This is a genomic window from Variovorax sp. UC74_104, assembly GCF_044055375.1.
Lineage (GTDB): Bacteria > Pseudomonadota > Gammaproteobacteria > Burkholderiales > Burkholderiaceae_C > Variovorax.
Window position 1 is genome coordinate 117417 of the sequence record NZ_CP171978.1, and the last position, 107729, is coordinate 225145.

Consider the following 107729-nt stretch of genomic DNA (forward strand, 5'->3'; position numbering starts at 1 on the left):
TCATCAGCGAGGACCTCGACGAGGTGCTGCAGCTCGCCGACCGCGTCGGCGTGATGACGCGCGGGCGCATCGCCGGCGAGTTCGCGCAGCCCGCGGACCGGCAGGCCATCGGACAGGCGATGGTGGACCATGGCTGACGCATCCCTCATGGCCGACATGGCAGTTCCCTCTTCCACATCCTCCACGCCTTCCAAGGCTGCTGCTGCCGTCGCGCACGAGGCGCCGCGCAACGCGCAGTCCGTGCAACCGCTGGCCCGCCGACGCTACGCACTCGAGATCCGCCAGCACATGCCGTGGCGCTGGCAGGCGCTGATCCTCGCGGCCGCGCTGCTCGCAGGCTTCGCGATCTCGGCGGCGATCCTCATCGCGGCGGGCGTGCCCGCCGACGAGCTCGCCAACGAGTTCGTGACGCAGACCTTCTTCGACGGCCAGAACTTCCGCGCCGTGCTCTTCCAGGCCGCGCCGATGATCCTCGTCGGTCTCGCGGGCTGCGTCGCCTTCCGTGCGCGCTTCTGGAACCTCGGGCTCGAAGGCCAGATGATCTGGGGCGCCATCGGCGCGACCGCCGTCTCGATGTGGCAGATCGGCCCCGAGAACCTGCGCCTGCCGCTCATGTTCGTCGCGGCCATCGGCTGCGGGCTGCTGTGGGTGCTGGGGCCCGCGTGGCTCAAGCTCAAGCTCGGCGTGAACGAGATCATCTCGACGCTGATGCTCAACTACATGGCAGCCAACTTCCTGCTGCACCTGGTCTACGGCAGCTGGAAGGACCCGAAGGACAACTTCCCCTACTCGCCGCAGTTCCGCGCGTTCGAGCGCCTGCCCGAGCTCGGTGCGGGCATCGGCAGCTCGATCCTGCTGGCGGGCGTCGTCGCGCTGCTGGCGTGGTGGCTCGCGAGCGTGAGCCGCATGGGCCTGTACCTGCGCTTCGTCGACGCCAACCCGCGCATGGCGCATGCCAGCGGGGTGCCGGTGCGGCGCACCATCTACGGTGCGGTGCTGCTGTCGGGCGCGATGGCCGGGCTCGCGGGCTTCGCCGTGGCGGCGGGGCAGGAAGGCCGGCTCACGCAGGCCTTCTACCAGGGCTACGGCTTCTCGGGCATCCTCATCGCCTTCCTCGCGCGCAACAACCCGCTGGCGGCCACGGTGGTGGCGCTGCTGGTGGCGGCGCTGTTCGTCACCGGGCGCAGCCTGCAGGTGTTCTACCAGGTGCCGTTCTCGATGGTGCAGCTGATCCAGGCGGTGATCGTGGTGTGCGTGGCGTCGAGCGACTTCTTCATTCGCCACCGGCTGCGCCGCGTCGGCGGGGAGGCTGCAGCATGAACGGCGGCATCGTCCTCAACTGGCTCGCGAGCACGCCGGACTTCGCGGTGCCCTATGCGCTCGCGGCGCTCGGGCTCATCGTCTGCGAGCGCGCGGGCGTGCTCGCGCTCGGCGCCGAGGGGCTGATGCTGGTCGGCGCGCTGGCCGGCATCGGCGCGCAGATCGTCATCGGCCAGCCGGCCGTGTCGCTGGTGCTCGCGATGCTGGCGGCCAGCGTGGTGTCGGTGCTGTTCGCGGTGATGGTGATCTGGCTGCGCGTGAACCAGGTGATCGCCGGGCTCGCGCTGGTGTTCTTTTGCCAGGGGCTCACGGCGCTGGTGGGCTCGATGGCCGAGTGGACCAACCATGCGACCGAAGGCATCGGCGCGATGGGCCTGTGGCCGCTGTCGCTGCTGCCGGGAGTGGGACGGATCTTCGAGCAGAACGCGATGGTGTGGCTCACGCTGCCGATCTTCGGCGCGGTCGCGTGGTTCTTCGCGCGCAGCTCGGCCGGCCTGCGGCTGCGTGCGGTGGGCGAGAACCCGCAGGCGGCCGACGCGGCGGGCATCCGCGTGACAGCATGGCGCTTCGCGGCGGTGCTCGCGGGCTCGGCGCTGGTGGGGCTGGCGGGTGCCTACATCTCGGTGGTCAGCACCAAGCTGTGGATCGCGGGCATGACCGGCGGCCGCGGCTGGATCGCCGTGGGCCTCGTGATCTTCGCGCGCTGGTCGCCGTGGAAGGCGCTCGTCGGTGCGCTGCTCTTCGGCTGCATCGAGGCGCTGATTCCCCAGCTGGCCGCTGCCGGCGTGCAGTTGCCGCAGTACTTCGTGATGATGACGCCGTATGCGGTGACGCTCGGCGTGATGGTGTGGGTCGCGCTCTCGCGGCGCGGCGCCGATGAAGAGCCCGGCGCGCTGGGCCAACCCTACGTGAGAGAAGAGCGCCGATGAAGGCCTGGGTCTACAACGAGGAGCGCGAGCTCGACGCGGCGAAGTTCGCCGACTATCTCAACCCCGCCACCACCGCGGTCGTCTCCATCGACATGCACCGCGGCCACCTGGACGACAGCCCCGACTGCCCCTGCCCCGCGCCGCGTGCGCGCGACGTGGTGGCGCCCATCGACGGCTTCCACGACGCGGTGCGCGGGCTGGGCGTGCGCATCGTGCACGTCAGATCGGTGCTGCGGCCCGGCGGGGTCGACGACATCAACGGCATTCCGTCGGCGTGGCGGCGCACCTTCCCGCTGCATGTGGGCGAGATTCCCAACGCCGACGCGCACGCCATCGAGGGCTCGAAGTGGACCGAATGGGTCACGCGCGTGGAGCCCGGCGACATGCGCGTCGACGGCAAGCGCCGGCTCTCGGCCTTCTACCCGACCGACCTCGACTTCCTGCTGCGCAACCAGCGCATCGAGACCGTGGTGCTCGATGGCGGCTTCACCGACTGCTGCGTGCTCAACACCGCCTTCGACGCCAGCAACCGCAACTACCGCGTGATCGTGCTGCGCGACCTGGTGCGCGGCACCGATGCGCACCTTGAAGGCGCGGCGCTGGCGATGGTGTCGCTGCACCTGGGGCTGGTGATGGATTCGGAAGAGCTGCTGCGGGTGTGGCGCGGCTGAGCTTCAGCCCGGCACGCGCAACCATCGCGCGGCTACGATCTGCATGTCGCCCTGCGCCGACTCCCACACCAACTCCGGCGCCGCCACATGCACGCCCGGCGGCGCGATGCGCAGCGCCACGTCGACCAGCTCGGCCACCTTCGACGCGCGCACCGGCTGCTCGCTGCTGGGCACCATGAAGCGCACGACCGACAGCATCCACGCGGCCACGCGCTCGAAGGGGTTGGCGAGCTTCGCGTTGGCCGGCTTGCGCGCCGAGCGTACGAGGATCACGCGCTCGAAGCCGCAGGCCACCACGGCCTGCTCGTCGAGGCTGGCGAGCCCGCGCTTCAGCGCCTCGGGCAGCCGGCCCTGGTCGTGCGGCTGCACGATGGCCAGCGTCTGCACGCCGCATGAACGCAGCCAGCGGGCCAGCTCGGGCAGGTCGGAAGGCTCGGGCACCCACAGTGCGCGCTCGCGGTCGTGGTACAGGCGCGGCGGGTCGAAGGCGATGATGGCCGTGTGGGCCGAGGTCGGCGGCCACTGCGCGATGGGCAAGGCGGGGCTCAGGTAGGTCTCGACGCCGCGCAGCCCGTCGCGGATCGGCTCCTTCGCCAGTACACGGGTGTGCGCATGGCGGTGGCTGCCCGCCAGCCGCCGCAGCAGCTCGGCGCCCAGCGCGCCGGTCGCTCCCGCGATCAGCAGCGTGCCGAAGGCGGAGGAGGCGACGGGCAAGACCGCACGGTTGGCGGCTTGCAGGGCTTGCAGCGGATCGAGGGCCATGGAGCCGCCTATGCTACCTTCCGCATCTTCTGCGGAGGTAATGCAAATGATGATGAAGCGCTGGTTCCTGATCCTTGCGGCGGTCGTTTCCCTGAGCGGATGCGGCTACAACCAGTTCCAGTCCCTCGACGAGGCCAGCAAGTCGGCCTGGAGCGAGGTCCTCAACCAGTACCAGCGGCGCGCCGACCTCGTGCCGAACATCGTGGCCACCGTCAAGGGCGAGGCCAGCTTCGAGCAGGACACGCTCACCAAGGTGATCGAGGCGCGCGCAAAGGCCACCTCGATCCAGGTGACGCCCGAGACGCTCAACAACCCCGAAGCGTTCAACAAGTTCCAGCAGGCGCAGGGCGAGCTTTCTTCAGCTCTGTCGCGGCTGATGGTGGTGTCGGAGCGCTATCCCGAGCTCAAGGCCAACCAGGCCTTCCGCGACCTGCGCGTGACGCTGGAAGGCACCGAGAACCGCATCACGGTGGCGCGCAACCGCTATATCGAGAGCGTGCAGGAGTACAACGTGCTCGCGCGCAGCTTCCCGACCAACCTCACGGCCAAGATCTTCGGCTACGCGCCCAAGCCGAACTTCTCGGTGCAGAACGAGGCGCAGATCTCGACGCCCCCGACGGTCGATTTCAGCACTCCGAAAAAGTAACTCCCCCAGGCTTCGTGCACTTCGTGTCACTTCGCCAACCCCCTCGCCGGGGGCAACACCTGCGGACCGGCGAAGCCGGATCCGCGGTGTTCCTGGAACTGTTCGCGCGTGTTTTTTCGGCCGTCGTCGCTGTCTGGATGCTGCTGGCAACGGGCAGCGCGCTCGCGCAAAGCCTGCTGCCGATTCCCACGCTCACCGCGCGCGTGATCGACCAGACCGGCACGCTCGACGGTGCGCAGCGCAACGGCCTGGAGACCAAGCTCGCGGCTTTCGAGCAGCGCAAGGGTTCGCAGATCGTGGTGCTGATGGTGCCGACCACCGCGCCCGAGGACATCGCCAGCTACACGCAGCGCGTGGGCGATGCCTGGAAGATCGGCCGCAAGGACGTCGGCGACGGCCTGCTGGTGGTGGTGGCCAAGGACGACCGCAAGATGCGCATCGCGACGGCCAAGACGCTCGAAGGCGCGGTGCCCGATCTCGCAGCTGCGCGCATCATCGACGAGGAGATGAAGCCGCGTTTTCGCAACGGCGACTTCGCGGGCGGGCTGAACGCTGCGGTGGACCGGCTCATCGGGCTGGTCGACGGCGAGCCGCTGCCGGAGCCCTCGCGCAACACCGGTGGCGGTGGTGGCGGCAACGGGGGCTTCGACTGGGAGAACCTCGCGATCTTCCTGTTCGTCGGCGTCTTCGTCGGCGCGCCGATCGCGCGGGCCATCTTCGGCAAGAAGCTGGGCACGATGTTCATCGGCGGCGGCGTGGGCGTGGTGGTGTTCTTCATCACCACCAGCATCGCCATCGCGGTGATCGCGGCACTGGTGGCGCTTATCGTCTCGCTGGTCGCCGGCACGGGGCGGCCGGGTGGCGGAGGGGGTGGCGGCTGGAGTTCCGGCGGAGGCGGCTGGAGCGGCGGTGGTGGCGGCTTCAGTGGCGGCGGCGGAGGCGGCGGTTTCAGCTCCGGCGGCGGCGGCAATTTCGGCGGCGGCGGCGCGTCGGGGGACTGGTGAACACGATGCGGACCACGAACACGAAACCGGACGACGCGGGCCTCTTCGCGAAGCTGGGCCGCATCTGGCGGCACCGCTGGATTGACGAATCCGAGGTCCGGCGCGCGATTCCCCCGGCCGCGCTGGAGCGCCTCGCGCACCGCGTGACGGCGAGCGAGCGGCGCCACAGCGGCGAGATCCGCATCTGCGTCGAGGCCGGCCTTCCGATGTCGTACCTCTGGCGCCACGCGCCGCCGCGCGAGCGTGCCGTGACGCTGTTCGGCAAGCTGCGCGTGTGGGACACGGCACACAACAACGGTGTGCTCATCTACCTGCTGCTGGCCGAACACGCCATCGAAATCGTGGCCGACCGGGGCATCGACGCGCATGTCGACGATGCCGAATGGGCCGCCATGGCGCAGCGCATGAGCGCAGCCTTCCGCGAAGGCCGCTTCGAGGACGGGCTCACGCAGGCGCTGGAAGAGATTTCCGCGCTGCTGGTCGAGCACTTTCCGCTGGCAGAAGGCGAGCTCGACGTGAACGAGCTGCCCGACGAGCCCGTGGTGCTCTGACTCCTTTCTTCCTCCCTCCCCCGCTGGGGGAAGGAGCCAAAGTCACTCCTGAACTGGCAGCGCCCAGACGGCATCGCCGCCCACCGCATGGAAGCGCCGGCCCGGCGCAGATTCCATCAGCCACCCACCCGTGAACTCGCCGAAGGCCGGCAGCACCGCCTGCTGCCCGTCGCTCGCAAAGCAGGGCAGCCGCACGCTGTCGCGGCCCCGGCCGTGGAGCCTGCAGACGGGATGCAGATGCCCCGCGAGCACGAAGTGCGTGGCATGCGTCTGCGGATGGTGGCAGCAGGCGAAGGGGCCGAGCAGGAAAGGCTCGTCGACCACCTCGATGCCGAGTGCCGACGGCGGGTCGCCCGCGCGGCTGTCGTGGTTGCCGCGCACCAGGGTCATCGCGATGGCTGCATGGCGTACGCGCCAGGGCTCGACGGCGGCGAGCACCGTGCGCGCCTGCGCCGCGTGGAGGAAGTCGCCGAGGAACACGATGCGCCCGGGCTCGTGCCTTTCGATCAGCGCATCGAGCCGCGCGAGGTTCTGCTGCGTGGTGCCGACGGGCACCGGCTGGCCGAGTGCACGGTAGGTCGCGGCCTTGCCCAGGTGCAGGTCGGCCACGAAGAGCACGCGCTGGCCGGGCCACCAGAGGGCCCGCTCGGGCAGCAGGTGCAGCAGTTCGCCCGCCCAGTGGACGGCGAGCGGCGCGGTGGACGTATCGGGAGATCTCACCCGGCCAGTGTCGCAAAACCTGCGATCGCCTTGCAAAGGCCCTCCAGAGCCCCAAAATGCCTGCAATGACCGAATCGCCCCCGCTGCACATCGTCTGCCCGCACTGCCACACGACCAACCGCGTGCGCGCGGCGCAGCTGGGCAGCGCGCCCGACTGCGGCAGTTGCCACCGCCCGCTGTTCACCGGCCATTCGACGGCCCTGGCGGACGCCGCCACCTTCGACCGCCACATCTCCCGCAACGAGATCCCGGTGCTGGTCGATTTCTGGGCGCCCTGGTGCGGCCCCTGCCGGCAGATGGCGCCGGCCTACGAGCAGGCGGCTGCCCAGCTGGAGCCCCACGTGCGGCTCGCCAAGGTCGACACCGAGGCGGTGCCCGCGCTGGGCGCGCGCTTCAACATCCGCAGCATCCCGACGCTGGCGCTGTTCCGCGGCGGCCGCGAGGTGGCGCGGCAGGCCGGCGCAATGGGCGCGGCGGACATCGTGCGGTGGGTCAAAGCGCACGGCGCAGGCTAAAGCGGCGGCAGCGGCCTTGAAGGACGCGATGGCCGCCTGCGGTCGCGCCGCTGGCCCACCGGCTTCGGCGGCTTGCCAGGCCCTTCCTGCCCGAAGGCGAGCGTCCCCTTCACCCGCTCCACGCCGCCGGCGGTGAGCGCACCGCCCGCGGCCTTCTCGAGCTGCTCGACCATGCGCGCGATACGGTCGGCCACGTTCTCGTTCGACAGCTTCTCGCGGAACAGCTCGACCATCAGCGGGAACGAGAACGGCGTGGGCCGCACGAGCGGCTTCAGCACCAGCCGCTGCGTGGCGATGCGTTCGAGGCTCGCACGCAGGCGGCCGATCTCCAGTTCCTGCGCCAGCAGCTCCTGCTCGGCCTGCTGCAGCAGCCTGTTGCCGGGGTCGTACTTGCGGAACACTTCCCAGAAGAGCGACGACGAGGCCTGCAGCTGCTTGCTGCTGCGCTTCTCGCCCGGATAGCCCTGGTAGATGAGGCCGGAGACGCGCGCGATCTCGCGAAAGCGCCGCTGCGCCAGCTCGCCCGCGTTAAGCGATGCCAGCACCTCGTGCAGCAGCGCCGCGCGCTGGTCTTCGCCCTCGCCCTGCGGCAGCGTCAGCACCTGCGGCAGCAGCGCCGGCCAGTCGACCTCGGTTGCGCTCAGCAACTCGAAGCCGTAGTCGTTGACCGCGATCGAGAAGGTGCGCGCCTCGTGCTGCGCGACGCGCCACGCCAGGAGGCTCGCGAGCCCGAGATGCACGTGCCGGCCCGCGAAGGGGTACAGGAACAGGTGCGAGCCCTCGCGCGTGGTCAGCGTTTCGGCCAGCAGCGTCTGCGGCGTGGGCAGCGCCGACCACTGCTGCTGTATCTCCAGCAGCGGGCGCACGCACTGCAGCTCGGGCGAGTCGTAGCGCCCCTCGCCGGCCTGCGCGAGCTGCTGCACCACCGCGTCGGCCAGCGTGTTCGACAGCGGCATGCGCCCGCCGCCCCAGCGCGGCACCGCGGCCCGCTTGCCGCTCGCGCGCCGCACCCAGGCCGTCATGTCGTGGATGCGCACGAGTTCGAGCATGCGGCCGCCGCACAGGAAGCAGTCGCCGGGCTTCATGCGGGCGACGAAGCTCTCTTCCACGCTGCCGATCTTGGAGCCGCCGAGGTACTGCACCGAGATGCTCGCGTCGCTCACGATGGTGCCGATGTTCATGCGGTGCCGGCGCGCGAGCCGCGCATCGGGCACGCGCCAGACGCCCTCGGCGTCGGGCACCACGCGCTTGTAGTCGGGGTAGGCCGCGAGCGACGGTCCGCCCTGCGCCACGAACTCCAGGCACCACTGCCAGTTCTCGCGCGAGAGGCTTTCATAGGCGGCCGTGCCGCGCACCTCCTCGTACAGGTCGCCGGGCACGAAGCCGCCGCCCAGTGCCACCGTCACCAGGTGCTGCACCAGCACGTCGAGCGGCTGCTCGGGCGTGTGGCGCGCCTCGATGTGCCCGGCGGCGATGGCGGTGCGCGCGGCCGAACCTTCCACCATCTCCACGCTGTGCGTGGGCACGAGCGTGATGCGCGAAGGCCGGCCCGGCGCATGGCCCGATCGGCCCGCGCGCTGCAGCAGCCGCGCCACGCCCTTGGGCGAGCCGATCTGCAGCACGCGCTCCACCGGCAGGAAGTCCACGCCCAGGTCGAGGCTGGAGGTACAGACCACCGCCTTCAATTCGCCGCTCTTCAGGCCCAGCTCGACCCACTCGCGCACCTCGCGGTCGAGCGAGCCGTGATGCAGCGCGATGAGGCCCGCCCACTCCGGCTTGGCTTCGAGCATGGCCTGGTACCAGATCTCCGCCTGCGAGCGCGTGTTGGTGAAGACCAGCGTGGTGCTGCTCGCTGCGATCTCCTCGATCACCTGCGGCAGCATCGTGAGACCCAAGTGCCCGCCCCACGGAAAGCGCTCGGCCACGCCGGGCAGCAGAGAATCGATGACGAGCTTCTTCGGCACCTGGCCCTGCACGAGCACGCCGTCCTCGTGGCCCAGCAGCGCATGCATCGCCTCGCGCAGGTTGCCCAGCGTGGCAGACATGCCCCAGACCGCGATGCCCGGGTTCCAGCGCCGCAGCCGCGCGAGCGCCAGCTGCACCTGCACGCCGCGCTTGTTGCCCAGCAGCTCGTGCCACTCGTCGACCACCGCCATGCGCACATGCCCGAGCACCTCGCGCGCATCGGCACGCGCGAGCAGCAGCGAAAGGCTCTCGGGCGTGGTGACGAGCACCGTGGGCAGGCGCTGGTTCTGCGCGCTGCGCTCGGCCGAGGTGGTGTCGCCGCTGCGTGCGCCGGCACTCCATGGATGCACTTCCGCGCCGAGGGCTTCGAGGGGCTGCTGCAGCGCGCGCAAGGTGTCGGCCGCCAGCGCGCGCATCGGCGTGAGCCACAGCACGGTGAGCGGCTCGGCAACTGGCCGTGCGGTTGCGGGCGCGTTGGCCTTGCGCGCCCGCACGAAGGCCTGCAGCGCACCGAGCCACACCGCATAGGTCTTGCCCGCGCCGGTGGTGGCATGCAGCAGGCCCGACCTGCCATCGGCGATCGCCTTCCAGACCTCGCGCTGGAACTTGAACGGCTTCCATCCGCGCCCGGCGAACCATGCGTCGAGCGCAGCCTTGACCGCCTTGCTCCTTCCCCCTCTGGGGGAAGGCTGGGATGGGGGCAGACGGCCTTCAACAGGCAGCGCCTTCTCGATACGCCGCGTGCCCCCACCGCTGCCCTCCCCCAGCGGGGAGGGAGTGAAGACGGAGCTTGCGGCTTGCTACTCATGCGGGCAACAACGCAGCGAGCGTCTGCAAGGTATCGGCCTCGTCCACCGGCTTGTCCTCACGCCAGCGCAGCATGCGCGGAAAGCGCACCGCGATGCCGCTCTTGTGCCGCGTGCTGCGCGCGATGCCCTCGAAGCCGAGTTCGAACACCAGCGTGGGCTTCACGCTCTTCACCGGCCGAAGCTCTCCACGGTGGTCTTGCGGATGATGGCGTCCACGCGCGCCATCTCGGCATCGGTGAGGCCCGAGTAGGCCTTGGCGAAGGGCACGAGCTTGCGGTCTTCCTGCCCGGGCGGGCCGTCCCACACGGCGAATGTGTAGTCGCTGAAGAGGCTGGCGCGCCGGCCATGGCCGCGCTGCGCGTAGATCAGCACCGCATCGACGCTCAGCGGATCGATCTTCCACTTCCACCACACGCCCACGTCCTTGGTGCGGCCCACGCCGTACTGCGCGTCGCGGCGCTTGAGCATCATGCCTTCGACACCCATGGTGCGCGCCGCTTCGCGCTGGCGAGCGAGGTCGGGCCAGTCTGCCCCGGTGAGCATCGGGCTCGGCAGCAGCGAGGGATGGTCCATGCGCCCGACCAGCTCGTCGAGCAGCACGCGGCGCTGCGACTGCGGCAGCGCGCGCAGGTCGCGCCCTTCCCATTCGAGGATGTCGTAGGCCAGCAGCACCACCGGTATGTCGCGCAGCAGCTTCGCGCCGAGCGTCTTTCGGCCGATGCGCTTCTGCAGCTCGGCGAAGGGCTGCACGCGGCCTTCGCGCCATACGACGATCTCGCCGTCGAGCACCGTGCCGTCGGGCAGCGCCTCGCCGAGCGCGGCGAGTTCGGGGAAGCGCTCGGTCACCAGTTCCTCGCCGCGCGACCACACCCACGCCGCGCCCGCGCGCTTGACCAGCTGCGCGCGGATGCCGTCCCACTTCCATTCGACGATCCAGTCCGAGGGCGGCCCCAGCACCGCGTCGAACTGCTCCAGCGGCAGGTTGAAGGGATGGGCAAGGAAGAAGGGGTACGGCTGGCCGCTGGTCTTCTGCTCCTGCTCGGAGCCCGACTCGGGTGCGATGAGCGCCTGGTAGTCGGCGGCCCGCGGCCTTCCTCCGATGTGCGTGTAGCCCATGAGCCGCTGCGCCACGCGCTTGGCGTCGATGCCGCCCACGGCCGCGAGCGCCTGCGTGACCTGCAGCTTCGAAACGCCGACGCGGAACGCGCCGGTGATGAGCTTGAAGTACACCAGCCGCTCCTCGGGCGCGAGCTGCCGCCATTGCGCGCGCAGGCGGTCGGGCAGCTCGTCGGGCGTTTTCTTCGCGGCATCGCGCAGCGGCAGCAGATGTTGCTCGACCCATTCGGCAAGGCCCATGTCGTGCGCGTCGGTGGGCGGCGGCAGCAGCAGCGCGATGGTCTCGGCCAGGTCGCCGACCGCGTCGTAGCTCTCGTCGAACAGCCACTCGGGCAGGCCCGCCGCCTCCTGCGCGAGCAGCCGCAGCAGCTTGACGGGCACCAGCTGGCGCGGCTTGCCGCCCGCGAGGAAGTAGACGGCCCAGGCCGCATCCGCCGGGTCGGCCTCGCGCAGGTAGCGCTGCAATGCGGCCTGCTTGGCGAGGTTCGACGTGCTGGCGTCGAGCTCGTGGTACAGCGCGGCGAAGGCCTTCACGGCATCTCTCCTTCCCCCTCTGAGGGAAGGTTGGGATGGGGGCTGCCGGCGCTTGCATCGAGCGCTGCTTCCCCCTTCCCAGGCTCTCCCTCGGAGACAGAAGGAGCCCCCTGGTCGTCCTCGTCGCCGTACTCGGTTTTGAACGACTGCGCATCGAGCCCGTTCTCGGTGAGCCACCGCACCATCACCTGCACGCTGCCATGCGTGACGAACACGCGCTCGGCACCGGTGCCTGCGATGGCCTGCTGCAGGCCGGGCCAGTCGGCGTGGTCGGACATCACGAAGCCCCGGTCCACGCCGCGCCGCCTGCGCGCGCCGCGCAGCTGCATCCAGCCGCTGGCGAAGGCGTCGGCGTAGTTGCCGAAGCGCTTCATCCATGGCGAGCCCTGCGCGGAAGGCGGCGCGAGCACCAGCGAACGCTTCAGCAGCGCGGCATCGACGCCTTCGTCTCCCACGCGCAAGGTCGGCGGCAACGCCACGCCGGCCGCCCGGTAGACGGCATTGAGCGGCTCCACCGCGCCATGCACGACGATGGGCCCGATGCTCGCGTCCACGCCGTGCAGGATGCGCTGCGCCTTGCCGAAGGCATAGCAGAACAGCACCGAGGCGCGGCCGGCTTCGGCGTTGGCGCGCCACCAAGCGTCGATCTGCGCGAACAGCACCGGCTGCGTTGGCCAGCGGTAGACCGGCAGGCCGAAGGTCGATTCGGTGATGAAGGTGTCGCAGGGCACCGGTTCGAACGGCGGGCAGGTGCCGTCGGCCTCGGTCTTGTAGTCGCCCGAGGCGACCCACACGCGCCCGCCGTGCTCCAGCCGCACCTGCGCCGAGCCCAGCACATGGCCCGCAGGGTGCAGCGAGACGCGCACGCCGTGGTGCTCGATGGCCCCGCCGTAGGGCAGCGTCTGCAGCGCGATGTCGCTGCCCAGGCGCGCGCGCAGCGTGCCGGCGCTGTCGGTGTGGGCGAGGTAGTGCCCATGCCCGGCGCGCGCGTGGTCCGAATGCGCATGCGTGACGACGGCGCGCGCCACCGGCCGCCACGGGTCGATGTAGAAATCGCCGGGCGGGCAATACAGGCCCTCGGGCCTGGCGACGACGAGGAGGTCTTCTTCCTGCTTTGCGGGAGGCATGGCACGCCATCGTAGGCGCTGCCGGGGTTTGGCGCCGCCGCGCGGCGGGCGCAAAGCGTTGTGGGCGGGCGCCTACCCTAGGGGCGCTTCGGTCGGTTCTTAGCCATGTCGAGCACGTTCATCTTCATGCCGTTGGGCATGACCATGTCGCCGGGCTTCTGGTCGGCCTTGCAGGGGCCGATCCACTTGGCCTCCATCACGCTGTGGCCCTCGGCGCGGCCCATCAGCGGCGGGTTGTAGCTCGACTTGCTCTCCATGCGGTAGGCGGTGCTGAAGTCGCCGCTCATCACCGCGTGCGAGGTGGCGACGGTGTTGCCGATCTTGCAGACCGAGTCCATGACCAGCCTGCCGCCGTCCGCGCTCAGCTCCTGCTTCGAGCACATGTCCTTGCCCATGCCCTGGCCCATGTCGCGCAGCGCCTTGTCGCTGGCCGCGTCGATGCACTGCTGCATGGTGTGGTCGGCCGCGGCGTCCTTGCCGGTGCCGTCTCCTGTGCGGATCTCCCAGAGGCCGGGCTTGCGTGCGGGAAAGTCGAGCGCGAGCACGGGGCCCGCGAGGGCACCGGCCGCCACGCAGGCCACCACGGCGAAAAGACGGATGTTCATGGCAGGCTCCCCCGGCACTGGACGACGATGCCCGGTTTGTACCGCGCGCGCTGGCGCGGCGGTATATCGCAATCGGCCTACGCCGGTGCGGCCGCCGCAGCACGCTCACGCGTGGCGATGCCGAAGGCCACGCCCAGCGCGAAGCCGCCCAGCACGTCGATCAGCACATGCTGGCGCACCGCCATCGTCGAATAGACGATGCCCGCGGCCCACGCCACGTTGGCAACGCGCAGCCAGGCTGGCGCGCCCACCGCGCGCAGCTGCCGCGCCAGCGCGACGCAGGTGAACACCGAGAACGACACGTGCAGCGACGGAAAGGCATTGCCCGCCGAATCCACCATCTTGAGGAACTGCAGCGAGGTGCCCGGCGTGGTCTCGACCACGAAGTTGGGAATTGCCGTGGGCTTGAACCAGAACACGAGCAGCGCCAGCAGCGTCATCGCCGCGCAGCCCAGCGAGAAGCCCTGCAGCTCGCGCATGTCCCTGGCCAGCAGCACCGGCAGCGCGATGTAGCCCCAGAGCGACAGATACACCGGCAGCAGCCATGGCCAGAAGGCGATAAGCCCGTCGATGGGCGTGAGCGGCAGCACCCAGGCCTGGCCCGCGTTCTTCATGATCCAGAAGTACAGCGGAAAGAAGCCGAGCGTGGCGATGGTGTTGCCGACCAGCTTCAGGGGGAACAGCGTGATGCAGCGCTTCCACAGGGCCGCGAGCCACGGCGGCACCGCCGTTGGTGACGGTGCGGAAGAAGACGACGAAGAGGAGGAGGACGTGGCGTCGGACGCTGGAGGTGTCATGGCATCCCGGGCAGCGCGCCGCGCGCTACCAGGGCGTCCACTTTAATTCGCTTTTCGCCGAAGCCACCGTGCGTTCGATGAAGCGCACGCCGCGCGCACCGTCCTCCACGCGCGGATAGTCGGCCGCCAGCGGATCGGCCGGCCGGCCCGCGAGCCTGGCGCGGATGTCCGCCGCCACGCCCGCGTACACGTTCGCGAAGGCCTCGATGAAGCCTTCCGGGTGTCCCGCCGGCAGCCGGCTCGCACGCTGCGCGGACTCGCACAGCCACGGCGCGCCGCGCGTGAGCACCTGTAAGGGGCCATCGTGCGGCAGGTGCACCAGCCGGCTCGGCTGCTCCTGATGCCATTCGAGCGTGCCCAGCGTGCCGGACACGCGCAGGCGCAGGTCGTTCTCCAGGCCGGTGTTGATCTGCGAAGCCACGAGCACGCCGCGCGCGCCGCCCTCGAAGCGCAGCAGCAGGCTGCCGTCGTCGTCGAGCATGCGGCCCGGCACCAGCGCGCCGAGGTCGGCGCACAGGCTCTCGATGCGCAGGCCGGTGACGGTGGCCACGAGGTTCTCGGCATGCGAGCCGATGTCGCCGATGGCGCCGGCCGCACCGCTGCGCGCGGGGTCGGTGCGCCAGTCGGCCTGCTTGTTGCCGCCGCCGCCTTCGACATGGCTCGCGAGCCAGCCCTGGTTGTATTCGACGACGACCTTGCGCACCTCGCCGATCAGGCCCGAGCGCACCATCTCGCGCGCCTGCCGGACCATCGGGTAGCCGGTGTAGTTGTAGGTGACGCCGAACACCGTGCCCTTCTTCGCGACCGTGGCGACCAGCGCGTCGGCCTGCTCGCGCGTGTGCACCAGCGGCTTGTCGCACACTACGTGGAAGCCCGCTTCGGCGAAGGCCTGCGCCACCGGGAAGTGCACGTGGTTGGGCGTGACGATCGACACGAAGTCGATGCGCTCGCCCTCCGGGCGCTTCAGCTCGTCGGCCAGCAGCGCCTGCCAGTCGCCGTGGTTGCGCCCGTCGGCCAGGCCGAGGTCGCGGCCCGAGGCGCGCGCCTTCTCGGGGCTGGACGAGAGCGCGCCCGCGACGAGCTCGATCTGCCCGTCGAGCGCCATGGCCTTGCGGTGCACGGCGCCGATGAAGGCGTCGCGGCCGCCGCCGACCATGGCGTAGCGCAGTTTGCGAGGAGGTGTGTCGGTCATGTCGTGTCTTTCAGGGAACACCGCGGAACCGGCTTCGCCGGGCCGCAGGTGTTGCCCCCGGGAAGGGGGTTGGCGTAGCGACACGAAGTGCGCGAAGCCTGGGGGAGAACTCAGAACGGCGAGTTGGGGTGGTAGAAGTCTTTCGCGTTTTCCTTGGTGATCAGCACCGAAGGAATGATCGTCGTCGCCGGCAGCTTCTCGCCCTTCAGGCGCGCCTCGGCCGTGAGCTTGATCGCGTCGTAGATGAACTTGGGCGAGTAGCTCACGTCGGCCGTGATGCGCTTGTCCTTGCCGTCCATGATGGTCTTGACCATGCCCTTGGCGCCCGCGCCGCCGAAGATGATCTTGATGTCGTCGCGCTTGGCCTGCTCGATGGCCTTGAGCACGCCCACGGCCATGTCGTCGTCGGCGGCCCAGATGGCGTCGATGTTCTTGAAGCGCGTGAGGTAGTCCTGCGTGACCTTGAAGGCGTCGTCGCGGTTCCAGTTGGCGTACTTGGCGTCGAGCAGCTTGATGTCGGGGCTGTTCTTGAGCACCGCGTTGAAGGCGTCCATGCGCTCGTTGTCCAGCGTGGTCGCGATGCCGCGCAGCGCCACCACGTTGCCCTTGCCGCCCAGCTGCTTCACGATGTATTCGGCCGGGATCCTGCCGAAGGCGGTGTTGTCGCCGGCCACGTACGCATCCTGCGCGCTGGTGTCGGTGAGGCCGCGATCCACCACCGTCACGTAGGCGCCCTTGGCCTTGACCTGCGCGACCGGCTTGGTCAGCGCTGCGGATTCGAAGGGGAACACGACCAGCGCGTTGATCTTGGTGACCGTCGAAAGATCCTGCAGCTGGTTGGCCTGTTCAGGCGCGTTGGCGGCCGTCTTGATGGTGATCTTCAGGTCCTTGTGTTCCTTCTCCAGGTCCTTCTTCGCCTGGTTGGCCCAGTAGTTGATGCCCCCCATGAAGCTGTGCGTGGCCGCGGGAATCGAAACGCCGAGATTGACCTTCTCCGCGGCAAGCGCGGGCAGGCTGGCGAACGCGGCGGCGGCAACCGCCGTGAGAGCGAGGCGTCGGGTGAAAGTCGTCATGCTGGATGTCTCCTTGTGGTTGATGGAACGGGAACCGAAAAAAGAATGAACGGCTTGTTCGTGGAACACCGCGGAACCGGCTTTGCCGGGCCGCAGGTGTTGCCCCCGGCAGGGGGTTGGCGAAGCGACACGAAGTGCGCGAAGACTGGGGGCGAGCTCATCGTCTTCCGCGCTGCAGGAACGCGACGATGATGATCACAAAGCCCTGCACCGCCGCGTTGAGGTACACGCTGATGATGCTGGTGAGGTTCAGGATGTTGCTGATGACCGAGAGCAGCACGGCACCCACCACCGTGCCGGTGATGCTGCCCGCGCCGCCCTTGAGCGCCGTGCCGCCGACGATCACCGCGGCGATGGCTTCCAGCTCCCACAGCAGGCCGGTGGTCGGCGAGGCCGAGCCCAGTCGCGGCACGTACAGCAGCGTCGCGATGCCCACGCACACGCCGAGGAGCACGTAGGTGAGGATCTTCACGCGATCGACGTCCACCGCCGCGTAGCGCGCGACCTGCTCGTTGGAACCGATCGCCTGCACGTAGCGCCCATAGGCCGTGCGGTTGAGGATGAGGCCGCCCACGATGGCGACGATCACGAACACCCACACCGGCACCGGGATGCCCGCGAGGCTCGCGTAGTACACCGGTGCGTAGAGGTCCGACAGCTCGTTGTCGAGCGTGAGCGCACCGCCGTCGGCGAAGTACGTGAGGTACGCGCGGAAGATGCCCAGCGTACCCAGCGTCACGATGAAAGGCTCGATGCGCCCCTTGGTGATGAGCAGCCCGTGCGCAAGCCCGAACACCGCGCCGAGCACCACTGCGAGCACCGCGCCCATCACCACCGCCAGCAGCGGCGAGCCCGAGGCCGGTCCGGCCCAGTTGATGAACATGATCACGCTGCCCGCGATCAGCGCGGCCATCGAGCCCACCGACAGGTCGATGCCGCCCGAGATGATCACGAAGCACATGCCCACCGCGATGATGCCGATGAAGGCCGTGCGCGTGAGCACGTTCATCGCGTTGTCCAGCGTGGCGAAGTCGCCGTTCAGCAGCGTGCCGGCGATGCACAGCAGCACCAGGCCGATGACCGGGCCGAGGCCGTGCAGGCGCTCGGTCCAGCGCGGCGCGGCCTCGCTGCGGTGCTGCTGCTGCGCGGCTTCAAGCGTGCGCGGCGGTGGAGGTGTCTGCTGTTCCGGTGGCATGAGCGATGAGCTCCTCTTCTGTCAGATGGTCGGCGTCGAGCGTGGCGACGATGCGGCCCGCGCGCATCACCGCGACGCGGTGGCACAGGCCGATCAGCTCCATCAGCTCCGACGAGACGACGATCACCGCGAGCCCTTCGCGGGCGAGTCGCTGGATCAGGAAATAGATGTCGCGCTTGGCGCCCACGTCGACGCCGCGCGTGGGCTCGTCGAGCACAACCACCTTCGGCCTCGGCTGCAGCACCTTGGCGAGCGCGAGCTTCTGCTGGTTGCCGCCCGACAGCGACGAAGCCTTGACGTCGAGCGAGCCGGTGCGAATGCCGTAGTCCTTCACCGCCTCGGCCAGCGCGCCGCGCTCGGCCTCGGGCTTGAGCCAGGGTTGGGCATAGCGCTCCAGCGCCATCAGCGTGAGGTTCTGGCGCAGGCCGAAATCGACGTGCAGGCCCTTGCCCTTGCGGTCTTCGCTGAGGTACGTGAGGCCGTGCTTCGCCGCATCGCGCGGGTTGCGCCAGCCCTTGCCGTGCGGCACGGGCTGGCCCTGCATCTCGACGGTGCCGCCGCTCGCGGGCCGCAGGCCCAGCAGGCCTTCGAAGAGCTCGGTGCGACCGGCGCCCACGAGGCCCGCGAAGCCGAGGATCTCGCCGAGGCGCACCTCGAAGCTCGCGTCCTGCGCCCAGCCGGGCACGCTGAAGCCCTGCACGCGCATGGCGGGCGCGCTCGCGGTGACGGGGTCGCGCGGCGGATAGAGGTCGGCCAGCTCGCGGCCCACCATCAGGTTGGCCATCTGCTGGCGCGTGACCTCGGCCGTCGGCGCGCGAGCGACGAAGCGGCCGTCGCGCATGACGATGACATCGTCGGTCACGCGCTCCACCTCGTCGAGCTTGTGGGAGATGTAGACGATGGTCACGCCGTCGGCGCGCAGCTGGGCGATGAGCTTGAAGAGGCGTTCGGTCTCGCCGGGCGTGAGCGTGGCGGTGGGCTCGTCCATCACGAGCAGGCGGGCGCGGCGCGCGATGGCCTTCGCGATCTCCACGAGCTGCTTCTCGGCGACGATCAGCCTGCGCACCTTGGTGCGCGGGTCGATGTTCAGGCCGACCGCCGCAAGCGCGGAAGCGGCGTCGCGCTCCATGGCGGCGTCGTCGAGCAGCCAGCCCTTCTTCTTCTCGTGGCCCAGGAAGATGTTCTGGGCCACGTTCAGGTCCTCGGCGAGGTTGAACTCCTGGTGGATCAGCACGATGCCCAGCGCCTCGGCGTCGCGCGAGCTCGCGAACCGCTGCGGCTGCCCGTTGATCTTCAGCGTGCCGCCGGTGGCCGACTCGTAGCCCGAGAGGATCTTCATCAGCGTCGACTTGCCCGCGCCGTTCTCGCCGAGCAGGCCGTACACCCGCCCGGGCGCGAGCGCGAAGCTCACGCCGTGCAGCACCTGCACCGGGCCGAAGGCCTTCACGATGCCCTCGAACTCCACGGCGACGCTGCCCTTCGTCTGGATGGCGGTAGCGTTCGTCATGGCGCCACCCCGCGGGCCTTCAGCGTCTCCTGCATCGCGAGCACGCCGGCGCCGATCACGCCGCCCTGCATGCCCAGCGGCGTGTACTGGATCTCCAGGTGCCGCGTGGAAAGCGCCAGCGAGCGCTGATAGACGCTCTGCCGCACGGCAGCAAGAAACAGCGGCCCGATGCGCGTGATGCCACCGCCGATGAACACATGCGACGGATTGAAGAAGTTGACGACCGACGCGAGCATCTGCCCGATCAGGCTGCCCGCGCGCTGGATGATCGCGTTGGCGGCCGTGTCGCCGCCGCGGCTGGCCTGGCCCACGTCGACGGCGTCGATGCGGCCGTGCTGGCGCAGCACTTCGGCAAGCGCGGCGCTCTCGCCCGCTTCCGCGGCCTGCACCGCCATGCGCGTGATCGCCGGGCCGGCGGCCATAGCCTCGACGCAGCCGAGGTTGCCGCAATGGCAGCGCGGGCCTTCCTGGTCGACGCAGATGTGGCCGACGTCGCCGGCCGATCCGGCGGCGCCGCGGTACACCTCGCCGTGGCACACGATGCCGCAGCCGATGCCGGTGCCGATCTTGATGACGAGGAAGTTGCTCAGCGAGCGCTTCAGGCGCCACAGCTCGCCGAGCGCCATCAGGTTCACGTCGTTGTCGACGAAGACCGGCGCCGCGTAGTCCTCGCGCAGGTAGTCGCGGATCGAGAAGCTGTCCCAGGCCGGCATCAGCGGCGGATTGACGAGCTGGCCGATCTCGAAGTTGACCGGGCCGGGCACGCCGATGCCGATGCCGAGCACGTCCTTGGGGCCGTGGCCGCAGCGCGCCAGCAGCTCGCGCATCAGCACGCGAACGCGGGCCAGCACGACCGCCGGCCCTTCGCGCACGTCGGCGGGTTCGTCGTGCTGGGCGAGCACGCTGAGGTCGGGGCGCAGCACGGCCACGTCGAGGCTGGTGGCGCCTATGTCAACGCCGACGAGCACGCCGAGCCCGGCATGCAGCTGGAGGTTTTCGGGGCGGCGCCCGCCCGAGGAGCGCTGCAGGCCGGCCTCGGCGAGCAGGCCCTGGTCGACGAGACCGGCGATCAGCCCGTTGGCCTTGCTCTTGGAAAAGCCCAGCTGCTCCGCCATGGCATGGCGCGAACCGCCGGCCGACCAGAAGGTCGTTTCCAGCAAACGCATCTCGTCCGCAGTGATGCCACTCCAGGGTGCCACGCGCCTTGTCTCCAGTGTTCTTGTCTTGCGCCAACGGCCAGGCCGCCGGGCGAAGGCGAATACTAGGTGGCAGGCTTCAGCCGGACAAGGCCAAACTTCGACCTTATTAAGGTCAAAGACGGTTGCTTCCGAAGGATCGCAGGACGAAAAAAAGCCGCCTCGAGGGCGGCTTTCTTGTGCTCCAGCGAAGGGAGCTTACTTCTTCTGACGGTACTTGCGCAGCGCCGCGATCTGGGCGGCCATCACGGCCAGCTCGGACTGGGCCATCGCGATGTCGATGTCGCTCTTCGCGTTCTTCAGCGCTTCTTCGGCTGCGGCCTTGGCCTGGTTGGCCTTCTCGTCGTCGAGATCCTTGCCGCGGATCGCGGTGTCGGACAGCACGGTGACGGCGTTCGGCTGCACTTCGAGGATGCCGCCGGCCACGAAGACGAACTCTTCCTTGCCGTCGGCGGTTTCGATGCGCACGGCGCCGGGGCGGATGCGCGTGATCAGCGGGGTGTGGCGCGGGAAGATGCCGAGCTCACCGGCTTCACCGGGCAGCGCGACGAACTTGGCTTCGCCCGAGAAGATCGACTCTTCCGCGCTGACCACGTCCACATGAATGGTGCCTGCCATGGTGATTCCTTCTTAAGCGACCTTCTTGGCCTTCTCGAACGCTTCGTCGATCGTGCCGACCATGTAGAACGCCTGCTCGGGCAGGTGGTCGGCTTCGCCGTTCACGATCATCTTGAAGCCACGGATGGTTTCGGCCAGCGGCACGTACTTGCCGGGCGAGCCCGTGAACACTTCGGCCACGTGGAACGGCTGCGACAGGAAACGCTGGATCTTGCGGGCGCGGGCCACGGCCAGCTTGTCTTCCGGAGCCAGTTCGTCCATGCCCAAAATCGCGATGATGTCGCGCAGTTCCTTGTAGCGCTGCAGCGTGCCTTGCACGGCGCGGGCCACGTTGTAGTGCTCTTCGCCGACCACGTTAGGGTCGAGCTGGCGCGAGGTCGAGTCCAGCGGGTCCACGGCGGGGTAGATACCCAGCGAAGCGATGTCACGCGACAGCACCACGGTGGAGTCCAGGTGGGCGAAGGTGGTGGCGGGCGACGGGTCGGTCAAGTCGTCGGCAGGGACGTACACGGCCTGGATCGAGGTGATCGAGCCGACCTTGGTCGACGTGATCCGCTCCTGCAGGCGGCCCATTTCCTCGGCCAGCGTCGGCTGGTAGCCCACGGCGGAAGGCATGCGGCCCAGCAGAGCCGACACTTCGGTACCGGCCAGCGTGTAGCGGTAGATGTTGTCCACGAAGAACAGAACGTCACGGCCTTCGTCGCGGAACGACTCGGCGATGGTCAGGCCGGTCAGCGCCACGCGCAGACGGTTGCCCGGGGGCTCGTTCATCTGGCCGTAGACCATGGACACCTTCGAGTCCTCGAGCTTCTCGAGGTTCACGACGCCCGAATCGGCCATCTCGTGATAGAAGTCGTTGCCTTCGCGGGTACGTTCGCCCACGCCTGCGAACACCGACAGACCCGAGTGAGCCTTGGCGATGTTGTTGATGAGTTCCATCATGTTCACGGTCTTGCCCACGCCGGCGCCGCCGAACAGGCCCACCTTGCCGCCCTTGGCGAACGGGCAGACCAGGTCGATCACCTTGATGCCGGTTTCCAGCAGATCCTGCGAGGGCGACAGTTCGTCGTACGCGGGAGCCTTGCGGTGGATCGAAGCGGTGAGCTCCTGGCCCACGGGGCCGCGCTCGTCGATGGGCGCGCCGAGCACGTCCATGATGCGGCCGAGGGTGGCCTTGCCGACCGGCACGGTGATGGGAGCGCCGGTGTTGGTCACGATCAGGCCGCGACGCAGGCCGTCGGACGAGCCCAGTGCAATGGTGCGCACCACGCCGTCGCCGAGCTGCTGCTGAACTTCGAGAGTCAGCGCGCTGCCTTCGAATTTCAAGGCGTCGTACACCTTGGGCATCTGGTCACGCGGGAACTCCACGTCGACCACGGCGCCGATACATTGGACAATTTTTCCTTCAGCCATGGCGTTTCCTTCTGGATGGATCTCAATAAATTTGCGACAGGTTCTTGCAGAAGCGTCCTGGTGCCAAAACGGGCCGCTTTTGCAAGAATGCCGGCGGGGGCCGGCACCCTTGAATGTTCTGCTGTCAGTTTCCCATCAGCACTTCATGGCCGTCGCCTGTGCGGCGAAGGCGTCGGAAGCAGCCTTGCAGGCCTGACCCAGCGCAGCCTTGTCGGCGCCCATCGAAGCCCAGGTGGCCTTCGTCTGGTCGAGGCTTGCCTTCATGGCGTCGGCTGCAGCACCGCTTTGCGAAGCGACGCAGGTCTGCACCTTGGCCAGGTAGTCGTTGCATTCCTGCGGCAGGTCGGCGGAAGCCGTCGGCGCTGCGGCGGGAGCTGCCGCCGGCGCTGCTGCAGGAGCAGGCGCGGGAGCCGGAGCGGGTGCAGCAGGTGCAGCGGCGGGAGCCGGTGCAGGCGCAGGCGCCTCTTCCTTCTTCGAGCAGGCGGTCAGAGCGGCAGCAACAGCCACCAGAGCAAGCATCTTTTTCATTTTGCGCAGAGTCCCCTAAAAAAGGCCTTGGGTTACCGGGCGCGCGGAACGCACCCGATCAGCAACGCGGCCTGTTGCATTGCCTCAATCAAACGCCTGCGGCCGCAGCCGCGCCGGACACGATTTCCGACAGTTCCTTCGTGATGCCGGCCTGGCGGGTCTTGTTGTAGACCAGCTTCAGCTCGTTGATCACGTTGCCCGCGTTGTCGGTCGCGGCCTTCATGGCCACCATGCGCGCCGAGTGCTCGGAGGCCATGTTCTCGGCCACGGCCTGGTAGACCAGGGACTCCACGTAGCGCACCAGCAGCTCGTCGATCACGCTCTGCGCATCGGGCTCGTAGATGTAGTCCCACGAGTGATGTGCCGGATCGGCCTGCAGCGTCTCGGCCTTCAGCGGCAGCAGCTGCTCCACCATCGGCTCCTGCCTGATGGTGTTGATGAACTTCGTGTAGCACAGGTACACCGCCGACAGCTTGCCTTCGGCATAGGCGTCCAGCAGCGTCTTGACCGGCCCGATGAGCTTGTCCAGATGCGGCGTGTCGCCCAGCTGCGTCACATGGGCCACCACGCGGGCGCCGATGCGGTTCAGGAAACCCAGGCCCTTGTTGCCGATGGCGACCGACTCCACCACGCTGCCGGCCGACTGCGCTTCGCGCAGCTTGCCGGTGACGGCACGCAGCAGGTTGGTGTTCAAGCCGCCGCACAGCCCCTTGTCGCTGGTCACGATGATGAAGCCGACGCCCTTGGCGTCGTTCGTCTTCATGAACGCGTGGGTGTACTCCGGGTTCGCCTTGCCGAGGTTGGCTGCGATGTTGCGGATCTTTTCGCTGTAGGGGCGAGCGGCACGCATGCGATCCTGCGCCTTGCGCATCTTGGAAACCGAGACCATTTCCATGGCCTTGGTGATCTTCTTGGTGTTCTCCACCGATTTGATCTTGCCGCGGATTTCCTTACCAGCTGCCATGTGAGCTCCTTCTTGCGTCGGTCAAGGCGTCGATCAGGCGAACGACTTCTTGAACGCGGTGACGGCGGCCAGCAGTTCGGCTTCCGATTCCTTGTCCAGTGCCTTGGCCTTCTCGATCTTGTCGAGCAGCGCGGCGTGGCTGGACTTCAGGAACTGGTGCAGGCCATGTTCGAACGGCAGCACCTGCTTGATCTCGAGATCGTCCATGAAGCCCTTGTTCACTGCGAACAGCGACGCGCCCATCAGCGAGATCGACAGCGGGCTGTATTGCGGCTGCTTCAGCAGTTCGGTCACGCGGGCACCGCGGTCGAGTTGCTTGCGGGTGGCTTCGTCGAGGTCGGAAGCGAACTGCGCGAACGCGGCCAGTTCACGGTACTGGGCCAGGTCGGTACGGATACCGCCGGACAGGCCCTTGATGATCTTCGTCTGCGCCGACGAACCCACGCGCGACACCGAGATACCGGCGTTGATGGCGGGGCGGATACCTGCGTTGAACAGGTTGGTTTCCAGGAAGATCTGGCCGTCGGTGATCGAGATCACGTTGGTCGGAACGAAGGCGGACACGTCGCCGGCTTGCGTTTCGATGATCGGCAGCGCGGTCAGCGAACCGGTCTTGCCCTTGACCTCACCCTTGGTGAAGGCTTCGACGTAGTCGGCGTTTACGCGGGCTGCGCGCTCGAGCAGACGGCTGTGCAGGTAGAACACGTCGCCGGGGTAGGCTTCGCGGCCCGGGGGACGACGCAGCAGCAGCGACACCTGGCGGTAGGCAACGGCCTGCTTGGACAGGTCGTCATAGACGATCAGCGCGTCTTCACCGCGGTCGCGGAAGTATTCGCCCATCGTGCAGCCCGAGTAGGCCGCGACGTATTGCATGGCTGCCGATTCCGAAGCGGAGGCCGCGACCACGATCGTGTAGTCCATGGCGCCGGCTTGTTCCAGGGCGCGCACCACGTTCTTGATCGACGAAGCCTTCTGGCCGATCGCGACGTAGACGCAGGTCATGTTCTGACCCTTCTGGTTGATGATCGCGTCGATCGCCACGGCCGTCTTGCCGGTCTGGCGGTCGCCGATGATCAGCTCGCGCTGGCCGCGGCCGACGGGCACCATCGAGTCAATGGACTTCAGGCCGGTCTGCATCGGCTGGTCGACCGATTTACGGGCGATCACGCCAGGGGCGACCTTCTCGATCACGTCGGTCATCTTGGCGTTGATCGGGCCCTTGCCGTCGATCGGCTGGCCCAGGGCGTTCACCACGCGGCCGACGAGCTCGGGGCCCACCGGCACCTCCAGGATGCGGCCCGTGCACTTGACGGTGTCGCCTTCGGAGATGTGCTCGTACTCGCCCAGAATCACGGCGCCGACCGAGTCGCGCTCGAGGTTCAGCGCCAGGCCGAACGACGGCGTGCCGTCTGCCGTGGGCGGGAACTCGAGCATTTCGCCCTGCATCGCGTCGGACAGGCCATGCACGCGCACGATGCCGTCCGTCACCGACACCACGGTGCCTTCGTTACGGATGTTGGCGCTGACCCCGAGGCCCTCGATGCGGCTCTTGATCAGTTCGGAAATTTCTGCGGGATTGAGTTGCATGACTCTTTCCTTCTTTCTTTGAGGCTACAAGTAGAGGGCTGGAAACCGTCAGGCCGCCAGCGCAACTTTCATTTGTTCAAGGCGCGCTTTGACGGAGGTGTCGAGCACCTCGTCGCCGACCACCACACGGATGCCGCCGATCAGTTCAGGCTCTTGCCGAACCGTGACCTGGAGCTTGCGACCGAAGCGCTTCTCGAGCGCGGCAGACACGTTGGCCAGTGCCGCGGCTTCGATCGGGAAGGCGCTATAGACCACTGCGTCGGACGAGCCGCTCTTCGCGTTGGCCAGTGCCCGGAACTGCTTCGCAATTTCCGGCAGCACCGAAAAGCGCCCGTTCTCGAGGAGTGCGGACAGGAAGTTCTGGGCAGGAGCGGCCAGCGGTGCACCGAATGCACCGGCGACCACGCCGATCACCTGTTCGGCCGTGGCCTTGGGGTTGTCGGCGAACTGCTGGAGCTCCGGATTGGCCGCGATGGCGGCAATCTTTTCGAGCCAGGCGCTGGTTCCGGCCAGATCGGAGGACGCGGACGACGACGCCTTGAAGAGCGCCTCGGCGTAGGGGCGTGCAATGGTGGCGAGTTCTGCCATGGCTTCTATCAGAGTTCGGTCTGCAGACGGGCGAGCAGGTCGGCGTGAACGCCCGCATTCACTTCCTTGCGCAGGATCTGCTCCGCGCCCTTGACGGCCAGTGCGGCGACCTGCTCGCGCAGGGCTTCGCGGGCCTTCAGTGCCTGCTGTTCGGCTTCGGCGCGTGCGGCTGCAACGATCTTGTTGCCTTCCTCGGTCGCGCGGGCCTTGGCCTCTTCAACGATGGCCTGGGCGCGACGTTCGGCGTCGGCAAGACGTTGCGCGGACTCGTTGCGCGCCTGGCCCAGTTCGGCTTCCACGCGCTTGTTGGCGGCGGACAGCTCGGACTTGGCCTTGTCGGCGGCAGCGAGGCCTTCGGCGATCTTCGCGGCGCGGTCGTCCAACGCCTTCGCGATCGGCGGCCACACGTACTTCATCGTGAACCCGACCAGGATCAGGAACACGATCATCTGAACGATCAGGGTACCGGTAATGCTCACTTTTCACCCTCTCTATGGGATTGAATCGAAGCCATTCGCTAGCAGGGCCAGGGAACGACGACGCAGGTCCGACGAGAAAGACTTACTTCGGCAGGTTGGCGATTTGCGACAGGAACGGGTTGGCCGTTGCGAACCACAGGGCGATACCGGTGCCGATAATGAACGCGGCGTCGATCAGGCCGGCCAGCAGGAACATCTTGGTTTGGAGTTCACCCATGAGTTCGGGCTGACGTGCGGCCGACTCGAGGTACTTGCTGCCCATGATGCCGATGCCGATACATGCGCCCACAGCGCCCAGACCGATGATCAGGCCGGCGGCCAGTGCAACAAAGCTAATAACTTCCATGATGACTCCTAGAGGACTTTGGTTGAAGAGAAAAACAAAAACAAGAACGAAAACTGACGATCAGTGGTGATCGTGGGCCTGGCCGATGTAGACCAGCGTCAGCATCATGAACACGAAGGCTTGCAGCGTGATGATCAGGATGTGGAAGATGGCCCAGGCCGTGCCCGCGATGATGTGGCCGATGGCCAGGCCGATGCCGGTGGCCGACATGGACCAGGCACCGCCCATCAGGGCGATCAGCAGGAAGATCAGTTCGCCAGCGTACATGTTGCCGAACAACCGCATGCCGTGCGAGACCGTCTTGGCGACGAACTCGATCATCTGCATGGCGAAGTTGAAGGGGTACAGAGCCCAGTGATTGCCGAAGGGCGCGGTGAACAGCTCGTGGACCCAGCCGCCGGCACCCTTGATCTTGATGTTGTAGTAGATGCAGATCAGCAGCACCGCCACCGACATGCCCATGGTCACCGACAGGTCGGCGGTGGGCACGACGCGCAGGTAGGCGTGGTGCGGGTCTTCGCCGGCGATGTGGAAGATCTTGGCCCAGATCGCCGGGAACAAATCGACCGGGAACAGGTCCATTGCGTTCAGCAGGAAGATCCAGACGAAGATGGTCAGGGCCAGCGGCGCGACGAACTTGCGGCTCGTGGCGTTGTGAACGATGCCCTTGGCCTGCTGGTCGACCATTTCGACGAGCAGTTCGACAGCCGCTTGAAAACGGCCGGGAACACCCGAAGTGGCCTTGCGGGCAGCCAGCCAGAGCAGCCAGCAACCCAGGATGCCGAGCGTGATCGAGAAGAAGAGAGAGTCGAAGTTGAAAACCGAGAAGTCGGCCACACCTCCGGGCTTGGAGCTTTGCAGGTGCGTCAAGTGGTGAACGATGTATTCACCCGCGGTCTGACCATGTTCCGCAGCGTTTTCAGCAGCCATTCCGTTACTCGTCTCTCAGTTTCCGGCGCCGGGGCGAGAACATCACCGCCAACCAGGCCGCCTTCATTGTCACCACCAGGCCGATCAGCATTGCTGGCCAGCTCAGCGCCGTAATAAGCCTTGGCGCAGCGATCAGCATCGCCATCGACAAGGCCATCTTGACCATTTCCCACAGGAAGAATCCGAACACCGCAGTGCCCGGATTCAGGGAGGAAAACCGGCCGGTCAACCCGCGCGCGAAGACCGCCGATGGAACAACCACCGCGATCGCGCCATATGCGGCGGACCAGCCCAGATTTTGCCTCCCCGTCAGCCCCCAGGCGGCCAGAGCCACCACCAGACCGACAACCAACTGCCCCGCGATCACCCGCCAAGGGGAGATCGATGGGTTCTTTGCTCGCAGCTCACGCGCCTCATCGGCGGTCAGCGGCTTGAATTCCGTGTCGAGGCCTTCACCGTTTTCACTGGCCTCCGAGTCATGACGGGCGATTGTTTTCATTTCGAATGAAGCCCGGATGACGACCCAGAATTTCTACAAAGCCATTGATTATAAGTAAAAACCCAGCCTGTCCCGCCACCCGTGCTGTCGCGCACGCAAAACGCTGCCGCATTCCCTGACCGGAGCCCGACGTGGCGTGCGCAACCATAATTCCGGCATGCACCCTATCACCGACGCCCTGCCCGCCACGCTTTGTTACCTCGATGGCGAGTACACCGCGCTGCGCGACGCGAAGATCAGCGTCCTCGACCGCGGCTTCATCTTCGGCGACGGCATCTACGAATACGTCCCCGTCTACTTCGGCCAGCCCTTCTGCTTCGAGGAGCACATGGCCCGCCTCGACCGCTCGCTCGCCGAGCTGCAGATCGAGAACCCGCTCTCGCTCGCGCAGTGGCGCGAGATCGTGATGCGCCTCGTCGCACCCGCAGGCGAGGCGCCGCAGTCAGTGTACTTTCAGGTCACTCGCGGCGTGGCCCCGCGCGACCATGCGATGGTGCGCGGCATCCGCCCCACCGTGTTCGTGATGGTGAACCCGCTGCCGCCCATCTCCGAGGCCGTCCGCGCCAAGGGCGTGGCCTGTGTCACCGCGGCCGACTTCCGCTGGCAGAAGGCGCACATCAAGAGCACCAGCCTGCTGGGTGCCGTGCTCGCGCGGCAAATCAGCGTGGAGGCCGGCGCGGCCGAGACCATCATGTTCCGCGACGACTGGCTCAGCGAGGCCTCGTCGAGCAACGTGTGGATCGTGAAGGACGGCAAGCTGATGGGCCCGCCCAAGAACAACCTCGTGCTCACGGGCATCCGCTACGGCCTCTTCGAGCGCATGAGCAGGACGCTCGGCATTCCGTTCGAACTGCGTCCCATCTCACGCGAGGAAGTGTTCGCCGCCGACGAAGTGCTGATCTCCTCGGCCAGCAAGGAGCTGCTGCCGGTCGTCACGCTGGACGGCAAGCCTATTGGCAATGGCCGCCCCGGCCCCATCTACGAGAGCTTGTACGAGGCCTACCAGGAGGCCAAGGTACACAACGCGCGCAAGCAGCAAGAGCAGAAACACGGAGCCCCGGCATGACCGACAGCAACACCCCCGCCACCGAAACCACCTCGATCCCCGATCCGCGCAAGGAATCGCTGATCGAGTACCCCTCGCAGTTCCCGATCAAGGTGATGGGCGCCAAGGTCGACGGCTTCGTGCACGCCGTCACGCAGATCGCCGAGCGCTTCGACCCCGCCTTCGACGCCACCACCGTCGAGCTGCGCGACAGCAAGGCCGGCAACTACCTCGGCGTGACCATCACCGTCACGGCCACCAGCCGCGAGCAGCTCGACGACCTGTATCGCGCGCTGTCCTCGCATCCGATGGTCAAGGTCGTCCTCTGATGCCCGGGCCCGCGGCGCGGCAGGCCATGCGATGACCGACACCATCGCCGCCCCCGCTATCGAGCTGCGCCCGCTGGGCCGTGTCGACTACGCCGACACCTTCGCGGCGATGAAGCAGTTCACGCTCGAGCGCACCCCCGAGACGCCCGATGCGCTATGGATTTGCGAGCACACGCCGGTGTTCACGCAAGGCATCGCGGGCCGGCAGGACCACATCCTCAACCCTGGCGCGATACCCGTCGTGCAGACCGACCGCGGCGGGCAGGTCACCTTCCACGGCCCCGGCCAGGTGGTGGCCTATCCGCTGATCGACCTGCGCCGCGCGGGCTACTTCGTCAAGGAATACGTCTACCGCATCGAGGAATCGGTGCTGCGCACGCTGGCGCACTTCGGCGTCACGGGCCACCGCGTGGCAGGCGCCCCAGGCATCTACGTGCGGCTGGACGACCCGTTCTCGCACGCGGCGCTGACCGGCCCGATGCCCGCGGCCGACCCGTTCCGCGGGCTCGGCAAGATCGCGGCGCTGGGCATCAAGGTGAGCCGCCACGCCACCTATCACGGCGTGGCGCTCAACGTGCGTATGGACCTCGAACCCTTCTCGCGCATCAACCCTTGCGGCTACGCGGGGCTGCAGACGGTCGATCTTTCTACAATCGGCATCCAAACCACATGGGAAGAAGCCGCCGCGGTGCTGGGCCAGAAGCTCTGCACCTTCCTGGCGCCTTGACACACCAATGAGCACCACAGAAGTCGTCCGCGACGCACAAAGCGCCGAAACCTACAACCCCCTGGCCAAGCAGAAGGCGGCAGCCAAGCTGTCACGCATTCCCGTCAAGGTGGTGCAAAGCGGCGAAGTGCTCAAGAAGCCCGACTGGATCCGTGTCAAGGCCGGCAGCCCCACCACCCGCTTCTACGAGATCAAGCAGATCCTGCGCGAAAGCAACCTGCACACCGTCTGCGAAGAAGCCTCCTGCCCCAACATCGGCGAATGCTTCGGCAAGGGCACGGCCACCTTCATGATCATGGGCGACAAGTGCACGCGCCGCTGCCCGTTCTGCGACGTGGGCCACGGCCGCCCCGATCCGCTCGACAAGGACGAGCCGCTCAACCTCGCAAAGACCATCGCCAGGCTGCGCCTGAAGTACGTGGTGATCACCAGCGTCGACCGCGACGACCTGCGCGACGGCGGCAGCCAGCACTTCGTCGACTGCATCAGGAACATCCGCGAGCTCTCGCCCACCACGCAGATCGAGATCCTCGTGCCCGACTTCCGCGGCCGCGACGACCGCGCCCTCGAGATCCTCAAGGCCGCGCCGCCGGACGTGATGAACCACAACCTGGAAACCGCGCCACGCCTCTACAAGGAAGCGCGCCCCGGCAGCGACTACCAGTTCAGCCTGAACCTGCTCAAGAAGTTCAAGGCGCTGCACCCCAGCGTGCCGACCAAGAGCGGCATCATGGTCGGCCTGGGCGAGACCGACGATGAAATCCTGCAGGTGATGCGCGACATGCGCGCCCACGACATCGACATGCTGACCATCGGCCAGTACCTGTCGCCGTCGGGCTCGCACCTGCCGGTGCGCCGCTATGTGCACCCCGACACCTTCAAGATGTTCGAGGAAGAGGCCTACAAGATGGGCTTCAGCCACGCGGCGGTGGGTGCGATGGTGCGGTCTAGCTATCACGCGGATCAGCAGGCGCACGCCGCCGGCGTTTGACCGGACCGCGTCGAAGACGAAGAAAGAAAGGCCCCATCGAGGGCCTTTTTTCGATTCAGGGGAGAGCAGATGCCGCCAGCCACCGTCCTGACCACCCTCTCGACCCGCCCCGTCCCCGGCCTGGTCGAAAACCACGCGGCCTATGCGCGCCGGCACGGCTACGCGCACCACGTCGTCGACAGCACCCACGTGTGGGGCCCGCGCCAGCCGGTCTACTTCCGCTACCACGCGATCTACCACCACCTGCCGCGGATCGCCGAAGGCGGCCTGCTGCTGGTGCTCGACCAGTTCGCGGTCGTGTACGAGCCCCGTGCGCTGGAAGAGACTTTCGAGGGCATCGACGCGCTGGTCAGCGCGCAGCCCGACGACGACGCGCTGTGCAACACCAGCATGCTCCTGCTGCGCAATACGGCCGAGGTGCGCGAGAAGCTTCGCCAGTTGGTCGACCATGTCTCCCACTGGGCGGTGCGCATCCTGGAAGACGACGAGCAGCCTGAGAACTCGCTGGTCGCGCATGTCTTTCCGCCACGCCCCTGCGGACTGGCGCTGCCCAGCGGCATCTACCCCAACGTGCAGGCCAGCTGGCCCGGTGGCGGCTATCACGACTCCATCCGCGGCGTGCGGCCGCTGGTGGCCAGCGACGCGCCCACCTGGCACCGCGCGGGCCCCGCCAACCGGTGGACGCCGACGCTGGACTACGACTTCCGCGGCGTGCAGAACCTGGTCGACGAGGCCGCGGCGCTGGCCGCGGGCGAGCAGCCGCCCAGCGTTGCGCTCGCCGAAGCCGCGCTGCCAGACGGCGACGAGCTGCACCTGAACCCCGGCGCGCGCATCGCCTTCGTGAGCATCTACACGCACCACATCGCGAGCTACGGCCGCATCCACGAGGAGAGCTTCGCGCGCTACTGCCTGCGCCATGGCTACGGCTACCACCTCTACCGCAAGGTGCCGGAGTTCGCGAACGGGCTGACGGGCTCGTGGGCCAAGCCGCACGTGATGCGGCACCACCTCGCGGAGCACGAGTTCCTGCTGTGGGTCGACGCGGACATCATCGCGATGAACCAGTCGCTGCGCATGGAACCGCTGGTCGACGGACGGGAAGCCCTGGTCGGCAACGACCATACGGCGTGGAACATGAATTCCAGCGTGGTCGGCGTGCGCAACACGCCCGCGATGCATGCGCTGGTCGAGGACGTCTGCCGGCAGATCGAGAATGCGCCCGACCGCTCCTCGATCCACGCCAACGGCGGCGACCAGACCTACTTCGCGAACGCGTTCAGGGCGCGCGGCCTCATCACGCAGACACAGGTGGTCGATGCCCTGTCGCTCGACGCCCCGGTGATCTACGCCACCGGCGACAGCCACTTCGTGCACTTTCCCACGCAGCACACGCCGCTGCGCGCGGCCTCGATGCACGCCTGGAACCTGCGCAGCCTCGCGCTGGACGCCGGCGGCTAGCAAGTCCGGCGCGGCCTCTTCTCGGGACACCGCGGAATCGAGTGCGCGAAGCCGGTGAGGCGCTCCAGCGACACGGCTCAACCGCGCGTCGCGTTCTCCTTCATCTTCGCCAGCGCGATGGCGATGGCCGCGCCGCCCAGCGTCTTGATCAGGCCCGAGTGCTGCGCATAGAACTGGCTCACCTCATCGATCACACCCGCGTGCTGCTGCTCGGCATGCGTGGCGATCTCGGTCACCTGCGCGGGCGAGAGCTGCGAGGCCTGGTCGGGCGTGACCTGCGTCTGGCCCGGCTGCAGCATGCGCCCGAGCACGCCGCCGGCCAGCGCCGAGGCGGCCGCGGGGCCCAGCGTGGCCAGGATCTGGTTGAGCACGCCCGCCTGCTGTGCCGGCGACGACTGGCCGAACAGCTGGCCCACCGTGTCGCCGAAGGGCGGCGTCTGGTCCGAGCGCATCGCCGCGGCGAGCCCCGCGCCCAGTTCGCCGGGCGAGGCGTGCTGCGCGACCTGGTCGATGTGGGCCTCGGCGTTGTTGTTATTGCCGATGGCCTGTTGGAGGATGTCGAGTAGACCCATGGATGACTCCTTGTAACGGGAACGGGGAACGGACTGCCTCAGCGGCTCACGAGGTGCCAGACCCCGAGCAACACGGCTGCGCCGACCACCGAGGCGATGAAGCCGGCTCCCGCGCCCGCCGCATACCAGCCCATGGCCTGCCCCGCATAGGTGGCGACCAGCGAGCCCGCGATGCCGAGCACCGCCGTGAGGATGAACCCCATCGAGTTGTTGCCTGGCAGCACGGCGCGGGCCAGGAGCCCGGCGATGAAGCCGATCAGAATCGTCCAGATGATGTGCACGGTAGCTCCCTGTTGGTGACGGCAAGCGCCGCTGCTGCTTGGCGGACAGCGCCCGGGGATCGTGTTCCCGCGTTCCTGAGCGCCAACTGACGGCGCGCCGTCCTGCAGCCGCGCGGTCGCCAAGGCGCTGGCTGGAAGCGGGAGCATTTCGCTATCCTGCCGGCTGGCCAAGAAGAAGGAAGAGATGACTTTGCAAACGCACCCTGCCGTCCAAGCCGCCATGGAGCGCAGTTTCGGCGCCATCGCCGACCTGGTCCGCCTCCACGCGCAACACACGCCCGACCACGCCGCGCTGTCGGACGCGAACCGCACGCTGGACTACCGCTCCCTCGACGCGCTGATGGACCGCGTCGCGGCCAGCCTGCAGCGCGACGGGCTCAAGGCCGGCGACGCGATCGCCATCTGCGCCTCGTCGTCGGTGAACTACGCGGCCGTGTTCCTGGGCGCGCTGCGCGCGGGCGTCGCGGTGGCACCGCTGGCGCCCGGCTCCGCACCCGCGAGCCTGGCGCGCATGATCGAGGACGCCGAGGCGCGCATCCTGTTCAGCGACGCGTCGGCGGCCGAAGTGATCGGCCCCGCGAAGGAAGGCGGCATCGCGCGCGTGGCGCTCGACGGCTCGCAGGTCGGCCGCGGCATCGACGAATGGCTGGCGCCTGCCGGTGCGCGGCCCGAGCCTGTGGACGTGCAACCGGGCTGGGCCTTCAACATCATCTATTCGTCGGGCACCACGGGCGAGCCCAAGGGCATCGTGCAGGGCCACGGCATGCGCTGGGCCCACGTGCAGCGCGGCGCGAAGTACGAGTACGGGCCCGACTCGGTCACGCTGCTGTCGACGCCGCTGTACTCCAACACCACGCTGGTGGTGTTCTTCCCCACGCTGGCCTTCGGCGGCTGCGTGGTGCTGATGCCCAAGTTCGACGCGCTGGGCTACCTGCAACTAGCACAGCAGCGCCGCGTGACGCACACCATGCTCGTGCCGGTGCAGTACCAGCGGCTAATGGCGCACCCGCGCTTCGACGAGCACGACCTGTCCTCGTACAGGCACAAGTTCAGCACCAGCGCACCCTTCGGCGCCGCGTTGAAGGCCGACGTGCTCAAGCGCTGGCCCGGCGGGCTGGTCGAGTTCTACGGCATGACCGAGGGCGGCGGCACCTGCATCCTGGAGGCGCACCTGAACCCCACCAAGCTGCACACCGTGGGCCGGCCCGCCGAGGGCAGCGACATCCGTCTGATCGACGAGGACGGCAACGATCTGCCGCGCGGCGACACCGAGGTGGCCGGCGAGGTGGTGGGCCATTCGGCCGGCATGATGACCGGCTACCACCGCCAGCCCGCGAAGACGCGCGAGGCCGAGTGGTTCGATGCCACCGGCAAGCGCTTCATCCGCACCGGCGACGTGGGCCGCTTCGACGCCGACGGCTTCCTCACGCTGTTCGACCGCAAGAAGGACATGATCATCAGCGGCGGCTTCAACATCTACCCGAGCGACCTCGAGGCCGTGCTGCGCGGCCATGCGGCGGTGGCCGACGTGGCGGTGGTGGGCGTGCCTTCGGAGCAGTGGGGCGAGACGCCTGCCGCCTTCGTGGTGCGCCGCGAGGGTGACGCCACGAGCGAAGAAGAACTGCTGCAGTGGGCCAATGCCCAGGTCGGCAAGACACAGCGCCTGGCGCGCCTCGCCTTCATCGACGAGCTGCCACGCAGCGCGATCGGCAAGGTGCTCAAGCGCGAGCTTCGTGAACTCGCCGTCCGCTGACACCGGCGCGGGGGCAGCGCCCGACCACGGCGGCGGCGGCAACGGCCTGCTGTGGGTGCTGGTCGCCGTGGCGGTGCTGTTCGCCTTCCTGCACCCGCGCGCGCCCATGGACTGGCTGCGCCTGGTCGACTGGCAGACCGTCGGCGCGCTCGCCGGCCTGCTGGCCATCACCCAGGGCGTGGAACGCAGCGGCATGCTGCAGGCCACCGCGCAGCGCCTGCTCGCGCGCACGCACAACCAGCGCAGCCTGGCGATGCTGCTGACGGCCAGCGCGGCTTTCCTCTCCGCCCTGGTCACCAACGACGTGAGCCTGTTCCTGCTGGTGCCGCTGACACGCGTGCTCGCCACCCAGGCGCACCTTCCGCTCGCACGGCTGGTGGTGCTGCAGGCGCTCGCGGTGAACGCGGGCTCCGCGCTCACGCCCATCGGCAATCCGCAGAACCTCTATGTGTGGCACCGCTCGGGCGAAGGCTTCGTCGCCTTCATGGGGATGATGGGCCCGACGGTGGCGGTGATGCTGTTCTGGGTGTTCGTGGCCGTGTGGCTGCTGGTGCCGCGCACACCGATCGAGCTCAAGCCGCAGGCCGAGGCGGCGCCTGTGCAGCCGCGCATGCTGGCGCTGTCGGGGCTGCTGTTCGTGGGCTTCGTGATCGCGCTGGACCGGCACTGGCTTCTCGCGGGCCTGGGCGTGGTGTTCGGCGTGTTCCTGGTGAGCTATCCGCGCGTGCTGCGCGGCATCGACTGGGCGCTGCTGGCGATCATCGCGCTGATGTTCGTGGACCTGCGGCAGTTGGCGGAGCTGCCTGCCGTGGTCGCGCTGCTGGGCCACTGGCCGATCACCGAGGGCTGGCGCGCGTACCTCGCGGCCATCGTCACCTCGCAGTTCATCAGCAACGTGCCTGCGGCGATCCTGCTGGACGGCCACGTGCGCGACCTGCCCGCGCTGGCGGCCGGGGTGAGCGTGGGCGGCTTCGGCTGCGTGCTGGGCTCGCTGGCCAACCTGATCGCGCTGCGGCTGGCAAAGCTGCCGAACGGGCTGAGCGAGTTCCATCGCATCAGCATTCCGTTCCTGATCGTCTGTGCAGCCTCGGCGGTGCTGCTGCGGCTGGGGTGACAGCGGCAGAGGGCAGGCGGAAAATCGCCGATTCTTCTGCACTGCCCCTTCAATGCACACGCCCGCCACGCACACCCTGGCCCTGCGCGACTACGGCCACTCGCACGGCAGCCACGCGCACGACCATTTCCAGGTGCTGATCGGCCTGGACGGCGTGCTCGAAATCGAGGTGGAAGGCCGAGGCGCCGGCATCGCAGCCGGCGAGGCGCAAGTGGTGGCGCCGGGCGACCGGCACGACTTCAGCGCCCGCAGGCACGGCGCCGTGTGTCTGGTGCTCGACACCACGCAGCCCGCATGGGCCCGATGCGCCGAGCGCGCACCGCCCGGCTCGCCGCAATTGCACGCGCTGGCGCGCTACCTGGCGCAATGCATGAAGCAGCCGCAGGCCTCGGCACTGGCGCTGCAGCACGGCCCCGCGCTGCTGCTGGAGGCCTGGAGCCCGTCGCCGGCGTCCTCCGCCGAATCGCGCCGCCGCCGCATCGACTGGCCCCTGCTCGCCGACTGGGCCCGCGTCCGCTGGCACCAGCCGCTGGCCGTGGCCGACCTGGCGGAGGTCGCCTGCCTGAGCCCCAGCCAGTTCGCCCAGCGCTGCCGCGACGAGCAGGGCATGGGCGCGATGCAGTGGCTGCGCTCGCTGCGGCTGGCGCATGCGCGCGAGCTGCGGCTGGGCGGCATGAGCGTGGCGGAGACGGCGCGGCGCACGGGGTATCGGTCGCCATCGGCGCTGACGGCGGCCCTTCGGCGCTGACTTTCTCCCTGCCTGCAACACCCGAACCGTCGTTTCGCGACGACGGACCGTCATTGCGCGACGACCGCATCGCGTAGCCTCGCCGTCCATGCCATCGACCGCCTACGCAATGATCGCCATCGCCCTGTGGACCACGCTCGCCTCGCTGGGCACCTCCCTGTCCCACCTGCCGCCCTTCCTGCTCACCGGGCTGGCGCTCATCATCGGCAGCGTGCCGAGCTGGCCGCTGGTGCTGCGCGACCGCTCTGCCTGGAAGGTGCCGCCGCGCACGCTGGCGCTGGGCATCTACGGACTCTTCGGCTATCACTTCCTGCTGTTCATCGCGCTGCGCTACGCGCCGCCGGTGGAGGCCAACCTGGTCAACTACCTCTGGCCGCTGCTGATGGTGGTACTGGCGCCGGTGCTGCTGCCGGGCGTGTCGCTGCGGCCGCTGCACCTGGTGGCGGGGCTGCTGGGTTTTGGCGGCGCGGCAGCGGCGATCCTGGGCGCAGGCGGGGGCGGGGGCGCTTCCGCCGCGGGGCACTGGGGCTTCGTGCCGGCGCTGGCCTCGGCCTTCGTGTGGGCGAGCTATTCGCTCTGGACGAAGCGCGTGCCGGCCTTCCCGACCTCGGCGATCGGCCTGTTCGGGCTGGTCTCGGGCGCGCTCTCGCTGGCCTGTCACGCGGTGCTGGAACCGTCGGTGCCGCTATCGGGCCGCGACTGGCTGCTGCTGGTGCTTTGCGGCCTCGGCCCGCTGGGCGCGGCCTTCTTCGTGTGGGACATGGCGCTCAAGCGCGGCGACGCGCGGCAGATCGGCATCCTGAGCTACATCACGCCGCTGGGCTCGACGGCGCTGCTGATGTTCGTGACCGGCCGGCCGCTGACCTGGACCATCGTGCTGGCAGCCTGGCTGATCATCTCGGCGGCGATCATGGGCACGCGCGCACGTTGATCGTGACGATCGCGGTGATGCATGCGTGCTGAATCAGGCTGTATCCGACGGGGCGCCTTCATCTTTTCTGGCTAGAGTGGAGGCTCGGTAAAAAAAGGAGCCAACCCACATGGACGACAAGAACAGGGATTTCGAGATCACGCCAAAGCTGGTGTTCGACCTGAACCTGGCGCTGTACCTCGACCTGGTGGCCGCGCTGGAGGGCGCGGGCGCCGTCACCTACCGCCAGATGGCGGCCCGGGTGCTCAACATCAGCATGGATGCGCGCAACGACGGCGAAGCCGGCCTGTCGACGGTGCTCGAGGGCATCGCCCGGGGCTTCGCCGGCCACGGCGACGGCCTGTCGATCGAATTGCTGAAGGCCGCCCGCGGCCTGCGCGAGGACGACGCGCTGGGCGACATCCCGATGCGGCCCGACCTGGGCTGAGCCGGAGCGCCGCCTCCGGCGACCCGGCCTGCGACTCGACTAGTCCTCGGCGACCTGCAGCACCAGCTTGCCGAAGTTCTCGCCCGCGAAGAGCTTGTTCAGCGACTCGGGGAAGGTATCGAGCCCCTTCACCACGTCTTCCTTGCTCTTCATGCGCCCATCTTTCAGGTAACCGGCCATCTCGGCGATGGCGATGTGGTACCGGTCGGCATAGTCGAACACCACGATGCCTTCCATGCGGGCGCGGTTCACCAGCAGGCTCAGGTAGTTCCTCGGGCCCGCCGAGGGCATGCTGTTGGCGTTGTTGTACTGGCTGATCGCGCCGCAGATGATGATGCGGGCCTTGCGCGCGAGCCGCGCCAGCACCATGTCGAGGATCTCGCCGCCGACGTTGTCGAAATAGATGTCCACGCCCTTCGGGCAGTGCGTCTTCAGGCCCTCGCGCACCGCGGCGGCGCCGGCCTTGTAGTCGATGCAGGCGTCGAAGCCCAGCTCCTTCACCACCCAGTCGCACTTGGCCTGGCCGCCGGCGATGCCGACCACGCGGCAGCCCTTGATCTTTGCCAGCTGGCCCACGGTCTGGCCGACCGCGCCGGCCGCGCCCGAAACCACCACCGTCTCGCCCGGCTTGGGCATGCCCACGTCCATCAGGCCGAAGTAGCCGGTCATGCCGGGCATGCCCAGCACGTTGAGCCACTGGGTGATGGTGCCCACGCTCAGGTCGATCTTCACCAGCCCGTTGCGCTTGACCTGGTCTTCGGGGATGAGGATGTATTCCTGTACGCCCAGCGTGCCGTAGACGGTGTCGCCTACGGCGAACTGCGGGTTCTTCGAGGCGATGACGCGGCCGACGCCGCCGGCGCGCATCACTTCGTCGATGCCCACGGGCGGGATGTAGCTCTTGGCGTCGTTGAGCCAGCCCCGCATGGCGGGGTCGAGCGACAGCGACAGCGTCTTGACGAGCACGCCGCCCTCGGCCGGCTCGCCGACGGGCTCGGTGGTGAACTTCCAGTTCTCGCGGGTAGCCGTGCCCTCGGGGCGCTTGGCGAGGCGGACCTGGTGGTTGGTGAGTGGGGTGCTCATGGTGTCTGTCTCCTTGACCTTGGATGAGGGGCTTGGCGGGCGCTCGGGCGTTCGGACGCTCGGACGCTCGCTCGGGGCGCTTGCATCGTAGTCGCGGGCCCGGGCCGGGCTGGTAGCGCAGGTGACAGGCAAGGCGGCGGCGGAGCCGCCGGCTCCTCAGGTCAGCCTGACGACGATCTGCAGCCCCGGGTGCGCATTGCGCAACGTGAGCTTGCCGCCGTGCGCCTCGGCGATCAGCCGGCACAGGTACATGCCCAGGCCCACGCCGCCGGTGGCGCGCGCCCGGGCGCCGTCGGTGCGGTAGAAGGGTTCGGTCAGGCGTTCGAGCTGCTCCTCGTCCACGCCGGGGCCGTGGTCGCGCACCTCGATCTCGGCGCCCTGGCTGCTGCCGTCGAGCGCGGCGCGCAGCGAAACGCACGGCGGCCGGGGCGCGTCGGCGCTGTAGCGCAGCGCGTTGTCCAGCAGGTTGCGCACCAGCAGGCGGATGCGCATGCGGTCCACCGCGTGCGGCGGCAGGCCCTCGGCCAGGTCGAGGTGCACGTGCCCGGCGCCGGGCATCTCGGCCACGATCTCGCGGATCAGCGCCGCCAGGTCGACGGGCTCGCGCTGCAGCGCCACGTGCGGGCTGGCGAGGCGCTCGCTCTCCAGCAGGTCGCTGATGAGGTCGCGCATCTCGTTGAGGTCGCGCAGCAGCGCGTCGCGCTCGGCCTGCCCCTCGGGCGTGGCCGGCAGCAGCTCGGCATTGAGGCGGGCGCGCGTGAGCGGCGAGCGCAGCTCATGGCTCAGCGCCAGCAGCAGCCCGCGCTTGGCGTCGAGCATGGCCTGGATGTCCTCGGCCATGGTGTTGATGCGCTCGGCGAGGTCGCCCAGGTCGTCGTTGCGGCGCACCGGAATGGGCTGCGTGAACTCGCCGCGTCCGAAGCGCTGCGCGCCTTCGCGGATGTCGATCAGCGGCCGCAGCAACCGGCTCACGTAGGCATAGCCCAGCAGCACGCAGGACAGCAGCAGGCCCAGCGTGGCCCAGCCGATGACGCGCGGCGCCAACTGCCAGAGCTTGGGCGACCAGCCGAAGATCACCCGATGCCCGTCGGCCGTGGGGCGGATGAACCATTTGTCGCCGCCGAAGACGTCTTCGCGGTCATGCATCCAGCCGCCGGGGCTGCTCGCGCCGCCGGGGTTGGAATCCCAGTTGACCTTGGGGCCGACGATGCGGATGGTGATCGGCAGCCGCGCCACCAGTGCCTGCGCGCGCGCCACGTCGGGCGGGGTGCCGATCTCGGCCACGAGCCGGTCGGCGTAGTCGGTCAGCATGGGCTTGGCGGCCTCGGCCCAGCCGGTGGAGAACGACTTCTTCATGCCGCCCATGAAGACGGCCGCCATCACCAGCGCGAGCAGCACGAACATCAGCACCAGCCGCACGCGCAGCGAACGTCGCCAGCGGCGCTTGCCCTGCACCTTCTCGTTCCAGCGCGCGTGCCATTTGGCGTGCCAGTCGCCGCGCGTCATCTCGTCGCGGCACTCCTCGCCGCGCCACCGCATCCTGCGGGACTCCCTGCCTCGGCCGAAATTCATGCAGGCTCGCTGCGGGCCACCGCCAGCGCATAACCGGCGTTGCGCAGCGTCTTGATGCAGTCCAGCGGCTCGAGCTTCTTGCGCAGCCGGCTCACCACGATGTCGACCGCGCGCGTGTAGAGTTCGGCCTCGTGGCCGCGCAGGCGGTTGAGGATGTCGTCGCGGCTGAACACCTTGCCCGGCTCGGCCGCCAGCAGCGCGAGCAGCTCGAACTCGGTGCCGGTGAGCTCCACGCGCTCGCCGTGGCGCAGCACCTGGCGCCGGTCGAGGTCGATCGACAGGCCGTCGAACACGCGGTATTGCGTGCCGTTGGAAGCGGCCTGCGGCGTGCTGCGCTGGCGGCGCAGGATGGTCTGCACGCGCGCCACCAGTTCGCGCGGCTCGAAGGGCTTGGGCACGTAGTCGTCGGCGCCGAGTTCGAGGCCGACCACGCGGTCCATCACTTCGCCGCGGGCGGTGAGCATCACGATGGGAATGTCGCTTTCCTTGCGGATCTCGCGGCACAGCGCGAAGCCGTCCATCTCGGGCAACATCACGTCGAGGATGGCCGCGTCGTAGGTGCCCGCGCGCAGCCTGGCCAGCCCCTCGCTCGGGCGCACGGCGCTCTCGAGCGTGCAGCCGAAGCGTGCGAAGTAGGTGGTCAGCGGCGCGGCGAGGTGCTCGTCGTCGTCGATCAGCAGGATGCGCGGCATGGCGGGATTGTGCCTCCGGACGAGAAAGTGGCGAATGACCTCGCTGACCATCAGACCCGCCGGCATCGCACCGCCCAGGTCAGGCCCGTCACGAGAGTGGAAAGCAGCAGCGCGTGATAGACCACGTCGGGCACCGTGCGCGGACCGATGCCAGCGACGATGGTGCCAAGGCCGACCAGCGTGCCCAGCAGCGCGAAGCCCTGGCCGAAGATGGCCGCGCGGCGCGCATGGTGCGGGCGCAGCCAGGTCTCCACCGAGGCCAGCACCAGCACGGTGGCGATCACCGCCTCCGCGGTGCGCGCCGCCGGGTGCGCGTAGCCGGGCACGAGCAAACCGGCGTGCACCATCGACGCGATGCCCAGCGTGAGCGCCTCGGTCAGCATCCATGCGCGCGCGGCCGGCGCGTGCACGGCATGCGAGGCGGTGGGGTCGTGGCTCATGTACTTGTCGCTCACCACGGGTCCGCCTTGCCGATGCGGCCCAGGTGCGTGGCGGCGAAGCCGCTCGCGTACTTGAGCCCGTAGCCCAGCGCGTGGTCCATGCCGATGTGGGCCAGCCAGATCAGGCTGCCCGCCACCGCCCACGGCATGGCCGCGAGAACGCCGAGCGCCAGCAGCAGCACCGGACCGACGTACGAATGCGCCGCGTTGTAGAGCGCCGCGCCCGTGCGCGAACCCGCGAGGTAGCCCAGCAGGGACAGATCGGGCGCGAGCAGCCAGAGCGCGAACACGCCCCAGCCCGCGCCGAACTGGGCGTAGGCGGCCAGCGCCACGCCCAGCACCACCGCGCCTTCGAGGCGCAATAGCGTGCGCACGCCGCCCGTAGCTACCGTCACGGCTCCTTCGGGAGACACCGTGGAACCGGCTTCGCCGGTCCACTGGTGTCGCCCCCGGAGAGGGGGGAGGCGAAGCGACACGGAGTGCGCGAAGCCTGGGGGTGAGCCAGCCCTAGCCATGACGGCTCCAGCGGCGGCCGCCGCGCTCCATGAAGTCGCGCACCTTCTGCTGCTGCGCGGCGTTCAGGTTGTCGTAGAAGTCGGCGGCTGCCGCGATGATCTCGGGGCTGCCGTTGCGCACGGCCGTGGTCTTCTCGTCGATCAGGCGGGCGGCGCCGGCCTGATCGAGCTTGTTGCCCGCGAACAGCGCCTTGAACTGCGAGCGCGGATCGCCCGAGCCGCCGGCACCTCGCATGGCCTCGCGCTGCGCCTGCAGCTTCTCGGCCAGCACCGTGAGCTTCTGCTTCTGGTTGGCGTCGAGTTCGAGCTTGCTGCCCACGCGCTCGACCATCTTCGCGCGGAACTCGGCGCTGTCGCCGCCCCAGCCGTGTCGGTAGCTGCTGCAGCCGGCGATGCTGCCTGCGACCATTGCGGCACCCGCGAAGCCGAACAGAGTGCGTTTGATCCAGTGTTTCATGGTGATTCCTTGTGTTCCTGATGTTGTGTTGAGGAGGAAGCTCCATGGTGCGGATCGCACCTGGCCAGGTCCTCTCGCCGCGGTTGCGGCGTGTTTCGTTTTATTGCGGCAGGCGTGGCGACAAGCGGGCCCGCTTACAGGCGGCTGCTCTTGGCGTTGGCCGCGGCGGCACGCGCGTCGACGGGGTTCTGCATGGTCGAGATGACCTGGCTGTTCACGCGCGAGCTGGCCGACACGTTCTGGTCGGGCGCGGCGGCCGCGCGCACGGCTTCGGCGACGATGCGCGCGCGCTCGGTCGACACGGCCATGGTCTCGGCGCCGCGCGAGCCGCGCACCACGTTCTGGTCGGGCGCCGACGCGGTGCGCGCGGCTTCGACGTTGACCTCGGCGCGGCTCTTGGCCGACACGGCGGGCTGCACGCCCTCGTAGCTCTCGGCCTTTGCGCCAGCTGCGGCGAGCATGGCGAAGGACGCGACGGCGACGATCTGGGTGAAGGAGATGGAGTTCATTTCAGGCCTTTCTTGCAGTGGTTGAAGAGAAGGCCTGATCGTGCTTGCGGGGGGTGCGCAAGTCCTTTCGCCGCAGTTTCGGCGTGTTTCGTTAAGTTTCAGCCCGCCCCCAGGCTGCGCGCACTTCGTGTCGGTGCACCAACCCCCTACCGGGGCAACACCAGCGGCCCGGCAAAGCCGGTTCCGCGGTGTTTCCCGAATGAAGAGCCTGATCAGCCCGCCATTGCGGCGGCAGGATCGTCGGAGTCGAGCACGCTCTGCGCCCAGGCCTCGAGCTTGCCGGTGTCGGCGCGCAGCACTTCCTGCTTGACCGCGAGGATGCGTGAGGGATGCATCGAGAAGCTGCGCAGGCCCAGCCCCAGCAGCAGGCGCGTGAAGGCCACGTCGCCCGCCATCTCGCCGCACACGGCCACGCCCTTGCCCTGGCGGCGGCACTCGGCGATGGTGTCGGCCACCAGTCGCAGCACGGCCGGGTGCGCCGGGTCGTACAGATGCGCCACCGATTCGTCGGCGCGGTCGATGGCCAGCGTGTACTGGATCAGGTCGTTGGTGCCGATCGACAGGAAGTCGAAGTGCCTGAGGAAGATGCGCAGCGTGAGCGCGGCAGCGGGAATCTCGATCATCGCGCCGAGCTTCACGTTGCCGTACACCGCGCCGCGGTTGTCGAGCTCGGCGCGCGCGAAGTCGATCAGCGAGAGCGTCTGGCGGATCTCGCTCGCGTGCGCGAGCATGGGAATGAGCAGGTGGATCTCGCCGTGCGCCGCAGCGCGCAGGATGGCGCGAAGCTGCGTGAGGAACATCGCCGGATCGGCCAGGCTCCAGCGGATGGCGCGCAGGCCCAGCGCCGGGTTCAGGTGCTCCTGCTTGTTGGCCGAGATGCTGTCCAGCGGCTTGTCGGCGCCCACGTCGATGGTGCGGATGGTGACGGGCATGCCCTGCATGCCCTCCACCGCGCGCCGGTAGGCCTGGTATTGCTCTTCCTCGTCGGGCAGGCGGGTCTGGCGCGTGCTCGTGTCGCGGCCCATGAAGAGGAACTCGCTGCGGAACAGGCCCACGCCCACGGCGCCGGCCTTGACCGCGCCCGCGGTGTCTTCCGGCATCTCGATGTTGGCGAGCAGCTCCACGCGCTGGCCGTCGAGCGTGACGGCGGGCTTGTGGCGCAGCCGCGCGAGCCGGCCGCGCTCGAGGTCGCCCTGGCGCTGCTTGAAGCCGTACTCGGCCAGGATGATCGGCGACGGGTCGACGATCACCACGCCCGCATCGCCGTCGATGATGACCCAGTCGTCTTGCCGCACCAGCTGGCTCGCGGTGCGCGCGCCGACCACCGCCGGAATGTCCATGCTGCGCGCCACGATGGCGGTGTGCGAGGTGCGCCCGCCCACGTCGGTGACGAAGCCGGCGAACACGCTCTTCTTGAACTGCAGCATGTCGGCCGGAGAGAGATCGTGCGCGATCAGCACCAGCGGCACGTCGATGCCGTCGCCCGCGGTGGGGTCGTCGCTGTCTTCGCCGTCGTCGACCGGCGCGGCCGCGCGCTTGCGGCGCGGCGGGCTCGGCGCCAGCACGGCGGCCGTGCCCTTCATGCGATGCAGCAGGCGCTCGACCACCTGCTCGAGGTCGGCCTTGCGCTCGCGCAGGTACGGGTCCTCCATCTCGTCGAACTGCCGCGCGATGATCTCCAGCTGCGTGGTCAGCGCCCATTCGGCGTTGTACAGGCGCTCGCTGATCCAGTGCTTGACGCCGCCGCTGAGGGCCTCGTCCTGCAGCAGCATCTGGTGCACTTCGAGCAGCGCCGCGAGCTCGTGCGGCGCGTCGTTCGGGCCCATTTGCGCGACGTTGGCCTGCAGCTTCGCCAGCTCGTCGGCCACCGCGTTGCGCGCGCTGCGCACGCGGTCGATCTCGGACTCGATCTCCTCGGGCTTGATGAAGTAGTGGGCGACGTCGATGCGGCTCGACACCACCAGCACGGCGCGCCCGATGGCAATGCCACGGGCAACGGGGAGGCCGTGGACTGCGAAGGTCATGCCCTCAGTCCCCCGATCCGCTTTGGGTGCGGTGCTTGCATGAATTCGCGGGATGCCGTCGAACCGGCTTGGCCGGGCGACCGGCATCGCCCCCGGCGAGGGGGTTGGCGTTCACACGAAGTGAAAAAGCCTGGGGGAGAACCATTTCATTCGCCTTCGCCGAACTTGTCGTCCATCAGGTGGACGATGGCGTTCATCGCTTCTTCTTCCTGGGGGCCGTTGGTTTCCAGCTCGACGGTGGTGCCGATGCCGGCGGCCAGCATCATCACGCCCATGATGCTCTTGGCATTGATGCGGCGGTCGCCGCGGGAGAGCCACACCTCGCAAGGAAAGCTGCCTGCGAGCTTGGTCAGCTTGGCCGACGCGCGTGCGTGCAGGCCCAGCTTATTGCTGATGGTCACGGATTTCTTGATCACTGTGCTTTCTTTTCGCCTGGTTCTGGGGAGCCGCCGCCGCCACCTGCATGACGCCCGCGGTGCCGCCCGCGAGGGCGCGCTGCACCAGCGTCTCCAGGGGTTCGTGCCGGTAGGTGACGGCACGCAGCAGCATCGGGAGGTTGACCCCCGCCACCAGCCGCGACCGCACGCCGTCCACCAGCTTCTGCGCCACGTTGCAGGGCGTGGCGCCGAACACGTCGGCCAGCACCAGCACCTGCGAGCGCGGCGCGTGCAGTTGCTGCGCGAGCGTGATGCGAGCGGCGGCCAGCGTTTCTTCGGGCGACACGTTGGGCAGCACGTCGAGCGCGACGATGGCCTGCTCGCAATCGGGAAACACATGCAGCGCGCACTGCCGCATCGCGTGCGCGAACGGTGAGTGGGCGATGATGAGGATGCTGTTCATGCGGGACGGAGGACGACGCGTCGATTATGCGGGGGCGTCCAGTGGAAGTAGATATGCGACATAACGCGACAGCCGCGGAAAACGGACAGTGCCGCGCGAAGCGGGTCGGGCGCGCCACGCACGCCGCGAGCCGAGACAGCTATCAGAACCATAGCAGGCAGTGCCATCGCGGCGGGCATGCCGCCGGTCATGGAAGCCTCAGGCCCTCGAAGAATGTCTTCGACGCCTCGGCCGAGGAAGGTCGTCCGAGCACCGTGGCCTGGTAGAGCGCGACGGTGCCGTCCTTCTGCGACTGGGCGAACCAGAGCACCTGCAGCTGCGTGGCGGCGCCCTGCGGCGGCAGCGCGTCGAGCCGCAGCGGAGCGGGCACAGCGGTCGCTCGCTGCACGCCGGGGTGCGATGCCGCCACCTGCGCATCCCCCAGCTGGCCGCGCGTGGCGGCCTGCCAGGCACGCAGCCAGGCTTCGGCCTGCTCGGGGCTGTTGGCGGAGGCATGCGCGATGGCGAAGGTCGCGCCGCCGGCCTCGCAGCCCGTCATGTCGACCTGCACCGATTCGGAGCCCAGCGGCAGCGCGCGGGTGGCGCGGTCGGCCTTGCAGGGCAGCATCGCGATCAGGCCGGCCCCGGCGATCGGCACCTCGCGCCAGTTGAAGGCGGGGCTGCAGGCCGCGAGCAGGGCGGCCGCGGCCAGCACGAGCCGGGAACAATGGACGACAGCAGGCGGCATGGGGCAGCGATTATCGAGCGGCGCCGGGCTCGCGGGATGTCGCCAGCACGATCCGGCATGCGGAACTAAAATCGCGCCGCCCTCCTCTTGCACGAAGCCATGAAGAAATACCTCGCTGCAGCCGCCGTCGTCGTCGCATTGGCCACCGGCGTGGGCGTGTACCTCGGCTCCGGCGCCACCGCCGCCCCCGCCTCGACCTTCGTGCTGCTCGACGGCACTCAGAAGAGCACGGCAGACCTGAAGGGCAAGGTCACCCTGGTCAATTTCTGGGCCACCAGCTGCGTGACCTGCGTGGGCGAGATGCCCAAGGTCATCGCCACCTACGACAAGTACAAGGCGCAGGGCTACGACACCCTGGCCGTGGCCATGAGCTACGACCCTCCGAGCTACGTCGTCAACTTCGCCCAGACGCGCAAGCTGCCGTTCAAGGTGGCGATCGACAACACCGGCAGCGTGGCGCAGGCATGGGGCGACGTGAAGCTCACGCCAACGACCTACCTGGTCAACAAGCGCGGCGAGATCGTGAAGAGATACGTGGGCGAGCCGGATTTCGCCGAACTGCACAAGCTCATCGAAAAACTGCTGGCTGAAGCCTAGAACTGGCTCTCCCCCAGGCTACGCGCACTTCGTGTCGCTTCGCCACCCCCTTCCGGGGGCGATACCGGCGGCCCGGCGGAGCCGGTTCCGCGGTATCCCTGGATGAACAAAAGGGCGCCTCTTGGGAGCGCCCTTTTGTCTTGTTGCGATCCGGCTTACTGCGCGCGGAAGCTGTCGTGGCAGGCCTTGCAGCTCGCGGCGGTCGGGCCGAACTGGGCCTTGAGCGCGTCGATGTTGCCGGCCTTGGCGGCGGTCGCCAGCTTGCCGGTTTCCTCGATCAGCTTCTGCTGGCGCTCCTTGAACTTGGCGTCTTCCTTCCAGATCTCGGGCTTGGCCTTGCCGCCTTCGGTGCCGGCTGCAAAGCCTGCCCAGGGGAGCTTGGCCATGTCGGCGACCACTTCGGCGTTGGCCGCGGCAGCGGCGGCGTCGTAGGGCATGCGGCCGTTGGCCATGGCGCCGAGGCGTCCGAAGTGCTGGCTCATCACGAACAGCGCGCTCTGGCGGTACTTGATGGCGTCTTCGGGCTTGGCGAACTGGGCGGCCGCGGGAAAGGTCACGGCTGCGCAGGCAGCTGCAACGGCCAGGGAAGCAAATCGGTTCATCGTGGATCCTCGTTGTGGAGAAAAACGCCGTCGTGCGCGGCGCTGCGGGCGAGTGTAGGGGCGGGCCGTGTCGGGCGCATAGCGACAACCCGAAGCAATCCGGGGCCCGGACTTTGCTAATCTGCGCCTTCCGCAGCATCGCGCCCCCGCGCCTTCCTCGATGACCGACTCCTCCGTGGCCGCCTTTCGTGCGGCCTCCGGCCCCGGCGCCAGCACCCGGGTCTGGGACCTGCCGACGCGCCTTTTCCACTGGGCGCTGGCCGTCGCCGTGATCGGCATGATCGGCACCGGCCTGAACGCAGCCATGGAATGGCACTTCCGCCTGGGGTACACGGTGCTTGCGCTGCTGCTGTTCCGGGTGCTCTGGGGCTTCGTCGGCGGGCGCTGGTCGCGCTTCGGGGCCTTCATCTACGGACCGGGCTCGCTCACGGCCTACCTGCGCGGGCGGGCGCATCCGGATCACCTGATCGGGCACACGCCGCTGGGCGCGCTGTCGGTGTTCGCGGTACTGGCCATCCTCGCGGTGCAGGTCGCCACCGGGCTGATGGCCGACGACGAGATCTCCGCCTCGGGGCCGCTCACCCGCTTCGTCTCGGGCGAAGTCGTGAGCCTGGCCACCGGCTGGCACAAGGCTCAGGGCAAATGGACCGTGATCGCGCTCGTGAGCCTGCACGTGCTGGCGGTGCTGTTCTATGTGCTGGTCAAGCGGCACCGCCTGGTGCGGCCGATGGTGACGGGCGACAAGCTGGTTTCCTCGGAAAGCGGCCAGGTGGCACCGAGCCGCGACGATGCCGCTTCGCGCTGGCTGGCGCTGGTCCTGTTCGCGCTGTGCGCAGGCGTGGCCTGGTGGATTTCCTCGCTGCGCGTATGAGCTTCTCGGTGTCACGCCCCCTGCCGCTGTCGGCGGTGCCCGCCGTGGTGCTGCTCACGCCCGAGGAAGCGCACGAGATCGAGGCGGTGCGCACGATCTTCCGCGACTACGCCGGCTCACTGGGCATCGACCTCGGCTTCCAGGATTTCGACGGCGAACTGGCCCAGCTGCCCGGCGAATATGCCGAACCGCGCGGCATGCTGCTTCTTGCGCTGGTCGATCCGGCGAACGTGAGGGAAGACGCTGGGCGCCAGGCCCCGACATTGCAGCGCGCCGACGGCACGCTCGCCCACGTGGCGGGATGCTGTGCGCTGCGCCCGCTGGACAACGCGGACTACGTGAACGCGGCCGAAATGAAGCGCCTGTACGTGCGTCCCGGCTTCCGCGGCCTGGGCCTGGGCCGCCAGCTGGCGGAGGCGATCCTCGATGCGGCACGCAGCGCCGGATACGGCTGCGTGCTGCTCGACACCCTGGATGACATGGAGTCGGCGCGGGCACTCTACGAAGACCTGGGCTTCGTGGAAGTGCCGCCCTACTATCACAACCCCGTTGCCGGGGCTCATTACTTAAAAGTGGATCTCTGATCCACCGGCCTCAGCCGCGGGCCTGGGCCAGCAGCGTGTCCGCGTCGCTCACTTCGAACTTGCCCGGTGCCTCGACGTTGAGCGTGGCGACCTTGCCGTCCTTCACGAGCATCGAGTAGCGGTTGCTGCGCAGACCCATGCCGCGGCCGGTCAGGTCGAGCGTGAGGCCGGTGGCCTTCGCGAAGTCGGCGCTGCCGTCGGCCAGCATGCGCACCTTGGTGCCGGTCTTCTGGTCGCGCGCCCAGGCGCCCATCACGAAGGCGTCGTTCACGCTCACGCACCAGATCTCGTCCACGCCGGCGGCCTTGAAGTCGTCGAAATGCTGCACGTAGCCCGGCACGTGCTTGGCCGAGCAGGTGGGAGTGAAGGCGCCGGGCAGCGCGAACAGCGCGATGGTCTTGCCAGCCGTTGCCTTGGCCACGTCCACGGGGTTCGGGCCGATGCTGCAGCCTTCACCCTCGACTTCGGAGTATTCCTGCAGGGTGGCCGAGGGAAGGGTGTCGCCGACTTTGATCATTGAAAGTGCTCCTGAAAAAGAAAAACGGCCCACATTGTGGGCCGTTTCCGGATCGGATGCCCCTGGGGGCTCCAATGATTGATCAGACCAGGACGGCCTTCTCGACCAGACGGGTCACGACCCAGTTCTTGGTCTTCGAGATCGGACGGCTTTCCGTGATCTCGATGGTGTCGCCCAGCTTGTACTCGCCCTTTTCGTCATGGGCGTGGTACTTGCTCGTCTTGGCCACGATCTTGCCGTAGAGCTCGTGCTTCACACGGCGCTCGACCAGCACGGTCACGGTCTTGGCACGCTTGTCGCTGACCACCTTGCCGATCAAGGTGCGCTTGAGGGATTTTTTAGCTTCCGTCATGTTCACTCCTTACTTGGCGGCTTGGGCTTCTTGCTGCTTCTGAGCAAGAATGGTCTTGGCGCGCGCGATGTCGCGACGGGTCACGCGCAGCGTCGAGGTGTTCGACAGCTGTTGCGTGGCCTTCTGCATGCGCAGGCCGAAATGGGCCTTCTGCAGATCCTTGATTTCGGCTTGCAGGCCTGCGACGTCCTTCGTGCGCAGGGTTGCGGCCTTCGTCACCTTGGCGGCAGCCGCGGTGTTCTTCTTACGTGTTGCCATGGATGTTCTCCTCTCAGGCGCCGAGCTGGCGAGCGACGAACGTCGTGCGCAGCGGCAGCTTGGCGGCGGCCAGGCGGAACGCTTCGCGAGCGAGTTCTTCGGGCACGCCGACGATCTCGAACACGATCTTGCCGGGCTGAATCTCGGCGACGTAGTACTCGGGGTTGCCCTTACCGTTACCCATCCGCACTTCGGCGGGCTTGGTCGAGATCGGCTTGTCCGGGAACACGCGGATCCAGATACGGCCACCGCGCTTCACGTGACGCGAAATCGCGCGGCGAGCGGCTTCGATCTGGCGCGCCGTCAGGCGGCCGCGGTCGGTGCATTTGAGACCGAAGTCACCGAACGCGACCGAGTTACCCGTGGTCGCGATGCCGGTGTTGCGGCCCTTTTGTTCCTTGCGGAACTTTCTGCGTGCAGGTTGCAGCATGTTTTGTTACTCCGTGAGGGCCCCAGGCACTTGCGTGCCCGGGAGCGACCGATTACTCGGTCTTGGCACCGTCCGCTGCTGCAGCGGGCGCGGCTTTGCGGACGCGCTTAACGGCGGGTTTCGAGTCTGCACCGGCACCGCCGGTTGCTTCTGCGGGCTTGTCGCTGCCATCGGCCGGAGCGGTGTTGCCACCGATCGGGCCACGGGCACCGGCACGCGGGCCGGGGCCGCGGCGGTCCGAACCCGGACGGTCGCCACCAGGGCGGCCATCACGGCGGGGACCACGCGGGCGGCGCTCTTCTTCGGGACGCGGCGTCTCGACGGCGGGCAGGTCGTTACGACCCAGCGTGTCGCCCTTGTAGACCCAGACCTTGACGCCGATGACGCCGTAGGTGGTCTTGGCTTCCGAGGTGCCGTAGTCGATGTCGGCGCGCAGGGTGTGCAGCGGCACGCGGCCTTCGCGGTACCACTCGGTACGAGCGATTTCGATGCCGTTCAGGCGGCCGGCCGACATGATCTTGATGCCCAGGGCACCCAGACGCATGGCGTTCTGCATGGCGCGCTTCATGGCGCGGCGGAACATGATCCGCTTCTCGAGCTGCTGCGTGATGCTGTCGGCGATCAGCTGCGCATCGATTTCGGGCTTGCGCACTTCTTCGATGTTGACTGCAACCGGCACGCCGAGCTGCTTGCCCAGTTCGCGCTTGAGGTTCTCGATGTCTTCGCCCTTCTTGCCGATCACGACGCCCGGACGTGCCGAGTAGATCGTGATGCGTGCGTTCTTGGCGGGACGCTCGATCATGACGCGCGACACCGAAGCGTTCTTCAGCTTCTTCTTCAGGTATTCGCGAACCTTGATGTCTTCGGCCAGCATGCCCGCGAAATCGCGGTCGCTTGCGTACCAACGGCTGGACCAGTTACGGGTGACCGCAAGGCGGAACCCGGTTGGGTGGATTTTCTGTCCCATATTTCTTCCAGGCCTTCTTAGTTGCCAACCGTCACGTACACATGGCACGTGGGCTTGCTGATGCGATTGCCGCGACCCTTGGCCCGCGCGGTGAAGCGCTTGAGCGTGGCGCCTTGCTCGACGTAGATGGTCTTGACCTTCAGTTCGTCGATGTCGGCACCGTCGTTGTGCTCGGCGTTGGCGATTGCCGATTCGAGCACCTTCTTGACGATCACAGCGGCCTTCTTCTGCGTGAATTGCAGGATGTTGAGCGCTTGATCGACCTTCTTGCCGCGGATCAGGTCAGCGACCAGACGGCCCTTGTCGACCGACAGGCGGACACCGCGGAGGACTGCACGTGTTTCAGACATGGTCGTTCCTTACTTCTTCTGGACTTTCTTGTCCGCGGGGTGCCCCTTGAACGTGCGCGTGAGCGCAAATTCGCCGAGCTTGTGGCCGACCATCTGGTCGGTGATGTACACAGGCACGTGTTGCTTGCCGTTGTGCACGGCGATGGTCAGACCGATGAACTCGGGCAGAACCATCGAGCGGCGCGACCAGGTCTTGATCGGCTTCTTGTCCTTGGTCGTCACGGCCTTGTCGGCCTTGGCCACGAGGTGGTGGTCGACGAACGGACCCTTCTTGAGAGAGCGAGTCATTGGCTATCCCTTACTTCTTGCGACGCGACACGATGAAGACCTGCGTGCGCTTGTTGTTACGGGTGCGATAGCCCTTGGTCAGATTGCCCCACGGGTCGACAGGATGGCGGCCTTCGCCAGTCTTGCCTTCGCCACCACCGTGCGGGTGGTCGACCGGGTTCATCACCACGCCGCGAACGGTCGGGCGAATACCCATGTGACGCTTCACACCGGCCTTGCCGAGCTGGCGCAGGCTGTGCTCTTCGTTCGCAACTTCACCGATGGTCGCGCGGCATTCGATGTGGATGCGGCGGACTTCGCCCGAGCGCATGCGGACCTGGGCGTAGACGCCTTCACGGGCAAGCAGCGTGGCCGAGGTACCGGCCGAACGAGCGATCTGCGCGCCCTTGCCGGGTTGCAGTTCGATGCAGTGGATCGTCGAACCCACCGGGATGTTGCGGATCGGCAACGTGTTGCCGGCGCGGATCGGGGCTTCGGCGCCCGACAGCAGCGTTGCACCGGCTTCCAGACCGCGCGGAGCGATGATGTAGCGGCGCTCGCCGTCGGCGTAGCAGACCAGAGCGATGTGGGCGGTACGGTTCGGGTCGTATTCGATGCGTTCGACCTTGGCCGGGATGCCGTCCTTGTTGCGCACGAAGTCGACAACGCGGTAGTGGTGCTTGGCACCGCCGCCACGATGACGGATCGTGATGTGGCCGTTGTTGTTGCGGCCGGCCTTCTGGAACTGGGGTTCCAGCAGGGCTGCGTGAGGAGCACCCTTGTACAGGTGGTCACGCGAGATCTTCACCGCGCCGCGTTGGCCCGGCGAAGTGGGTTTCATCTTGATGACGGCCATGATTAAGCGCCTTCCCCGACGAGGTTGAGCTCTTGACCGGCCTTCAGGGTCACATAGGCCTTGCGAACGTTGTCGCGGCGGCCGACGGACTTGCCGAAGCGCTTGGTCTTGCCCTTGGTGTTGAGCACCGACACGCCCTTGACTTCGACCTTGAACATCAGTTCGACAGCGGCCTTGATCTCGGGCTTGGTGGCGTCTTGCAGCACCTTGAAAGTGACAGCGTTCGACTTCTCGCCGACCATCGTGGCCTTTTCGGACACGATCGGGGCGACCAGCACCGACATCAGTCGGCCTTCGTCGAACGTACGTTCAGCGGCGGTAGGGTTCACGCGGCTCATGCGAACATCTCCTTGAGCTTGTCGACGGCACCCTTGGTGACCAGCACCTTCTTGTAGTGAACCAGCGACACCGGATCGGCGTAGCGGGGTTCGACCACGAGAACGTTGACCAGATTGCGCGAGGCGAGGTACAGGTTTTCGTCGACTTCTTCGGCGATCACGAGCACGGACTCGAGATTCATCGCCTTGAAACGGGCTGCCAGCGGCTTGGTCTTGGGCGAATCGACCTTGATCGAGTCGACCACGGCCAGACGGCCTTCGCGAGCGAGCTGCGAGAAGATGGACGCCATGCCGGCGCGGTACATCTTCTTGTTGATCTTCTGCGAGAAGTTTTCGTCAGGCATGTTCGGGAAGATCCGGCCGCCCCCGCGCCACAGCGGCGAGGAAGTCATACCGGCACGGGCGCGGCCCGTTCCCTTTTGCTTGAAAGGCTTCTTGGTCGAGTGCTTGACCTGCTCGCGGTCCTTCTGGGCGCGAGTGCCTTGGCGTGCGTTGGCCTGGAAAGCAACGACGATCTGGTGGACCAGGTCTTCGTTGTAGTCACGGCCGAACACGGTCTCGGGGGCGTCGTACTTCGACGCGGCCTGGCCTTGTTCGTTCAGGAGTTCGAGTTCCATTACTTCGCTCCTTGGGCCTGCGGCTTGGCCTTGATGGCGGGACGCACGGTGACGAAGCCACCCTTCGAACCCGGAATCGCGCCCTTGATGAGCAGCAGTTGACGTGCTTCGTCGATGCGGATCACGTCGAGGTTTTGCGTGGTGCGGGTGACGTCGCCGAGGTGGCCCGTCATGCGCTTGCCGGGGAACACGCGGCCGGGATCCTGCGCCATACCGATCGAGCCGGGCACGTTGTGCGAACGGCTGTTACCGTGCGACGCGCGCTGCGAGCTCATGTTGTGACGCTTGATCGTGCCAGCGTAGCCCTTGCCGATGGAAGTGCCCTGCACGTCCACCTTCTGGCCCACGGAGAAGACGCTTGCCACCGGGATCACGCCGCCAGCCTTGTGCTGACCAGCGGTATCGGCGGTAACGCGGAATTCCTGGATGATTTCACCGGCTTCGACACCCGCCTTGGCGAGGTGGCCGGCTTCGGGCTTGGTCACGCGCGATGCCTTGCGCGAACCGAACGTCACCTGCAGGGCGACGTAGCCATCGTTCTCTTGGGACTTGATCTGGGTCACGCGGTTGTTGGACACATCCACCACCGTGACGGGAACTGCGTCCCCGTCATCGGTGAAGAGACGCATCATCCCCACCTTGCGGCCCAGCAACCCGAGGGAGTTGCTCAGACTCATTTGTTTTCTCCAAAAATGGAAACTTCCTTCGCCGCTGCCACTTCAATTGGCGACAGCGTTTGTCGGGCTTCCCCGAACTGCGGAAGAAGGTTGATAAATCTCTGCTCGCATAGCGCCCATGCGGACGCAACAAGGGCAGAGCCAGCGATTATAGCCCGCGCTGCGGGCTTGGCGCAAGCGTCGTCTTGCGGGGCTTTCAGGCCTTGAAAGCCCCGTTATGGGGCGTTTTGCGGGTTATTTAGGCTCTTTGGCCGGCAGCGAGATGATTTTTTCGCCTTCCGCGGACGACTTCAGCTCGCCCGCGGCCTTCATGGCGGGAGCGCTCGCACCGGTCTGGATCGGGATGGCGACGATGCTCATGGCGCCGTTCTGCGTGACGAAGACGTTCAGGTAGGCCAGGCCTTCTCGATCGCTGGTTACCGTTGCGGTCGCGGTCGTGCTCTTGCCAGCGGGAAGCGTCAGATTGCTGCTGGTCGTCAGGGTCAGGCCGGCATCGGTCGTCAGGCGTGCGGTGGCGCCAGCCGGATCGCTCACGCCGTCGAACTGCAATACGACCGAGATCGCCCGGCCGACCGTGGCCGCGCCCTCGACCCGGTACTGGATCGAGACGCCGGAGTCGTTGGGCTTGCGCGCTGCGGCTGTCATGGGCAGGACATAGCCGGAAGAGGCGGCGCCCTTGGCGGTACGCGGCGTCGGCGCGCCGTCCGCACATGCGGATGCGGCTACAAGCGCCAGGCATGCGGCGGCGATCATCGAGCTGGAACGGAGGTTCATGGCGGCCTTCCTCGCTGCTGTCTATTTATTGAATCGAAACGTTGAAGCAGGTGCTTGCAGCGGCGTTATTGACATCGTTGACGACCAGAACATAGTCGCCAGCCGACAGGCTGACCGTACTCGTATTCCGGCTCACCACCCCGCCCCGGTAGATCACGAAGTTCGGACTGGCGCCCGCCGGCGGACTGACCGTGACCTGGTAGTTGCGGCTGGCCGGCGCCGTGAACCGCAGGTAGGCGAAGCTTCCGAGCTTGTTCCCCTGGCGCGGGGGAGGGTCCTCAGCATTCGTCACGCAGGCCTGCGTGACCGAGCCTCCGACCGCCGCGGTCGTGTACATCGGCAACACGAAGCTCACGGTTGGCGTACCGCCATCGTTGTTTTCCTGCGCGCCGTAGGGATCGTTCGAGGCCGCGCTGATGTTCTGGCCCGCGAGCAGCGTCGCCAGCGCCGGCGCGTTGCCCGATGCGACCGAGTTGAACGCCGCCGTGAACGGATGGATCGAGGTCACGGGCGCGCCGCTTCTGAACACCGCGCTCGTCAGCGTGTCGTGGATGGGCTTGAAGCCCACCTGCTGGTTCAGATTCCAGAAGATCGACTGGATCGAGGACTCGCTGAACCAACCCGGATTGCTGTTCGTCGGCCCTCTCGTAAGATCGAGGCTTCCGCCCTCGGCCTGGCCGGGGCCGCCCGAATCGACATAGTTGCTGCGCCCCAGCGCGATGCCCGACCAGCCGTTGCCCCATCCTTCGGAGAAGGCCAGGCGGCGGTCGACGCGCTCGCTGGTGGAGTGCGCGCCGCCCGTCGAGTCGTCGCGGCTGAAGGAGGCCTGGTAGTAGTGCCCCCACTCATGCGCGATGACGGGCGCATCGAATTCGTCGGTATCCACGTCCTCCTTGCCGAGCACGTAGATCTCGGCACCCGAGCTCCTGCCGACGAAGAAGGTGGTGCCGATCTGTCCCTGCGCGATGCTGCCGCTGGCGTTCGTGTTGTTGACGCTCCAGAACACCTTCAGCGACGGAAACGCCGTCGCCGGCGCCGCCGTCAGCACCTTCTGCATCGCGGTGTAGACCGTATCCATGATGGCGAACGGCCCCGACACGCGCTGGCTCGTGTAGTTCGAACCGCCCCAGCCGCTGGCGGCGCGCAGGTCGCGGGTGAGCGCCGCGGTGCCGGTGGAGAACGCCGACGACTGCATCGAATAGATGGCGCTCGATTGCGTGTTGTCGCGCACGGTGACGTCCCAGCTCGGGAGCGCTCCGGTGCGGGTCATCTGGGCACGCACGCGGACGATGACATTCGTGTTTCCTGGAACGCTCGCCGAATAGGCGCCGTTGTCGTCGGTGGAAGTGGTGGCCAGCTGGCTGCCGCTGGCGGCGTCGAGCACCTCGACGAAGGCTGCGCGCACCGGCTTGACCGCGGTGCTGGCATACACGAGGCGGCCATTGGGATTGGGCACCGACTCGTAGGTGGCCGTGCCGCTCAGCGTGACCGGCGCCGTCGGGATGATGGGAAAGAAGGGAATGCCACCGCCGCCGCCCCCTCCTCCGCCGCCACAGGCGGTCAGCAGCGCGGCTGCTGCGATGCAAGCCACAAGGCTCGAAGCAAAGGAGATACGGTGTCTCATGGTGGTGCTGCCCTCGTTTCAGCTACCCGGCGCCTCGATCATTGACGGCGGCCGGCACAGGAGGATGCCACATTCGTGAGACATAAAGCACAAAACCCGCCTGCATTTCTGCAGGCGGGTTTTGCAGCAATTGCGGCTCGAAGCCGAATGGATTACTGCAGCTTGATCTCGACGTCCACGCCGGCCGGCAGGTCGAGCTTCATCAGCGCGTCCACGGTCTTGTCGGTCGGGTCGACGATGTCCATCAGGCGCTGGTGCGTGCGGATTTCCAGCTGGTCGCGCGACGTCTTGTTGACGTGCGGCGAACGCAGGATGTCGAAGCGCTTCATGCGGGTCGGCAGGGGCACGGGGCCCTTGACGATCGCGCCGGTGCGCTTGGCGGTGTCCACGATTTCAGCGGCCGACTGGTCGATCAGCTTGTAGTCGAATGCCTTCAGGCGGATGCGGATCTTTTGCTTGGTAGCCATGGTGATTCCTTTGCTCCCGTCTTGATTACAGGTCGAGGATCTTCGCCACGACGCCCGAACCCACGGTACGGCCGCCTTCGCGGATGGCGAAGCGCAGGCCTTCTTCCATGGCGATCGGAGCGATCAGCTTCACGGTGATGCTGACGTTGTCGCCGGGCATGACCATTTCCTTGTCCTTGGGCAGCTCGATCGCGCCGGTCACGTCCGTCGTGCGGAAGTAGAACTGCGGACGGTAGTTGTTGAAGAACGGCGTGTGACGGCCGCCTTCGTCCTTCGACAGAACGTACACCTCGGCGGTGAAGTGCGTGTGCGGCTTGATCGAGCCGGGCTTGCACAGCACCTGGCCGCGCTCGACTTCTTCGCGCTTCGTGCCGCGCAGCAGCACGCCCACGTTGTCGCCGGCTTGACCCTGGTCCAGCAGCTTGCGGAACATTTCCACGCCGGTGCAGGTGGTCTTGACCGTCGGGCGGATGCCCACGATTTCGATTTCTTCACCGACCTTGATCACGCCGCGCTCGACGGCGCCGGTCACCACGGTGCCGCGACCCGAGATCGAGAACACGTCTTCCACGGGCATCAGGAACGTGCCGTCCACGGCGCGCTCGGGCGTCGGGATGTACGTGTCCAGCGCTTCGGCCAGCTTCATGATCGAGCCTTCGCCGAGTTCGCCCTTGTCGCCTTCCAGGGCCAGCTTGGCCGAGCCGTGGATGATCGGGGTGTCGTCGCCGGGGAATTCGTACTTGTCGAGGAGTTCGCGGACTTCCATTTCGACCAGCTCGAGCAGTTCCTTGTCGTCGACCATGTCGCACTTGTTCAGGAACACGATGATGTAGCCCACGCCCACCTGGCGAGCCAGCAGGATGTGCTCACGGGTCTGGGGCATCGGGCCGTCGGCGGCCGAGCACACCAGGATCGCGCCGTCCATCTGGGCGGCGCCGGTGATCATGTTCTTCACGTAGTCGGCGTGGCCGGGGCAGTCGACGTGTGCGTAGTGGCGGTTGGCCGTTTCGTATTCGACGTGCGCGGTGTTGATCGTGATGCCGCGGGCCTTTTCTTCAGGCGCAGCGTCGATCTGGTCGTAGGCCTTGGCTTCGCCGCCGAACTTCGACGACAGCACCGTTGCGATCGCAGCCGTCAGCGTGGTCTTGCCGTGGTCGACGTGACCGATCGTGCCCACGTTCACGTGCGGCTTGGTGCGGGTGAATTTACCTTTTGCCATTTTTCAATCCTTGAAAGAGCAGCCCCGTGTATTGGTTTTATGTCTGCATCCGGTTGCTGGTTCGCCCCGCACGGGAACAGGGCGGCACCGGATCGCAGACAAGAGGGACCGCGCACTGCGCGGCCCGACATTCTTCTTAATCAGTTGGGGACAGAGCAAATTTGCTGCGCAAATCTTGGTCTGTCCCGCAAAGACATTACTTGGCGCGAGCGGCCACGATGGCTTCGGCGACGTTGCGCGGAGCTTCGGCGTAGTGCTTGAACTCCATCGTGTACGTGGCGCGGCCTTGCGACATCGAGCGCAGCGTGGTCGAGTAGCCGAACATTTCCGACAGCGGCACTTCCGCCTTGATGGCCTTGCCGCCACCGACCATGTCGTCCATGCCCTGCACCATGCCGCGGCGGGACGACAGGTCGCCCATCACGTTGCCGGCGTAGTCTTCAGGCGTTTCCACTTCCACGGCCATCATCGGCTCGAGGATCACGGGGTTGGCCTTGCGGGCACCTTCCTTGAAGCCGAAGATCGCGGCCATCTTGAACGCCATTTCGTTCGAGTCCACGTCGTGGTACGAACCGAAGTGCAGCGTGACCTTGACGTCCACGACGGGGTAGCCCGCCAGCACGCCCTGGCCCAGGGCTTCCACGATGCCCTTCTCGACCGCGGGGATGTATTCGCGAGGAACCACGCCGCCCTTGATGGCGTCGACGAACTCGAAGCCCTTGCCGGCTTCCTGGGGTTCGATCTTCAGCACCACGTGGCCGTACTGGCCCTTGCCGCCCGACTGGCGAACGAACTTGCCTTCGGCGTCTTCGACGGTCTTGCGGATCGTTTCGCGGTAAGCCACTTGCGGCTTGCCCACGTTGGCTTCCACGCCGAATTCGCGCTTCATGCGGTCCACGATGATTTCGAGGTGGAGCTCGCCCATGCCCGAAATGATGGTCTGGCCCGATTCCTCGTCGGTCTTGACGCGGAACGACGGGTCTTCCTGTGCGAGGCGCTGCAGCGCAATGCCCATCTTTTCCTGGTCGGCCTTGGTCTTGGGCTCGACAGCCTGCGAGATCACCGACTCGGGGAACACCATGCGCTCCAGCGTCACGACGGAATCCGGATCGCACAGGGTTTCGCCCGTGGTCACTTCCTTCAGGCCCACGCAGGCGGCGATGTCGCCGGCGCGGATTTCGCTGACTTCTTCGCGGTTGTTGGCGTGCATCTGCACGATACGGCCGATGCGCTCCTTCTTGCCGCGCACCGGGTTGTAGACGCTGTCGCCCTTGGAGAGCACGCCCGAGTACACGCGCACGAAGGTCAGCTGGCCGACGAAGGGGTCGGTCATCAGCTTGAACGCGAGCGCGGAGAACTTCTCCTCGTCGTCGGCCTTGCGCACCACCGGCTCTTCGCTTTCGTCGGTGCCGGCAACCGGGGGAATGTCCGTCGGAGCGGGCATGTATTCGATCACGGCGTCGAGCATGGCCTGCACGCCCTTGTTCTTGAAGGCCGAGCCGCAAAGCATCGGCTGGATTTCGCCGGCGATGGTGCGCTGGCGGATGGCCTTCTTGATTTCCTCTTCGGAGAGCTTTTCGCCTTCGAGGTACTTGTTCATGAGGTCTTCGCTCGATTCGGCGGCGGCCTCGACCAGCTTCTCGTGGTATTCGTTGCAGACATCGACCAGGTCGGCCGGGATCTCGCCGTAGGTGAAGGTCACGCCCTTGTCCTCGTCCCAGATGATGGCCTTCATCTTCACGAGGTCGACGATGCCCTGGAACTTGTCTTCCGCGCCGATCGGGATCTGGATCACGACCGGGTTGGCCTTCAGGCGGTCGATCATCATCTGGCGAACGCGCAGGAAGTTGGCGCCGGTGCGGTCCATCTTGTTGACGAACGCAAGGCGGGGCACCTTGTACTTGTTGGCCTGGCGCCAGACGGTTTCCGACTGGGGCTGCACGCCGCCGACGGCGTCATAGACCATCACGGCGCCGTCCAGCACGCGCATGGAGCGCTCCACCTCGATGGTGAAGTCCACGTGGCCGGGGGTGTCGATGATGTTGATGCGGTGCTCGGGGAAGTTCTGGGCCATGCCCTTCCAGAAGCAGGTGGTGGCAGCGGACGTGATCGTGATGCCGCGCTCTTGCTCTTGCTCCATCCAGTCCATCGTGGCGGCACCGTCGTGCACTTCACCGATCTTGTGGTTCACACCGGTGTAGAACAGGATACGTTCGGTCGTCGTGGTCTTGCCGGCGTCGATGTGCGCGGAGATGCCGATGTTGCGGTAGCGCTCGATGGGGGTCTTGCGGGACATGATTTACTTTCGGGTTGAAATGCGTTGAGCGCTGGGCCCCGGGTACAGGCACAACGCCCGAAACCCGACACCCAACGCCCAAGCGAAGTTTGGTTTTTAGAAGCGGAAGTGGCTGAAGGCGCGGTTGGCTTCTGCCATGCGGTGCACTTCGTCGCGCTTCTTCATCGCGCCGCCACGGCCTTCGGTGGCTTCCATCAGTTCGTTGGCCAGACGCAGGGCCATCGACTTCTCGCCGCGCTTGCGGGCGGCTTCCTTGATCCAGCGCATCGACAGGGCGAGGCGGCGGACGGGACGGACTTCGACCGGCACCTGGTAGTTCGCACCGCCGACGCGGCGCGACTTCACTTCGACCATCGGCTTCACGTTGTTGATGGCAACGGTGAAGGCTTCGAGGGGGTCCTTGTCCGGGTTCTTCTTCTCGATGAAGTCGAGTGCACCGTAGATGATGCGCTCGGCAACAGCCTTCTTGCCGCCTTCCATGATCACGTTCATGAATTTGGACAGCTCGACATTGCCGTACTTGGGATCCGGCAGGATTTCACGTTTGGGGACTTCGCGACGACGTGGCATTTTCTTAACCTCTTTGCTTCAGTTGGCACCGTTTCCGGCACCGCGAGAGCCAGCTGGAACTCTCACTTACTCGACCCGACGTTGGGTCACTTCGTTCGATATACCCGCCAAGGTAACCGAACACCGTTTGTTTTTGACGACAGGAAGACCTATCAGGCCTTCTTGGGACGCTTCGCGCCGTACTTGGAACGCGACTGCTTGCGGTCTTTCACGCCTTGCAGGTCGAGCGAACCGCGAACGATGTGGTAGCGCACACCGGGCAAGTCCTTGACACGACCGCCGCGAACCAGCACGACGCTGTGTTCCTGGAGGTTGTGGCCTTCGCCGCCGATGTAGGAAATGACTTCGAAGCCGTTGGTCAGGCGGACCTTGGCAACTTTACGAAGCGCCGAGTTCGGCTTCTTCGGCGTCGTGGTGTAGACGCGGGTGCAGACACCGCGACGTTGCGGCGAGTTCTGCATGGCAGGGCTCTTCGAAGCGATCTTTTCGACCGTCCGACCCTGACGCACCAGTTGATTGATGGTTGGCATGAATTAAAAAGTCCCCAAAACGAGAAACGCCCCGGCCCTGGCTGTGAAACCGCCCTTGTCGTGACTCAAGGAGGCCGGGAATGACGAAAACGTGAAACCCTTCGGAAAATTCCGAAAAGCCCACGAGTATAGCAAACGAGTCTGAAAACGGCAAAGCCGGACAGCCTCGCAGGCCTGCCGGCGGCTTTCTGCGCCTTTCAGGCTACTTGATCCAGAGCCGCAGGGCGTCCCAGGCGCGGCCGAAAACGCCGGCCTGCTCGACCGGCTCCAGGGCGACGAGCGGCACGTCGGCCAGGGGCTGGTCGTCCAGCGTGACCTTGAGCGAGCCGACCGGCTGGTACTTGGTGAACGGCGCCACCAGCGGGTCGGGGCGCGACACCTGGGTCTTGATCTTGTTGGCCGTGCCGGTCGGGACCGCCACCACGATGGGCTCCGGGCGCCCCAGCTTCAAGGTGTTGGCCTTGCCCTTCCAGACGGCCGGGGTGGCAGCCGGCTGGCCGCCGTCGAACAGGCGGACGGCGTCGTAAGCCGTGTAGCCCCAGTTCAGAAGCTTCTGCGACTCGTTGGCCCGCACGGTCTCGCCCGTGGTGCCCAGGACGATCGACAGCAGCCGGCGCCCGCCCGTCAGGTTCGGGAAGTCGCGCTTGGCGGTGGCGATCATGCAGTAGCCGGCGGCATCGGTGTGGCCGGTCTTCAGGCCGTCGACGGTCGGGTCGCGGAACAGCAGCAGGTTGCGGTTGGTGTCGTTGGTCGACGGGGTGCCCGGGTAGCGGTACTTCTTGATCGCGTAGTACTTGGCTTCCTCGGGGAAGTCGCGCACCAGGCGGGTCGCCAGGATGCTCAGGTCGCGGGCCGTGGTGGTGTGGCCGGGCGCCGTCAGGCCTTCGGGGTTCTTGTAGGTGGTGTTCTTCATGCCCAGCACCTTGGCCTGGGCATTCATCATCTCGACGAAATGCTCGACCGTGCCACCCACGCCTTCGGCCAGCGCCACCGTGGCGTCGTTGCCCGACTGCACGATCAGGCCCTTGATCAGGTCTTCCACCGGCACCTGCATCTTGGGGTCGATGAACATGCGCGAGCCGGGCATCTTCCAGGCGCGCGGGCTGACCGGCAGGGTCTGGGTCAGCGTGATCTTCTTGGCGCGCAGGGCGTCGAACACCAGGTAGGCGGACATCAGCTTGGTGAGCGAGGCCGGCTCCACCGGGCTGTCGATGTCCTTCTGGGCCAGGATCTGGTTCGCGGTCACGTCCAGCAGCAGATAGCTGCGCGCGGCGATCTCGGGCGGCGCCGGCATCTGGGCGGCGGCGATCAGGCTGAAGGAGGCGGCGGCGGTAAAGACCAGCGCGCGGAGCGCGCCTAGAAAACGATTCATTGGGAGTTCGGAAAGAGACGAAAACAAGCCTGAGCGGCTTTCAGGCGATGTCCGCGCGCAGATGGCGGACGACCAGCCCCTTGAGCAGCGGCAATTGTCCGTGAAAGAAATGACCGCCCCCGGGGATGACTGTGACAGGAAGTGACTGCGGCCGCGCCCAGTCCATCACGGCGGACAGGGCCACCGTGTCGTCGGCCTCGCCATGGACCACCAGCGCGCGCTCGTGCGCCTCCACCGGCAGCGCCGCGACGTTGTTGCGCGCCGCCGCCGTGCCGACCAGCACGATCTGCCGGATGTCGCGCCCGCCCCAGAGCCTGGAGACGGCACCGCTCGCGACGAAGGCGCCGAAGGAGAAGCCGGCGATCGCCAGCGGCCCCTCGGGCGCGAGTTGCCCGACGACGTTCAGCATGTCCTCCAGTTCGCCGCGACCCTCGTCGTGCACGCCTTCGCTGGCGCCCACGCCGCGGAAGTTGAAACGCACCGTGGTCCAGCCGGTGGCGACGAAGGCGCGCGCCAGCGTCTGCACCACCTTGTTGTCCATCGTGCCGCCGAAGAGCGGATGCGGATGGGCGATGACGGCGATGCCGCGCGGGGTTCCGGCGGGCTGGTCGCGCTGCACCTCGATCGCGCCGGCGGCGCCCTGTAGGCTGATCTTTTCTGTCTGGGAATTCATTGGCGCAGGTACGAGCAGAGGGTCGGCGGAAAAGTTCAGCGCCCCACGTTCGGCGGCAGCAGCAGGCGTTCGACCACCTGGCCGTTCTTCAGGTGCGACTCGACGATCTCGTCGATGTCCTCGCTGTCGACGAAGGTGTACCAGACGGCCTCGGGGTACACCACGGCCACCGGCCCGCCCGCGCAGCGGTCGAGGCAGCCGGCCTTGTTGACGCGCACCTTGCCGGGCCCGGATAGGCCCTCTTCCTTGACCTTCGCCTTGCAGCGGTCGAAGCCTTCCTGAGCGTTGTGCATGGCGCAGGAGTCCTCGCCGTTCTTGCGCTCGTTCAGGCAGAAGAAGATGTGGCGGCCGTAGTAGCCGGACGGGGCGGCTGGGGTGGAGCTGGGCATCGGCGGATTTTAGTGACCACCCTCTTTACCCTCACTCCGGCCGAGCAATCCGCACGCTCAGCTCGTCGGAACCGCCCCGGACCGCCCGCGGCGCGACAAGGCCGCCACCACGTAGAGCATCACCGCGTAAGGCCATACCCAGCCCAGCCACTGCGCCAGCCCGTGGAAGCGAATGAAACGCCCCTGCTCCCATGTGGCCAGCGTCTGCGCGAAATACGCGCTCTCGGGCGCCTGGTTCAGCAGGCTCAGCTGCAGCACCAGCCCCATCAGCAGCAGCGCCGCGCACAGGCGGCGCGGCGCGAACAGCAGCAGCACGCCGGCGAAGAGCGCCGCCGCCATGCCGACCTGCACCGGCAGCCCGAGCCAGGCCCAGGCATGCTCCGGCCCGTAGCTCAGCGCCGCGGACAGCGCCGATGCCGCGATGCCCGCCAGCAGGGTCAGCGGCAACAGCACCGCCCGCTGGACCACCGAGCGCGCGACGAGGTATCCCAGCAGGCACGGCACCAGCGCACCCAGCATCACGCACAGCAGTTCCACCGCCGGCACCAGCGGTTCGAGCTCGAACTGGCGCACCGGCAGCCAGTCGATGAAGGGCGTGTCGAGCAGCCACTCGGAGATCGCCGCCTCGAGCCGCTCGAACACCTGCCCGAGCCCGAAGGTCACCGCCGCCGGGAAAAGCAGAGCGAACGGCCACAGCGCCAGCAAAACCAGCGCGCCGCGCGAGTCCTCGGCGAACCACTGCGAGCGGGCGCGGCTCCAGTGCGCGACCGCGCCCAGCCGCTCGAGTCCCGCAGCCACCACCGCGCCGACGACCGCCCCCAATGCGTTGAGCCCCAGGTCCACGTTGGAAGGGATGCGGGCGGGCAGGTAGCTCTGCAGCGTCTCCATGGCGAACGAGAGTGCCGTTCCCGCCACGGTGGCGCGCAGCACCGCACGCCAGACCCCGGTGGCGCGCCCCGTGCGCAGCACCGCCAGGGCGCACAGGAAACCGAAGGGCACGTAGCCCGCCACGTTGACCGCGAAGTCGAAGCCCGTCCAGTACTTGGGCCAGGGCGCCGAGAGATACGCCCACGGCGCGATCCCCCTGGTCGCGCCAGTCGGCGAACGGATAGAGGCTGGCGTAGACGATCAGCGCCGCGTACGCCAGCGCCAGGGGAAGCGCGGCGGACTTGTGCGGCCTATCCACCGTTTGCACCCGCCGCCTAGAACGGCTTGACGACCACCAGGATCACGATGCCCAGCAGCAGCAGCACCGGCAGTTCGTTGAACCAGCGGAACCAGCGGTCGTTGCGCCGGTTCTCGCCGGCGGCGAAGCGTCGCAGCAGCACGGCGCAGCCATGGTGATAGCCGATCACCACCAGCACCAGCGCCAGCTTGGCATGCATCCACCCGTTGCCCGGGCCGCGCCCGATGCCGTAGCCCAGCCAGAGCCACAGGCCGAAGCCGATCGCGGGAACCGCCAGGAAGGTCGTGAACCGCAGGAGCTTGCGCGCCATCAGCAGCAGGCGCTCGCGCTCGGCCACCGACTCGGGTGGAACCATCGCCAGATTGACGAAGATCCGGGGCAGGTAGAACAGCCCCGCGAACCAGCTTGCAATGAAGACGATGTGTAGAGATTTGACCCAGAGCATGGCGGCAGTTTAGTGGCGCGCCCTCTCCGACATGGCCCCGTTTCCCCTCGGGTCGCTTGTACGACAGGCAAAAAAAAGCCCGACGTCTTCACGTCGGGCTGGGAAGCCCTTTTGCTGTCACACATCAAGGCACCCGCTCAGGGAGGAAAAGCGGGGAGCGGCAAGCCGCCCGCTTCAGAATTTAACAAAGACGAAACAAGGTTTCAAGCGACTGGGGCACTTTCTTTGACATTTGAAGCAAAAAACTGAGAACCTTGGTTCTACGAATTTCCGTAGTTGTAGGACAACCGAACGCCCGTGCCAGGAGGCTGTAAACAACCGCTTCGGGCACAATTTTCGGGTATATGACGTCATCATCCTCCCCCCTGGCCATGTTCCCCGCCGGGCGACCGCGACGCCTGCGCCGCGACGCTTTCACCCGCAACCTGGTGCGTGAGCACACACTGACGGTCAACGACCTGATCTACCCGGTGTTCGTCCAGGAAGGCGAGAAACGCCGCGATGCCGTCCCCTCGATGCCCGGTGTGGACCGCCTGAGCCTCGACCTGCTCCTGCCCGTGGCCGAGCAGTGCGTGGCGGCCGGCATTCCGGTGCTGGCGCTGTTCCCGGTGATCGACGCCAGCCTCAAGACGCCCGACGGCCGCGAGGCCTTCAACCCCGACGGCCTGATTCCCCGCGTGGTGGCGGCGCTGAAGGCGCGCTTTCCGGAACTGGGCGTGATGACCGACGTCGCCCTCGACCCCTACACCAGCCATGGCCAGGACGGCCTGCTCGACGACGCCGGCTACATCCTCAACGACGCGACCGTCGACGTGCTGGTGAAGCAGGCGCTCGCCCAGTCGCAGGCCGGCGTGGACATCGTGGCGCCCAGCGACATGATGGACGGTCGCATCGGGGCCGTCCGCAACGCGCTGGAGGCCCGCGGCGACATCCACACGCGCATCATGGCCTACAGCGCCAAGTACGCCAGCGCCTTCTACGGCCCCTTCCGCGACGCCGTGGGCTCGGCCGCCACGCTCGGCAAGAGCAACAAGAAGGTCTACCAGATGGACCCGGGCAACAGCGACGAGGCCCTGCGCGAAGTCGCCATCGACATCGCCGAAGGCGCCGACATGGTGATGGTGAAGCCCGGCATGCCCTATCTAGACATCGTTCGCCGCGTGAAGGACCAGTTCCACGTGCCCACCTTCGCCTACCAGGTGAGCGGCGAATACGCCATGCTCAAGGCCGCCGCCCAGAACGGCTGGCTCGACCACGACGCCGTGGTGCTCGAAAGCCTTCTGGCCTTCAAGCGCGCGGGCGCCGACGGCGTGCTGACCTATTTCGCGCTCGACGCCGCGCGCCTGCTGCAGAAGTAACGGCGCGCCGGCAACCGGGCATGCGCATCTTCGAAATCAACCGTTCGCAGGTCAGCGAGCACGCCGCGCTGGCGCCGCTGGCCGTGCCGGGCGCCTGCGGCGCGAGCGGCTACCTCTGGATCTCGCTCACGCGGGATGAATTCCGCGCCTCGCTGGCCGAAGTGCAGCAGATCCTGCAGACGCTGTGCAAGACGCAGCTGGTCGACCTGCACGTGGCCGACCTGCTCAACGACCAGCTGCCCTCGCACTACGACTACACCTCGCTGTACGACGTGCTGGTGTTCCGGCGGCTGGCCAACGGACAGGGCCAGGCGGCGCTGGGCAACGGCAAGGGCAGCACCAACGAAGCCCCGCCGGCACCGGTCACGCCTCCCCGCCAGCCCCGCAGCGGCCCGCCCGTGCTGCGCCGCGTCGACACCCGGCCGGTCGGTTTCGCCGTGTTCGACCGCGTCCTGCTGTCCGTGCACCCCGAGGACGGCGCGGTGCGCGACGCCTTCGCCGCCCGGCTGCTGGCCGCGGCCTCGGCCGACGGCGCCACCCCGGCGCTCGACGTGCGCGCCACTTCGGCCCGCCTGCCGACCAGCCCTTCGGACCTGATGCTGCGCGTCATCAACCAGATCGTCGACGGCTACCTCGACCTGCGGCGCGAACTCACCAAGCAGCTCGACCACTGGCAGACCGAACTGATCGACCCGCGCAGCCGCTTCACCAACTGGGGGGCGCTGATGGAAGCGCGCCAGTCGCTGCACCACCTGGACGAGATCTGCGAGGACCAGCGCGCCGCCATGCAGGACTGGATCGACTCGCTGGAAACGCTCCCCGTACCCAAGGGCGAGCTCGAACAGCGGGAGCTCATCATGATCCGCAGCCGCGACGTTCTCGAGCACATCGAGCGCGTGGTGCACCACGTGCACCGGCTGGAGCAGAACGCCGAGACCGCCGTGCAGATGCACTTCAGCGTCCAGGGCCACCGCGCCAACGACATCATGCGGGTGCTGACGGTGCTCACCGCCGTGTTCCTGCCGCTGAACCTCATCGCCGGCATCTTCGGCATGAACTTCGAGTTCATCCCGCTGGTGCACAAGGCCGACGGCTTCTGGATCGCGATGACGTCGATGCTGGTCATCGCCGTGCTGCTGGTCGTGATCTTCTGGCGCAAGCGCTACCTCGCCCGCACGCGCTGACCGCCGCCGCAGCCTCCGCGGCCAAAGAAAAAGGGCCACGCTTTCGCGTGGCCCTTCTGCATTTCGGCAGTCCCGGAGGACCGCTTCAATTGCTTCGATTACTTGGCGACGGCGCCCGAGCCTTGCTGTGCCTGAACGCGAGCGTCCATCGGGTGGGGCATGGTCGAGATGACCTTGCTGTTGACGCGCGAGCCGCCGGTCACGTTCTGGTCGGGGGCGTAGGCGGTACGAACGGCTTCGGCTTCGACGATCGAACGGTCCTTCGACACGGCGACCGTTTCCGGGCCACGCGAACCGCGGGTCACGTTCTGGTTCGGAGCCGACGCGGTGCGAACGGCTTCGGCGTTGACTTCGTCGCGGCTCTTGGTCGACACGGCGGTGTTCACGCCTTGGTAGGTTTCAGCCTGAGCGCCGGTAACGGCCAGCAGGGTCAGGGCAGCGGCGGCGAGGATTTGCGAGGTCTTCATGTTCAGTTCTCCTAGGGTGTTCGTTGGATGGTTCGTCCACCAGGCCTGCTGGTTCGCGAGCCTGTGCGGCGAGTTTCCGGGGGAACGGCATTGCCGGAACACTCGGTTCAGAGACACCGTGTTTCCTCTATTGAAACAATGCCGACATCGAGGCATGCAAAGCAAAAAAGCCGGGCCCGGTTCACACCGGCCCGGCTTTCAAGAGAAGAAGGCTTCCGGCCTATGGCCGGGGTGCTGCCTGGAGCTGCGGCGGCACTTCGCTGTTGACGAAGGCGCGGCGGTCCAGGTTCTGGTTGGGCGCATGGGCCGCGGCCACCGCCTCGGCGCGGACCGAAGCCCTGTCGCGCGAACTCGGCCGCGAAACCAGGGGCGCCGCAACGACGTCGCCGTAGACATTGCCTCCGCGCGCCGCCGCGTCCGCACCGGACACCACGTCGCTGCGGCTGGTGACGGCCTTGAGCGGCTGCACCGGTTCGAAGCCCTGCGCCTGCACGCCGGAAGCGGCAAGCAGCGACAGGACGGCGGCGGCAATGAGGTTCGAGGTCTTCATTTCAGTTCCTTCCAGCGGCCCAGCCGGCCTGGCGACGCTGGCGTGTAACCGAAGTGTCGCCCAAGCCGGCTAGTAAAAACCCGGGAGAATCGAACCATCGCGTTCCCAAAACGGAAACAATGGACCCATCCACATGGACAGCCTCGATCTGATCAGAACCTTCCGGGAAGTCGCCTCGCACGGCAGCTTCTCCCAGGCAGCCAAGAGGCTGGACATGTCGAAGGCCACCGTCAGCAAGTATGTGGCCGAGCTGGAAACCCGCTTCGGGGTGCGCCTTCTGAACCGTTCCACGCGCTCCGTGAGCCTTACCGACGCTGGCCAGCTGCTGCTGGAGCGCAGCACGCCGGTGCTGGAGATGGTCGAGCTCACCCAGGCGGAGCTGCAGGAGCGCGCCAGCCAGCCCGGCGGACGGCTGAGGATCTCGGCGCCGCACGGCATGGGCAACGGCGAGTTCCCCAACCTGCTGGCCGACTTCATGCGCTACTACCCAGACGTGAGCATCAGCCTGCAGCTGACGAACCGCACCGTCGACCTCGCGGAAGAAGGCATCGACGTCGACATCCGCAGCGGCCCGGTGGAAGACGCCAACCTCATCGTGCGCAAGCTCCGGCGCATGGAAATGGTGGTCTGCGCCTCGCCCATCTACTGGAAGAAGCACGGCAAGCCCGAGCACCCGCGCGACCTGGCCACGCACGACGCCCTCACCCATTCCCTGCTCGGCGCGCAGCCGGTATGGCGCTTCGACGACGGCGGCCAGCCTCTGGACGTGAACGTCAAGAGCCGCATGGACTGCACCGAGGGCGCGCCGCTGATCCGCGTCGCGATGCGCGGATTCGGCGTGATCTACCTGCCGTCGATCCTCGTGCAGTCGCACGTCGAGCATGGCGAGCTGGTGCCGGTGCTGCAGGACTACACGCGCAAGGACATGTGGCTCTCGGCCGCATACCTCCAGCGGCGCCACAACAGCGCCGCGCTGCGGGCACTGCTCGATTTCCTGCAGACCCGCGTGGGCGACGGGCACGGCTCCAAGCGGAAACCGGCACCATGAAAAAAGCCCGGCATGCCGGGCTTTTCCTTCGTTCGCCGCAGCGGATCAGCCGACGTGCTTGGCGAAGAACGCCAGCGTGCGCTCGCGCGCCAGCTTGGCGGCGTCGGCGTCGTACGAGCCGCGCTGGTCGCAGTTGAAGCCGTGGCCCACCGGGTACACGTGCACTTCGACCTCCGGATGCGCTTTCTTGAAGGCCTCGACGGAGTCCAGCGGAATCCAGTGGTCCTGGTTGCCGAAGTGCGCGAGCACCGGCACCTTGGGCTGGCGTGCCGTTTCCTCCGGGGTGGTCATGCCGCCGCCGTAATAGGGCGCCGCCGCGGCCAGGCCGGGCAGCAGCGCCGCGGCGCGCCAGGTCAGCAAGCCGCCCCAGCAGTAGCCGACGATACCGACCTTGCCCGCCTTCGAGGCGTAGGCAATGGCAGCCTCGATGTCCTGCAGCACGCCGGGCGGCGGCAGCGCCTCGACCGCCGTCTTCAGGCCGAAGCCGTTCTTCATGTCGTCTTCCGAGTAGCCCAGCTCCACGCCCGGCTTGACGCGCTGGAAGGTCGACGGCGCCACCGCCAGGTAGCCTTCGGCCGCGTAGCCGTCGGCCACCGAGCGGATGTGCGAGTTCACGCCGAAGATTTCCTGCACCACCACCACGGCGCCGCGCGGCTTGCCCGCGGGCTCGGCCACGTAGGCGGGGAATGTGAGGCCGTCCTTGGCCTTGAGATCGATGAATTGACCCATGTGTCTTGCTCCTGGATGGCAGATAGATGAATAAATGCCGGGTTTACGGGCGCAGCGCCCGCTCGACGAAGTCGAGGCGGTCCTGCCCCCAGAAAATTTCGCCGTCGATGACATAGCTCGGCGCGCCGAACACCTGGATGTCGATGGCTTCCTGCGTGTAGGCCTCGTAGCGCTCCTGCACCGCCTGGCTCTGCGACTGCTCGCCGCGCTTGGGCGACAGCCCGCATTCGACCACGAGCGAGTCGAGCACCTTCGGATCGCCGATGTTGCGCTCCTGCACCCATACGGCCTGGAACACCGCCGCGCACATGCGCATCGCGGCCTCGGTGCCGTCGTGCATGTCGACCGCGATGATGACGCGCGCCGCGTCGTCGCTGGCCACCGGGAAGAACTTCGGCTTGACGTTCAGCGGCAGCCCCAGGTGTTTCGAGAAACGCGCCAGGTCGACCAGCCGGTAGGCCTGGCGCTGCGGCGCGCGCTTGCCCAGCGGCAGCCCGCCCGACACCGGGAACACGCTGCCCATGTCGATGGGCCGCACCCGCACCGTGGCGCCGGCCGCCGCGGCAATCGCCTCGAAGCGGGAATGCCCCAGATAGGTCCACGGGCTCTGTGGCGCAAAGTAATAGTCGATCGTCTTGGTGCTCATGCGCATGCCCCCGGTGATGTAATCCAAGCCGGCCGTTTTAACTGACACGCAGTTTCTCTGCAGGAGGTAGGTTTTGGACCAGGTGCTATTGATCACGGGCGGCGGCCGCGGCATCGGCGCCGCCACCGCCCTGCTCGCGGCCAGCCGCGGCTACGCGGTGGCCGTCAACTACGCCACCAACTCGCTGGCCGCCGACGAAGTGGTGCGCACCATCCGCGACGGCGGTGGCAACGCCATGGCCGTGCAGGCGGATGTGGGCGACGAGGCGCAGGTCCTGGCCATGTTCCAGAAGGTCGACGCCAGGTTCGGCCGGCTCACCGCACTGGTCAACAATGCCGGCGTGGTCGACGTGACGGCGCGCGTCGACGAGATGAGCTTCGCGCGGCTGGAGCGCATGTTCCGCATCAACGTGATCGGCAGCTTCATCTGCGCGCGCGAGGCGGTGCGGCGCATGAGCACGCGCTACGGCGGCTCGGGCGGCGCCATCGTCAACATCTCCAGCGGTGCCGCGCGGCTGGGCTCGCCGGGCCAGTACGTCGACTACGCCGCCAGCAAGGGCGCCATCGACACCTTCACCATCGGCCTGGCCAAGGAAGTGGCCGAGGAAGGCATCCGCGTCAACGCGGTGCGCCCCGGCCTGATCGACACCGAGATCCACGCCTCCGGCGGCCTGCCCGACCGCGCCTTCGAGCTCGCGCCCACCGTGCCCATGAAGCGCACCGGCACCGCCGAGGAAATCGCCGGTGCCATCCTGTGGCTGCTTTCGCCCGAGGCCAGCTACACCACCACGGCATTGCTCGACGTCACCGGAGGCCGCTGAGCATGAGCACCTCCATGGACCTGATCAAGCCGCTGGTCACGCTGGTGGCCATCGTCAATCCGCTGGCCATCGTGCCCTTCTTCATCCACTACACGCAGGGCTACAGCGACGCGCAGCGCCGCCACACGGTGCGCATGTCGGCCTTCAGCGCCTTCGTCGTCATCGCCGTGAGCGCGCTGCTGGGGCTGCAGCTGCTGTCCTTCTTCGGCATTTCGATCGCGAGCTTCCAGGTCGGCGGCGGGCTGCTGCTGCTCATGAGTTCGCTGTCGATGCTCAACGCCAAGCCGGCCGAGAGCAAGACCAACGTGGAGGAGCTTCGCGCCACCGAGGTGAAGGCGTCGATGGGCGCGTCGATCGCGGTGGTGCCGCTCACCATTCCGCTGCTCACCGGGCCGGCCACCATCTCCACCGTGGTGATCTACGCCGACAAGGCGCAGCACCTGTGGGAGCTGGCCATCCTGGTCGGCTACGGCGTGGTGGTGGCGCTGGCCACCGCCCTGGCCTTCTCGCTCGCGCAGCCTATCGCGCGCGTGCTGGGCAAGACCGGCATCAACATCATGACGCGGCTGATGGGCCTGATCCTCGCCGCGCTCGCGGTCGAGGTGATGGCCGACGGGCTCGGCAAGCTGTTCCCGATCCTGAACAAGATGGGCTGAGAACCGGCCGGCTGCTTCGGTTCAGGCCAGCATCTTCTCGATGATCTTCCAGTGCGCCGGCTCCACCGGCGTGATCGACAGCCGGTTGCCCTTGCGCAGCACGACCAGGTCGGCCAGCTCGGGTTTCGCGCGCAGCTCAGGCAGCGCCAGCAGGCGCGTCTTGCGCAGCGCCTGCACGTCGACCAGCAGCCAGCGCGGATCGTCCTTCTTCGACGCCGCGTCGTAGTAGGGCGACTTCGCGTCGAACTGCGTGGGATCGGGCTTAATGGCAGAGGCCACCCGCGCGATGCCGGCGATGCCCGGCTCCGGGCAACTCGAGTGATAGAACAGCACGCCGTCGCCGACCTTCATGCCGTCGCGCATGAAGTTGCGTGCCTGATAGTTGCGCACGCCGGTCCACGGCACGGTGGCATCGGGCGCGGCGAGCGCATCGTCGATCGAGACCTCGTCGGGCTCGGATTTCATCAGCCAATACTGGGGCATTGCGGGCTCTTCAGCGTAGAAGTTCGCCGCAAATATAAACCTCGGCCGACCTGCGCGCCTTCATCGCGGAACACCGCGGAACCGGCTTTGCCGGGCCGCAGGTGTTGCCCCCGGCGAGGGGGTGTGCGCAGCGACACGAAGTGCGCGAAGCATTGGGGAGTGCCGGATTACGGTGTCACATAGTCCGACACGACCACCCATTTCCCGTCTTTGATCTGCGACAGGCGCGACTGGTCATTGCCCAAGCGCTTGGTGGCCGTGTAGCTGCTCTTCGGGCTGCCGAACATGTCGGGCTCGAAGGTCATGCTGTCCATGGCCTTGATGAAGCTGTCGGTCGTGAGGTTCGGGCCGGCCTTGGTGGCGGCCTTGATGAACGAGTCGATGATCACGTAGCCGTACACCGAGAACACGGTCGGGTCCTCGTTGAACTTGGTCTTGTACTTGTTGGCCCAGAAACGCAGCGGCTGCGACTGCTCGTCGGTGTAGGGGTTCTGCACCGTCATGGTGGCGTAGACGCCGTCCATCGCCTTGCCGCCGAGCTTGTGGATCAGGTCGGTGTAGGCCGCGCTGGAGCCCAGGAAGGTCGGGTTGAAGCCGGTCTTGCGCGCCTCGCCCACGGTGCCGATGGTCTCGCGGATGATGGTGCCGAGCACCACGAGGTCGCAGTTGGCGGCCTTCATCTTCGCGACCTGCGAGCTGAAGTCGGTGGCGCCGCGCTTGAACGAGGTCTTCTCCGCCAGCTCCATGCCCGCGGCCTTCAGGCCCGCCTCGGCGCCGCGCTGCACCTCCAGGCCGAACTCGTCGTCCTGGTAGATGGTGCAGACCTTCTTGGCGCCCTTGTCCTTGATCATCTTCGGCAGCGCCAGCCGGATCTGGTCGTAGTAGGTGGCCGCGAACGAATACTTCAGGCGGTTGAGCGGCTCGTACATCTCGCGCGCCGCGGTGATGGGCATGTAGTTGATGACGTTCTTGTCGAACTGCACCGGCATCGCAGCCATGTTCTGCGCCGTGCCGATGTGGCCGGCCATGATGAAGATCTTTTCCTGGTTCACCAGCTTCTGCGCCGCCAGCACCGCCTTCTTCGGGTCGTAGCCCGAGTCCTCCACGAAGAGCTTGAGCTTGCGGCCGTTGACGTTGCCCTGCTCGTTGAGCTCGTCCACGCGCAGCTGCATGCCGTTGCGCGCCTGCTTGCCGAAGCCCGCGAGCGGACCCGACAGATCCTGGATGGTGCCGATGCGGATCTCGTCCTTGCTCACGCCCTGCTGCTGCGCGGACGCGAGCGTCGCGGTCAGTCCCAGCACGGCCAGCGTCGTCAGTGTCTTGAGCTTCATGCGGTTGTCTCCTCGGGTTGACGAAAAAAACGAATCACCGGTACATGGCTTCTATGCGCTCGGCGTACTTGGTCTGAACCAGCTTGCGCTTGAGCTTCATCGTGGGCGTGAGCTCCTCGTCCTCGGCGCTGAGCTGCGTCTCCAGCAAAAAGAACTTCTTGATCTGCTCCACACGCGCGAACTTGGCGTTGACGCGATCGATCTCGCCCTGGATCAGCTCCTGCACCTCCTTGGCCCGCGTCAGGCTCTCGTAGTTGCTGAACGGCACGTCGTTGTCCTGCGCGAATTTCTCGACGTTCTCCTGGTCGATCATGACGATCACCGTGAGGTAGGGCCTCCTGTCGCCGATGACCACCGCATCGGTGATGTAGAGGCTGAACTTGAGCTCGTTCTCCAGCTCGCTGGGCGTCACGTTCTTCCCGCCCGCCGTGATGATGATGTCTTTCATGCGGTCGGTGATGCGGAAATACCCGTCCTCGTCCATCACGCCCACGTCGCCGGTGTGCAGCCAGCCGTCGGCGTCGATGGTCTCGGCCGTCTTCTCCGGCAGGTTGAGGTAGCCCATGAACACATTGGGGCCGCGCACCAGGATCTCGCCGGTGGCGGGGTCGACGCGCACCTCGTTGTAGCTGGTGGCCGGCCCGATCGAGCCCGGCTTGATGCGCGCGGCCGGCACCGCGGTGGAGGCGCCGCACGACTCCGTCATGCCCCACACCTCCAGCATCGGCACGCCCAGCGCCAGGTACCACTTCACCAGCTCCGGCGAGATGGGCGCCGCGCCCGTCACCAGGAAGCGCGAGCGGTGGATGCCGATGAGCTTGCGCGCATTGTCCAGCGCGAGCGCGCGCGCCAGCCTGAACTTGAGCTTCAGCCCGGTGCCCACCGGCTGGCCCGCCAGCACGCGCTCGGCGATCCGTTCGCCCACGCCGATGCTCCACCTGTAGGCGGCCTGCTGCAGCGGGCTCGCTTCCTTCAGCGCGATCATCACGCCCGAATAGAACTTCTCCCACACGCGCGGCACCGCCGTGAAAACGGTGGGCGCGATCTCGCGCACGTTCTCGGGCACCGTCTCCGGGTTCTCGACGAAGTTCAGGATCGAACCGGTGTACATCGCGAAATACTCGCCGCCCATCCGCTCGGCGATGTGGCACAACGGCAGGAAGCACATGCGCTCGTCCTTGTCGTCCTGTGCCACGAGCGTGTTGTAGCCGCGCGCGGTGTACACCAACCCGGCGTGGCTGTGCATCGCGCCCTTGGGCTTGCCGGTGGTGCCCGAGGTGTAGACGAGGATGGCCAGGTCCTCCGGGCGGCATGCCGCGACCGTGCGCTCCACCGCCTGCGGGTCGGCGGCCAGGCGTTCGCGGCCGAGGGCGCGCAGCGCGTCGAGGCTCATCACGCCGGCGTCGTCGAGCTCGTGCAGCCCCTCCATGTCGAACACGATCACGCGGCGCAGCCCCGGCAGGCCGGCGCGCACCTCCAGCGCCTTGTCGAGCTGCTCGTCGTCTTCCACGAAGAGCACGGTGGTGTGCGAGTCCTCGCAGAGGTAGTGCACCTGCGAGGCCGCATCGGTCGGGTAGATGCCGTTGGACACGCCGCCGCAGCTGAGCACCGCCAGGTCGGCCAGCACCCATTCGATGACGGTGTTCGACAGGATCGACGCGCACTCGCCCGGCGCGAAGCCGATGGCCTGCAGCCCCGCCGCAATCTCGCGCACCGCGTCGGCCGTCTGGTGCCAGCTCCAGCTGCGCCAGATGCCCAGCTTCTTCTGCCGCATCCAGATGTTGTCGCCGCGCTGCTTCACCGCGTTCCAGAACATCGCGGGAATGGTGTCGCCGGGCACGACCACGTCGAGCTTGGGCGCGAAGGTGTTCAGGTCCCAGAGTCCTCGCTGCATGGCCGCTACCTCCAGGTCTTCTTCTTTTTCCAGCGCCGCTCGCCGCGCACGCCGTCGTCCTTCATGCCGAGATAGAACTCCTTGATGTCCTCCTTCTCCCTCAAGCGGTCGCAGGAGTCTTCCATCACGATGCGGCCGTTCTCCAGCACGTAGCCGTGGTCGGCCGCGTTGAGCGCCATGTTGGCGTTCTGCTCCACCAGCAGGATCGTGGTGCCGCGCTCGCGGTTGATACGCACCACGATCTCGAAGATCTCCTTCGTCAGCTTCGGGCTCAGGCCGAGGCTGGGCTCGTCCAGAAGAATCAGATGCGGCGCCGCCATGATCGCGCGCGAGATCGCCAGCATCTGCTGCTGCCCGCCCGACAGCAGGCCGGCGTCTTGCGCGGCACGCTCGCGCAGGATCGGGAAGTAGCCGTACACCGTCTCGATGTCGCGCGCCACGCCGTCGCGGTCCTTGCGGGTGTAGGCGCCCATCAGGAGGTTGTCCTTTACCGACAGCAACGGGAACACCTCGCGCCCTTCAGGCACGTGGCTCAGCCCCTGCTGGACGATGTAGGCCGGGTCCTTTGCGGTGATGTCCGCACCCTGGAACTCGATGCTGCCCTTGCGCGGATCGATGATCCCGGAGATGGTCTTGAGGATCGTCGTCTTGCCCGCGCCATTCGAGCCGAGCACCGTCACGATCTCGCCCTTGCGGACCCTGAGGCTCACGCCCCTGATGGCCTTGATCGGGCCGTAGGCGCTCTCGACGTTCATGAGCTGGAGGACTGTGTCGCTCATATCCGCCCTCCACCACCCAGCCAAGCCCGGTGTGCGGCGCGGCGCGGCCGCCCCCTCTGTGCCGCCGAGGAGCGCAGCGTTTCGCGGACAAGGGCTCGCAGCTGTTTGAGCGAAGCGAGTTCTGCGAGACCCCGCGAAACGCGAGCACCGCAGGGGAGCCGCGAAGCGGCCGGCATAGTGGGGGCGGACGCGCCGTGCCGCATGCCGGGCGCTCCCAAAGAGGCAACGAACGAAGCATTCACGCCGCCACCCTCCTCAAACTGCTCACATCGTCCACGGTCCCCAGATAGGCCTCGACAACACGAGGATCGGCCTGCACCTCGCCCGGAGACCCGGTAGCCAACACCTCGCCCTGGTTCATCGCCAGCACCCGATCGGAAACCTTCGACACGAGCGACATGTCGTGCTCGACCATCAGCACCGACACGCCCAGCTCATGCTGGATGTCCTGGATCCAGAAGGCCATGTCCGCCGTCTCCTCGACGTTGAGGCCGGACGAAGGCTCGTCTAGCAGCAGCAGCTTCGGCTCCGTGCACAACGCACGCGCCAGTTCCACCACCTTGCGAACGCCATAGGGCAGCCCCGCCACCATCGAGTCGCGATGGTGCTGCAGGTCCAGCAGGTCGATCACCTGCTCCGCCTTCTCGCGCGCCGCGATCTCCGCGCGCCGCGTGGCCGGCGTGAAGAACACCTCGCTCCAGAAACCCGTCTGCCGGTGCGTGTGGCGGCCGATCAGCAGGTTGTGCAGCACCGTCGCGTGCTCGAAAAGCTCGATGTTCTGGAAGGTGCGCGCGATGCCCAGCGCCGCAATGGCATGCGGCGCCTGCTGCGTCAGCGCCAGCGGGCCGCCGGCCTCGCCATGCCACGTGATCTCGCCCGTGGTCGGCGTGTAGATGCGGCTGATGAGGTTGAACACCGTCGTCTTGCCCGCACCGTTCGGCCCGATCAGCGTGAACACCTCGCCGCGCCGCACGTCGAAGCTCACCTTGTTGACCGCGAGCACGCCGCCGAAGCGAACGCTCAGCTCCTTCGCGGAAAGAAGAACGTCGCCGCTGCTCATCTCAACCGGTCCGACTTGGTGAACGACTTCTGCCGCTTGAACAGGCCCTTGCGGTAGAACGGAAAGAGCTGCAGCCAGGTGCGGATCTTCAGCCAGCGCCCGTACAGCCCCAGCGGCTCGAACAGCACGAACGCGATCAGCACCAGCCCGTACACCAGCCCTTGCAGGCCCGGCGCCTGACCGATGGCCGCCGGCAGCCAGTCCTTGCCGATGGAAATGAGCTGCGGCATCGCGATCAGGAAGATCGCGCCCAGGAACGCGCCGTGTACCGAACCGAGCCCGCCGATCACCACCATCAGCAGCAGGTCGATCGACTGCAGGATGCTGAACTGGTCGGGCGAGATGAAGCTGAGCTTGTGCGCATACAGCGCGCCACCCAGCCCGGCGAGCGCGGCCGATATCGCGAACGACATCGTCTTGTAGCGCGCCAGGTGGATGCCCATGCTCTGCGCCGAGATCTCCGAATCGCGAATGGCGACGAAGGCCCGCCCCGTCGGCGAGCGCAGCAGGTTCAGGATGCCCAGTGTCGCCAGCACCGCCACCACGAGGCAGAGGAAGTAGAAGCCCTCGCCCGAACCCAGCGACCAGCCGAAGAGCTGCGGCGACTTCACGTGCAGCCCCGCGTTGCCGCCCGTCATGCTCTCCCAACGCGCGAACACCTCCTCGACGATGAAGCCAAACGAGAGCGTCGCGATGCCCAGGTAGATGCCCTTCACCCGCAGCGCCGGCAAGGCCACCACCACGCCCACCGCCGCCGACAGCGCAGCGGCCGCGACCAGCGCCAGCGGAAACGGCACGCCGATGTTCGTCAGCACGCCCTGCGTGTAAGCCCCCGCGCCGAGGAACGCCGCGTGCCCGATGGAGAACTGCCCCGTGAAGCCCGCCAGCAGCATCAGCCCCAGGCCGACGATGCCGTAGATCAGCACGAAGGTCAGCTGCGCGAGCCAGTACTCGTCGATGATCCAAGGCGCCGCGAGCAGGAAGGCCACCAGCAGGCCGTACCAGAACACTTGGCCGCCGTGCTTGGCGAGGCGGATGTCCTGGTCGTAGCTTGTCTTGAAGATGAAGCGCATCTGAGATCTACACCTTCTTGCGCAGCTTCTCGCCGAACAGCCCGTTCGGCTTGATCATGAGCATCAGCAGCACCACGATGTACGGCGCCGTGTCCTTGAACCCGTCCGGCAGGTAGAAGCCCGCGAACGATTCGACGATCCCGATCACCAGCCCGCCGACGATCGCGCCCGGCAGGCTGCCGAAGCCGCCCACCACCGCCGCCGGAAAGGCCTTCAGCCCGATGAAGCCCATGTTCGCGTGCACGAAGGTGATGGGCGCGAGCAGCATCCCCGCGATGGCCGCCACAGCCGCCGCCAGGCCCCACACCAGCCCGTTGAGCCGCTTCACCGGAATGCCCATGTAGTAGGCCGCCAGCTGGTTCTGCGACGAGGCCTGCATCGCGATGCCCAGCTTGCTGTAGCGGAACATCGCGAACAGCAGGCCGCACAGGATGGCGGTGGCCACGATGATCACGAACTGCTCCAGGTTCACCACCAGTTCGCCCAGCTTCCAGATCTGGTCCTTGTAGGGCACGGCCAGCGTGTGCGTCTCGGTGCCGATGCCCGGCACCATGGTGACGAGCCCACGCGCCACGTAGGCGATGCCGATGGTCAGCATCACGATCGAGAACTGCGGCTGCCCGAGGATGGGCCTGATCACCACCAGCTCCAGCAGCACGCCGAAGGCCGCCATCGCCACCACCGCGAAGATGGCCGCGAGCCAGAAAGGCATGCCGAAGAGCGACATGCCGGCGAACGCACCGAAGGCGCCGAGCATCATCAGGTCGCCCTGCGCGAAGCTCACCGTTTCGGTGGCCTTGTAGATGAGCACGAAGCCCAGCGCGATCAGGCCGTAGATGCAGCCTTGCGCGATGCCCGACAACAGCAGTTGGAGGATCTGCATCGGCGCCCTCTGCCGCGCCTACTGCCGGAAGCCGCCGGCCGCGTCGTGCAGCGCGAGGCGGCGCGAGCCGGCCACGATGTCGCTGGGCTTGAGGCCGTAGACCTGGCGGATCGAATGGCTGAAGTGCGTCGAGTCGGGGTAGCCGGTGTCGAGCGCGATGTCGGTCAGGGTGCTGCTCTGGCGCACGTAGCGCAGCAGGCTGCGCGCGCGCTTCCAAGCCCTGAAGGCGCGGAAGGCCATGCCGGTCTCCTGCTTGAACAGGTGCAGGAAGCGCGAGAACGACAGGTGCACCGAAGCCGCCCATTCCTCCGCCGATGCCGGTGCGGCCGGATCGGCGTTGATGGCGTCGGCCACCTTGCGGATGCGCGCGTCGAGCGCGCGCGGCGCGAGCGGCTCGCCGAAGAACATGGTGTCGAAGTCGAAGCCCTCGAAGTTCATGCCACGCGCAGAAGCGGCGAGCAGGTTCGCGTGGGCTTCGCGCACACGCTGCACGAAGGCCGGTGCTTCCACCGGGCCGCAGTGCTGAAGAAAGGCCGGCATGCGCGCCGGATCGACTGACTCCGACTCGATCAGCAAATTGAAGATCAGCGGATGCGCGGTCTCCACCTCGTGCGGCACGTGCGGCGGCACAACGATGAACTCGCCGCTCATCCACGCCCCGCCACCGATGCGGATGCGCGTGGGCGGCGCGCCGGCGGGAGACACGTACACGCCGTGCCCGCCCATCGTGCGCTCGGCAGCGGCACCGAGCAGACCGGCGTAGAACACGCGATGCGGCGTGAGCCACATCAGGCGTTCGCCTTGCCTCTGGGCACCGCGCGCGGGCGGCGGCGTCGTCCTCGTTCGCTGCATGGTGCTTGTCTCCTGCATCGGTGGACTGCCGCTTCGTGGCGGCGTCCTTTGTTGGCTGGATCGTAGCGGCGCGGGCCGCCAGCGCGATATGGGTTTGCGCCGATTTGCGCGAGGACTTTCCCTATGCCGCCGCGAACGCGCGGCGCAGCTCGGCGGCGCAAAGCGCGACCGCCGCATTGGCCTCGTCGAGCACCTTGCCCATCGGCACGAAGCCGTGGATCTGGCGCTCGAAGCACACGTAGACCGCGCTGTTGCCCGCGGCCGTGAGCGCCTCGGCGTACGCGGCGCCTTCGTCGCGCAGCGGGTCGTAGCCGGCGGTGAGCACCAATGCCGGAGGCAGCCGCGAAAGATCGGGGTGCAGCAGCGGCGAGGCGCGCCAGTCGAGGTCGTGCTTCGGGTCGGTGATGTAGTGGTCGTGGAAGTAGCGGATGGTGTCCGCCGTGAGCAGGTAGCCCTGCCCGTTGCTCTGGTGCGATGCGTGGCCGCGCCGCATGTCGGTGGCCGGGTAGATCAGCAGCTGATGGACGATGGGCAGGTCGCCCGCGTCGCGCGCGGCGATCGACACCACCGCCGCGAGGTTGCCGCCCGCGCTGTCGCCGCCCACCGCCAGCCTGTTCGCGTCGAGCCCCAGCGCGGCGGCCTCGCGGCGCACCCAGCGGGTGGCGGCCAGCACGTCGTCGACGGCGGCGGGAAAGCGATGCTCCGGGCCCATGCGGTAGTCGACCGCGACCACCGCGCAGCCCGCGCCGTTGGCCAGCTGCCGGCACAGCACGTCGTGCGTGTCGAGATCGCCGATGACCCAGCCGCCGCCGTGGTAGTACACCAGCACCGGCAAAGGCCCCACGCCAGAGCCCATCGGACGGTACAGGCGCACCGGGATGGTGCCGTGCGGCCCGTCGGCGGCGAGGTCGCGCACCTCGGCCACTTCGGGCGGCAGCGGCTGCGTGGCGGTGCGGCGCTCGCGATAGAAGGCCCGCGCGTCGGCGGGCGACAGGGTGTGCGTCGGCGGAATGCCGCGCGCCTCGATGAAGTCCAGCAGGGCGCGCGCCTGGGGATGCAGCATGGTGTCTCCGGTGGATCGTTGCGAGCGTCCAGTGTGGGAGGCAACGGGGCCGCGCGGTATCCGCACGCACCCGCACCCGACGGGGCCCGGCAAGCCCCCGCACCATGCCCGCGCCCTGGCGGCGCGGCTTGCGGAAACTGGCTACGCCTTGCGCGGCTTGACCAGGGAGGCCGCTTCCTTGGCGAGCTTTCGGGCGGTGTCGGTGTCGGCAGCATGCACCAGCGCCACGCCCATGCGGCGCTTGGCGAAGCTCTCCGGCTTGCCGAACAGGCGGATGTCGCTGCCGGGCACCTGCAGCGCCTCGGCCACGCCGTCGAAGGCGATGCCGGTGGCGTCCACGCCGCCGTAGATCACGGCGCTGGCGCCCGGGCTCTTGAGCGAGGTGTCCACCGGCAGGCCGAGGATGGCGCGCGCGTGCAGCTCGAACTCGTTCTGCCACTGGGTGGCCATAGTGACCATGCCGGTGTCGTGCGGGCGCGGGCTGACTTCGCTGAACCAGACCTCGTCGCCCTTCACGAAGAGCTCCACGCCGAAGAGGCCCTGGCCGCCCAGGTCGGCCGTGACGGCCTGCGCGATCTGCTGCGCCTTCTGCAGGGCGGCGGGCGCCATGGGGTGCGGCTGCCAGCTTTCCACGTAGTCGCCGCTCACCTGCACGTGGCCGATGGGGTCGCAGAACTGCGTCTGCACGCTGCCGGCGGCGTCCTTGGCGCGCACGGTCAGCAGCGTGATCTCGTAGTCGAAGTCGATGAAGCCCTCGACGATCACGCGGCCATGACTGACCCGCCCTCCGGCCATGGCGTAGTCCCAGGCCTTCTGCACGTCGGTGGGGCCGTCGATCTTGCTCTGGCCCTTGCCGGAACTGCTCATCACGGGCTTGACGATGCAGGGGTAGCCGATGCCCGCGTCGATGGCCGCCTGCAGCTCGGCCAGCGAGTCGCAGAACTTGTAGGGGCTGGTGGGCACGCCCAGCGTCTCGGCGGCCAGGCGGCGGATGCCCTCGCGGTCCATGGTCAGGCGGGCGGCGCGGGCGGTGGGGATCACGCGCACGGTGCCGGCTTCTTCCAGCTCCTGGAGCATGGGCGTGGCGATGGCCTCGATCTCGGGCACCACCAGTGCGGGCTTCTCGGCCTCGATCAGCGCCTTCAGCTGCGCCGGATCGCTCATGGTGATGGTGCGCGCATGGTGCGCCACCTGCTGGCCGGGGGCGTTCTCGTAGCGGTCGACGGCGATGGTCTCGACGCCGAGGCGCTGCAGGGCGATCAGCACCTCCTTGCCGAGTTCGCCGGAGCCCAGGAGCATCACGCGGGTTGCGGAGGGGGAAAGGGGGGTGCCGAGGGTGGTCATGGTCGGAAGTCGGGAATTCGAAAGGGGGCGGAAAAAAGCAATCGCAGGACTGTAAGCCACCCGCAGCCGCCGGTGTCGCACGCGGGAACGGCGCGGGCGCGGGGCTGCTTCACAATCGATGTTTCCGCCGCGGCGCCAGCCGCGCGCTCCCCCTTTCTTTTTGCTTTCTCCAAGGAGTTCTCTCATGGCTATCCAGACTGTAGGCATCATCGGCGCCGGAACGATGGGCAACGGCATCGCGCAGGCCTGCGCGGTGGCCGGCGTGAACGTGGTGATGGTCGACATCGCCCAGCCGGCGGTCGACAAGGGCCTGGCCACGGTGTCGGGCAGCCTCGACCGCCTGATCAAGAAGGAAAAGCTCACCGCCGAGCAGAAGACCGCCGCGCTGGCGCTCATCCAGGGCTCGACCAACTACGAAGACCTGAAGGGCGCCCAGCTGGTCATCGAGGCCGCCACCGAGAACCACGCGCTCAAGCTCAAGATCCTCAAACAGGTCGACGAGATGCTGGCGCCCGAGGTCATCATCGCCTCGAACACCTCCTCGATCTCGATCACCCAGCTGGCCGCCGCCACCTCGCGCGCCGACCGCTTCATCGGCATGCACTTCTTCAACCCGGTGCCGATGATGGCGCTGGTGGAACTCATTCGCGGCTACCTCACGAGCGACGCCACGCACGACACGGTGAAGGAACTGGCCGAGCGCCTGGGCAAGTCACCGATCACGGTGAAGAACGCCCCGGGCTTCGTGGTCAACCGCATCCTGGTGCCGATGATCAACGAAGCCTTCTTCGTGCTGTCCGAGGGCATCGCCACGGCCGAAGACATCGATGCCGGCATGAAGCTGGGCTGCAACCAGCCCATCGGCCCGCTGGCCCTGGCCGACATGATCGGCCTGGACGTGTGCCTGGCCGTAATGGAGGTGTACCTCGAGCAGTTCGGCGATTCCAAGTACCGCCCCTGCCCGCTGCTGAAGGAAATGGTCGCAGCCGGCCAGCTCGGCCGTAAAACGGCCGCGGCGTGTACACGTACTGATCCGCAGATCCATAACAACAACACGGAGACAAGACCGATGACTGCGATCCCCACCACCCCACCGGCAGAAGGCTGCATCAACACCCAGGTGCTCGGCCACGTGCTGCTGATCGGCATCAACCGCCCCGCCAAGCGCAACGGCTGGACGCCGCCGATGTTCAGGCAGCTGGCCGAGGCCTACACCCGGCTCGACGACGACCCGGAGCTGCGCGTGGGCGTGCTGCATGCCTTCGGCGACCACTTCACGGCGGGCCTGGACCTGCCGGCGGTCGCCGAATACATGAAGCGCGGCGAGAAGGCGATTCCCGCCGGGCTGGTGGAGCCGCACGACTTCGGCCTGCCCGACTACCGCCGCCGCACCAAGCCGATGGTGGTGGCGGTCAAGGGCATCTGCTTCACGGTGGGCATCGAGCTGATGCTCGGCGCCGACATCGTCGTGGCGGCCGACAACTGCCGCTTCTCGCAGATGGAAGTGCAGCGCGGCATCATGGCCACCGGCGGCGCCACGCTGCGCATGGCCGAGCGCGCGGGCGTGGGCAACGCGATGCTGCACCTGCTGACGGCCGACGAGTTCGACAGCGCCGAGGCCTACCGCCTCAACTTCGTGCAGAAGGTGGTGCCGGCCGGCCAGGAGCTCGACGCTGCGCTGGCCATCGCGCAGCGCATCGCGGCGCAGGCGCCGCTGGCGGTGGTGGCGACGCGGCTGAACGTGATCAAGGCCGTGGAGCAGGGGCCGCTGGCCGCCGTGTGGGAGTTCATCGAGACGCAGAAGCGCCTGTCGAACAGCGAGGACGCCGCCGAGGGCGTGCGCTCCTTCATCGAGCGCCGGCCGGCGCGCTTCAGCGGCCGCTGACCCCTTCATCATCCAGAACAACGAACAACAACATGTCCCTCTTCATTCGCACGGCACTCGCCGCCGCATTCACCCTGCTCGCCGTGAACACCACCTCCGCACAGACGCCCACGCCTCCCGCGCTGCCCGACCCTGCCGCCACCTCGGTCGATGCCATGGGCTGGATGAAGGGCTTCCCGCCCCCGCCCGACAAGCTGATCACCTTCGACAACCCGGCCGGCGGCGTCTTTCCGCGCACGCGCTGGAGCTTCTCGCACGTGCGCGAAACCGTGCCCACGGCCAACGTATGGCGCGGTCCCGGTGCGGCCAGCCCGCTGCCTTCGGCGCCGGCGCCCTTCGACATCGAGGCCGTCACGTTCAAGCCCCTTGGCGGAGAGCAGACGCTGAACTTCGCCCAGATGATCTCCGGCACCTACACCGACGGCATCCTCGTGATGCACCGCGGCAAGGTGGTCTACGAGAAGTACTTCGGCGCGCTCACGCCCGAGCGCCCGCACATCGCGATGTCGGTCACCAAGTCCTTCGTCGGCACGCTGGCGGCCATCCTCGCGGACGAGGGCAAGCTCGATCCGGCCGCACTGGTCACCAAATACATCCCCGAACTCAAGGACACGGCCTACGGCGACGCCACCGTGCGCCAGGTGATGGACATGACCGTGGGCGTGCACTACTCCGAGAACTATGCCGACCCCAAGGCCGAGATCTGGGACTACGCGCGCGCCGGCGGCATGCTCACCCAGGGCGCGAACTACACCGGCCCGAAGTCGTTCTACGAGTTCCTGGTCACGCTGAAGAAGGAAGGCGAGCACGGCGAAGGCTTCGCCTACAAGACGGTCAACGCCGAGGTGCTGGCCTGGATCGTGCGCCGCGCCAGCAACCAGTCGCTGGCCGACCTGCTGAGCGAGAAGATCTGGCGCCGCATCGGCGCCGAGCAGGACGCCTACTTCATGGTCGACCGCATCGGCACCGAATCGGGTGGCGGCGGCCTCAACACCGTGCTGCGCGACCTCGCGCGCTTCGGCGAGACCATGCGCAACGGCGGGCGTGCCTCCAACGGGCAGCAGGCGATTCCGAAGGCGGTGGTGGAAGACATCCAGCGCGGCGGCGACCCCGCCAAGTTCGTGAAGGCGGGCTACCCGCTGCTCAAGGGCTGGTCGTACCGCGACATGTGGTGGGTGTCGCACAACCCGCACGGCGCCTACATGGCGCGCGGCATCCACGGCCAGAGCATCTACGTGGACCCGAAGGCCGAGATGGTGATCGTGCGCTACGCGGCGCATCCGGTGGCGGCCAACGGCGCGAACGATCCGCTGACGCTGCCGGCCTTCCAGGCGATGGCCGAGGCGCTGATGCGCCCTTGAGCCTTCTCAGTTCGAAGCCCGCTCGCGGGCGATCACCAGGAGCCCGTCCATGATCAGGCTCTCGACCAGTTCGAAGTGCCCGTTCATCACGGGCGCCATCTTCCAGCCCGCGCCGCCGGTCATGTAGCAGGCCGGCTCGGCGCCGCAGTGCGAACGCACGTGCTGCACCATGCGCTCCACCGCGCCGGCGATGGCGTAGGTGCCGCCGCTGGTCAGCGCGTCGCTGGTGTTGGTGGGAAATTCTCGCACCTCGCCGGTGGGCACGTGCAGGCCCGCCGTGCCCGATTCGAGCGCGCGCAGCATGATGCCGTGGCCCGGCAGGATCAGGCCGCCGAGGAACTTGCCGTCGGCGTCGATGGCCTCGACCGTCACGGCCGTGCCGATCAGCACCACCACCATCGGCCGCGGCGCCTGCCCCGGCCTGGCGGCGGCCAGCATGCGGTGGCGCGCGCCGATCATCGCCACGAAGCGGTCGGCGCCCAGGCGCGTGGGGTGGTCGTAGCCGTTGACGATGCCGGCCTCGCCCGCGCTCGACATCACCCAGCGCGGCGTGCAGTCGAAGTGCTCGACGATCTGCTCCTCGGCGCGTCGGCGCACCGCGTCGCCTGCCACCACGCAGCCCAGCATGGAGCCGGGCGAGGGCAGCTCGGCCCACGGGCCGTCGGCCAGCCGTTCGATGTGGTCGAGGAATTCGGCGCCCTGCGCCTGCAACGCGGCGCCGGGGCGGGCCGAGTCGTAGAGCGCCCACTTGAGGCGGGTGTTGCCGATGTCGATGGCGAGGAAGGGGGATGACATGCGCGGGATTATTGCGACTTTGTTGTTATTCCAGCTGGCACGTCGTTGACACACGCGGCATGGGCCTACGCCGGCGCGCCGGGTTCCGCCCCTACATTGGCGGGTTCCACCCACCACCGCACAAGGAGAGAACCATGGGATTGCTCAGTTTCATCAAGGAGGCTGGTGAGAAGCTGTTCGGCGGCTCGTCGGCCCATGCCGCCACGCCCGACGCCAACCAGGCTGCCGCGGCCGCCATCAAGACCTACATCGAGACGCAGAACCTCGGCCTCACGGGACTGGAAGTGACCTACACCGCGAGCACCGGCGTGGTCACCCTCGCGGGCCAGGCGCCGTCGCAGGAAGCCAGCGAGAAGGCGTCCCTGGCCGCGGGCAACGTGGCGAACGTGACCAGCGTGGAGAACAACCTCGTCGCGCCTGCCGCGCCGCCCGCCCAGTACCACGACGTGGTGCGCGGCGACACGCTCTCGGCCATCTCGAAGAAGTACTACGGCGACGCCAACAAGTACAACGTGATCTTCGAGGCCAACAAGCCGATGCTGACGCATCCGGACAAGATCTATCCGGGGCAGAAGCTGCGCATCCCGGCGCTTTGAGCAAGACACGGGGTCAGGCCCCGTTGTGCCGCCAGGCCCCTGGCGACACGCCGTACTCGCGCTTGAACGCGCGGTTGAAGGCCGCCTCCGACTCGTAGCCCACGCCTTCGGCGATACGCGCCAGGTTGCACTGGTCCCTGCGCAGCATGCCTGCGGCCAGGATCATTCGCCAGCGCGCGAGGTAGTGCATGGGCGGCACGCCCACCAGTTCGGCGAAGCGGTCGGCCAGCACGCTGCGCGAGGTGTGCGTCTCGTGCGCCAGCGCGTCGACCGTCCAGTTGCGCGCGGGCTCGGCATGCATCAGCGCCAGGCAGCGGCTCACGTGGGGGTCTCGCAGGCCCGCCAGCCAGCCCGGGTTGTTGGCGGGCATGGATTCGATGTAGCCGCGCAGCACTTCGGCGAACAGCACCTCCGCCACCTTGGCGGCGACCATCTCCGATCCCGGCGATCGTGAAGCCGCATCGCCCAGCACGAAGTTGACCGACTGCTCGATCCACGGGCCCGCCGGCCTGCTTCGCAGCTGCGTGGTGAACAGGCGCGGAATGTTCGCCATGACGGGATTGGGCGCGTCGCCCTCGTACGCGAACCAGCTGCACACCAGCAAGGTGCGATCGCCCTCGCCGCCATAGCGCACGCGCTCCAGCTCGGGTGCCCGCGGGCTCACCACATGCGACATGTCCACCGCCGCATGGTGCAGGCCGCTGCCCAGCACATGGGAGTCACCATGCAGCGCGGCGATCACTTCGCCCGCATGCGCGCGGATCGGCTCGCCGCCGTCGACCTGCGCCCAGCATTCGCCCTGCAGCACCAGGTGGCAGATGGCCAGCCGCTGCGCGCCGGGCCTGAGCAGCTGCGCGATGTCCGTACCCTTGGGTACCTTGAAACACCAGGGTGCATGCATGTCCCCGTTCAGGAACAGCGCGCCCTCCAGGCGGATGGTCCGCAGCACGTCCGACAAGACATCCATGGTCACCTCCCGGGGCAAGCGAGGGCGGGGTTTCGGTCAATAAGTCAGGCGAGGCGGGCAAGACGCGGCGGCTTCGCCTCGGCACCATAGGTCCTGGTCGCCTTCGACCGATTCTGACAGCCAGACAGGAGTACCACCATGCCCAAATTCGTCATCGAGCGAGACATCCCCGGCGCCGGCAAGCTCACCCCGTCGGACCTGAAGGCCATCTCGCAGAAGTCCTGCGGCGTGCTCAGCAGCATGGGCACGGACATCCAGTGGATCCACAGCTACGTGACGGACGACCGCGTCTACTGCGTCTACCAGGCCACCGACGCCGAACTGGTGCGCCGGCACGCGGAGCTCGGCGGCTTCCCGGCCAATCGCGTGGACCGGGTCTACAGCGTGATCGACCCGGCCACGGCCGAGTGAGGCGATCGGCCCTTCCCCGTCAGTTCTGCCGCCACGGCAACCCGCGCTTGCGCCAGCCGCCGGTCAGCCCGCGGTGGCCGTTCTCGTCCGGGTTGCCCTCGAAGCCTTCGAGGATGTTGTAGGCCTCCACGCCCAGTTCTGTCGCGCGCTTGGCCGCTGCGATGGAGCGCACGCCGCTGCGGCACAGCAGCACCACCTTCCTGCCGCCTTCGGCCGCGGCACGGATGCCCTCGTCGAAGGCCGGGTTCAGCGCCATGCCGGGCCATTGCTTCCATGCCAGCGGCACGGCGCCGGGCACGTAGCCGACCCATTCGCGCTCGGCGTCGGTGCGCACGTCGACCAGCACGGCCTCGCCGCTGGCGGTCCATTGGGCGGCCTGCTCGGGCGTCACGTCGCCGGCGTAGCCCTTGTTCTCGACGGGTTCGGTCATTTCTCTCGTGTCCTTGGGATGCGGGTTTTCATGGGCCGGAATTTTTCACCGGTTCGTGAAAACCCTGTTTGTTGAGTGCTCCCGCGCGCCAAAGATGGCGCCTTGGGCCTGTCGAACCATAACTCCAAGACGGACAGCCTGGGTTTTCCCAACTCAGAACCGTTTGGAGAGAGACAAATGACAGACAGCAAGATGCCCCGCCGCCGCGGGCTGCTCAAGGGCGCGGCCGTGGCCGCCGGCGCCATGTCCGTGCCGATGGTCAGCATGGCCCAGACCACCACCCTGCGCTTCCAGAGCACCTGGCCCGCGAAGGACATCTTCCACGAGTACGCGCAGGACTACGCGAAGAAGGTCAATGACATGGCGGGCAGCCGCCTGAAGATCGAGGTGCTGCCCGCCGGCTCGGTGGTGCCCGCCTTCCAGCTGCTCGACGCGGTGGCCAAGGGCACGCTCGACGGCGGCCACGGCGTGGTCGCGTACTGGTACGGCAAGAACTCGGCGCTCGCGCTGTGGGGCTCCGGCCCAGGCTACGGCATGGACGCCAACATGGTGCTGGCCTGGCACACCTACGGCGGCGGCAAGGCGCTGATGGAGGAGATCTACAAGGGCCTTAACCTCGACGTGGTCTCGTACCTCTACGGCCCCATGCCCACGCAGCCGCTGGGCTGGTTCAAGAAGCCGGTGGCCAAGGCCGAGGACATGAAGGGCCTGAAGTTCCGCACCGTGGGCCTGGCGGTGGACGTGTTCACCGACATGGGCGCGGCCGTGAACCCGCTGCCCGGCGGCGAGATCGTGCCCGCGCTGGACCGCGGCCTGATCGACGCGGCCGAGTTCAACAACGCCTCGAGCGACCGCGTGCTGGGCTTTCCCGACGTGGCCAAGAACTGCATGCTGCAGAGCTTCCACCAGAGCGGCGAGCAGTTCGAAGTGCTCTTCAACGGCGCCAAGCTCAAGGCGCTGCCGGCCGAACTGAAGTCGATCATCGAATACGCCACTCAGGCCGCGAGCGCCGAGATGAGCTGGAAGGCCATCGACCGCAACTCGAAGGACTACGAGGAGCTGAAGAAGGCCGGCATCAAGTTCTACAAGACGCCCGACGCGGTGCTGCGCGCACAGCTCGCATCGTGGGACAAGACCATCGCGAAGAAGTCGGCGGAGAACGCGATGTTCAAGAAGGTGCTCGACTCGCAGCGCGCCTTCGCCGAGCGCGCGGGTCAGTGGCAGAACGACTACGCCGTCGATTTCAAGATGGCCTACAACCACTACTTCGGACGGCAGGCGAAGAAGACCTGAGCCAAGGGATCGATGCGACGCGAGGGCACCCGGGCGGTGCCCTCTTTTCATGCCTGCGCCCAAGCTGCCGCGCAAGACACGGATGACGCGGCGAGGAGTTCGTTCCGATGCAATCTTTCCTGCTGGCGGTCGACCGGTTCTCCACATGGATCGGCAAGACCTTCGCCTGGTGCGCCCTGCTGCTCACGCTGCTGATCAGCTGGGAGGTGTTCTCGCGCTATGCCCTCAACAAGCCCCACGCCTGGGTGCTGGACGCGCAGATCATGCTGTACGGCACCATGTTCATGACCGCGGGCGCCTACACGCTCTCGAAGAACGGCCACGTGCGCGGCGACGTGCTCTACGGCTTCTTCCGCCCGCGCACGCAGGCGCTGGTGGACCTGGTGCTCTACATCGTCTTCTTCCTGCCCGGCATCGTGGCGCTGACATGGGCCGGATGGATCTACGCGGGCGAGTCGCTCGCCATCCGCGAGCAGACATTCTCGGCCGAGCCGCTGCCGCTGTACCCGTTCAAGTTCGTGATTCCGCTGGCGGGCTTCACGCTGCTGCTGCAGGGGCTGGTGGAGATCATCCGCTGCGTGCGCTGCATCCGTGACGGTGCCTGGCCCTCGCGCGAGCAGGACGTGGAGGAAGTCGACGTCGAGAAGCTCAAGGAGATGGTGCACGTGAAGGACGAGGACATCGCCGCGCTCGACCGCGTCGTGGTCTCGAAGGAGGCCGCGCGATGATCCGCCGCGAACTCTGGTTCGGCCTCTCGTTCATGGCGCTGATCGTGATCGGCGCCGTGGCGGTGCTGGCCAACGCGCCCACCATCACCAACGGCCACCTCGGCCTGCTGATGCTGTCGCTGGTGGTCGTGGCCATCATGCTGGGCTTTCCCACGGCGTTCACGCTGATGGGCATGGGCATGCTCTTCACCTGGCTGGCCTACGACCGCGACTGGCACCGCACGCTCGACCTGATGGTGCAATCGGCCTTCAAGACCATGGCGAACGACGTGCTCATCGCGGTGCCGCTGTTCGTGTTCATGGGCTACCTGGTGGAGCGCGCGAACCTCATCGAGTCGCTCTTCAGGAGCCTGCACCTGGCGCTCGCGCGGCTGCCCGGCGCGCTGGCGGTGGCGACGTTGGTGACCTGCACCATCTTCGCGACGGCCACCGGCATCGTGGGCGCGGTGGTCACGCTGATGGGCCTGCTCGCGCTGCCGGCCATGCTGCGCGCGGGCTACAGCGTGCCGCTGGCGGCCGGGGCGATCACGGCGGGCGGCTGCCTGGGCATCCTGATTCCGCCTTCGGTGCTGCTGATCGTGTACGGCGCGACGGCGGGCGTGTCGGTGGTGCAGCTGTACGCTGGCGCGTTCTTTCCGGGGCTGATGCTGGCCTCGCTCTACGTGCTGTACGTGATCATCGTCGCATGGCTCAAGCCGCAATGGGCGCCGCCGCTGCCGCACGCCGAGCGCGTCGTGCCGCTGCCGCCGCTGTCGCAGCGGCTCGCTGACAGCCCGGCCGCGCATGCGCTGGTCGGCCTGCTGAAAGGCCGCCGCAACGCCGGCGTGCCCTTCTCGCATGTGCTGAAGCAGCTCGGCATCGTCGCGCTGCCGGGCGTGATCTTCCTGCTGCTGGCCGCCTTCAGCTACAAGGCCGTGACCACGGTCGAAGCGCAGGCGCGCTACGAGATCGAGGAGATCGGCGCGGTGCGCAGCAGCACGCCGGAGTCCGGCGGCCTGCAGGAGCCTCCGGTCGAAGGCGGGCTGCAGGAGCCGCCGCAGGAAGGCGGCCTCCAGGAACCTCCCAGCGAAGATGCGCAGCCGGCGGCACCGGCCGGTGCGTCGGCTCAGGGCTCGCTGGCGGAACCGCCGGGCGCATCGGCGGCACCCGCTGCAGCAGGAGCCGCTGAACCCACCGCCCCCGCCGCCACCGAAGCCGCCACGCAGCGGCCCGCGCCGACCTGGTGGTGGGTCACCTTCGCCGTCTTCGGCGCCATCGTCACGCTGTTCTATCTGTTCCTGAGCTTCGCGCGGCTCGAGATCTTCAAGATGCTGCTGGCGTCGTTCTTCCCGCTGGTGCTGCTGATCCTCGCGGTGCTGGGCTCGATCGTGCTGGGCCTGGCCACACCCACCGAAGCGGCCGCCATGGGCGCGCTCGGCGGCATGCTGCTGGCGGCCGCCTACCGGCGGCTCAACCTCGCGGTGCTGAAGGAATCGGTGTTCCTCACCGCCAAGACATCGGCCATGGTGTGCTGGCTCTTCGTCGGCTCGGCCATCTTCTCGGCCGCGTTCGCGCTGCTCGGTGGACAGGCGCTGGTGGAGGAATGGGTGCTCGGCATGAACCTCACCAAGGTGGAGTTCCTGATCCTGAGCCAGGTCATCATCTTCCTGCTGGGCTGGCCGCTGGAGTGGACCGAGATCATCGTGATCTTCATGCCCATCTTCATCCCGCTGCTCGACAACTTCGGCGTCGACCCGCTGTTCTTCGGTCTGCTGGTGGCGCTGAACCTGCAGACCGCCTTCCTCTCGCCACCGGTCGCGATGGCGGCCTTCTACCTCAAGGGCGTGAGCCCGCCGAACGTGACGCTGAACCAGATCTTCCTGGGCATGCTGCCCTTCATGGGCATCCAGGTGCTGGCGATCGTGCTGCTGTACATGTGGCCGCAGATCGGGCTGTGGTTGCCGCAGCTGCTGTACAAGTAGCCACGGCAGGCCCGGCCGGGAGAGGCGGCTTCAGCGCCGCCTCTCCACATACGGCCGCGCCTGCAGCAGCACGATCCTGTCCCCCCACCGTCGCCCACTCGATGTCCTGATCGACGCCGTTGAAGGTGCGCTTGACCGCCGCGCCCACGTTGGCAAGCCGCACCACAAGCTCGTCGGTCAGCACGTTGCGGCCGGCTTCCACCGGCACTTCCTTCACGCCGCCGTCCTTGTCGAGCTGCAGCGCGGTGTCTTCGGCCGAGCGGCTGAGCACCTGGATGGCCTTGGACCAGCTCGAGTACATCACCTGCTCGGCCACGCGGCGGCCCTCGACCACGCGGATGCCGATGCCGCGCTTGGCGGAGATGTAGGTGATGTGCGGGTGCCCGGCGTCGAAGGGGTCGCGGGTGATCATCACGCCGGCGTTGGTCGAGTCGATGGCGGTCTGCACGAACACGCCCATGAGGACCGATTCGGCGCCGAAGCCCGCCGCCGTGCGGGCCTCCCAGGCCTCGGGGTTGAACACCGAGGCCCAGACCTTCTTCACGGCCACTTCGAGCGCGTCGCCGGTCTTGACGTTGGGCACGGTGGTGTAGAGCCCCGCTCCGCTGAAGCCGGGCAGGTCCTCGGAATTGGACGAGCTGCGCACGAACACGCCGCCGCCTCCGAGCTGCGACTGCCATGCGGCGCGCCAGCCGGCCGCAGTGGCGGCATCGACGGGCCATTGCACGATCTCGTCGCGCAGCTGCGCCAGCGCCTTCTGGCGCACCTTCGGATCACTCGCGAAGCCGGGCTGCTGCTGCATGCGCGCGATGCGGTCGGCCAGGCCGTTGGCGCGCATGAAGCGGTCGTAGTGTGCGAAGGGAATGCAGAAGCCGTCGGGCACCGAGGTGCCCGGGATGTGCGCGGCCTGCATCGCTCCGAGGTTCGCTGCCTTCACGCCGCACTGCGCACTGTTGCGCGCGCGCAGCGAGGCCAGCGGAAGCAGCCGGTTTTCGCGCAGATCCGGCTTGATGGCGCGCGCGCTGCCGGGCACGGCGCCAGCAGCGCCGGCAGCGGCGGTGCGCACCGCACGCGGCGGCAGAGCGGCGATCTCCTCCGCCGTGAGCCTGCGCACCTGGTAGCCCGAGCTGGCCACCTTCAGCGCCACCCACTGGCCGGCGTGCTCCTTCAGCACGCCGGCGGCGTCGCGCACGTAGGCGTTGGGAATGCCCCAGCCCTTGGCCAGCAGGTTGACGTGCGAGAGCGCGGTCGAGGGCCGCTCGGTCAGCACGGCCGCCACCGGCGGCAGGCCGATGGGCACCTGCCGCAGCACGGCGATGTCGTCGGGCAGCAGTGCGTTGATGCCCGATTCATCCTCCACGATACGTACGCGGCCGGTGGCGGTGCCGAGGTTCATCGGCAGGAAGGGCTGCTCGCGGATCAGCGCCTCCTGGCTCACGAAGTCGATGCCGGCTTCCTTCGCCACGCGCTCGTGTAGCGTGGAGTTGGTCTTGAACTTCATCGGACCGAAGAAGCTGGCCCTGACCTGCTGCTCGGCCTGCCGCAGCAGCGGCGCGGTGAGCTTGTCGCCCTCCCAGAATTCGTAGGTGAAGCTGCCGATGTTCTGCTGCCAGCTCAGCGTGCCGAACAGGAAGCGGCGGTCGGGCACGAGGTAGTTGCGGTCGATCTCGCGCTTGCCGGCGCCGGGCGCGAGCCGCGTGTCGCGCAGGAAGCGCACGTGCAGCTGGTAGCGCGGCGTGTCGATGTAGTACATGCGCGGCGGCTTCGCCTGCCGGTCGACCACGAAGAGCACGTGCGCGAGCTGCATCGGCGTGCCGGCGTCGTAGACGCGGGCGAGCTGGTCGAAGTCGCCCTGGCTGCGCAGCGCGGGCAGCGACGAAGGCACCGAGGGGCGCGGCACGAGCTGCGCGGCGGGGCCTTCGGGCGGCTGATTCTGTGGCTGGTTCTGTTGCTGGTAGTACGACGGCTTGCGCGCGAGCTGCGCGTCGGCGGACATGGCCGCCAGTGTTGCCGCTGCAGCAGCCACGCAGAAAACGATCGCGCTACCGTTTTTGAAGCGCGGTTTGCCCGTGGGCCGTGTGTTGTTCTGGTTTTTCATGGGGTGTCCCTCCTTACAGCCGGTTGCCGAATGCACGCGCGCTTCACCAAGCAGGGGATGCGCGGTGACAGCGGCAGCGGATTCTCGCGCGTTACAACTCCAGTGCTTGCGCAACGTCCCGAGGATCAGAGAACAACGCCATGAACCAACCCGCCCCTTCCATGCTTGCCGCGCCACGCCGATGGCTGCTCGGCATCGCGCTGCTGTGCGTGGCCTTCGCAGCCAGCGCGCAGCAGGACCCGCCCGGCCGCATCGCGCGGCTCAACTACCAGCAGGGCACGGTGAGCTTCGCGCCCGCCGGCGCCGACAGCTGGTACGACGCGCAACCCAACCGCCCCCTCACCACCGGCGACCGGCTCTGGACCGACCGCAATGCGCGCGCCGAGCTGCACGTCGGCTCCGCGGCGCTGCGGCTCGACGGCCAGACCCATGTCGAATTCACCGAGCTCGACGACGACACGGCGCGCATCACCTCGAACCAGGGCAACCTGCAGCTGCGCGTGCGCGACGATCTCTCGGGCCAGCGCTTCGAGGTCGACACCGGCAACCTCGCGGTAGTGATCGACGAGCCGGGCGAATACCGCATCGCCGCCGATCCGGCCGCCGGCACCACCTGGGTGGCGGTGGCTTCGGGCCGGGTCACGCTCCATGGCGAGAACGGGCAGTCGCAGTCGCTGGGCGCGCGCCAGCAGCTCACGGTGGCGGGCCGCGATCTTTCCGCCGTGGGCGGCGCGCCGCAGCAGGGCGGCGGCTTCGACGCATGGGTGGCCGAGCGCAACCGCATCGAGGACCAGTCGATCTCCGCGCGCTACGTGTCGCGCGACGTGGTCGGCTACCAGCAGCTCGACGCGTACGGCGACTGGCAGAGCGACCCGACCTACGGCGACGTGTGGTTCCCGCGCAATGTCGATGCCGACTGGGCGCCCTACCGCGACGGCCAGTGGGTCAACGTCGCGCCCTGGGGCCTGACCTGGATCGACGCCGCGCCCTGGGGCTTCGCGCCCTCCCACTACGGCCGCTGGGCGCGCGTGGGCCCGCGCTGGGGCTGGGTGCCCGGTCGGCCGAACGGGCGGCCCGTGTATTCGCCGGCACTGGTGGGCTTCGTGAACGGCGGAGGCAGCGCGGGCGGCAACGGCGGCGTCGGCTGGTTCCCGCTGGCCCCGGGCGAACAATGGCGCCCCGGCTACCGCGCAAGCCAGCGCTACCTGGACCAGGTCAACCGCATGGCCATCTACAACCGCCAGGCGCTGCGCAGCGACTTCTATGCCAACCAGCAGATGCCGGGCGCGGTGACCGTGGTGCCCGCCGACCGTTTCGGCCGCGGCCCCTTCGGACGGCGCGACCTGATGCGGTTGCCGGACGACCGCTTCTCGCGCGGCCCGGTGGCGCCCACGCCGGGCATCACCGTCAACGCCTTCGGCGGCTTCGGCCGGCCCGCCGCGGTGGCGCCCCCGGCCGCTGCGCTGGTGGCGCGGCAGCAGCAGATCCAGCTCCAGCAGGCGCAGCAGCAGCAACTGATGCAGCAACAGCAGCAGATGGAATGGCAGCGCCAGCAAGGCTGGAGACAGCAGCAGGATTCACGCCAGCAGCAGGACTGGCGCGCGCAGCAGGAATGGCAACGGCGCGGCGAGCAGGAACGCTGGCAGCACCAGCAACAACAGCAGTTGCAGCAACAGGCGCTGCGCCAGCAGCAGGAAATGCAGCAGCGCGCCGCGCAGGCGCAGGCCTTGCAGCAACAACAGCTGCTCCAGCAGCAGCAAGCGCAGCAGATGCAGCTCCAGCAGATGCGCGCGGCCCAGCAGCAGGCATTGGCGCAGCAACAGCAGCTTCGTCAGCAGCAGGAGATGCAGCAGCGTGCCGCGCAGATGCAGCAGCAGGCACAGGCTCAACAACAAGCCTTGCAGCAGGCCCAGCTGCGCGCGCTGCAGCAGCAGCGCGGCATCCAGCCGGCGGCGCCCCAGCCGCAGCCGCAACCCGGCCAGCGCGGTGACGATCCGCGCCGGCTGTGGACCTCGCCGGACTCGCGCCAGTAGCGGTAGCGCTTCAGCCGCGCGGCGCGGCTTCCGAAGGCTGGCCGCACTGCGCGCAGAACTTCGCGCTGGCCTGCATCGCGGTGCCGCACTGCCTGCAGGCCGCCGGCTGCATCGAGCCGCCGCATTGCTGGCAGAAACGCGCGCCCGGGCCGTTGATTGCGCGGCATGCGGGGCACGCGCTGTTGGCGCCACCACCACCCGCCGGCGGCGCGCTGCTGCCGTAACCGTATCCGCCGTGCGAGCCGTGATGGCCTCCACCGCCGCCGTGCCGCGATCCGCCGTGCCCTCCGAAAAGTCTTTCAAACATGCCCATGTGCATCTCCCTGGAAACAGGCTGTCCGTGGAAGCGTCGCCGACGGCGATGAACTCCCACTGGGGCCCGGGCACAGTGGAATCCCTGAACCAGCTCCAGGGTCAAGCAAGCCCCGACGAAAGCGCCGGCTTCGCCCCGGCCGCTACAGTCGGCGGCCAAGGAGCAAGCCTTTCATGCCCACATTCGACTTCGATCTCTTCGTCATCGGCGGCGGCAGCGGCGGCGTTCGCGCCGCGCGCATGGCGGCGCAGACCGGCGCCCGCGTCGCCCTAGCCGAGGCCGCCGAGCTCGGCGGCACCTGCGTCAACGTGGGCTGCATTCCCAAGAAGCTCTACAGCTACGCGGCCGGCTATGCCGAATCCTTCGAGGAGGCCGCGGGCTACGGCTGGAAGCTGCCCGAGGCGCCGCAGTTCGACTGGGCGCACCTGAAGGCGCAGCGCGCGAAAGAGATCACGCGGCTCAACGGCATCTACGCCTCGCTGCTGAAGAACGCGGGCGTCACGCTCGTCACCGGATGGGCCCAGCTGATCGATCCGCATACGGTGGAGGTCGACGGCAAGCGCCACACCGCGCGCCACCTGCTCGTGGCCACCGGCGGCACGCCCTTCGTGCCCGACATCCAGGGCCGCGAGCACGTCGTGACCTCCGACGCGATGTTCGACCTCGACCCGTTCCCCAAGCGCCTGCTGGTGGTGGGCGGCGGCTACATCGCCTGCGAGTTCGCATCGATCTTCAACGGGCTGGGCGCCAAGGTCACGCAGCTGCACCGCCGCGCGCACCTGCTCACCGGCTTCGACGACGACGTGCGGCAGTTCCTGGCCAACGAGATGGGCAAGGCCGGCGTCGACGTGCGGCTGAACTGCGATGTCGCATCGGTCACACGCCACACCGGCAATAACGGCAGCACCGGTGGCTTCACGGTCACGCTCGCGCGCGGACAGCAGATCGAAGCCGACACCGTGCTCTTCGCCACCGGCCGCGTGCCCAACACGCAGGGGCTGGGCCTGGAGGCGGCGGGCGTGGCGCTCGACGAGCGCGGCGCGATCGCGGTCGATGCGCACTACCGCAGCTCGGTGCCGTCGATCTACGCGGTGGGCGACGTCTCCACGCGCGTGCAGCTCACGCCGGTGGCGCTGGCCGAGGCGATGGTGGTGGTCGACGAGCTCTTCGGCAAGGGCAAGCGCCGGCTCGACTACGAGTTCATTCCCACCGCCGTGTTCACGCATCCGAACATCGGCACCTGCGGCTACACCGAGCTCGACGCGCGCGCGAAATTCGGCGAGGTGACGGTGTTCTCGAGCGAGTTCAAGTCGCTGCGCCACACGCTGTCGGGGCGCAGCGAGCGCACCTTCATGAAGCTGGTGGTCGACAAGGCCACCGACCGCGTCGTGGGCCTGCACATGGTGGGCGCCGATGCCGGCGAGGTGGTGCAGGGCTTCGCGGTGGCAATGCGTGCCGGCGCGACGAAGGCGGTCTTCGACAGCACGGTGGGCATCCACCCCACGGCTGCCGAAGAGTTCGTGACGATGCGCGAGCCGATGCCGGGATGAAGGCTCGCCCCCAGGCTTCGCGCACTTCGTGTCGCTTCGCCTTCCCCCTACCGGGGGCAACACCTGCGGCCCGGCAAAGCCGGTTCCGGCGGTGTTCCCCCCAGCTAGGGGTCAACTCGGGCGTTGCTTGCCCTCGAGCAACTTCACCATCACGAACAGCACGCGGTTCGCCGGCGTGGGCACGCACAGCGCCTCGCCGCGGCGCACGATGAGGCCGTTGAGGTGGTCGATCTCGGTGGGCTTGCCTCGCGCGAGGTCCTGCGCGGTCGAGGAGTACTGCGACGGCATGGTCTGCGCGATGGCGCGCACGGCGGCGTCGGTTTCGCCCACCACTTCAACGCCCTCGGCCTTCGCGACGGCGAGGCATTCGGCCACCACGTCGCGGATCACGTCGGCCACGCCGGTGCCGTTTACGAGCACGCCGTAGGGCAGCTGCGTGACGGCCGAGAGCGCGTTGTAGGCGCAGTTGAGGATCAGCTTGGCCCAGAGCGATCCGCGCACGTTGGGCGATATTTGCGTGGGCACGCCGGCGGCCTCGAGCTGCCGCGCCACTTCCTCGCTGCGGGCCGAGGGCGCGATCACCAGCTCGCCGCGGCCGTGGTGCTTCACGTGGCCGGGGCCGGCCATCTCGGTCGCGACGTAGACGACGGCCGCGGCGACTTCGTTCGACGGCGGCAGCACGGCGCGCACGCGCTGGTCGTTGTCCACGCCGTTCTGCAATGTGAGCACCAGTGCGCCGGGGGCGAGATGCGGCTTGATCTGTTCGGCCGCAGATTCGCTGTCGGTCGATTTCACGCAGAACAGCACGAGGTCGGCGCCCTGCACGGCCGATGCATCGGTGCTCGCGGCAACGCGCACGTGCTCGTCGAAGGCCCTGGTCTCCAGGCGCAGGCCCCTGGCGTCGACGGCCTCCACGTGCGAGGGGCGGCCGATCAGCACCACCTCGTGCCCGGCACGCGCGAGCATCGCCCCGTAGTAACAGCCGACCGCGCCGGCTCCCATGACTGCGACTTTCATCGGTTCGTCTCCTTGCTTGTCCATGCGGGGCGAGAGCCTGGCCAGGATGGCGGCTTCATGCCTCGATCTCCACGCCGCGCGACTTCAGCCCCTCGTCGAGCAGCCATTCGCGGAACGCCGCGAAGGCCGGCAGGTCGAGGCGGTCGGGCCGGTAGCAGAGGTAGTGTCCCTGGTTCACGCTCACGGGCGTGCCGCAGGGGCTCAGCAGCGCGCTTTCGGCAAGCTCCTCCTGCACCAGCAGCTTCGGCACCAGGCCGATGCCCAGTCCGTTGAGCGCCGCCTGGATCAGCGCCGAATACTGGGCGAAGCGCGGCCCGGCCACGGTCTGCACCTCGGGCACGCCATGCTGCACGGCCCACAGGCGCCAGGCGGTGGGGGCGCCCTCGTGGTGCAGCAGCGTGTGGCCGACGATGTCGGCTGGCTGCGCGATGCGGTGGCGCCCTTCCACCAGCGAGCGCGCCACGATCAACACGAACTCGCGCCCCGCGATGTATTCGGACACCACGCCGGGCCAGCCGTCGGGGCCGTAGCGGATGGCGGCGTCCACGCCGGCCGGAATGCCGTCGCTGGGCTCTAGGTGGCGGCTGAAGCTCAGCATCACGTGGCGGCTTTTCTGGCTGAAGGCGGGCAGGCGCGGAATGAGCCACTTGGTGAGGAAGGTGGGCACGCTCGCCAGCGTGAGCAGGCCGGCGCCAGCGTCGCCCGAACGGGCCTCGAAAGTTGCGGTTTCGATGGCACGCAGGCCGCCGGAGATCTTCTGCCAGTACACGCGCCCCTGCGGCGTGAGCTGCACGCCGCGCCCGTTCTTCTGCAGCAACTCGCGGCCCAGGAAGGCCTCGAGCCCCGCGATCTGCTTGCTGACCGCGCTCACGGTAATGCACAGGGCCCCGGCCGCGAGCGTGATGCTCTGGTGGCGCGCCACGGCGTCGAAGGCCAGCAGTTCCTGGATGGTGGGGCAGTCGCGCTTCATGCATGGCCTCGCTTCATGAAAGCTGCGTGAAAAACGCTTTCCGATTGCTCAAGTGTCGTCATCCAACTTTCACCCATAAGTACGCATGCGGTTCCTAGAATTCGAGGCGGCGCGGCGGCATGGCCGGCGCGAACAGTAGCGCATCCGGAAAGTATGCCGGGTGTCCATGACATTGGAGACAAACTTGGTTCGCGTCATCTCGCTCGTCTACGGCCTGTACCTGCTGCTGCCCATCGCGCTGCTGCTGGTCGGCAGCGTGGGCGGCAACTGGACCAACACGCTGCTGCCCACTGGCATCACCGGGCAGTGGTATGCCGACCTCTGGCTCGACACCTCCTTCCGCAAGGCCTTCGTCAGCAGCCTGGTGGTGGCGCTCTCGGCCTGCGCCATCAACACCGTGCTGGCGCTTCCGCTGGCCTATGCGCTGTATCACGGCGCGCGGCGCGGCGGCAGCCTAGCGGCGCGCATCGTGAGCGCCACGCCGGTGGCGGTGCCGGCAATCACGCTGGCCTTCGGCTACATGATCGTGTTCAACACCGACCTCGCGCCCTGGCTGGGCTCGATGCCGCTGCTGATCGCCGCGCACGCGATCCTCACGCTGCCCTACCTCACCAACACGCTGCTGACCGACCTGCGCCACCTCGACCTCGGCCGGCTGGAGCAGGCGGCCGCCACGCTCGGCGCCTCGGGCTGGCAGCAGTTCACCGGCATCGTGCTGCCCAGCCTGCGCCAGAGCCTGATCAGCGGGCTGGTGATGGTGGCGGCCATCTCGGTGGGCGAGTTCGGCGTGTCGAACCTGCTCACGAGTTTCCAGAACCGCACCTACCCGGTGGTGCTGCTGCAGGCCTTCTACGGCGCGACGGGTTTCGCCTGCGCGGCCACGGTGATCCTGCTGGTGCTGGCGAGCGCGTCGGCGCTTCTTTCCTCCTCCCTCGTGAAGCAACGCGCATAAGCGGCAGAACCGATACGCCATGAGCCTCCTCCTCGACAAGGTCAGCTACAACTACACCGGCAGCACGCACGGGCTGCACGACGTATCGCTGGACGTGCGCACCGGCGAGCTGGTCGCGGTGATCGGCCCCAGCGGCTCGGGCAAGTCGACGCTGCTGAAGCTGGTGTCGGGCCTGGAGACGGGCCACACCGGCCGCATCGCGCTCGACGGCGAGGACATGTCGCGCACGCCGGTGCACCAGCGCCACATCGGCATGGTGTTCCAGAGCTACGCGCTCTTTCCGCACCTGAGCGTGCTCGACAACGTGGCCTACGGCCTCAAGCTGCGCAAGGTGGCAACAGCCGAGCGGCACCGCCGCGCGCAGGAGCTGCTCGACATCGTGGGGCTGGGCGAATTCTCGCGGCGCGCCGTGGCGCAGCTCTCGGGCGGGCAGCAGCAGCGCGTGGCGCTGGCCCGTGCGCTGGCCATCGACCCGCGTGCCCTGCTGCTCGACGAGCCGCTCTCGGCGCTCGACGCCAGCGTGCGCGGCCACCTGCGCGACCAGATCCGCGCCATCCAGCAGCGCTTCAACGCCACGACGCTGCTGGTCACGCACGACCAGGAGGAAGCGCTGGCCATGGCCGACCGCGTGGCGATGCTCAAGGACGGCCGGCTGCTGCAGATCGCCACGCCGCGCGACATCTACGAGAACCCCGCGAGCCGCGCGGTGGCCGAGTTCGTCGGTCTCTCGACGATCCTGTCCGCGAAGGTGGCCGCGCCCGGCCGCCTGGACATGGGTTTCGCCGAGCTCTTCGCCGACACCGGTCAACGCCCTTTCGGCACCGAAGTGCAGGTGCTGGTGCGGCCCGAGCACGTCCGGCCCGACCCGGCCGCCGACGCCGTGAACCGGCTCGCAGGACGCACGGGCGCCCAGCGCTACCTGGGCGCACTCACGCGCTACGACTTCGAAGTGCCGGGCGCGGGCAAGCCCTTCCTCGCCGAATCGGCGATGCCGGCGGCAGAGGCCATCGCCATCGCTCCGGAACACCTCCGTTTACTGGACCACTGAACCCATCCTCCAAGGAGCCACCATGCAACGCAGACATCTGATCCAGGCCGCCGGCGCACTGCCGCTGGCCTCTCTCGCGGCTCGCACCGCATTCGCCTTCGACGGCCCCGAGCTCTACGCGGGCGAGAAGGCGCTGTACGCCGAAGCGCAGAAGGAAGGCCTGTGCGTCTCCTTCGACACCGGCCCCGAATGGGCCAACTGGAAGTCGCTGTTCCGCGACTTCAAGAAGCGCTATCCCGAGATCGAGCTGACCTACAACGACATCGGCTCCGCCGCCACCGTGGTCTCGCTCGAGAAGACCAGGCGCCGCCCGCAGGCCGATACCGCCTACTACTTCGCCGCCTCCGCCGTCGACGCCGCGAAGAAGGACGTGGTCGCGCCCTTCAAGCCCGTCAACTTCGACAAGCTTCCGGCCGTGTTCCGCGAGGCCGAAGGCCGCTGGTTCACCATCCACACGCTCAACATCGCCTTCCTGGTCAACAAGAAGCTGGTGAAGAACATACCCACCGGCTGGGCCGACCTGCTCAAGCCCGAGTTCAAGAACACGGTGGTGTACCTCGACCCGCGCTCCACCGGCATCGGCCAGGTGCTGACCTTCGCGGCGGCCTACGCCAACGGCGGCAGCGTCGACAACGTGCAGCCCGGCACCGACTACCTCGGCAAGCTGCATGCGGCCGGCAACGTGCTGCGCGTGGAAGGCACCACGCCGTATGCCAAGTTCCTGAAGGGCGAGATCCCGGTGTGGATCAGCTACGAGAACGACGGCCTGAAGGCCAAGCACGTCGACGGCATGGGCGACGCGGTGGAAGTCGTGATCCCCAAGGAAGCCAGCGTGGCCGCTCCCTATGCCATCAGCCTCGTGAAGAACGGCCCGAACCCGAACGCCGGCAAGCTGTGGCTCAACTTCATCATGAGCGAGGCCGGCCAGTCGCTCTTCGCGCAGGGCTTCGTGCGCCCCGCCGTGCCGGGCACGCCGCTGGCCGCCGACGTGGCCGCCAAGATGCCGGCCGCACCGCAGATCAAGCCGCTCGACGTGGTGAAGGCCTCGGAGCGCAAGGCCGAGGTCGACAAGCTCTGGGCGCAAGCCGCACTGGGCAAGTAGGCAGCCATGCGACGCTTTGGCGCCTGGCCCGCGTGGGCCTTCATGGCGCTGTTCTTCGCGGTGCCGCTGGCGGCGCTGCTGCCCGAGGCCTTCGGCGAGGGCGGCAGCGCCTTCGGCCGGCTGTTCGGCAACGCGCTCTTCTTCGGCGCGTTGCGCAACACGCTGGCGCTCGGGCTCGCGGCGGGTGCCATGTCGGCGCTGGTGGGCACATGCATCGCGATCGAGCTCGCACGCCAGCCCGAGGGCCGGCGGCGCTGGATGATGACGCTGCTGGGCCTGCCGCTGGCCTTTTCGGGTCTGGTGATCGCCTACGGCTTCATCCTGGCCTTCGGCCGCGCCGGCTTCGTGACGCAGCTGCTCGCGGGCTTGGGGGCGGACCCGGCGGCCATCGGCAGCTGGATCTACAGCGTGTCGGGCCTGGGTTTTGCGTATGCCTATTACCTGATTCCGCGCGTGGCGCTGTCGCTATACCCGGTGTTCGCCAACCTCGACCTGCGCCCGGTGCAGGCAGCGCGCACGCTGGGTGCGTCGAAAGCGCGCGCCTTCTGGGACACGGTGGTGCCCGAGGTGATGCCCTCGGTGCTGTCGAACGCCTGCATGGTGGCCGCGATCGCGATGGGCACCTACGGCACGGCGCTGGCGCTGGTGGGCACGCAGCTCAACATCCTGCCGCTGATGCTGCTGGCGCAGGTGGGCGACGGCGGTTCCGATTTCGCGGTGGCGGCGGCCCTGTCGCTGGTGCTGATGGTT

General features: G+C 67.7%; 116 protein-coding genes and 4 pseudogenes (2 of these 120 cut by a window edge). 40 read left to right on the top strand and 80 right to left on the bottom strand.

The window, feature by feature from the left end:
- The 4 genes in view from ACHMXA_RS00515 to ACHMXA_RS00530 are tightly spaced (each overlapping or abutting the next) and all read left to right on the top strand, a layout consistent with a single transcriptional unit that may run on beyond the window.
- A protein-coding gene (locus tag ACHMXA_RS00515) for an ABC transporter ATP-binding protein (RefSeq protein ID WP_395317619.1) crosses the window boundary here: on the top strand, positions 1 to 137 show its final stretch. The gene continues 1390 nt to the left of window position 1, outside the view; only the last 137 of its 1527 coding nucleotides appear in the window; its start codon lies beyond the left edge, outside the window; the stop codon is at positions 135 to 137.
- The gene (locus ACHMXA_RS00520) at positions 130 to 1320 is read left to right on the top strand and encodes an ABC transporter permease (protein WP_395317620.1); all 1191 of its coding nucleotides are present in this window, start codon (positions 130 to 132) and stop codon (positions 1318 to 1320) included. Before ACHMXA_RS00515 ends, ACHMXA_RS00520 begins: the two co-directional genes overlap by 8 nt.
- The gene (locus ACHMXA_RS00525; RefSeq protein WP_395317621.1) at positions 1317 to 2249 is read left to right on the top strand and encodes an ABC transporter permease; all 933 of its coding nucleotides are present in this window, start codon (positions 1317 to 1319) and stop codon (positions 2247 to 2249) included. Before ACHMXA_RS00520 ends, ACHMXA_RS00525 begins: the two co-directional genes overlap by 4 nt.
- Positions 2246 to 2920, top strand: a complete 675-nt coding sequence (locus ACHMXA_RS00530) for a cysteine hydrolase family protein (protein WP_395317622.1) — start codon at positions 2246 to 2248, stop codon at positions 2918 to 2920. The genes ACHMXA_RS00525 and ACHMXA_RS00530 overlap by 4 nt, the downstream gene beginning before the upstream one ends.
- Positions 2921 to 2923: 3 nt before the next feature.
- Here the strand turns inward: ACHMXA_RS00530 and ACHMXA_RS00535 are convergent, their stop codons facing one another.
- The gene (locus ACHMXA_RS00535; protein WP_395317624.1) at positions 2924 to 3682 is read right to left on the bottom strand and encodes a hypothetical protein; all 759 of its coding nucleotides are present in this window, start codon (positions 3680 to 3682) and stop codon (positions 2924 to 2926) included.
- 46 nt (positions 3683 to 3728) lie between these two features.
- On the opposite strand from ACHMXA_RS00535, the gene ACHMXA_RS00540 reads away from it, so the two are divergent.
- The 3 genes from ACHMXA_RS00540 (at position 3729) to ACHMXA_RS00550 (ending at position 5883) form a co-directional block, all read left to right on the top strand.
- Entirely contained in the window at positions 3729 to 4328 is a 600-nt protein-coding gene (locus ACHMXA_RS00540; RefSeq protein WP_176668447.1) for a LemA family protein, read from the top strand.
- A gap of 137 nt (positions 4329 to 4465) precedes the next feature.
- Positions 4466 to 5332: a TPM domain-containing protein gene (locus tag ACHMXA_RS00545; protein ID WP_395321184.1), complete on the top strand. Its 867-nt coding sequence runs from the start codon at positions 4466 to 4468 to the stop codon at positions 5330 to 5332.
- A gap of 5 nt (positions 5333 to 5337) precedes the next feature.
- A complete protein-coding gene (locus ACHMXA_RS00550) occupies positions 5338 to 5883 on the top strand; it encodes a TPM domain-containing protein (RefSeq protein WP_395317626.1) in 546 nt (181 codons plus the stop codon).
- Positions 5884 to 5925: 42 nt separating this feature from the next.
- Here the strand turns inward: ACHMXA_RS00550 and pdeM are convergent, their stop codons facing one another.
- Positions 5926 to 6603 carry a ligase-associated DNA damage response endonuclease PdeM gene (gene pdeM / locus ACHMXA_RS00555; protein ID WP_395317628.1) on the bottom strand — a complete coding sequence of 226 codons (678 nt, stop codon included), beginning with the start codon at positions 6601 to 6603 and terminating at the stop codon, positions 5926 to 5928.
- 65 nt (positions 6604 to 6668) lie between these two features.
- On the opposite strand from pdeM, the gene trxC reads away from it, so the two are divergent.
- Entirely contained in the window at positions 6669 to 7118 is a 450-nt protein-coding gene (trxC, locus tag ACHMXA_RS00560; RefSeq protein WP_395317630.1) for a thioredoxin TrxC, read from the top strand.
- Here the strand turns inward: trxC and ACHMXA_RS00565 are convergent.
- The 20 genes and pseudogenes from ACHMXA_RS00565 to ACHMXA_RS00660 all read right to left on the bottom strand — a co-directional run bounded on the left by ACHMXA_RS00565 (position 7115) and on the right by ACHMXA_RS00660 (position 28186).
- A complete protein-coding gene (locus ACHMXA_RS00565; protein ID WP_395321186.1) occupies positions 7115 to 9805 on the bottom strand; it encodes a ligase-associated DNA damage response DEXH box helicase in 2691 nt (896 codons plus the stop codon). The genes trxC and ACHMXA_RS00565 overlap by 4 nt on opposite strands.
- A gap of 82 nt (positions 9806 to 9887) precedes the next feature.
- Positions 9888 to 11542 (bottom strand): annotated as a pseudogene (locus ACHMXA_RS00570) (ATP-dependent DNA ligase).
- A complete protein-coding gene (locus ACHMXA_RS00575; RefSeq protein WP_395317632.1) occupies positions 11539 to 12669 on the bottom strand; it encodes a ligase-associated DNA damage response exonuclease in 1131 nt (376 codons plus the stop codon). The pseudogene ACHMXA_RS00570 and the gene ACHMXA_RS00575 overlap by 4 nt, the downstream one beginning before the upstream one ends.
- Before the next feature lie 77 nt (positions 12670 to 12746).
- A complete protein-coding gene (locus ACHMXA_RS00580; RefSeq protein WP_395317634.1) occupies positions 12747 to 13274 on the bottom strand; it encodes a DUF3617 domain-containing protein in 528 nt (175 codons plus the stop codon).
- A gap of 77 nt (positions 13275 to 13351) precedes the next feature.
- Complete coding sequence (locus tag ACHMXA_RS00585; protein ID WP_395317636.1) at positions 13352 to 14071, bottom strand: phosphatase PAP2 family protein; 720 nt, start codon at positions 14069 to 14071, stop codon at positions 13352 to 13354.
- A gap of 25 nt (positions 14072 to 14096) precedes the next feature.
- Positions 14097 to 15263: a Gfo/Idh/MocA family protein gene (locus ACHMXA_RS00590; RefSeq protein ID WP_395317638.1), complete on the bottom strand. Its 1167-nt coding sequence runs from the start codon at positions 15261 to 15263 to the stop codon at positions 14097 to 14099.
- Between the two features lie 110 nt (positions 15264 to 15373).
- On the bottom strand, positions 15374 to 16336 hold the full coding sequence (locus ACHMXA_RS00595) for a substrate-binding domain-containing protein (protein WP_395317640.1): 963 nt from the start codon (positions 16334 to 16336) through the stop codon (positions 15374 to 15376).
- Positions 16337 to 16493: 157 nt separating this feature from the next.
- Complete coding sequence (locus ACHMXA_RS00600) at positions 16494 to 17531, bottom strand: ABC transporter permease (protein ID WP_395317642.1); 1038 nt, start codon at positions 17529 to 17531, stop codon at positions 16494 to 16496.
- Entirely contained in the window at positions 17488 to 19038 is a 1551-nt protein-coding gene (locus ACHMXA_RS00605; RefSeq protein WP_395317644.1) for a sugar ABC transporter ATP-binding protein, read from the bottom strand. The genes ACHMXA_RS00600 and ACHMXA_RS00605 overlap by 44 nt, the downstream gene beginning before the upstream one ends.
- Positions 19035 to 20204 (bottom strand): ROK family protein, encoded by a 1170-nt coding sequence (locus tag ACHMXA_RS00610; RefSeq protein ID WP_176668460.1) that lies wholly within the window; start codon positions 20202 to 20204, stop codon positions 19035 to 19037. Before ACHMXA_RS00610 ends, ACHMXA_RS00605 begins: the two co-directional genes overlap by 4 nt.
- A 228-nt stretch (positions 20205 to 20432) precedes the next feature.
- Complete coding sequence (locus ACHMXA_RS00615; protein ID WP_019657634.1) at positions 20433 to 20852, bottom strand: F0F1 ATP synthase subunit epsilon; 420 nt, start codon at positions 20850 to 20852, stop codon at positions 20433 to 20435.
- 12 nt (positions 20853 to 20864) lie between these two features.
- Entirely contained in the window at positions 20865 to 22265 is a 1401-nt protein-coding gene (gene atpD, locus ACHMXA_RS00620; protein WP_176668461.1) for a F0F1 ATP synthase subunit beta, read from the bottom strand.
- 135 nt (positions 22266 to 22400) lie between these two features.
- Positions 22401 to 22793, bottom strand: coding sequence for a hypothetical protein (locus tag ACHMXA_RS00625; protein ID WP_395317647.1), 393 nt, complete (start codon positions 22791 to 22793; stop codon positions 22401 to 22403).
- 88 nt (positions 22794 to 22881) lie between these two features.
- Entirely contained in the window at positions 22882 to 23757 is an 876-nt protein-coding gene (atpG, locus tag ACHMXA_RS00630) for a F0F1 ATP synthase subunit gamma (RefSeq protein ID WP_395317649.1), read from the bottom strand.
- 33 nt (positions 23758 to 23790) lie between these two features.
- The gene (atpA, locus tag ACHMXA_RS00635; RefSeq protein WP_176668464.1) at positions 23791 to 25344 is read right to left on the bottom strand and encodes a F0F1 ATP synthase subunit alpha; all 1554 of its coding nucleotides are present in this window, start codon (positions 25342 to 25344) and stop codon (positions 23791 to 23793) included.
- A 48-nt stretch (positions 25345 to 25392) separates the two neighbouring features.
- Positions 25393 to 25932: a F0F1 ATP synthase subunit delta gene (locus ACHMXA_RS00640; RefSeq protein ID WP_176668465.1), complete on the bottom strand. Its 540-nt coding sequence runs from the start codon at positions 25930 to 25932 to the stop codon at positions 25393 to 25395.
- An 8-nt stretch (positions 25933 to 25940) separates the two neighbouring features.
- Positions 25941 to 26411: a F0F1 ATP synthase subunit B gene (locus ACHMXA_RS00645; RefSeq protein ID WP_093206376.1), complete on the bottom strand. Its 471-nt coding sequence runs from the start codon at positions 26409 to 26411 to the stop codon at positions 25941 to 25943.
- Positions 26412 to 26493: 82 nt separating this feature from the next.
- A complete protein-coding gene (gene atpE, locus ACHMXA_RS00650; RefSeq protein ID WP_019657641.1) occupies positions 26494 to 26757 on the bottom strand; it encodes a F0F1 ATP synthase subunit C in 264 nt (87 codons plus the stop codon).
- A gap of 60 nt (positions 26758 to 26817) precedes the next feature.
- Positions 26818 to 27687, bottom strand: coding sequence for a F0F1 ATP synthase subunit A (atpB, locus tag ACHMXA_RS00655; RefSeq protein WP_093206375.1), 870 nt, complete (start codon positions 27685 to 27687; stop codon positions 26818 to 26820).
- Between the two features lie 4 nt (positions 27688 to 27691).
- Entirely contained in the window at positions 27692 to 28186 is a 495-nt protein-coding gene (locus ACHMXA_RS00660) for an ATP synthase subunit I (protein WP_395317653.1), read from the bottom strand.
- A gap of 157 nt (positions 28187 to 28343) precedes the next feature.
- Here ACHMXA_RS00660 and ACHMXA_RS00665 point away from each other — a divergent pair, with 157 nt between their 5' ends.
- The 5 genes from ACHMXA_RS00665 (at position 28344) to ACHMXA_RS00685 (ending at position 32736) form a co-directional block, all read left to right on the top strand.
- The gene (locus ACHMXA_RS00665; protein WP_176668467.1) at positions 28344 to 29252 is read left to right on the top strand and encodes a D-amino acid aminotransferase; all 909 of its coding nucleotides are present in this window, start codon (positions 28344 to 28346) and stop codon (positions 29250 to 29252) included.
- Entirely contained in the window at positions 29249 to 29560 is a 312-nt protein-coding gene (locus ACHMXA_RS00670) for a YbeD family protein (RefSeq protein WP_395317656.1), read from the top strand. Before ACHMXA_RS00665 ends, ACHMXA_RS00670 begins: the two co-directional genes overlap by 4 nt.
- A gap of 31 nt (positions 29561 to 29591) precedes the next feature.
- Positions 29592 to 30287 (top strand): lipoyl(octanoyl) transferase LipB, encoded by a 696-nt coding sequence (gene lipB / locus ACHMXA_RS00675; protein WP_395317658.1) that lies wholly within the window; start codon positions 29592 to 29594, stop codon positions 30285 to 30287.
- A gap of 7 nt (positions 30288 to 30294) precedes the next feature.
- Complete coding sequence (lipA, locus tag ACHMXA_RS00680) at positions 30295 to 31278, top strand: lipoyl synthase (protein ID WP_395317660.1); 984 nt, start codon at positions 30295 to 30297, stop codon at positions 31276 to 31278.
- A gap of 69 nt (positions 31279 to 31347) precedes the next feature.
- Entirely contained in the window at positions 31348 to 32736 is a 1389-nt protein-coding gene (locus ACHMXA_RS00685; protein WP_395317662.1) for a hypothetical protein, read from the top strand.
- A 77-nt stretch (positions 32737 to 32813) separates the two neighbouring features.
- Here the strand turns inward: ACHMXA_RS00685 and ACHMXA_RS00690 are convergent, their stop codons facing one another.
- Both ACHMXA_RS00690 and ACHMXA_RS00695 read right to left on the bottom strand, forming a co-directional pair.
- Entirely contained in the window at positions 32814 to 33308 is a 495-nt protein-coding gene (locus ACHMXA_RS00690; RefSeq protein ID WP_395317664.1) for a hypothetical protein, read from the bottom strand.
- A 38-nt stretch (positions 33309 to 33346) separates the two neighbouring features.
- Positions 33347 to 33589 carry a GlsB/YeaQ/YmgE family stress response membrane protein gene (locus ACHMXA_RS00695; RefSeq protein WP_395317666.1) on the bottom strand — a complete coding sequence of 81 codons (243 nt, stop codon included), beginning with the start codon at positions 33587 to 33589 and terminating at the stop codon, positions 33347 to 33349.
- Positions 33590 to 33809: 220 nt separating this feature from the next.
- Here ACHMXA_RS00695 and ACHMXA_RS00700 point away from each other — a divergent pair, with 220 nt between their 5' ends.
- The 5 genes from ACHMXA_RS00700 to ACHMXA_RS00720 all read left to right on the top strand — a co-directional run bounded on the left by ACHMXA_RS00700 (position 33810) and on the right by ACHMXA_RS00720 (position 38562).
- The gene (locus ACHMXA_RS00700) at positions 33810 to 35342 is read left to right on the top strand and encodes a class I adenylate-forming enzyme family protein (protein ID WP_395321188.1); all 1533 of its coding nucleotides are present in this window, start codon (positions 33810 to 33812) and stop codon (positions 35340 to 35342) included.
- Positions 35323 to 36456 carry an SLC13 family permease gene (locus ACHMXA_RS00705; protein WP_395317668.1) on the top strand — a complete coding sequence of 378 codons (1134 nt, stop codon included), beginning with the start codon at positions 35323 to 35325 and terminating at the stop codon, positions 36454 to 36456. Before ACHMXA_RS00700 ends, ACHMXA_RS00705 begins: the two co-directional genes overlap by 20 nt.
- Before the next feature lie 52 nt (positions 36457 to 36508).
- A complete protein-coding gene (locus ACHMXA_RS00710) occupies positions 36509 to 37204 on the top strand; it encodes an AraC family transcriptional regulator (protein WP_395317670.1) in 696 nt (231 codons plus the stop codon).
- Positions 37205 to 37292: 88 nt separating this feature from the next.
- Positions 37293 to 38135 carry a DMT family transporter gene (locus ACHMXA_RS00715; protein WP_395317672.1) on the top strand — a complete coding sequence of 281 codons (843 nt, stop codon included), beginning with the start codon at positions 37293 to 37295 and terminating at the stop codon, positions 38133 to 38135.
- Positions 38136 to 38244: 109 nt separating this feature from the next.
- Entirely contained in the window at positions 38245 to 38562 is a 318-nt protein-coding gene (locus ACHMXA_RS00720; protein ID WP_395317674.1) for a hypothetical protein, read from the top strand.
- A 39-nt stretch (positions 38563 to 38601) separates the two neighbouring features.
- On the opposite strand, the gene ACHMXA_RS00725 is transcribed toward ACHMXA_RS00720, so the two are convergent.
- The 11 genes from ACHMXA_RS00725 to ACHMXA_RS00775 all read right to left on the bottom strand — a co-directional run bounded on the left by ACHMXA_RS00725 (position 38602) and on the right by ACHMXA_RS00775 (position 47421).
- Positions 38602 to 39645 carry an NADP-dependent oxidoreductase gene (locus ACHMXA_RS00725; protein ID WP_395317676.1) on the bottom strand — a complete coding sequence of 348 codons (1044 nt, stop codon included), beginning with the start codon at positions 39643 to 39645 and terminating at the stop codon, positions 38602 to 38604.
- A gap of 156 nt (positions 39646 to 39801) precedes the next feature.
- Complete coding sequence (locus tag ACHMXA_RS00730; protein ID WP_395317678.1) at positions 39802 to 41184, bottom strand: ATP-binding protein; 1383 nt, start codon at positions 41182 to 41184, stop codon at positions 39802 to 39804.
- Between the two features lie 29 nt (positions 41185 to 41213).
- On the bottom strand, positions 41214 to 41909 hold the full coding sequence (locus ACHMXA_RS00735; RefSeq protein ID WP_395317680.1) for a response regulator transcription factor: 696 nt from the start codon (positions 41907 to 41909) through the stop codon (positions 41214 to 41216).
- A gap of 50 nt (positions 41910 to 41959) precedes the next feature.
- Positions 41960 to 42364 (bottom strand): hypothetical protein, encoded by a 405-nt coding sequence (locus ACHMXA_RS00740; RefSeq protein WP_395317682.1) that lies wholly within the window; start codon positions 42362 to 42364, stop codon positions 41960 to 41962.
- Positions 42361 to 42762, bottom strand: coding sequence for a DUF4260 domain-containing protein (locus ACHMXA_RS00745; protein ID WP_395317684.1), 402 nt, complete (start codon positions 42760 to 42762; stop codon positions 42361 to 42363). Before ACHMXA_RS00745 ends, ACHMXA_RS00740 begins: the two co-directional genes overlap by 4 nt.
- Positions 42763 to 42856: 94 nt before the next feature.
- The gene (locus ACHMXA_RS00750) at positions 42857 to 43321 is read right to left on the bottom strand and encodes a Spy/CpxP family protein refolding chaperone (protein ID WP_125952631.1); all 465 of its coding nucleotides are present in this window, start codon (positions 43319 to 43321) and stop codon (positions 42857 to 42859) included.
- 134 nt (positions 43322 to 43455) lie between these two features.
- The gene (locus tag ACHMXA_RS00755) at positions 43456 to 43830 is read right to left on the bottom strand and encodes a DUF4148 domain-containing protein (RefSeq protein WP_176669041.1); all 375 of its coding nucleotides are present in this window, start codon (positions 43828 to 43830) and stop codon (positions 43456 to 43458) included.
- A gap of 212 nt (positions 43831 to 44042) precedes the next feature.
- Positions 44043 to 45854: a phosphoenolpyruvate--protein phosphotransferase gene (gene ptsP, locus ACHMXA_RS00760; protein ID WP_395317687.1), complete on the bottom strand. Its 1812-nt coding sequence runs from the start codon at positions 45852 to 45854 to the stop codon at positions 44043 to 44045.
- 146 nt (positions 45855 to 46000) lie between these two features.
- Positions 46001 to 46270 (bottom strand): HPr family phosphocarrier protein, encoded by a 270-nt coding sequence (locus ACHMXA_RS00765; RefSeq protein WP_125952634.1) that lies wholly within the window; start codon positions 46268 to 46270, stop codon positions 46001 to 46003.
- Complete coding sequence (locus ACHMXA_RS00770; RefSeq protein WP_176669039.1) at positions 46239 to 46694, bottom strand: PTS sugar transporter subunit IIA; 456 nt, start codon at positions 46692 to 46694, stop codon at positions 46239 to 46241. The genes ACHMXA_RS00765 and ACHMXA_RS00770 overlap by 32 nt, the downstream gene beginning before the upstream one ends.
- 187 nt (positions 46695 to 46881) lie before the next feature.
- The gene (locus ACHMXA_RS00775; protein WP_395317690.1) at positions 46882 to 47421 is read right to left on the bottom strand and encodes a hypothetical protein; all 540 of its coding nucleotides are present in this window, start codon (positions 47419 to 47421) and stop codon (positions 46882 to 46884) included.
- A gap of 99 nt (positions 47422 to 47520) precedes the next feature.
- Here ACHMXA_RS00775 and ACHMXA_RS00780 point away from each other — a divergent pair, with 99 nt between their 5' ends.
- Complete coding sequence (locus tag ACHMXA_RS00780) at positions 47521 to 48018, top strand: TlpA disulfide reductase family protein (protein ID WP_019657670.1); 498 nt, start codon at positions 47521 to 47523, stop codon at positions 48016 to 48018.
- 155 nt (positions 48019 to 48173) lie between these two features.
- On the opposite strand, the gene ACHMXA_RS00785 is transcribed toward ACHMXA_RS00780, so the two are convergent.
- The gene (locus tag ACHMXA_RS00785; protein WP_395317692.1) at positions 48174 to 48620 is read right to left on the bottom strand and encodes a c-type cytochrome; all 447 of its coding nucleotides are present in this window, start codon (positions 48618 to 48620) and stop codon (positions 48174 to 48176) included.
- 160 nt (positions 48621 to 48780) lie between these two features.
- Here ACHMXA_RS00785 and ACHMXA_RS00790 point away from each other — a divergent pair, with 160 nt between their 5' ends.
- Both ACHMXA_RS00790 and ACHMXA_RS00795 read left to right on the top strand, forming a co-directional pair.
- Positions 48781 to 49491, top strand: a complete 711-nt coding sequence (locus ACHMXA_RS00790; protein ID WP_395317694.1) for a cytochrome b/b6 domain-containing protein — start codon at positions 48781 to 48783, stop codon at positions 49489 to 49491.
- Complete coding sequence (locus ACHMXA_RS00795) at positions 49488 to 50075, top strand: GNAT family N-acetyltransferase (RefSeq protein ID WP_395321190.1); 588 nt, start codon at positions 49488 to 49490, stop codon at positions 50073 to 50075. The genes ACHMXA_RS00790 and ACHMXA_RS00795 overlap by 4 nt, the downstream gene beginning before the upstream one ends.
- Positions 50076 to 50085: 10 nt before the next feature.
- Here the strand turns inward: ACHMXA_RS00795 and ACHMXA_RS00800 are convergent, their stop codons facing one another.
- The 23 genes and pseudogenes from ACHMXA_RS00800 to ACHMXA_RS00910 all read right to left on the bottom strand — a co-directional run bounded on the left by ACHMXA_RS00800 (position 50086) and on the right by ACHMXA_RS00910 (position 67249).
- On the bottom strand, positions 50086 to 50592 hold the full coding sequence (locus tag ACHMXA_RS00800) for a peroxiredoxin (RefSeq protein ID WP_395317696.1): 507 nt from the start codon (positions 50590 to 50592) through the stop codon (positions 50086 to 50088).
- A gap of 82 nt (positions 50593 to 50674) precedes the next feature.
- Positions 50675 to 50944: a 30S ribosomal protein S17 gene (rpsQ, locus tag ACHMXA_RS00805; RefSeq protein WP_015867662.1), complete on the bottom strand. Its 270-nt coding sequence runs from the start codon at positions 50942 to 50944 to the stop codon at positions 50675 to 50677.
- Positions 50945 to 50953: 9 nt separating this feature from the next.
- Entirely contained in the window at positions 50954 to 51163 is a 210-nt protein-coding gene (rpmC, locus tag ACHMXA_RS00810; RefSeq protein ID WP_026346743.1) for a 50S ribosomal protein L29, read from the bottom strand.
- 52 nt (positions 51164 to 51215) lie between these two features.
- Entirely contained in the window at positions 51216 to 51632 is a 417-nt protein-coding gene (rplP, locus tag ACHMXA_RS00815; RefSeq protein WP_007838137.1) for a 50S ribosomal protein L16, read from the bottom strand.
- Positions 51633 to 51684: 52 nt separating this feature from the next.
- Positions 51685 to 52599, bottom strand: a complete 915-nt coding sequence (gene rpsC / locus ACHMXA_RS00820) for a 30S ribosomal protein S3 (RefSeq protein ID WP_093057771.1) — start codon at positions 52597 to 52599, stop codon at positions 51685 to 51687.
- A gap of 17 nt (positions 52600 to 52616) precedes the next feature.
- Positions 52617 to 52949 (bottom strand): 50S ribosomal protein L22, encoded by a 333-nt coding sequence (rplV, locus tag ACHMXA_RS00825; protein ID WP_019657678.1) that lies wholly within the window; start codon positions 52947 to 52949, stop codon positions 52617 to 52619.
- A gap of 9 nt (positions 52950 to 52958) precedes the next feature.
- Positions 52959 to 53237: a 30S ribosomal protein S19 gene (gene rpsS, locus ACHMXA_RS00830; protein ID WP_007838132.1), complete on the bottom strand. Its 279-nt coding sequence runs from the start codon at positions 53235 to 53237 to the stop codon at positions 52959 to 52961.
- Positions 53238 to 53247: 10 nt separating this feature from the next.
- Positions 53248 to 54072 carry a 50S ribosomal protein L2 gene (rplB, locus tag ACHMXA_RS00835; RefSeq protein ID WP_176669033.1) on the bottom strand — a complete coding sequence of 275 codons (825 nt, stop codon included), beginning with the start codon at positions 54070 to 54072 and terminating at the stop codon, positions 53248 to 53250.
- A 2-nt stretch (positions 54073 to 54074) separates the two neighbouring features.
- A complete protein-coding gene (rplW, locus tag ACHMXA_RS00840; RefSeq protein WP_126025407.1) occupies positions 54075 to 54410 on the bottom strand; it encodes a 50S ribosomal protein L23 in 336 nt (111 codons plus the stop codon).
- On the bottom strand, positions 54407 to 55027 hold the full coding sequence (rplD, locus tag ACHMXA_RS00845) for a 50S ribosomal protein L4 (RefSeq protein ID WP_019657681.1): 621 nt from the start codon (positions 55025 to 55027) through the stop codon (positions 54407 to 54409). The genes rplW and rplD overlap by 4 nt, the downstream gene beginning before the upstream one ends.
- Positions 55027 to 55704: a 50S ribosomal protein L3 gene (gene rplC / locus ACHMXA_RS00850; protein WP_176669032.1), complete on the bottom strand. Its 678-nt coding sequence runs from the start codon at positions 55702 to 55704 to the stop codon at positions 55027 to 55029. Before rplC ends, rplD begins: the two co-directional genes overlap by 1 nt.
- 234 nt (positions 55705 to 55938) lie before the next feature.
- Positions 55939 to 56478, bottom strand: a complete 540-nt coding sequence (locus ACHMXA_RS00855) for a hypothetical protein (protein WP_395317705.1) — start codon at positions 56476 to 56478, stop codon at positions 55939 to 55941.
- Positions 56479 to 56503: 25 nt separating this feature from the next.
- Positions 56504 to 58102: a hypothetical protein gene (locus ACHMXA_RS00860; protein WP_395317707.1), complete on the bottom strand. Its 1599-nt coding sequence runs from the start codon at positions 58100 to 58102 to the stop codon at positions 56504 to 56506.
- A gap of 152 nt (positions 58103 to 58254) precedes the next feature.
- A complete protein-coding gene (gene rpsJ / locus ACHMXA_RS00865) occupies positions 58255 to 58569 on the bottom strand; it encodes a 30S ribosomal protein S10 (RefSeq protein ID WP_007838118.1) in 315 nt (104 codons plus the stop codon).
- A 25-nt stretch (positions 58570 to 58594) separates the two neighbouring features.
- A complete protein-coding gene (gene tuf / locus ACHMXA_RS00870) occupies positions 58595 to 59788 on the bottom strand; it encodes an elongation factor Tu (protein WP_093210122.1) in 1194 nt (397 codons plus the stop codon).
- A gap of 196 nt (positions 59789 to 59984) precedes the next feature.
- The gene (fusA, locus tag ACHMXA_RS00875; protein WP_176664993.1) at positions 59985 to 62084 is read right to left on the bottom strand and encodes an elongation factor G; all 2100 of its coding nucleotides are present in this window, start codon (positions 62082 to 62084) and stop codon (positions 59985 to 59987) included.
- A 96-nt stretch (positions 62085 to 62180) separates the two neighbouring features.
- Complete coding sequence (gene rpsG / locus ACHMXA_RS00880) at positions 62181 to 62654, bottom strand: 30S ribosomal protein S7 (RefSeq protein WP_007829591.1); 474 nt, start codon at positions 62652 to 62654, stop codon at positions 62181 to 62183.
- A gap of 152 nt (positions 62655 to 62806) precedes the next feature.
- Complete coding sequence (gene rpsL / locus ACHMXA_RS00885; RefSeq protein WP_019657814.1) at positions 62807 to 63184, bottom strand: 30S ribosomal protein S12; 378 nt, start codon at positions 63182 to 63184, stop codon at positions 62807 to 62809.
- 202 nt (positions 63185 to 63386) lie between these two features.
- Positions 63387 to 64556, bottom strand: a complete 1170-nt coding sequence (locus ACHMXA_RS00890) for a D-alanyl-D-alanine carboxypeptidase family protein (protein ID WP_395317713.1) — start codon at positions 64554 to 64556, stop codon at positions 63387 to 63389.
- Between the two features lie 40 nt (positions 64557 to 64596).
- Positions 64597 to 65229, bottom strand: coding sequence for an alpha/beta hydrolase (locus ACHMXA_RS00895; protein WP_395317715.1), 633 nt, complete (start codon positions 65227 to 65229; stop codon positions 64597 to 64599).
- A 35-nt stretch (positions 65230 to 65264) separates the two neighbouring features.
- The gene (locus tag ACHMXA_RS00900) at positions 65265 to 65618 is read right to left on the bottom strand and encodes a ferredoxin (RefSeq protein WP_093208502.1); all 354 of its coding nucleotides are present in this window, start codon (positions 65616 to 65618) and stop codon (positions 65265 to 65267) included.
- Between the two features lie 57 nt (positions 65619 to 65675).
- Positions 65676 to 66804: pseudogene (locus ACHMXA_RS00905) on the bottom strand (VanZ family protein).
- Positions 66805 to 66820: 16 nt separating this feature from the next.
- Complete coding sequence (locus ACHMXA_RS00910) at positions 66821 to 67249, bottom strand: CopD family protein (protein ID WP_176664998.1); 429 nt, start codon at positions 67247 to 67249, stop codon at positions 66821 to 66823.
- Positions 67250 to 67620: 371 nt separating this feature from the next.
- Between ACHMXA_RS00910 and hemB the strand changes: the two genes are divergently transcribed.
- The gene (hemB, locus tag ACHMXA_RS00915; protein WP_395321193.1) at positions 67621 to 68607 is read left to right on the top strand and encodes a porphobilinogen synthase; all 987 of its coding nucleotides are present in this window, start codon (positions 67621 to 67623) and stop codon (positions 68605 to 68607) included.
- A gap of 20 nt (positions 68608 to 68627) precedes the next feature.
- Positions 68628 to 69791 (top strand): magnesium transporter CorA family protein, encoded by a 1164-nt coding sequence (locus ACHMXA_RS00920; protein WP_395317718.1) that lies wholly within the window; start codon positions 68628 to 68630, stop codon positions 69789 to 69791.
- A gap of 98 nt (positions 69792 to 69889) precedes the next feature.
- Here the strand turns inward: ACHMXA_RS00920 and ACHMXA_RS00925 are convergent, their stop codons facing one another.
- The gene (locus ACHMXA_RS00925) at positions 69890 to 70258 is read right to left on the bottom strand and encodes a DUF4148 domain-containing protein (RefSeq protein ID WP_176665000.1); all 369 of its coding nucleotides are present in this window, start codon (positions 70256 to 70258) and stop codon (positions 69890 to 69892) included.
- Between the two features lie 220 nt (positions 70259 to 70478).
- Positions 70479 to 70808 (bottom strand): alpha/beta hydrolase, encoded by a 330-nt coding sequence (locus ACHMXA_RS00930; RefSeq protein WP_395317721.1) that lies wholly within the window; start codon positions 70806 to 70808, stop codon positions 70479 to 70481.
- A gap of 133 nt (positions 70809 to 70941) precedes the next feature.
- On the opposite strand from ACHMXA_RS00930, the gene ACHMXA_RS00935 reads away from it, so the two are divergent.
- Entirely contained in the window at positions 70942 to 71856 is a 915-nt protein-coding gene (locus ACHMXA_RS00935; protein WP_395317723.1) for a LysR family transcriptional regulator, read from the top strand.
- Positions 71857 to 71901: 45 nt separating this feature from the next.
- Here the strand turns inward: ACHMXA_RS00935 and ACHMXA_RS00940 are convergent, their stop codons facing one another.
- Positions 71902 to 72585: a dienelactone hydrolase family protein gene (locus tag ACHMXA_RS00940; RefSeq protein ID WP_395317725.1), complete on the bottom strand. Its 684-nt coding sequence runs from the start codon at positions 72583 to 72585 to the stop codon at positions 71902 to 71904.
- Positions 72586 to 72628: 43 nt separating this feature from the next.
- Positions 72629 to 73231 carry a 2-hydroxychromene-2-carboxylate isomerase gene (locus ACHMXA_RS00945; protein ID WP_176665004.1) on the bottom strand — a complete coding sequence of 201 codons (603 nt, stop codon included), beginning with the start codon at positions 73229 to 73231 and terminating at the stop codon, positions 72629 to 72631.
- Between the two features lie 73 nt (positions 73232 to 73304).
- On the opposite strand from ACHMXA_RS00945, the gene ACHMXA_RS00950 reads away from it, so the two are divergent.
- Together ACHMXA_RS00950 and ACHMXA_RS00955 are read left to right on the top strand one after the other, a co-directional pair.
- A complete protein-coding gene (locus ACHMXA_RS00950) occupies positions 73305 to 74051 on the top strand; it encodes an SDR family oxidoreductase (RefSeq protein WP_395317727.1) in 747 nt (248 codons plus the stop codon).
- A 2-nt stretch (positions 74052 to 74053) separates the two neighbouring features.
- Complete coding sequence (locus tag ACHMXA_RS00955; protein WP_295989114.1) at positions 74054 to 74707, top strand: MarC family protein; 654 nt, start codon at positions 74054 to 74056, stop codon at positions 74705 to 74707.
- A 21-nt stretch (positions 74708 to 74728) separates the two neighbouring features.
- Here the strand turns inward: ACHMXA_RS00955 and ACHMXA_RS00960 are convergent, their stop codons facing one another.
- The 10 genes from ACHMXA_RS00960 to purT all read right to left on the bottom strand — a co-directional run bounded on the left by ACHMXA_RS00960 (position 74729) and on the right by purT (position 85469).
- On the bottom strand, positions 74729 to 75190 hold the full coding sequence (locus tag ACHMXA_RS00960) for an EVE domain-containing protein (RefSeq protein ID WP_176665006.1): 462 nt from the start codon (positions 75188 to 75190) through the stop codon (positions 74729 to 74731).
- A gap of 167 nt (positions 75191 to 75357) precedes the next feature.
- The gene (locus ACHMXA_RS00965; RefSeq protein WP_176665007.1) at positions 75358 to 76521 is read right to left on the bottom strand and encodes an ABC transporter substrate-binding protein; all 1164 of its coding nucleotides are present in this window, start codon (positions 76519 to 76521) and stop codon (positions 75358 to 75360) included.
- A 34-nt stretch (positions 76522 to 76555) separates the two neighbouring features.
- Complete coding sequence (locus ACHMXA_RS00970; RefSeq protein WP_395317731.1) at positions 76556 to 78415, bottom strand: AMP-dependent synthetase/ligase; 1860 nt, start codon at positions 78413 to 78415, stop codon at positions 76556 to 76558.
- Positions 78416 to 78420: 5 nt separating this feature from the next.
- On the bottom strand, positions 78421 to 79194 hold the full coding sequence (locus ACHMXA_RS00975; RefSeq protein WP_395317733.1) for an ABC transporter ATP-binding protein: 774 nt from the start codon (positions 79192 to 79194) through the stop codon (positions 78421 to 78423).
- A 238-nt stretch (positions 79195 to 79432) separates the two neighbouring features.
- Positions 79433 to 80254 (bottom strand): ABC transporter ATP-binding protein, encoded by an 822-nt coding sequence (locus tag ACHMXA_RS00980; protein ID WP_395317735.1) that lies wholly within the window; start codon positions 80252 to 80254, stop codon positions 79433 to 79435.
- Complete coding sequence (locus ACHMXA_RS00985; RefSeq protein WP_395317737.1) at positions 80251 to 81327, bottom strand: branched-chain amino acid ABC transporter permease; 1077 nt, start codon at positions 81325 to 81327, stop codon at positions 80251 to 80253. Before ACHMXA_RS00985 ends, ACHMXA_RS00980 begins: the two co-directional genes overlap by 4 nt.
- A 7-nt stretch (positions 81328 to 81334) precedes the next feature.
- The gene (locus tag ACHMXA_RS00990) at positions 81335 to 82210 is read right to left on the bottom strand and encodes a branched-chain amino acid ABC transporter permease (protein ID WP_395317739.1); all 876 of its coding nucleotides are present in this window, start codon (positions 82208 to 82210) and stop codon (positions 81335 to 81337) included.
- 18 nt (positions 82211 to 82228) lie between these two features.
- Positions 82229 to 83062 (bottom strand): helix-turn-helix domain-containing protein, encoded by an 834-nt coding sequence (locus ACHMXA_RS00995; protein WP_395317742.1) that lies wholly within the window; start codon positions 83060 to 83062, stop codon positions 82229 to 82231.
- Positions 83063 to 83183: 121 nt separating this feature from the next.
- The gene (locus tag ACHMXA_RS01000; protein ID WP_395317744.1) at positions 83184 to 84125 is read right to left on the bottom strand and encodes an alpha/beta hydrolase; all 942 of its coding nucleotides are present in this window, start codon (positions 84123 to 84125) and stop codon (positions 83184 to 83186) included.
- Between the two features lie 141 nt (positions 84126 to 84266).
- The gene (gene purT, locus ACHMXA_RS01005; protein WP_395317746.1) at positions 84267 to 85469 is read right to left on the bottom strand and encodes a formate-dependent phosphoribosylglycinamide formyltransferase; all 1203 of its coding nucleotides are present in this window, start codon (positions 85467 to 85469) and stop codon (positions 84267 to 84269) included.
- Between the two features lie 184 nt (positions 85470 to 85653).
- On the opposite strand from purT, the pseudogene ACHMXA_RS01010 reads away from it, so the two are divergent.
- The 3 genes and pseudogenes from ACHMXA_RS01010 to ACHMXA_RS01020 all read left to right on the top strand — a co-directional run bounded on the left by ACHMXA_RS01010 (position 85654) and on the right by ACHMXA_RS01020 (position 88715).
- Positions 85654 to 86501 (top strand): annotated as a pseudogene (locus ACHMXA_RS01010) (3-hydroxybutyryl-CoA dehydrogenase).
- A 37-nt stretch (positions 86502 to 86538) separates the two neighbouring features.
- The gene (locus tag ACHMXA_RS01015; RefSeq protein ID WP_395317748.1) at positions 86539 to 87354 is read left to right on the top strand and encodes a crotonase/enoyl-CoA hydratase family protein; all 816 of its coding nucleotides are present in this window, start codon (positions 86539 to 86541) and stop codon (positions 87352 to 87354) included.
- Between the two features lie 32 nt (positions 87355 to 87386).
- Complete coding sequence (locus tag ACHMXA_RS01020) at positions 87387 to 88715, top strand: serine hydrolase domain-containing protein (protein WP_395317750.1); 1329 nt, start codon at positions 87387 to 87389, stop codon at positions 88713 to 88715.
- Between the two features lie 6 nt (positions 88716 to 88721).
- On the opposite strand, the gene ACHMXA_RS01025 is transcribed toward ACHMXA_RS01020, so the two are convergent.
- A complete protein-coding gene (locus ACHMXA_RS01025; RefSeq protein ID WP_176665020.1) occupies positions 88722 to 89510 on the bottom strand; it encodes a type III pantothenate kinase in 789 nt (262 codons plus the stop codon).
- Between the two features lie 134 nt (positions 89511 to 89644).
- Here ACHMXA_RS01025 and lysM point away from each other — a divergent pair, with 134 nt between their 5' ends.
- A complete protein-coding gene (lysM, locus tag ACHMXA_RS01030) occupies positions 89645 to 90106 on the top strand; it encodes a peptidoglycan-binding protein LysM (RefSeq protein WP_176665021.1) in 462 nt (153 codons plus the stop codon).
- 13 nt (positions 90107 to 90119) lie between these two features.
- On the opposite strand, the gene ACHMXA_RS01035 is transcribed toward lysM, so the two are convergent.
- Entirely contained in the window at positions 90120 to 91073 is a 954-nt protein-coding gene (locus ACHMXA_RS01035; RefSeq protein WP_176665022.1) for an AraC family transcriptional regulator, read from the bottom strand.
- A gap of 138 nt (positions 91074 to 91211) precedes the next feature.
- Here ACHMXA_RS01035 and ACHMXA_RS01040 point away from each other — a divergent pair, with 138 nt between their 5' ends.
- Positions 91212 to 91484: a DUF4242 domain-containing protein gene (locus ACHMXA_RS01040; protein WP_176665023.1), complete on the top strand. Its 273-nt coding sequence runs from the start codon at positions 91212 to 91214 to the stop codon at positions 91482 to 91484.
- Positions 91485 to 91503: 19 nt separating this feature from the next.
- Here ACHMXA_RS01040 and ACHMXA_RS01045 read toward each other — a convergent pair whose 3' ends face one another.
- Positions 91504 to 91914, bottom strand: a complete 411-nt coding sequence (locus ACHMXA_RS01045) for a rhodanese-like domain-containing protein (protein WP_395317753.1) — start codon at positions 91912 to 91914, stop codon at positions 91504 to 91506.
- A gap of 177 nt (positions 91915 to 92091) precedes the next feature.
- Here ACHMXA_RS01045 and ACHMXA_RS01050 point away from each other — a divergent pair, with 177 nt between their 5' ends.
- The 3 genes from ACHMXA_RS01050 to ACHMXA_RS01060 all read left to right on the top strand — a co-directional run bounded on the left by ACHMXA_RS01050 (position 92092) and on the right by ACHMXA_RS01060 (position 95896).
- Positions 92092 to 93207, top strand: coding sequence for a TRAP transporter substrate-binding protein (locus tag ACHMXA_RS01050; RefSeq protein ID WP_395317755.1), 1116 nt, complete (start codon positions 92092 to 92094; stop codon positions 93205 to 93207).
- A 107-nt stretch (positions 93208 to 93314) separates the two neighbouring features.
- Entirely contained in the window at positions 93315 to 93935 is a 621-nt protein-coding gene (locus ACHMXA_RS01055) for a TRAP transporter small permease subunit (protein ID WP_395317757.1), read from the top strand.
- Entirely contained in the window at positions 93932 to 95896 is a 1965-nt protein-coding gene (locus ACHMXA_RS01060; protein WP_395317759.1) for a TRAP transporter large permease subunit, read from the top strand. Before ACHMXA_RS01055 ends, ACHMXA_RS01060 begins: the two co-directional genes overlap by 4 nt.
- Before the next feature lie 30 nt (positions 95897 to 95926).
- Here the strand turns inward: ACHMXA_RS01060 and ACHMXA_RS01065 are convergent.
- Positions 95927 to 97994 (bottom strand): annotated as a pseudogene (locus ACHMXA_RS01065) (PEP/pyruvate-binding domain-containing protein).
- 140 nt (positions 97995 to 98134) lie between these two features.
- On the opposite strand from ACHMXA_RS01065, the gene ACHMXA_RS01070 reads away from it, so the two are divergent.
- Positions 98135 to 100027: a DUF6600 domain-containing protein gene (locus ACHMXA_RS01070; protein ID WP_395317761.1), complete on the top strand. Its 1893-nt coding sequence runs from the start codon at positions 98135 to 98137 to the stop codon at positions 100025 to 100027.
- A 10-nt stretch (positions 100028 to 100037) separates the two neighbouring features.
- Here ACHMXA_RS01070 and ACHMXA_RS01075 read toward each other — a convergent pair whose 3' ends face one another.
- Positions 100038 to 100346 carry a zinc ribbon domain-containing protein gene (locus tag ACHMXA_RS01075; protein WP_395317763.1) on the bottom strand — a complete coding sequence of 103 codons (309 nt, stop codon included), beginning with the start codon at positions 100344 to 100346 and terminating at the stop codon, positions 100038 to 100040.
- 167 nt (positions 100347 to 100513) lie between these two features.
- On the opposite strand from ACHMXA_RS01075, the gene gorA reads away from it, so the two are divergent.
- A complete protein-coding gene (gene gorA / locus ACHMXA_RS01080) occupies positions 100514 to 101890 on the top strand; it encodes a glutathione-disulfide reductase (RefSeq protein ID WP_395317765.1) in 1377 nt (458 codons plus the stop codon).
- Between the two features lie 111 nt (positions 101891 to 102001).
- Here gorA and ACHMXA_RS01085 read toward each other — a convergent pair whose 3' ends face one another.
- Positions 102002 to 102907 carry a ketopantoate reductase family protein gene (locus ACHMXA_RS01085; protein WP_395317767.1) on the bottom strand — a complete coding sequence of 302 codons (906 nt, stop codon included), beginning with the start codon at positions 102905 to 102907 and terminating at the stop codon, positions 102002 to 102004.
- A 55-nt stretch (positions 102908 to 102962) separates the two neighbouring features.
- Complete coding sequence (locus ACHMXA_RS01090; RefSeq protein WP_395317769.1) at positions 102963 to 103877, bottom strand: LysR substrate-binding domain-containing protein; 915 nt, start codon at positions 103875 to 103877, stop codon at positions 102963 to 102965.
- A gap of 166 nt (positions 103878 to 104043) precedes the next feature.
- Here ACHMXA_RS01090 and ACHMXA_RS01095 point away from each other — a divergent pair, with 166 nt between their 5' ends.
- The 4 genes in view from ACHMXA_RS01095 to ACHMXA_RS01110 are tightly spaced (at most 22 nt apart) and all read left to right on the top strand, a layout consistent with a single transcriptional unit that may run on beyond the window.
- Positions 104044 to 104829, top strand: coding sequence for an ABC transporter permease (locus ACHMXA_RS01095; RefSeq protein ID WP_395317771.1), 786 nt, complete (start codon positions 104044 to 104046; stop codon positions 104827 to 104829).
- Between the two features lie 19 nt (positions 104830 to 104848).
- Positions 104849 to 105877 (top strand): ABC transporter ATP-binding protein, encoded by a 1029-nt coding sequence (locus tag ACHMXA_RS01100; RefSeq protein ID WP_395317773.1) that lies wholly within the window; start codon positions 104849 to 104851, stop codon positions 105875 to 105877.
- A 22-nt stretch (positions 105878 to 105899) separates the two neighbouring features.
- Positions 105900 to 106979, top strand: a complete 1080-nt coding sequence (locus ACHMXA_RS01105) for an extracellular solute-binding protein (RefSeq protein WP_395317775.1) — start codon at positions 105900 to 105902, stop codon at positions 106977 to 106979.
- 6 nt (positions 106980 to 106985) lie between these two features.
- On the top strand, positions 106986 to 107729 hold the 5' portion of the coding sequence (locus ACHMXA_RS01110; protein ID WP_395317777.1) for an ABC transporter permease. 81 nt of this gene lie beyond the right edge of the window; only the first 744 of its 825 coding nucleotides appear in the window; its start codon is at positions 106986 to 106988; its stop codon lies off the right edge, out of view.

Bases quoted from the DNA above. Each gene is read 5' to 3' on its own strand.
- ACHMXA_RS00795 (WP_395321190.1), top strand. From the start codon at position 49,488: ATGAGCTTCTCGGTGTCACGCCCCCTGCCGCTGTCGGCGGTGCCCGCC.
- rplC (WP_176669032.1), bottom strand. From the start codon at position 55,704: ATGAGTCTGAGCAACTCCCTCGGGTTGCTGGGCCGCAAGGTGGGGATG.
- ACHMXA_RS00520 (WP_395317620.1), top strand. From the start codon at position 130: ATGGCTGACGCATCCCTCATGGCCGACATGGCAGTTCCCTCTTCCACA.
- ACHMXA_RS00790 (WP_395317694.1), top strand. From the start codon at position 48,781: ATGACCGACTCCTCCGTGGCCGCCTTTCGTGCGGCCTCCGGCCCCGGC.
- ACHMXA_RS00900 (WP_093208502.1), bottom strand. From the start codon at position 65,618: ATGCCCAGCTCCACCCCAGCCGCCCCGTCCGGCTACTACGGCCGCCAC.
- ACHMXA_RS00935 (WP_395317723.1), top strand. From the start codon at position 70,942: ATGGACAGCCTCGATCTGATCAGAACCTTCCGGGAAGTCGCCTCGCAC.
- ACHMXA_RS01090 (WP_395317769.1), bottom strand. From the start codon at position 103,877: ATGAAGCGCGACTGCCCCACCATCCAGGAACTGCTGGCCTTCGACGCC.
- atpD (WP_176668461.1), bottom strand. From the start codon at position 22,265: ATGGCTGAAGGAAAAATTGTCCAATGTATCGGCGCCGTGGTCGACGTG.
- ACHMXA_RS00685 (WP_395317662.1), top strand. From the start codon at position 31,348: ATGCCGCCAGCCACCGTCCTGACCACCCTCTCGACCCGCCCCGTCCCC.
- ACHMXA_RS01060 (WP_395317759.1), top strand. From the start codon at position 93,932: ATGATCCGCCGCGAACTCTGGTTCGGCCTCTCGTTCATGGCGCTGATC.
- fusA (WP_176664993.1), bottom strand. From the start codon at position 62,084: ATGTCCCGCAAGACCCCCATCGAGCGCTACCGCAACATCGGCATCTCC.
- ACHMXA_RS00910 (WP_176664998.1), bottom strand. From the start codon at position 67,249: ATGCTCTGGGTCAAATCTCTACACATCGTCTTCATTGCAAGCTGGTTC.
- atpB (WP_093206375.1), bottom strand. From the start codon at position 27,687: ATGGCTGCTGAAAACGCTGCGGAACATGGTCAGACCGCGGGTGAATAC.
- rplW (WP_126025407.1), bottom strand. From the start codon at position 54,410: ATGAGCCGCGTGAACCCTACCGCCGCTGAACGTACGTTCGACGAAGGC.
- purT (WP_395317746.1), bottom strand. From the start codon at position 85,469: ATGACCACCCTCGGCACCCCCCTTTCCCCCTCCGCAACCCGCGTGATG.
- lysM (WP_176665021.1), top strand. From the start codon at position 89,645: ATGGGATTGCTCAGTTTCATCAAGGAGGCTGGTGAGAAGCTGTTCGGC.
- rplD (WP_019657681.1), bottom strand. From the start codon at position 55,027: ATGGAACTCGAACTCCTGAACGAACAAGGCCAGGCCGCGTCGAAGTAC.
- ACHMXA_RS00780 (WP_019657670.1), top strand. From the start codon at position 47,521: ATGAAGAAATACCTCGCTGCAGCCGCCGTCGTCGTCGCATTGGCCACC.
- ACHMXA_RS00690 (WP_395317664.1), bottom strand. From the start codon at position 33,308: ATGGGTCTACTCGACATCCTCCAACAGGCCATCGGCAATAACAACAAC.
- ACHMXA_RS00970 (WP_395317731.1), bottom strand. From the start codon at position 78,415: ATGCAGCGAGGACTCTGGGACCTGAACACCTTCGCGCCCAAGCTCGAC.
- ACHMXA_RS00535 (WP_395317624.1), bottom strand. From the start codon at position 3,682: ATGGCCCTCGATCCGCTGCAAGCCCTGCAAGCCGCCAACCGTGCGGTC.
- gorA (WP_395317765.1), top strand. From the start codon at position 100,514: ATGCCCACATTCGACTTCGATCTCTTCGTCATCGGCGGCGGCAGCGGC.
- ACHMXA_RS01015 (WP_395317748.1), top strand. From the start codon at position 86,539: ATGACTGCGATCCCCACCACCCCACCGGCAGAAGGCTGCATCAACACC.
- ACHMXA_RS00800 (WP_395317696.1), bottom strand. From the start codon at position 50,592: ATGATCAAAGTCGGCGACACCCTTCCCTCGGCCACCCTGCAGGAATAC.
- atpE (WP_019657641.1), bottom strand. From the start codon at position 26,757: ATGGAAGTTATTAGCTTTGTTGCACTGGCCGCCGGCCTGATCATCGGT.
- ACHMXA_RS00670 (WP_395317656.1), top strand. From the start codon at position 29,249: ATGACCGACAGCAACACCCCCGCCACCGAAACCACCTCGATCCCCGAT.
- ACHMXA_RS00715 (WP_395317672.1), top strand. From the start codon at position 37,293: ATGCCATCGACCGCCTACGCAATGATCGCCATCGCCCTGTGGACCACG.
- ACHMXA_RS00750 (WP_125952631.1), bottom strand. From the start codon at position 43,321: ATGAAACACTGGATCAAACGCACTCTGTTCGGCTTCGCGGGTGCCGCA.
- ACHMXA_RS00855 (WP_395317705.1), bottom strand. From the start codon at position 56,478: ATGAACCTCCGTTCCAGCTCGATGATCGCCGCCGCATGCCTGGCGCTT.
- ACHMXA_RS00965 (WP_176665007.1), bottom strand. From the start codon at position 76,521: ATGAAGCTCAAGACACTGACGACGCTGGCCGTGCTGGGACTGACCGCG.
- ACHMXA_RS01020 (WP_395317750.1), top strand. From the start codon at position 87,387: ATGTCCCTCTTCATTCGCACGGCACTCGCCGCCGCATTCACCCTGCTC.
- ACHMXA_RS00580 (WP_395317634.1), bottom strand. From the start codon at position 13,274: ATGAACATCCGTCTTTTCGCCGTGGTGGCCTGCGTGGCGGCCGGTGCC.
- ACHMXA_RS00625 (WP_395317647.1), bottom strand. From the start codon at position 22,793: ATGAAAAAGATGCTTGCTCTGGTGGCTGTTGCTGCCGCTCTGACCGCC.
- ACHMXA_RS00530 (WP_395317622.1), top strand. From the start codon at position 2,246: ATGAAGGCCTGGGTCTACAACGAGGAGCGCGAGCTCGACGCGGCGAAG.
- ACHMXA_RS01035 (WP_176665022.1), bottom strand. From the start codon at position 91,073: ATGGATGTCTTGTCGGACGTGCTGCGGACCATCCGCCTGGAGGGCGCG.
- rpsC (WP_093057771.1), bottom strand. From the start codon at position 52,599: ATGGGACAGAAAATCCACCCAACCGGGTTCCGCCTTGCGGTCACCCGT.
- ACHMXA_RS00545 (WP_395321184.1), top strand. From the start codon at position 4,466: ATGCTGCTGGCAACGGGCAGCGCGCTCGCGCAAAGCCTGCTGCCGATT.
- lipA (WP_395317660.1), top strand. From the start codon at position 30,295: ATGAGCACCACAGAAGTCGTCCGCGACGCACAAAGCGCCGAAACCTAC.
- ACHMXA_RS00940 (WP_395317725.1), bottom strand. From the start codon at position 72,585: ATGGGTCAATTCATCGATCTCAAGGCCAAGGACGGCCTCACATTCCCC.
- ACHMXA_RS00640 (WP_176668465.1), bottom strand. From the start codon at position 25,932: ATGGCAGAACTCGCCACCATTGCACGCCCCTACGCCGAGGCGCTCTTC.
- ACHMXA_RS01100 (WP_395317773.1), top strand. From the start codon at position 104,849: ATGAGCCTCCTCCTCGACAAGGTCAGCTACAACTACACCGGCAGCACG.
- ACHMXA_RS00525 (WP_395317621.1), top strand. From the start codon at position 1,317: ATGAACGGCGGCATCGTCCTCAACTGGCTCGCGAGCACGCCGGACTTC.
- ACHMXA_RS01105 (WP_395317775.1), top strand. From the start codon at position 105,900: ATGCAACGCAGACATCTGATCCAGGCCGCCGGCGCACTGCCGCTGGCC.
- ACHMXA_RS01000 (WP_395317744.1), bottom strand. From the start codon at position 84,125: ATGCTGCATCCCCAGGCGCGCGCCCTGCTGGACTTCATCGAGGCGCGC.
- ACHMXA_RS01025 (WP_176665020.1), bottom strand. From the start codon at position 89,510: ATGTCATCCCCCTTCCTCGCCATCGACATCGGCAACACCCGCCTCAAG.
- ACHMXA_RS01085 (WP_395317767.1), bottom strand. From the start codon at position 102,907: ATGAAAGTCGCAGTCATGGGAGCCGGCGCGGTCGGCTGTTACTACGGG.
- ACHMXA_RS00755 (WP_176669041.1), bottom strand. From the start codon at position 43,830: ATGAACTCCATCTCCTTCACCCAGATCGTCGCCGTCGCGTCCTTCGCC.
- rpsL (WP_019657814.1), bottom strand. From the start codon at position 63,184: ATGCCAACCATCAATCAACTGGTGCGTCAGGGTCGGACGGTCGAAAAG.
- ACHMXA_RS00595 (WP_395317640.1), bottom strand. From the start codon at position 16,336: ATGACGACTTTCACCCGACGCCTCGCTCTCACGGCGGTTGCCGCCGCC.
- ACHMXA_RS00725 (WP_395317676.1), bottom strand. From the start codon at position 39,645: ATGAGCACCCCACTCACCAACCACCAGGTCCGCCTCGCCAAGCGCCCC.
- atpG (WP_395317649.1), bottom strand. From the start codon at position 23,757: ATGGCAGCTGGTAAGGAAATCCGCGGCAAGATCAAATCGGTGGAGAAC.
- ACHMXA_RS00775 (WP_395317690.1), bottom strand. From the start codon at position 47,421: ATGCCGCCTGCTGTCGTCCATTGTTCCCGGCTCGTGCTGGCCGCGGCC.
- ACHMXA_RS00980 (WP_395317735.1), bottom strand. From the start codon at position 80,254: ATGAGCAGCGGCGACGTTCTTCTTTCCGCGAAGGAGCTGAGCGTTCGC.
- atpA (WP_176668464.1), bottom strand. From the start codon at position 25,344: ATGCAACTCAATCCCGCAGAAATTTCCGAACTGATCAAGAGCCGCATC.
- ACHMXA_RS00955 (WP_295989114.1), top strand. From the start codon at position 74,054: ATGAGCACCTCCATGGACCTGATCAAGCCGCTGGTCACGCTGGTGGCC.
- ACHMXA_RS00990 (WP_395317739.1), bottom strand. From the start codon at position 82,210: ATGCAGATCCTCCAACTGCTGTTGTCGGGCATCGCGCAAGGCTGCATC.
- ACHMXA_RS01070 (WP_395317761.1), top strand. From the start codon at position 98,135: ATGAACCAACCCGCCCCTTCCATGCTTGCCGCGCCACGCCGATGGCTG.
- ACHMXA_RS00920 (WP_395317718.1), top strand. From the start codon at position 68,628: ATGCGCATCTTCGAAATCAACCGTTCGCAGGTCAGCGAGCACGCCGCG.
- ACHMXA_RS00585 (WP_395317636.1), bottom strand. From the start codon at position 14,071: ATGACACCTCCAGCGTCCGACGCCACGTCCTCCTCCTCTTCGTCGTCT.
- tuf (WP_093210122.1), bottom strand. From the start codon at position 59,788: ATGGCAAAAGGTAAATTCACCCGCACCAAGCCGCACGTGAACGTGGGC.
- ACHMXA_RS00660 (WP_395317653.1), bottom strand. From the start codon at position 28,186: ATGAAAACAATCGCCCGTCATGACTCGGAGGCCAGTGAAAACGGTGAA.
- ACHMXA_RS01075 (WP_395317763.1), bottom strand. From the start codon at position 100,346: ATGCACATGGGCATGTTTGAAAGACTTTTCGGAGGGCACGGCGGATCG.
- ACHMXA_RS00665 (WP_176668467.1), top strand. From the start codon at position 28,344: ATGCACCCTATCACCGACGCCCTGCCCGCCACGCTTTGTTACCTCGAT.
- ACHMXA_RS01095 (WP_395317771.1), top strand. From the start codon at position 104,044: ATGACATTGGAGACAAACTTGGTTCGCGTCATCTCGCTCGTCTACGGC.
- ACHMXA_RS00575 (WP_395317632.1), bottom strand. From the start codon at position 12,669: ATGCCTCCCGCAAAGCAGGAAGAAGACCTCCTCGTCGTCGCCAGGCCC.
- rpsG (WP_007829591.1), bottom strand. From the start codon at position 62,654: ATGCCACGTCGTCGCGAAGTCCCCAAACGTGAAATCCTGCCGGATCCC.
- ACHMXA_RS00960 (WP_176665006.1), bottom strand. From the start codon at position 75,190: ATGCCCCAGTATTGGCTGATGAAATCCGAGCCCGACGAGGTCTCGATC.
- ACHMXA_RS00860 (WP_395317707.1), bottom strand. From the start codon at position 58,102: ATGAGACACCGTATCTCCTTTGCTTCGAGCCTTGTGGCTTGCATCGCA.
- trxC (WP_395317630.1), top strand. From the start codon at position 6,669: ATGACCGAATCGCCCCCGCTGCACATCGTCTGCCCGCACTGCCACACG.
- ACHMXA_RS00550 (WP_395317626.1), top strand. From the start codon at position 5,338: ATGCGGACCACGAACACGAAACCGGACGACGCGGGCCTCTTCGCGAAG.
- ACHMXA_RS00985 (WP_395317737.1), bottom strand. From the start codon at position 81,327: ATGCGCTTCATCTTCAAGACAAGCTACGACCAGGACATCCGCCTCGCC.
- ACHMXA_RS00720 (WP_395317674.1), top strand. From the start codon at position 38,245: ATGGACGACAAGAACAGGGATTTCGAGATCACGCCAAAGCTGGTGTTC.
- ACHMXA_RS00995 (WP_395317742.1), bottom strand. From the start codon at position 83,062: ATGCAGCGAACGAGGACGACGCCGCCGCCCGCGCGCGGTGCCCAGAGG.
- ACHMXA_RS00540 (WP_176668447.1), top strand. From the start codon at position 3,729: ATGATGATGAAGCGCTGGTTCCTGATCCTTGCGGCGGTCGTTTCCCTG.
- ACHMXA_RS00610 (WP_176668460.1), bottom strand. From the start codon at position 20,204: ATGCGTTTGCTGGAAACGACCTTCTGGTCGGCCGGCGGTTCGCGCCAT.
- rplV (WP_019657678.1), bottom strand. From the start codon at position 52,949: ATGTCTGAAACACGTGCAGTCCTCCGCGGTGTCCGCCTGTCGGTCGAC.
- ACHMXA_RS00785 (WP_395317692.1), bottom strand. From the start codon at position 48,620: ATGAACCGATTTGCTTCCCTGGCCGTTGCAGCTGCCTGCGCAGCCGTG.
- ACHMXA_RS01055 (WP_395317757.1), top strand. From the start codon at position 93,315: ATGCAATCTTTCCTGCTGGCGGTCGACCGGTTCTCCACATGGATCGGC.
- rplP (WP_007838137.1), bottom strand. From the start codon at position 51,632: ATGCTGCAACCTGCACGCAGAAAGTTCCGCAAGGAACAAAAGGGCCGC.
- rpsS (WP_007838132.1), bottom strand. From the start codon at position 53,237: ATGACTCGCTCTCTCAAGAAGGGTCCGTTCGTCGACCACCACCTCGTG.
- ptsP (WP_395317687.1), bottom strand. From the start codon at position 45,854: ATGACCTTCGCAGTCCACGGCCTCCCCGTTGCCCGTGGCATTGCCATC.
- hemB (WP_395321193.1), top strand. From the start codon at position 67,621: ATGTTCCCCGCCGGGCGACCGCGACGCCTGCGCCGCGACGCTTTCACC.
- lipB (WP_395317658.1), top strand. From the start codon at position 29,592: ATGACCGACACCATCGCCGCCCCCGCTATCGAGCTGCGCCCGCTGGGC.
- ACHMXA_RS01045 (WP_395317753.1), bottom strand. From the start codon at position 91,914: ATGACCGAACCCGTCGAGAACAAGGGCTACGCCGGCGACGTGACGCCC.
- ACHMXA_RS00890 (WP_395317713.1), bottom strand. From the start codon at position 64,556: ATGAATCGTTTTCTAGGCGCGCTCCGCGCGCTGGTCTTTACCGCCGCC.
- ACHMXA_RS00975 (WP_395317733.1), bottom strand. From the start codon at position 79,194: ATGAGCGACACAGTCCTCCAGCTCATGAACGTCGAGAGCGCCTACGGC.
- ACHMXA_RS00615 (WP_019657634.1), bottom strand. From the start codon at position 20,852: ATGGCAGGCACCATTCATGTGGACGTGGTCAGCGCGGAAGAGTCGATC.
- ACHMXA_RS00770 (WP_176669039.1), bottom strand. From the start codon at position 46,694: ATGAACAGCATCCTCATCATCGCCCACTCACCGTTCGCGCACGCGATG.
- ACHMXA_RS00930 (WP_395317721.1), bottom strand. From the start codon at position 70,808: ATGAAGACCTCGAACCTCATTGCCGCCGCCGTCCTGTCGCTGCTTGCC.
- ACHMXA_RS00700 (WP_395321188.1), top strand. From the start codon at position 33,810: ATGGAGCGCAGTTTCGGCGCCATCGCCGACCTGGTCCGCCTCCACGCG.
- rpsJ (WP_007838118.1), bottom strand. From the start codon at position 58,569: ATGGCTACCAAGCAAAAGATCCGCATCCGCCTGAAGGCATTCGACTAC.
- ACHMXA_RS01050 (WP_395317755.1), top strand. From the start codon at position 92,092: ATGACAGACAGCAAGATGCCCCGCCGCCGCGGGCTGCTCAAGGGCGCG.
- ACHMXA_RS00590 (WP_395317638.1), bottom strand. From the start codon at position 15,263: ATGACCGACACACCTCCTCGCAAACTGCGCTACGCCATGGTCGGCGGC.
- ACHMXA_RS00730 (WP_395317678.1), bottom strand. From the start codon at position 41,184: ATGCGGTGGCGCGGCGAGGAGTGCCGCGACGAGATGACGCGCGGCGAC.
- rplB (WP_176669033.1), bottom strand. From the start codon at position 54,072: ATGGCCGTCATCAAGATGAAACCCACTTCGCCGGGCCAACGCGGCGCG.
- ACHMXA_RS00710 (WP_395317670.1), top strand. From the start codon at position 36,509: ATGCACACGCCCGCCACGCACACCCTGGCCCTGCGCGACTACGGCCAC.
- ACHMXA_RS01040 (WP_176665023.1), top strand. From the start codon at position 91,212: ATGCCCAAATTCGTCATCGAGCGAGACATCCCCGGCGCCGGCAAGCTC.
- ACHMXA_RS00945 (WP_176665004.1), bottom strand. From the start codon at position 73,231: ATGAGCACCAAGACGATCGACTATTACTTTGCGCCACAGAGCCCGTGG.
- ACHMXA_RS00735 (WP_395317680.1), bottom strand. From the start codon at position 41,909: ATGCCGCGCATCCTGCTGATCGACGACGACGAGCACCTCGCCGCGCCG.
- ACHMXA_RS00925 (WP_176665000.1), bottom strand. From the start codon at position 70,258: ATGAAGACCTCGCAAATCCTCGCCGCCGCTGCCCTGACCCTGCTGGCC.
- ACHMXA_RS00895 (WP_395317715.1), bottom strand. From the start codon at position 65,229: ATGAATTCCCAGACAGAAAAGATCAGCCTACAGGGCGCCGCCGGCGCG.
- rpsQ (WP_015867662.1), bottom strand. From the start codon at position 50,944: ATGACGGAAGCTAAAAAATCCCTCAAGCGCACCTTGATCGGCAAGGTG.
- ACHMXA_RS00600 (WP_395317642.1), bottom strand. From the start codon at position 17,531: ATGCCACCGGAACAGCAGACACCTCCACCGCCGCGCACGCTTGAAGCC.
- ACHMXA_RS00605 (WP_395317644.1), bottom strand. From the start codon at position 19,038: ATGACGAACGCTACCGCCATCCAGACGAAGGGCAGCGTCGCCGTGGAG.